General features: G+C 63.9%; 113 protein-coding genes and 2 tRNA genes (1 of these 115 cut by a window edge). 59 read left to right on the forward strand and 56 right to left on the reverse strand.

All coding sequences use genetic code 11. The features are described 5' to 3' along the window. Window positions 1-154 precede the first annotated feature (154 nt). Complete coding sequence (locus NKJ26_RS17910; RefSeq protein ID WP_352602044.1) at window positions 155-622, reverse strand: Hsp20 family protein; 468 nt, start codon at window positions 620-622, stop codon at window positions 155-157. A gap of 499 nt (window positions 623-1,121) precedes the next feature. Here NKJ26_RS17910 and NKJ26_RS17915 point away from each other — a divergent pair, with 499 nt between their 5' ends. Then, window positions 1,122-2,099, forward strand: a complete 978-nt coding sequence (locus NKJ26_RS17915; protein WP_352602046.1) for an alpha/beta fold hydrolase — start codon at window positions 1,122-1,124, stop codon at window positions 2,097-2,099. A 17-nt stretch (window positions 2,100-2,116) separates the two neighbouring features. Here NKJ26_RS17915 and NKJ26_RS17920 read toward each other — a convergent pair whose 3' ends face one another. Then, entirely contained in the window at window positions 2,117-2,629 is a 513-nt protein-coding gene (locus NKJ26_RS17920) for a DUF1579 domain-containing protein (protein ID WP_352602048.1), read from the reverse strand. A 174-nt stretch (window positions 2,630-2,803) separates the two neighbouring features. Between NKJ26_RS17920 and NKJ26_RS17925 the strand changes: the two genes are divergently transcribed. The 3 genes from NKJ26_RS17925 (at window position 2,804) to NKJ26_RS17935 (ending at window position 4,153) form a co-directional block, all read left to right on the forward strand. After that, window positions 2,804-2,959, forward strand: a complete 156-nt coding sequence (locus tag NKJ26_RS17925) for a hypothetical protein (RefSeq protein WP_352602050.1) — start codon at window positions 2,804-2,806, stop codon at window positions 2,957-2,959. A gap of 3 nt (window positions 2,960-2,962) precedes the next feature. After that, a complete protein-coding gene (locus NKJ26_RS17930) occupies window positions 2,963-3,214 on the forward strand; it encodes a DUF1127 domain-containing protein (protein WP_352602052.1) in 252 nt (83 codons plus the stop codon). A 108-nt stretch (window positions 3,215-3,322) separates the two neighbouring features. Continuing rightward, complete coding sequence (locus NKJ26_RS17935; protein WP_352696364.1) at window positions 3,323-4,153, forward strand: helix-turn-helix domain-containing protein; 831 nt, start codon at window positions 3,323-3,325, stop codon at window positions 4,151-4,153. A 48-nt stretch (window positions 4,154-4,201) separates the two neighbouring features. On the opposite strand, the gene hisN is transcribed toward NKJ26_RS17935, so the two are convergent. Further along, window positions 4,202-4,975, reverse strand: a complete 774-nt coding sequence (hisN, locus tag NKJ26_RS17940; protein ID WP_352696365.1) for a histidinol-phosphatase — start codon at window positions 4,973-4,975, stop codon at window positions 4,202-4,204. A gap of 361 nt (window positions 4,976-5,336) precedes the next feature. Beyond that, on the reverse strand, window positions 5,337-6,278 hold the full coding sequence (locus NKJ26_RS17945; RefSeq protein WP_352602056.1) for an N-formylglutamate amidohydrolase: 942 nt from the start codon (window positions 6,276-6,278) through the stop codon (window positions 5,337-5,339). 162 nt (window positions 6,279-6,440) lie between these two features. Between NKJ26_RS17945 and cpdR the strand changes: the two genes are divergently transcribed. Beyond that, window positions 6,441-6,803, forward strand: a complete 363-nt coding sequence (gene cpdR / locus NKJ26_RS17950; protein ID WP_006199474.1) for a cell cycle two-component system response regulator CpdR — start codon at window positions 6,441-6,443, stop codon at window positions 6,801-6,803. A gap of 106 nt (window positions 6,804-6,909) precedes the next feature. Further along, window positions 6,910-6,984 (forward strand) — tRNA-Val (locus tag NKJ26_RS17955). Between the two features lie 127 nt (window positions 6,985-7,111). Here NKJ26_RS17955 and NKJ26_RS17960 read toward each other — a convergent pair. Then, the gene (locus NKJ26_RS17960; RefSeq protein ID WP_352696366.1) at window positions 7,112-8,266 is read right to left on the reverse strand and encodes a dihydrodipicolinate synthase family protein; all 1,155 of its coding nucleotides are present in this window, start codon (window positions 8,264-8,266) and stop codon (window positions 7,112-7,114) included. Window positions 8,267-8,503: 237 nt separating this feature from the next. Between NKJ26_RS17960 and NKJ26_RS17965 the strand changes: the two genes are divergently transcribed. The 14 genes from NKJ26_RS17965 to NKJ26_RS18030 all read left to right on the forward strand — a co-directional run bounded on the left by NKJ26_RS17965 (window position 8,504) and on the right by NKJ26_RS18030 (window position 24,583). After that, window positions 8,504-9,562, forward strand: a complete 1,059-nt coding sequence (locus NKJ26_RS17965) for a LacI family DNA-binding transcriptional regulator (protein ID WP_352696367.1) — start codon at window positions 8,504-8,506, stop codon at window positions 9,560-9,562. Beyond that, the gene (locus NKJ26_RS17970) at window positions 9,559-10,575 is read left to right on the forward strand and encodes a Gfo/Idh/MocA family protein (RefSeq protein WP_352696368.1); all 1,017 of its coding nucleotides are present in this window, start codon (window positions 9,559-9,561) and stop codon (window positions 10,573-10,575) included. The genes NKJ26_RS17965 and NKJ26_RS17970 overlap by 4 nt, the downstream gene beginning before the upstream one ends. After that, window positions 10,572-12,173, forward strand: coding sequence for an acyl CoA:acetate/3-ketoacid CoA transferase (locus tag NKJ26_RS17975; RefSeq protein ID WP_352696369.1), 1,602 nt, complete (start codon window positions 10,572-10,574; stop codon window positions 12,171-12,173). The genes NKJ26_RS17970 and NKJ26_RS17975 overlap by 4 nt, the downstream gene beginning before the upstream one ends. Then, the gene (locus NKJ26_RS17980) at window positions 12,166-12,942 is read left to right on the forward strand and encodes an enoyl-CoA hydratase/isomerase family protein (RefSeq protein ID WP_352696370.1); all 777 of its coding nucleotides are present in this window, start codon (window positions 12,166-12,168) and stop codon (window positions 12,940-12,942) included. Before NKJ26_RS17975 ends, NKJ26_RS17980 begins: the two co-directional genes overlap by 8 nt. A 15-nt stretch (window positions 12,943-12,957) precedes the next feature. Then, the gene (locus NKJ26_RS17985) at window positions 12,958-14,469 is read left to right on the forward strand and encodes an aldehyde dehydrogenase family protein (RefSeq protein ID WP_352696371.1); all 1,512 of its coding nucleotides are present in this window, start codon (window positions 12,958-12,960) and stop codon (window positions 14,467-14,469) included. A gap of 58 nt (window positions 14,470-14,527) precedes the next feature. Further along, window positions 14,528-15,781, forward strand: coding sequence for an ABC transporter substrate-binding protein (locus tag NKJ26_RS17990; RefSeq protein WP_352602085.1), 1,254 nt, complete (start codon window positions 14,528-14,530; stop codon window positions 15,779-15,781). Window positions 15,782-15,870: 89 nt separating this feature from the next. After that, window positions 15,871-16,830 (forward strand): carbohydrate ABC transporter permease, encoded by a 960-nt coding sequence (locus NKJ26_RS17995; protein ID WP_352602087.1) that lies wholly within the window; start codon window positions 15,871-15,873, stop codon window positions 16,828-16,830. Continuing rightward, the gene (locus NKJ26_RS18000; protein ID WP_352602089.1) at window positions 16,827-17,771 is read left to right on the forward strand and encodes a carbohydrate ABC transporter permease; all 945 of its coding nucleotides are present in this window, start codon (window positions 16,827-16,829) and stop codon (window positions 17,769-17,771) included. The genes NKJ26_RS17995 and NKJ26_RS18000 overlap by 4 nt, the downstream gene beginning before the upstream one ends. Before the next feature lie 4 nt (window positions 17,772-17,775). Beyond that, the gene (locus NKJ26_RS18005) at window positions 17,776-18,891 is read left to right on the forward strand and encodes an ABC transporter ATP-binding protein (protein WP_352602091.1); all 1,116 of its coding nucleotides are present in this window, start codon (window positions 17,776-17,778) and stop codon (window positions 18,889-18,891) included. A 3-nt stretch (window positions 18,892-18,894) separates the two neighbouring features. Next, window positions 18,895-20,391 (forward strand): GMC oxidoreductase, encoded by a 1,497-nt coding sequence (locus NKJ26_RS18010; RefSeq protein ID WP_352696372.1) that lies wholly within the window; start codon window positions 18,895-18,897, stop codon window positions 20,389-20,391. 151 nt (window positions 20,392-20,542) lie between these two features. Then, window positions 20,543-21,304, forward strand: a complete 762-nt coding sequence (locus NKJ26_RS18015; protein WP_352602095.1) for a 3-ketoacyl-ACP reductase — start codon at window positions 20,543-20,545, stop codon at window positions 21,302-21,304. 12 nt (window positions 21,305-21,316) lie between these two features. Continuing rightward, window positions 21,317-22,945 carry a GMC family oxidoreductase gene (locus NKJ26_RS18020; RefSeq protein WP_352696373.1) on the forward strand — a complete coding sequence of 543 codons (1,629 nt, stop codon included), beginning with the start codon at window positions 21,317-21,319 and terminating at the stop codon, window positions 22,943-22,945. Between the two features lie 12 nt (window positions 22,946-22,957). Further along, complete coding sequence (locus NKJ26_RS18025; RefSeq protein ID WP_352696374.1) at window positions 22,958-23,275, forward strand: Dabb family protein; 318 nt, start codon at window positions 22,958-22,960, stop codon at window positions 23,273-23,275. A 90-nt stretch (window positions 23,276-23,365) separates the two neighbouring features. After that, window positions 23,366-24,583 carry an MFS transporter gene (locus NKJ26_RS18030; RefSeq protein WP_352696375.1) on the forward strand — a complete coding sequence of 406 codons (1,218 nt, stop codon included), beginning with the start codon at window positions 23,366-23,368 and terminating at the stop codon, window positions 24,581-24,583. 6 nt (window positions 24,584-24,589) lie between these two features. Here the strand turns inward: NKJ26_RS18030 and NKJ26_RS18035 are convergent, their stop codons facing one another. The 13 genes from NKJ26_RS18035 to NKJ26_RS18095 all read right to left on the reverse strand — a co-directional run bounded on the left by NKJ26_RS18035 (window position 24,590) and on the right by NKJ26_RS18095 (window position 39,577). Further along, window positions 24,590-25,435, reverse strand: coding sequence for an EamA family transporter (locus NKJ26_RS18035; protein WP_027024131.1), 846 nt, complete (start codon window positions 25,433-25,435; stop codon window positions 24,590-24,592). Between the two features lie 7 nt (window positions 25,436-25,442). Continuing rightward, window positions 25,443-26,360: an endonuclease/exonuclease/phosphatase family protein gene (locus tag NKJ26_RS18040; protein WP_352602103.1), complete on the reverse strand. Its 918-nt coding sequence runs from the start codon at window positions 26,358-26,360 to the stop codon at window positions 25,443-25,445. An 89-nt stretch (window positions 26,361-26,449) separates the two neighbouring features. Beyond that, window positions 26,450-28,000 carry a cation:proton antiporter gene (locus NKJ26_RS18045; RefSeq protein ID WP_352602105.1) on the reverse strand — a complete coding sequence of 517 codons (1,551 nt, stop codon included), beginning with the start codon at window positions 27,998-28,000 and terminating at the stop codon, window positions 26,450-26,452. Window positions 28,001-28,200: 200 nt separating this feature from the next. Beyond that, window positions 28,201-29,265, reverse strand: coding sequence for an ABC transporter ATP-binding protein (locus NKJ26_RS18050; protein WP_352696376.1), 1,065 nt, complete (start codon window positions 29,263-29,265; stop codon window positions 28,201-28,203). A gap of 28 nt (window positions 29,266-29,293) precedes the next feature. Next, entirely contained in the window at window positions 29,294-30,085 is a 792-nt protein-coding gene (locus tag NKJ26_RS18055; protein WP_352602108.1) for an ABC transporter permease, read from the reverse strand. Next, window positions 30,082-30,996, reverse strand: a complete 915-nt coding sequence (locus NKJ26_RS18060; RefSeq protein ID WP_502903123.1) for an ABC transporter permease — start codon at window positions 30,994-30,996, stop codon at window positions 30,082-30,084. Before NKJ26_RS18060 ends, NKJ26_RS18055 begins: the two co-directional genes overlap by 4 nt. Before the next feature lie 64 nt (window positions 30,997-31,060). Further along, a complete protein-coding gene (locus tag NKJ26_RS18065) occupies window positions 31,061-32,167 on the reverse strand; it encodes an ABC transporter substrate-binding protein (protein WP_352696377.1) in 1,107 nt (368 codons plus the stop codon). Between the two features lie 244 nt (window positions 32,168-32,411). Continuing rightward, on the reverse strand, window positions 32,412-33,584 hold the full coding sequence (locus NKJ26_RS18070; protein WP_352696378.1) for an iron-containing alcohol dehydrogenase: 1,173 nt from the start codon (window positions 33,582-33,584) through the stop codon (window positions 32,412-32,414). Window positions 33,585-33,616: 32 nt separating this feature from the next. Further along, entirely contained in the window at window positions 33,617-34,105 is a 489-nt protein-coding gene (locus tag NKJ26_RS18075) for a DUF2569 domain-containing protein (RefSeq protein ID WP_352696379.1), read from the reverse strand. 30 nt (window positions 34,106-34,135) lie between these two features. Further along, a complete protein-coding gene (locus NKJ26_RS18080; protein WP_352696380.1) occupies window positions 34,136-35,524 on the reverse strand; it encodes an aldehyde dehydrogenase family protein in 1,389 nt (462 codons plus the stop codon). A gap of 192 nt (window positions 35,525-35,716) precedes the next feature. Beyond that, complete coding sequence (locus NKJ26_RS18085) at window positions 35,717-37,087, reverse strand: glutamine synthetase family protein (protein ID WP_352602118.1); 1,371 nt, start codon at window positions 37,085-37,087, stop codon at window positions 35,717-35,719. Window positions 37,088-37,174: 87 nt separating this feature from the next. Further along, window positions 37,175-38,737 (reverse strand): amino acid permease, encoded by a 1,563-nt coding sequence (locus NKJ26_RS18090; protein WP_352696381.1) that lies wholly within the window; start codon window positions 38,735-38,737, stop codon window positions 37,175-37,177. 21 nt (window positions 38,738-38,758) lie between these two features. Then, complete coding sequence (locus NKJ26_RS18095; RefSeq protein ID WP_352696382.1) at window positions 38,759-39,577, reverse strand: N-formylglutamate amidohydrolase; 819 nt, start codon at window positions 39,575-39,577, stop codon at window positions 38,759-38,761. Between the two features lie 145 nt (window positions 39,578-39,722). Between NKJ26_RS18095 and NKJ26_RS18100 the strand changes: the two genes are divergently transcribed. The 4 genes from NKJ26_RS18100 to NKJ26_RS18115 all read left to right on the forward strand — a co-directional run bounded on the left by NKJ26_RS18100 (window position 39,723) and on the right by NKJ26_RS18115 (window position 45,838). Then, window positions 39,723-40,550, forward strand: coding sequence for a MurR/RpiR family transcriptional regulator (locus NKJ26_RS18100; RefSeq protein WP_352696383.1), 828 nt, complete (start codon window positions 39,723-39,725; stop codon window positions 40,548-40,550). Between the two features lie 236 nt (window positions 40,551-40,786). After that, window positions 40,787-41,323: a GNAT family N-acetyltransferase gene (locus tag NKJ26_RS18105; RefSeq protein WP_352696384.1), complete on the forward strand. Its 537-nt coding sequence runs from the start codon at window positions 40,787-40,789 to the stop codon at window positions 41,321-41,323. A gap of 226 nt (window positions 41,324-41,549) precedes the next feature. Then, window positions 41,550-42,710 carry an efflux RND transporter periplasmic adaptor subunit gene (locus tag NKJ26_RS18110; protein WP_352696385.1) on the forward strand — a complete coding sequence of 387 codons (1,161 nt, stop codon included), beginning with the start codon at window positions 41,550-41,552 and terminating at the stop codon, window positions 42,708-42,710. After that, window positions 42,707-45,838, forward strand: a complete 3,132-nt coding sequence (locus NKJ26_RS18115) for an efflux RND transporter permease subunit (RefSeq protein ID WP_352696386.1) — start codon at window positions 42,707-42,709, stop codon at window positions 45,836-45,838. The genes NKJ26_RS18110 and NKJ26_RS18115 overlap by 4 nt, the downstream gene beginning before the upstream one ends. Window positions 45,839-45,899: 61 nt before the next feature. Here NKJ26_RS18115 and NKJ26_RS18120 read toward each other — a convergent pair whose 3' ends face one another. The 6 genes from NKJ26_RS18120 to NKJ26_RS18145 all read right to left on the reverse strand — a co-directional run bounded on the left by NKJ26_RS18120 (window position 45,900) and on the right by NKJ26_RS18145 (window position 51,807). Then, a complete protein-coding gene (locus NKJ26_RS18120; RefSeq protein WP_352696387.1) occupies window positions 45,900-46,310 on the reverse strand; it encodes a GtrA family protein in 411 nt (136 codons plus the stop codon). After that, window positions 46,307-47,125 carry a ChbG/HpnK family deacetylase gene (locus tag NKJ26_RS18125; RefSeq protein ID WP_352696388.1) on the reverse strand — a complete coding sequence of 273 codons (819 nt, stop codon included), beginning with the start codon at window positions 47,123-47,125 and terminating at the stop codon, window positions 46,307-46,309. The genes NKJ26_RS18120 and NKJ26_RS18125 overlap by 4 nt, the downstream gene beginning before the upstream one ends. Continuing rightward, on the reverse strand, window positions 47,122-48,108 hold the full coding sequence (locus NKJ26_RS18130; RefSeq protein WP_352602141.1) for a glycosyltransferase family 2 protein: 987 nt from the start codon (window positions 48,106-48,108) through the stop codon (window positions 47,122-47,124). Before NKJ26_RS18130 ends, NKJ26_RS18125 begins: the two co-directional genes overlap by 4 nt. Next, window positions 48,101-49,267 (reverse strand): glycosyltransferase family 87 protein, encoded by a 1,167-nt coding sequence (locus NKJ26_RS18135; protein WP_352696389.1) that lies wholly within the window; start codon window positions 49,265-49,267, stop codon window positions 48,101-48,103. The genes NKJ26_RS18130 and NKJ26_RS18135 overlap by 8 nt, the downstream gene beginning before the upstream one ends. 208 nt (window positions 49,268-49,475) lie before the next feature. Continuing rightward, window positions 49,476-50,513 carry an alcohol dehydrogenase catalytic domain-containing protein gene (locus NKJ26_RS18140; RefSeq protein ID WP_352696390.1) on the reverse strand — a complete coding sequence of 346 codons (1,038 nt, stop codon included), beginning with the start codon at window positions 50,511-50,513 and terminating at the stop codon, window positions 49,476-49,478. A gap of 52 nt (window positions 50,514-50,565) precedes the next feature. Then, a complete protein-coding gene (locus NKJ26_RS18145; protein WP_352696391.1) occupies window positions 50,566-51,807 on the reverse strand; it encodes an acyl-CoA dehydrogenase family protein in 1,242 nt (413 codons plus the stop codon). 120 nt (window positions 51,808-51,927) lie between these two features. Between NKJ26_RS18145 and NKJ26_RS18150 the strand changes: the two genes are divergently transcribed. The 5 genes from NKJ26_RS18150 (at window position 51,928) to NKJ26_RS18170 (ending at window position 55,629) form a co-directional block, all read left to right on the forward strand. Continuing rightward, window positions 51,928-52,743: an SDR family oxidoreductase gene (locus NKJ26_RS18150; protein WP_352696392.1), complete on the forward strand. Its 816-nt coding sequence runs from the start codon at window positions 51,928-51,930 to the stop codon at window positions 52,741-52,743. A 38-nt stretch (window positions 52,744-52,781) separates the two neighbouring features. Then, entirely contained in the window at window positions 52,782-53,267 is a 486-nt protein-coding gene (locus NKJ26_RS18155) for a MaoC family dehydratase (protein WP_352696393.1), read from the forward strand. Continuing rightward, entirely contained in the window at window positions 53,264-54,295 is a 1,032-nt protein-coding gene (locus tag NKJ26_RS18160; protein ID WP_352602151.1) for a phosphotransferase, read from the forward strand. Before NKJ26_RS18155 ends, NKJ26_RS18160 begins: the two co-directional genes overlap by 4 nt. Window positions 54,296-54,546: 251 nt before the next feature. Continuing rightward, on the forward strand, window positions 54,547-55,191 hold the full coding sequence (locus tag NKJ26_RS18165; protein ID WP_027024107.1) for a TetR/AcrR family transcriptional regulator: 645 nt from the start codon (window positions 54,547-54,549) through the stop codon (window positions 55,189-55,191). 189 nt (window positions 55,192-55,380) lie between these two features. After that, a complete protein-coding gene (locus tag NKJ26_RS18170) occupies window positions 55,381-55,629 on the forward strand; it encodes a DUF680 domain-containing protein (RefSeq protein WP_352696394.1) in 249 nt (82 codons plus the stop codon). A 123-nt stretch (window positions 55,630-55,752) separates the two neighbouring features. On the opposite strand, the gene NKJ26_RS18175 is transcribed toward NKJ26_RS18170, so the two are convergent. From NKJ26_RS18175 to NKJ26_RS18210, 8 genes are all read right to left on the reverse strand, one after another. Then, on the reverse strand, window positions 55,753-56,805 hold the full coding sequence (locus NKJ26_RS18175; RefSeq protein ID WP_352696395.1) for a Gfo/Idh/MocA family protein: 1,053 nt from the start codon (window positions 56,803-56,805) through the stop codon (window positions 55,753-55,755). Next, window positions 56,805-57,590: a ThuA domain-containing protein gene (locus tag NKJ26_RS18180; RefSeq protein WP_352696396.1), complete on the reverse strand. Its 786-nt coding sequence runs from the start codon at window positions 57,588-57,590 to the stop codon at window positions 56,805-56,807. The genes NKJ26_RS18175 and NKJ26_RS18180 overlap by 1 nt, the downstream gene beginning before the upstream one ends. Window positions 57,591-57,669: 79 nt before the next feature. After that, window positions 57,670-57,909, reverse strand: a complete 240-nt coding sequence (locus NKJ26_RS18185) for a hypothetical protein (RefSeq protein WP_352696397.1) — start codon at window positions 57,907-57,909, stop codon at window positions 57,670-57,672. A 59-nt stretch (window positions 57,910-57,968) separates the two neighbouring features. Then, window positions 57,969-58,553, reverse strand: a complete 585-nt coding sequence (locus NKJ26_RS18190; RefSeq protein WP_352696398.1) for a sarcosine oxidase subunit gamma — start codon at window positions 58,551-58,553, stop codon at window positions 57,969-57,971. Then, a complete protein-coding gene (locus NKJ26_RS18195; RefSeq protein WP_352696399.1) occupies window positions 58,546-61,539 on the reverse strand; it encodes a sarcosine oxidase subunit alpha in 2,994 nt (997 codons plus the stop codon). Before NKJ26_RS18195 ends, NKJ26_RS18190 begins: the two co-directional genes overlap by 8 nt. After that, window positions 61,536-61,847, reverse strand: a complete 312-nt coding sequence (locus NKJ26_RS18200) for a sarcosine oxidase subunit delta (RefSeq protein WP_352602165.1) — start codon at window positions 61,845-61,847, stop codon at window positions 61,536-61,538. Before NKJ26_RS18200 ends, NKJ26_RS18195 begins: the two co-directional genes overlap by 4 nt. Before the next feature lie 10 nt (window positions 61,848-61,857). Further along, window positions 61,858-62,280 (reverse strand): hypothetical protein, encoded by a 423-nt coding sequence (locus tag NKJ26_RS18205; protein WP_352696400.1) that lies wholly within the window; start codon window positions 62,278-62,280, stop codon window positions 61,858-61,860. Further along, the gene (locus NKJ26_RS18210) at window positions 62,280-63,533 is read right to left on the reverse strand and encodes a sarcosine oxidase subunit beta (protein ID WP_352602169.1); all 1,254 of its coding nucleotides are present in this window, start codon (window positions 63,531-63,533) and stop codon (window positions 62,280-62,282) included. Before NKJ26_RS18210 ends, NKJ26_RS18205 begins: the two co-directional genes overlap by 1 nt. Window positions 63,534-63,749: 216 nt before the next feature. Here NKJ26_RS18210 and NKJ26_RS18215 point away from each other — a divergent pair, with 216 nt between their 5' ends. The 7 genes from NKJ26_RS18215 (at window position 63,750) to NKJ26_RS18245 (ending at window position 69,768) form a co-directional block, all read left to right on the forward strand. Next, window positions 63,750-64,118 (forward strand): YrdB family protein, encoded by a 369-nt coding sequence (locus NKJ26_RS18215; protein ID WP_352696401.1) that lies wholly within the window; start codon window positions 63,750-63,752, stop codon window positions 64,116-64,118. A 216-nt stretch (window positions 64,119-64,334) separates the two neighbouring features. Then, window positions 64,335-65,093, forward strand: a complete 759-nt coding sequence (locus NKJ26_RS18220) for an SDR family oxidoreductase (protein WP_352696450.1) — start codon at window positions 64,335-64,337, stop codon at window positions 65,091-65,093. Between the two features lie 111 nt (window positions 65,094-65,204). Continuing rightward, on the forward strand, window positions 65,205-65,591 hold the full coding sequence (locus NKJ26_RS18225) for an SET domain-containing protein (protein WP_352696402.1): 387 nt from the start codon (window positions 65,205-65,207) through the stop codon (window positions 65,589-65,591). A 321-nt stretch (window positions 65,592-65,912) separates the two neighbouring features. Then, complete coding sequence (gene rpsU / locus NKJ26_RS18230; protein WP_010911429.1) at window positions 65,913-66,179, forward strand: 30S ribosomal protein S21; 267 nt, start codon at window positions 65,913-65,915, stop codon at window positions 66,177-66,179. Window positions 66,180-66,323: 144 nt separating this feature from the next. After that, a complete protein-coding gene (locus NKJ26_RS18235; protein ID WP_352602178.1) occupies window positions 66,324-67,166 on the forward strand; it encodes a tetratricopeptide repeat protein in 843 nt (280 codons plus the stop codon). 305 nt (window positions 67,167-67,471) lie between these two features. Beyond that, window positions 67,472-67,948: a DUF992 domain-containing protein gene (locus tag NKJ26_RS18240; RefSeq protein ID WP_352602180.1), complete on the forward strand. Its 477-nt coding sequence runs from the start codon at window positions 67,472-67,474 to the stop codon at window positions 67,946-67,948. A gap of 383 nt (window positions 67,949-68,331) precedes the next feature. Next, window positions 68,332-69,768, forward strand: a complete 1,437-nt coding sequence (locus NKJ26_RS18245; protein ID WP_352696403.1) for an MFS transporter — start codon at window positions 68,332-68,334, stop codon at window positions 69,766-69,768. A gap of 34 nt (window positions 69,769-69,802) precedes the next feature. Here NKJ26_RS18245 and NKJ26_RS18250 read toward each other — a convergent pair whose 3' ends face one another. From NKJ26_RS18250 to NKJ26_RS18290, 9 genes are all read right to left on the reverse strand, one after another. Further along, window positions 69,803-70,492: a response regulator transcription factor gene (locus NKJ26_RS18250; protein WP_352696404.1), complete on the reverse strand. Its 690-nt coding sequence runs from the start codon at window positions 70,490-70,492 to the stop codon at window positions 69,803-69,805. After that, window positions 70,492-73,215, reverse strand: coding sequence for a DUF4118 domain-containing protein (locus NKJ26_RS18255; RefSeq protein WP_352696405.1), 2,724 nt, complete (start codon window positions 73,213-73,215; stop codon window positions 70,492-70,494). The genes NKJ26_RS18250 and NKJ26_RS18255 overlap by 1 nt, the downstream gene beginning before the upstream one ends. 57 nt (window positions 73,216-73,272) lie before the next feature. Then, entirely contained in the window at window positions 73,273-73,836 is a 564-nt protein-coding gene (gene kdpC / locus NKJ26_RS18260; protein WP_352696406.1) for a potassium-transporting ATPase subunit KdpC, read from the reverse strand. 11 nt (window positions 73,837-73,847) lie between these two features. After that, entirely contained in the window at window positions 73,848-75,941 is a 2,094-nt protein-coding gene (gene kdpB / locus NKJ26_RS18265; protein WP_352696407.1) for a potassium-transporting ATPase subunit KdpB, read from the reverse strand. Continuing rightward, complete coding sequence (locus tag NKJ26_RS18270) at window positions 75,938-76,135, reverse strand: hypothetical protein (protein WP_352696408.1); 198 nt, start codon at window positions 76,133-76,135, stop codon at window positions 75,938-75,940. Before NKJ26_RS18270 ends, kdpB begins: the two co-directional genes overlap by 4 nt. A gap of 24 nt (window positions 76,136-76,159) precedes the next feature. Further along, the gene (gene kdpA / locus NKJ26_RS18275; protein WP_352696409.1) at window positions 76,160-77,863 is read right to left on the reverse strand and encodes a potassium-transporting ATPase subunit KdpA; all 1,704 of its coding nucleotides are present in this window, start codon (window positions 77,861-77,863) and stop codon (window positions 76,160-76,162) included. A gap of 20 nt (window positions 77,864-77,883) precedes the next feature. Then, a complete protein-coding gene (kdpF, locus tag NKJ26_RS18280) occupies window positions 77,884-77,973 on the reverse strand; it encodes a K(+)-transporting ATPase subunit F (protein WP_032919213.1) in 90 nt (29 codons plus the stop codon). 889 nt (window positions 77,974-78,862) lie between these two features. Further along, window positions 78,863-79,087 (reverse strand): alkylphosphonate utilization protein, encoded by a 225-nt coding sequence (locus NKJ26_RS18285; RefSeq protein ID WP_352696410.1) that lies wholly within the window; start codon window positions 79,085-79,087, stop codon window positions 78,863-78,865. 152 nt (window positions 79,088-79,239) lie between these two features. Next, window positions 79,240-79,329: transfer RNA gene (locus tag NKJ26_RS18290), tRNA-Ser, on the reverse strand. 356 nt (window positions 79,330-79,685) lie between these two features. Here NKJ26_RS18290 and NKJ26_RS18295 point away from each other — a divergent pair. The 4 genes from NKJ26_RS18295 (at window position 79,686) to NKJ26_RS18310 (ending at window position 82,662) form a co-directional block, all read left to right on the forward strand. Next, the gene (locus NKJ26_RS18295) at window positions 79,686-80,405 is read left to right on the forward strand and encodes a hypothetical protein (protein ID WP_352696411.1); all 720 of its coding nucleotides are present in this window, start codon (window positions 79,686-79,688) and stop codon (window positions 80,403-80,405) included. Between the two features lie 112 nt (window positions 80,406-80,517). Continuing rightward, entirely contained in the window at window positions 80,518-80,841 is a 324-nt protein-coding gene (locus tag NKJ26_RS18300) for a hypothetical protein (protein WP_352602199.1), read from the forward strand. Window positions 80,842-81,101: 260 nt separating this feature from the next. Beyond that, a complete protein-coding gene (locus tag NKJ26_RS18305) occupies window positions 81,102-82,091 on the forward strand; it encodes a BMP family lipoprotein (RefSeq protein WP_352602201.1) in 990 nt (329 codons plus the stop codon). A 130-nt stretch (window positions 82,092-82,221) separates the two neighbouring features. After that, window positions 82,222-82,662, forward strand: a complete 441-nt coding sequence (locus NKJ26_RS18310; protein WP_352602203.1) for a GNAT family N-acetyltransferase — start codon at window positions 82,222-82,224, stop codon at window positions 82,660-82,662. On the opposite strand, the gene NKJ26_RS18315 is transcribed toward NKJ26_RS18310, so the two are convergent. Together NKJ26_RS18315 and NKJ26_RS18320 are read right to left on the reverse strand one after the other, a co-directional pair. Further along, a complete protein-coding gene (locus tag NKJ26_RS18315) occupies window positions 82,657-83,049 on the reverse strand; it encodes a hypothetical protein (protein WP_352602205.1) in 393 nt (130 codons plus the stop codon). The genes NKJ26_RS18310 and NKJ26_RS18315 overlap by 6 nt on opposite strands. A 25-nt stretch (window positions 83,050-83,074) precedes the next feature. After that, entirely contained in the window at window positions 83,075-83,284 is a 210-nt protein-coding gene (locus NKJ26_RS18320) for a SlyX family protein (RefSeq protein ID WP_352602207.1), read from the reverse strand. A gap of 199 nt (window positions 83,285-83,483) precedes the next feature. On the opposite strand from NKJ26_RS18320, the gene NKJ26_RS18325 reads away from it, so the two are divergent. From NKJ26_RS18325 to deoA, 6 genes are all read left to right on the forward strand, one after another. Next, window positions 83,484-85,016 (forward strand): ABC transporter ATP-binding protein, encoded by a 1,533-nt coding sequence (locus NKJ26_RS18325; protein WP_352696412.1) that lies wholly within the window; start codon window positions 83,484-83,486, stop codon window positions 85,014-85,016. Further along, window positions 85,013-86,152 carry an ABC transporter permease gene (locus NKJ26_RS18330; RefSeq protein WP_352602211.1) on the forward strand — a complete coding sequence of 380 codons (1,140 nt, stop codon included), beginning with the start codon at window positions 85,013-85,015 and terminating at the stop codon, window positions 86,150-86,152. The genes NKJ26_RS18325 and NKJ26_RS18330 overlap by 4 nt, the downstream gene beginning before the upstream one ends. 1 nt (window position 86,153) lies before the next feature. Continuing rightward, on the forward strand, window positions 86,154-87,125 hold the full coding sequence (locus NKJ26_RS18335; protein ID WP_352696413.1) for an ABC transporter permease: 972 nt from the start codon (window positions 86,154-86,156) through the stop codon (window positions 87,123-87,125). Between the two features lie 73 nt (window positions 87,126-87,198). Then, on the forward strand, window positions 87,199-87,591 hold the full coding sequence (cdd, locus tag NKJ26_RS18340; protein ID WP_352602215.1) for a cytidine deaminase: 393 nt from the start codon (window positions 87,199-87,201) through the stop codon (window positions 87,589-87,591). Between the two features lie 31 nt (window positions 87,592-87,622). Further along, window positions 87,623-88,432, forward strand: coding sequence for a purine-nucleoside phosphorylase (locus NKJ26_RS18345; RefSeq protein WP_352696414.1), 810 nt, complete (start codon window positions 87,623-87,625; stop codon window positions 88,430-88,432). Further along, a complete protein-coding gene (gene deoA / locus NKJ26_RS18350; RefSeq protein ID WP_352696415.1) occupies window positions 88,432-89,751 on the forward strand; it encodes a thymidine phosphorylase in 1,320 nt (439 codons plus the stop codon). Before NKJ26_RS18345 ends, deoA begins: the two co-directional genes overlap by 1 nt. 6 nt (window positions 89,752-89,757) lie before the next feature. Here the strand turns inward: deoA and NKJ26_RS18355 are convergent, their stop codons facing one another. The 3 genes from NKJ26_RS18355 to NKJ26_RS18365 form a co-directional block, all read right to left on the reverse strand. Then, window positions 89,758-90,321, reverse strand: coding sequence for a TIGR02281 family clan AA aspartic protease (locus tag NKJ26_RS18355; RefSeq protein ID WP_352602220.1), 564 nt, complete (start codon window positions 90,319-90,321; stop codon window positions 89,758-89,760). A 96-nt stretch (window positions 90,322-90,417) separates the two neighbouring features. After that, the gene (gene upp, locus NKJ26_RS18360) at window positions 90,418-91,047 is read right to left on the reverse strand and encodes a uracil phosphoribosyltransferase (protein ID WP_352602221.1); all 630 of its coding nucleotides are present in this window, start codon (window positions 91,045-91,047) and stop codon (window positions 90,418-90,420) included. A 113-nt stretch (window positions 91,048-91,160) separates the two neighbouring features. Further along, entirely contained in the window at window positions 91,161-92,135 is a 975-nt protein-coding gene (locus NKJ26_RS18365) for an adenosine deaminase (RefSeq protein ID WP_352696416.1), read from the reverse strand. Window positions 92,136-92,269: 134 nt separating this feature from the next. Here NKJ26_RS18365 and ubiE point away from each other — a divergent pair, with 134 nt between their 5' ends. The 3 genes from ubiE (at window position 92,270) to coaBC (ending at window position 96,257) form a co-directional block, all read left to right on the forward strand. Continuing rightward, the gene (ubiE, locus tag NKJ26_RS18370; RefSeq protein WP_352696417.1) at window positions 92,270-93,046 is read left to right on the forward strand and encodes a bifunctional demethylmenaquinone methyltransferase/2-methoxy-6-polyprenyl-1,4-benzoquinol methylase UbiE; all 777 of its coding nucleotides are present in this window, start codon (window positions 92,270-92,272) and stop codon (window positions 93,044-93,046) included. 70 nt (window positions 93,047-93,116) lie between these two features. Next, window positions 93,117-94,691: a 2-polyprenylphenol 6-hydroxylase gene (gene ubiB / locus NKJ26_RS18375; RefSeq protein WP_352696418.1), complete on the forward strand. Its 1,575-nt coding sequence runs from the start codon at window positions 93,117-93,119 to the stop codon at window positions 94,689-94,691. A 93-nt stretch (window positions 94,692-94,784) separates the two neighbouring features. Then, window positions 94,785-96,257 carry a bifunctional phosphopantothenoylcysteine decarboxylase/phosphopantothenate--cysteine ligase CoaBC gene (coaBC, locus tag NKJ26_RS18380; protein WP_352696419.1) on the forward strand — a complete coding sequence of 491 codons (1,473 nt, stop codon included), beginning with the start codon at window positions 94,785-94,787 and terminating at the stop codon, window positions 96,255-96,257. A 109-nt stretch (window positions 96,258-96,366) separates the two neighbouring features. On the opposite strand, the gene NKJ26_RS18385 is transcribed toward coaBC, so the two are convergent. Next, window positions 96,367-96,942, reverse strand: coding sequence for an invasion associated locus B family protein (locus NKJ26_RS18385; protein WP_352696420.1), 576 nt, complete (start codon window positions 96,940-96,942; stop codon window positions 96,367-96,369). Between the two features lie 49 nt (window positions 96,943-96,991). Here NKJ26_RS18385 and NKJ26_RS18390 point away from each other — a divergent pair, with 49 nt between their 5' ends. From NKJ26_RS18390 to NKJ26_RS18400, 3 genes are all read left to right on the forward strand, one after another. Continuing rightward, window positions 96,992-97,291 (forward strand): hypothetical protein, encoded by a 300-nt coding sequence (locus tag NKJ26_RS18390; protein WP_352696421.1) that lies wholly within the window; start codon window positions 96,992-96,994, stop codon window positions 97,289-97,291. Then, the gene (locus NKJ26_RS18395) at window positions 97,270-97,578 is read left to right on the forward strand and encodes a hypothetical protein (protein WP_352602236.1); all 309 of its coding nucleotides are present in this window, start codon (window positions 97,270-97,272) and stop codon (window positions 97,576-97,578) included. The genes NKJ26_RS18390 and NKJ26_RS18395 overlap by 22 nt, the downstream gene beginning before the upstream one ends. A 126-nt stretch (window positions 97,579-97,704) precedes the next feature. Then, a complete protein-coding gene (locus NKJ26_RS18400; protein WP_352696422.1) occupies window positions 97,705-98,175 on the forward strand; it encodes an NUDIX hydrolase in 471 nt (156 codons plus the stop codon). Between the two features lie 15 nt (window positions 98,176-98,190). Here NKJ26_RS18400 and NKJ26_RS18405 read toward each other — a convergent pair whose 3' ends face one another. The 5 genes from NKJ26_RS18405 to NKJ26_RS18425 form a co-directional block, all read right to left on the reverse strand. After that, a complete protein-coding gene (locus NKJ26_RS18405; protein WP_352696423.1) occupies window positions 98,191-99,042 on the reverse strand; it encodes a citryl-CoA lyase in 852 nt (283 codons plus the stop codon). Then, complete coding sequence (locus NKJ26_RS18410; RefSeq protein WP_352696424.1) at window positions 99,039-100,223, reverse strand: CaiB/BaiF CoA transferase family protein; 1,185 nt, start codon at window positions 100,221-100,223, stop codon at window positions 99,039-99,041. The genes NKJ26_RS18405 and NKJ26_RS18410 overlap by 4 nt, the downstream gene beginning before the upstream one ends. A gap of 15 nt (window positions 100,224-100,238) precedes the next feature. Continuing rightward, window positions 100,239-101,762 carry a tripartite tricarboxylate transporter permease gene (locus NKJ26_RS18415; RefSeq protein ID WP_352602242.1) on the reverse strand — a complete coding sequence of 508 codons (1,524 nt, stop codon included), beginning with the start codon at window positions 101,760-101,762 and terminating at the stop codon, window positions 100,239-100,241. Between the two features lie 4 nt (window positions 101,763-101,766). Next, window positions 101,767-102,303 carry a tripartite tricarboxylate transporter TctB family protein gene (locus NKJ26_RS18420; RefSeq protein WP_352696425.1) on the reverse strand — a complete coding sequence of 179 codons (537 nt, stop codon included), beginning with the start codon at window positions 102,301-102,303 and terminating at the stop codon, window positions 101,767-101,769. 124 nt (window positions 102,304-102,427) lie between these two features. Further along, complete coding sequence (locus tag NKJ26_RS18425) at window positions 102,428-103,405, reverse strand: Bug family tripartite tricarboxylate transporter substrate binding protein (RefSeq protein WP_352602246.1); 978 nt, start codon at window positions 103,403-103,405, stop codon at window positions 102,428-102,430. Window positions 103,406-103,664: 259 nt separating this feature from the next. Here NKJ26_RS18425 and NKJ26_RS18430 point away from each other — a divergent pair, with 259 nt between their 5' ends. After that, complete coding sequence (locus NKJ26_RS18430) at window positions 103,665-104,429, forward strand: IclR family transcriptional regulator (RefSeq protein ID WP_352602248.1); 765 nt, start codon at window positions 103,665-103,667, stop codon at window positions 104,427-104,429. Window positions 104,430-104,456: 27 nt separating this feature from the next. Here NKJ26_RS18430 and NKJ26_RS18435 read toward each other — a convergent pair whose 3' ends face one another. Continuing rightward, the gene (locus NKJ26_RS18435; RefSeq protein ID WP_352696426.1) at window positions 104,457-105,557 is read right to left on the reverse strand and encodes an OmpA family protein; all 1,101 of its coding nucleotides are present in this window, start codon (window positions 105,555-105,557) and stop codon (window positions 104,457-104,459) included. 63 nt (window positions 105,558-105,620) lie between these two features. Next, window positions 105,621-106,154, reverse strand: a complete 534-nt coding sequence (locus NKJ26_RS18440) for a GNAT family N-acetyltransferase (protein WP_352602250.1) — start codon at window positions 106,152-106,154, stop codon at window positions 105,621-105,623. A 271-nt stretch (window positions 106,155-106,425) separates the two neighbouring features. Between NKJ26_RS18440 and NKJ26_RS18445 the strand changes: the two genes are divergently transcribed. Further along, complete coding sequence (locus tag NKJ26_RS18445) at window positions 106,426-106,881, forward strand: DUF2214 family protein (RefSeq protein ID WP_352602252.1); 456 nt, start codon at window positions 106,426-106,428, stop codon at window positions 106,879-106,881. On the opposite strand, the gene nth is transcribed toward NKJ26_RS18445, so the two are convergent. After that, window positions 106,869-107,681, reverse strand: coding sequence for an endonuclease III (gene nth, locus NKJ26_RS18450; protein ID WP_352696427.1), 813 nt, complete (start codon window positions 107,679-107,681; stop codon window positions 106,869-106,871). The genes NKJ26_RS18445 and nth overlap by 13 nt on opposite strands. A gap of 22 nt (window positions 107,682-107,703) precedes the next feature. On the opposite strand from nth, the gene NKJ26_RS18455 reads away from it, so the two are divergent. After that, complete coding sequence (locus tag NKJ26_RS18455) at window positions 107,704-108,198, forward strand: DUF2244 domain-containing protein (RefSeq protein WP_352696428.1); 495 nt, start codon at window positions 107,704-107,706, stop codon at window positions 108,196-108,198. Between the two features lie 9 nt (window positions 108,199-108,207). Here the strand turns inward: NKJ26_RS18455 and NKJ26_RS18460 are convergent, their stop codons facing one another. Further along, window positions 108,208-109,023 carry a class I SAM-dependent methyltransferase gene (locus NKJ26_RS18460; protein ID WP_352696429.1) on the reverse strand — a complete coding sequence of 272 codons (816 nt, stop codon included), beginning with the start codon at window positions 109,021-109,023 and terminating at the stop codon, window positions 108,208-108,210. 209 nt (window positions 109,024-109,232) lie between these two features. On the opposite strand from NKJ26_RS18460, the gene NKJ26_RS18465 reads away from it, so the two are divergent. The 4 genes from NKJ26_RS18465 to NKJ26_RS18480 form a co-directional block, all read left to right on the forward strand. Continuing rightward, window positions 109,233-110,111: a methylated-DNA--[protein]-cysteine S-methyltransferase gene (locus NKJ26_RS18465; protein ID WP_352696430.1), complete on the forward strand. Its 879-nt coding sequence runs from the start codon at window positions 109,233-109,235 to the stop codon at window positions 110,109-110,111. 222 nt (window positions 110,112-110,333) lie between these two features. Beyond that, window positions 110,334-110,798 (forward strand): hypothetical protein, encoded by a 465-nt coding sequence (locus tag NKJ26_RS18470; RefSeq protein WP_352696431.1) that lies wholly within the window; start codon window positions 110,334-110,336, stop codon window positions 110,796-110,798. Between the two features lie 20 nt (window positions 110,799-110,818). After that, entirely contained in the window at window positions 110,819-111,211 is a 393-nt protein-coding gene (locus tag NKJ26_RS18475; protein ID WP_352602266.1) for a hypothetical protein, read from the forward strand. Next, window positions 111,178-111,301 carry the beginning of a hypothetical protein gene (locus tag NKJ26_RS18480; protein WP_352696432.1) on the forward strand. It continues 392 nt past the right edge of the window, so the window shows 124 of its 516 coding nt (coding positions 1-124); the start codon lies at window positions 111,178-111,180; the stop codon falls past the right edge of the window. Before NKJ26_RS18475 ends, NKJ26_RS18480 begins: the two co-directional genes overlap by 34 nt.

The following is a 111,301-nucleotide window of genomic DNA, read 5'->3' on the forward strand; positions in this document are numbered from 1 at the left end:
CAACCTCTTTTACTGCGGCGTTTTGCTATTTTTTTTTTTAACTCAGCGTGTTCCTCGTTTTTTGCATTTTTCTGGCTCTTATTCCTTTAATTTAAATAATAAAATCCGCGGCGCCTGCCGCCCCCGCTTCCGTCTCGGGAGGAGACTTATGGGGTTAAGCGGCGGTCTTGGCCTCGATCTGCTTGGTCTTGGCGGGAGCCGAGGTGATCGCGATCTTGCGCGGCTTCAGTTCCTCGGGAATGTTGCGCTTGAGGTCGACGAAGAGCAGGCCGTTCTTCAGCGCGGCGCCGACGACTTCGACATGGTCGGCAAGCTGGAAGCGGCGCTCGAAAGCCCTCGAGGCAATGCCGCGATAGAGCAGCTCGGAACCTTCACCGGTGTCCTCGTCCTTGCGCTCGCCTTTGACGGTCAGCACGTTGCGGTGGGCTTCGATCGAGATTTCCTCGTCCGAGAAGCCGGCAACCGCCATCGAGATCCGGTAGGAATCCTCGCCGGTGCGCTCGATGTTGTAGGGCGGGTAGGTCTGCGCGCCATCTGGCTGCGCAAGCGAATCGAGCATGGTGAACAGACGGTCGAAACCGACGGTCGAACGATAGAGCGGGGAAAAATCAACGTGACGCATGAGGTGTTCTCCTGTTGAGCAACATGGTTTGCGTATGGTCGGTGCGAAACCCGTGATCGGCGTTCCGGATGGACCAGCGGCCCCGACATTGGCGGCCACGTCAGACATTTGGGGAGCGCCCGAATTGATTTCAAGATTTCGCCCGATGCCAAAAAAGACGGTGCCTTGTCGCTTGATGAACGGCAGATGAACCGGGATTTCGGCGCGCGTTCAGGCAGCCGCCGCTAAAGTGCTCCCCAGGATCAAGGACTGCGGCGCCGGATGGGATTGGAGGCGCCGCGACGAGGCCGAACCGGGTGTTAACGTCCCTTCCTCCCGGATCGACAGAGGCCGGAAGCCGCATTCAAACGGCTTCCGGCCTTCCCCGGTCTTCCCTTGCAGACCTTGCGGGCCTTGCAGATCTCTCGTCACCGGGAATTCCTTTGCTTTTGACGCTCTGGCGTCTATCACCTTGGCGAGGCCGGCCATGCCAGGCAGGCACACGAAGACGAAGCGCCGGATGACGGATACTTTGCACGACACTCCCCTTTTTCACGAGATTGATGGCAATCCGCGACCGGAAAACGCCACCGGTGGCTTCTTCACCACGCGCGACGGCAAGAAGATCCGTTATGGTCTGTTCGGCGCGGTCGCACGTCCTTTGAAGGGCACCGTGGTCGTGCTCACCGGCCGCAACGAGTGCATCGAAAAATATTTCGAAACCATCCGCGACCTTGCCTCCCGGGGTCTTGGCGTCGCCACGCTCGACTGGCGCGGCCAAGGCGATTCCGACCGGCTGATCCGCGACCGCCAGCGCGGCTATGTCCGCTCCTTCCGCGACTATACGGCTGACCTCGAACAGTTCTTCGAGGAAATCGTGCTGCCCGACTGCCGCGGGCCGTATTACATCCTGGCGCATTCGGCCGGCGCGGTGATCGCGCTGCTTGCCGCGCCGTCGATGGTGAACCGCGTGCGGCGCATGGTGCTGATCGCGCCGTTCCTGACGCTGCCCGATCTGCCGGTCTCGATAGGGACGCTCCACCGGGTCTGTTCGCTGTTCTGTCTGTTCGGTCTTGGCCGGCTCTATGCCGCCTGGGGACCGCGGCCGAAAGTGACGCCGCCTTTCGACACCAACAAGGTGACGACGGACCCGCAACGCTACCGGCGCAACACGCGGATCTACGAGGAGTACCCGCAACTGGCGCTTGGCGGACCGACGATTCGCTGGCTGCTGGCCGCCGCGAAGGCATCGATAGCCATCAGCGACCCTGATTTCATGGCCAGGATCCAGGTCCCGTTGCTCGTGATCGCCGCCGGAGCCGACCAGGTCGTCTCGACCAAGGCGGTGGAAACCTACGCCCGGCATCTGCGGCTCGGCTCGGTGCTGATGATCGATGGCGCCCGCCACGAAATCCTGCAGGAGGCCGACATCTACCGAGAGCAATTTTTCGCCGCCTTCGACGCCTTCATTCCCGGCAGCGACGATCCGACGGCCTGAGCGCGCCGACAGCCGGCTCATGCCTGGCGGGCAAACTCCATGATCCAGTTGGTCTCCCAGCTCTCGCCGCCATCGCCTGAAAAGGCCTGCTCCCAGCGCGCCTTGTTTTGCGTCATTCCTGACCAGAGGAAGCGGACCCGGATCGGCCGGCCCTCGAAGACATCCTCGCAAACGAACGTGCCGACGCCACCGACGAAGGCGCCGCGCATCGGCACGTCGATGGTCAGCGGATTGCGGCCGTCGATCCACCAGATCGACCATTGCCGCGTTGCAGGATCGAAGGTCCGCAGCGTGGCGGCGCGGTAGGTGCCATCAGGCAGCTCGATCACATTGTCATCGACATTGCCGAGCCCGCCGAGCAGCGGCCGCACCGCGCACGTACCACCGAAAATATCCCAGTTGCCGTCGCCCGCCAGGCGTTTTTGCAATCTTCTATGGCTGACGTTCCATTCGCCGAAGAAGAAATCGAAATCGCTACGGCCGTCCTGCGCGACGTCGTCGGCATGGACGGCTGTTGATTGCGTCGGCATGTCTGGTCCTCCCTTTGACGACATCTCCATAGTCGACGGCAGCTGACACCCTCCTGTCAGGAGGGTCGCCCGGCAGCACCTACGGCAGACGGAATGCTAAAGATTCTGACAGCCGGTGCTGCCTCGGAAATGATCATCTGCCCGCGTCGAACTGAACGCCAAGGAGATGATATCATGATTGAGAAAACCTGCGCGGCCTGCGATTGCCAGTTGGATGCCAACCCGATCCGCGTCAAGGTCGACGGCAAGACCGTCGAGGTCTGCTGCGAAGAATGCGCACAGGCGTTGAACGAAGCCGGTGCCTCGGCAACCGGCGTCAGCGAGGACTGAGCGATGCGCCCCGATCAAGCGGCGGCGCAGTATCTGGCCGGCCACGTCCCGGCACAGGCACCACCGGTCCGCACCGCCACCACCCGGCAGTCCTTGCATGCCCAATTCCTTGCCGTCGCCGGCTGGATCGGCCGGCAATTGGAGAAGCGACGGAGCCGCCGCGCTCTGCTCGAAATGACCGACGAACAGCTCAAGGACATAGGCCTGTCGCGTGGCGAAGCCTACTGCGAATTCAGGCGCCGCTTGTGGGACTGAGAGGTCACTGCCGAGCAGTCTCCTGACAGGAATGGGCAGGCCGATCGCGTAGGGTGCCGTCTGCAATGCCGGAATCATTTTCCGGTGCGAGGGAAGAACGCAACGGCCATGTCGCAATTCACGGTCCAGCCGCTTCTGGATACAGGTACCGTCAGGGTGAGGGACGTCGTTTGCGGCGGCCAATGCCGGCACAGGAGCGACGAAGAATGCACCTCGGCCACGCATCTCGTGTTTCCCTATCGTGGCGTCTTTGTGCGCCACGTCGGCCGCAGCGACGCCGTCGCCGAAGCCAATCAGTTGCTGTTCTTCAATGAGGCGGAAGCCTATCAAATCAGTCACCCCGTAGCGGGTGGCGACGCCTGTCTCGATCTCGTCATCGAGGATGCCCAGTTGCAGGAACTGGTGCCGAAGGAGCAGTTGCGCGCCGGCGCCGCCGTGGCGTTCCGCCGCCTGCGCCGGCGCATCGATCCGCGCGCGCAGGCCGTGGTGGCGTTGCTACGCCACAGCCTGAGCCGCAAGATCGCGGAGACACTTGAAGCCGAAACGCTGGCGCTGACGCTGGTGCGGCGCTCCCTCGGCGAACGGACCTCGCATGCCGCCGGCGCCACGCCCGGCAGCCAGAAGCTGGTCGACCGCGCCAAGCTGGTTCTATCCTCGGACCTTTCGCGGCGCTGGACGCTGGCCGACATCGCCGCCGAGGTCGGCGTCTCGCCGGTCTACCTGACGCAAATGTTCCATCAGGTCGAGGCCGTGCCGCTCTATCGCTATCATCTGCGCCTGCGGCTGGCGCGTGCACTCGATCTGCTTGGCCGCTATGACAATCTGACCACGCTCGGCATGGACCTTGGCTTCTCCAGCCACAGCCATTTCAGTTCCGCGTTCAGGCAGGTCTATGGACGCACCCCGGCGGAATTCCAGCGCTCGATCAAGCCACGCTGAAGCACTTCCAGGAAAAGTGTGAAGCGGTTTTCCAAAACGCGGGAGATATCAGCCGCGCAAGGCTTCCATCGCGGCCGCGTGAAGCTCCGGCGTCGCCGCCGCCACGATGTCGCCGCCGTTTTCCGCCGGCCCGCCGTCGAAAGTGGTGACGACGCCGCCGGCCTTCTCGATGATCGGGATCAGCGCCACGATATCGTAGGGCTTCAATCCGGGATCGGCGACGATGTCGACGCTTCCCGACGCGATCATGGCGAAGGCGTAGCAATCGGCGCCGTAACGGGCGAGCCGGATCTGCTTCTCGAACAGGTCGTAGCGATTGCGCGCCTCGTCCTTGAACAGCGCCGGGGTCGTGGTGAAAAGCGTTGCTTCGTCGAGCTTTGTCGTCTTGCGGGTGGTCAGTTTTCGCGAGCCTCCCGGCCCCTCATAGTAGGAGCCCGAGGCATTGGCGTAGAACAGCTCGCCCGTGAAGGGCTGCGCCATCATGCCGGCAACGGCGTCGCCGTCGACGGTCAGCCCGACCAGCGTTCCCCACACCGGCAGGCCGGAGATGAAGGCGCGCGTGCCGTCGATCGGATCGATCACCCAGACATGCCTGCTGGAGATGTTCTCGCTGCCATGCTCCTCTCCGAGAATACCGTGGTCGGGATACTCAGCCGAGATCAGCGCCCGGATGGCGCGCTCGGCCTCGCGGTCGGCCTCGGTGACCGGGTCGAAACTGCCCTTTTCCTTGTTGGCGACGGCACCTTGGCTGCGAAAGCGCGGCAAGGTTTCCGCCGCCGCTGCCTGCGCGATGCGGCGCATGAAATCGATGCTGATGTCCAACTGATTCTCCCGCGTTGCAGCATGCCCAAACCGTCGTTTGCTGCCAATTTCCCGCTAAAACAAGGGTGTTCGACAACTTTTCGGTCGCGAGATCTGTTGCCCAAATGTCACGCCGGCATCGTCGAAACGCAATTTCCACATCACAATGAACTAAAAAGGCCTGAAGGTCGTTGACATTTGTGCAGCGCACCATACCCTCGACCTCGGACAGGGTTTCCTGTCCATGCCCTCCTTGGGCGTTTCCTCCCTAGACTTCGACCGTGTCGTGAAAACGATGCGGTCTTTTTTTACGCCGCAATCCCAAATTCCGCCTCGGATGCGCGGCGATTTTGGCCCGGCGGCGCGCAAAACAAGCGCGATTTCACTCCGCCGCCAGCGGCAGGTCGACGAAGTGATGGTCCGGCATCGCCATCAGGTCGGCCGAAAACCGCGTCAGATCGTCGGCCAATGCGTCGAAGCCGGCGGCTTTCTCGAATGTCCGCTCGTTCATGTAGAGCCCGCGATTGACCTCGATCTGCAGCGCATGCAGATGGCGCGCCGGACGGCCGTAATGTTCGGTGATGAAACCGCCGGCATAGGGTTTGTTGTGGGCGACGGTGTAGCCCATGGCGGTGAGCAAGCCGATCGCGGTCTCAGTCAAGGCCGCGGTGGCCGAGATGCCGAAACGGTCGCCAACGATGAAGTCGGGCCGCAAACCATTGTCGCCGACACGGATACTTGCCGGCATCGAATGACAATCGATCAGCACGGCAAAGCCGAAGCGCGCATGGGTTCTGGTCAAAAGCCGTTTCAGCGTCTCGTGATAGGGCTTGTAGACGGCTTCGATGCGGGCGACCGCCTCGGCCAGCGGCAGGCGCCCGGAATAGATGTCGAGCCCCTCGCCGACCAGCTTCGGCACGGTGCCGAGCCCGCCGGCCACCCGGGCCGAGCGGATGTTGCAGAAGGACGGCACCGGCTCGGCGAACATACGCGGATCGAGTTCCCAGGGCTCGCGGTTGACGTCGAGATAGGCGCGCGGAAAATTCGCCGCCAGCATCGGCGCGCCAAGCGCGACGGCGCCGCCGAACAGTTCGTCCACGTAACAGTCTTCCGAGCGGCGGATGGCGTTGCGGTCCAGCCTGGCCATGGCGAGGAACCGCTCCGGGTAGTAGCGGCCGCTATGCGGAGAGTTGAAGAGAAAGGGAACGCGCTGCTCGGCGCCCGACCGGATTTCGAAGGGTGGAAAGACCGAAAAATCCTCGGCTGCCGTCTTCAATTTGAACGAACCCGAAAACACCAGTGCATCATGAAATGAAAGTGCCACCTTGCCGGCCGCGTGTCCAGCATTTCAGCATCCATCGCGCTCGGCGAATATGGTTCGTCATCGTGCGCGTTCACTTGATGTTTACCCTCGCCGTCTCATATACAGGATGGTTAACGGGGCCGCCCAACGGCGGTCTCGGGCGGGTGATTCGGACGGGATATCATGGCACGCATTCTTCTGGCGGAAGACGACGACGATATGCGTCGCTTCCTGGTCAAGGCGCTGGAGCGCGCCGGCTATCAGGTCAGCGATTTCGACAACGGTGCCAGTGCCTATGAACGGTTGCGCGAGGAACCGTTCTCGCTGCTCCTGACTGACATCGTGATGCCGGAGATGGACGGTATAGAACTCGCACGCCGCGCCACCGAGATCGATCCTGACTTGAAGGTCATGTTCATCACAGGTTTCGCCGCCGTCGCGCTCAACCCCGATTCCAAGGCGCCGAAAGACGCCAAGGTGCTGTCGAAGCCATTCCATCTGCGCGATCTCGTCAACGAGGTCGAAAAGATGCTGCAGGCGGCCTGAGCCGCCTTCCGCGACGCACAGCCGCCCGTCCGCGGCTGCGGCGATTCTTTCCTTTTTCCTGCTATTGACGCGCTGGATCAAAAATGGTGTATGCGCGGCTTCGGATGGGCGTGTAGCTCAGCGGGAGAGCACTGCATTGACATTGCAGGGGTCACAGGTTCAATCCCTGTCACGCCCACCATCCAAATCAAAATCCGGTTTCCCCACACGGTGCGGCGCGGAAATAGGTGTACGCCTTTTGCAATGTCTGTCGTGCTTGCGCCGGACCGATCTCGCCCACTGGCATCTCACCATCAATGTCCAGCGGCTCAGATGCCCGCGACAGCGCACAGACTCTTCATTCTGGAGACGGCCAGTTCCGGATCGGCCAGCAAACCCGCCTGGTCGGCAAGCCGAAAGACATCCGCATAGTGGCGGATGCCGCGCGCCGATTGCATGCCGCCGATCATCGCGAAATGATCCTGGTGGCCGTTCAGCCAAGCCATGAAGACGATGCCGGCTTTGTAGTACTCGGTCGGCGCTTCGAAGATTTTTCGCGATAACGGCACCGTCGGCGCCATCAGCACGTCATAGCCCGCGCGATCGCCGTCCGCCAATTTCGCCAGCGCGGCGTTGGCAACCGGCGCGATGGCATCGAAAATGCCGAGCAGCGCATGCGAATGTTTCTGGCCGTCGCCGGCGATCAGTTCGGGATAGTTGAAGTCGTCGCCGGTGAACATGGCGACGCCATCCGGCAGGCGGTTCCTGAGCGCCACCTCCTTGCCGGCGTCGAGCAACGATATCTTTATCCCCTCGATCTTGATCGCATGACGCTCGATGATCGCCACGACGGTATCCAGCGCCGCCTCGAAATCGTGGGCGCCCCAGTACCCTTTCAGCGCCGGGTCGAACATGTCGCCCAGCCAGTGCAGGATGACCTTACCGGACGCCTGGCTCAGAATGCGGTCGTAGACGCTGGCATAGTCGTCCGGGCCCTTAGCAACCGCCGACAGCGCGCGACTGGCCATCATGATCGTCTTGCCGCCCTGCCCTTCAATGAAGGCGAACTGCTCTTCATAGGCCGCGATTACGTCATGGAGCGTCTGGGCCGACGCCGGCGCCAGATGATCGGTGCCGGCGCCCGACGCCAGATCGGCGCCTTCGACGGTTTTCGCCTCGGCGATCGAGCGACGGATCAACTCCCGCGCGCTCGCCCAGTCGAAACCCATGCCGCGCTGCGAAGTGTCCATCGCTTCGGCGATGCGGAAGCCGAGCCGCCACAGATGGTGACGGAACGCCATGGTCTTCTCCCAGTCGACCACCGGTCGCGACCACGGATCGGTCATGTTGAGGGGATCGGCAACGACGTGCGCGGCGGCATAGGCGATGCGCGAAAATCGCGCGCCAGGCACTGGCAGAACTGGCTGGCCGACAAGCGCGTAGCGGGTGCCGCGGCCACCCTCACCAGGCAAGCTAATGTCCATCGCTCTCTCCTTCGCCGCGCCCTATAAATGGAACGTTCCAATAAATCAAGGAGCTTTAAGATTCCAGGTCTACTCCTGGGAAATGCTGCATCGCAATACGATGAAGCCGGCAAAACGCCAGTTTCCGACGCCAGACGATCAACTTTTTGGACGCGGAAAAATCTCGATTGACTCGGGATTGAAGCGGTGATTAGAACGTTCCAATAGATTGAGCTGAAAGTGGGGAGGACTATCAGGATGGCCAGCCGGGCCAAGGCGACGATATTCGACATTGCCCGCGAGGCGGGCGTGTCCAAGTCGACGGTATCGCTGGTTCTTCAGGGCAGCGGACTGATCCGACCCGAGACCGCGGTCAAGGTGCGCAAGGCGATCGAGGATGTCGGCTACGTCTACAACCGCGGCGCCGCCAATCTGCGCAAGGCCCATTCCAACGTCATCGGCATGGTCATCAACGATCTCACCAATCCCTTCTTCGCCGAACTGGCGGTCGGGATGGAGCGCGTCTTCCAGTCTGCCGGCATCGTACCTTTCATGGCCAACACGGCCGAGAATCCAGTGCGCCAGGAAGAGGTGCTGAAATCACTGATGGAACAAGGCGTCGCCGGGCTCATCGTGTCGCCGGCGCGCGGCACTACGCCGGGCGCCTTCCGGCGGCTGGAAATGGCCGGCGTGCCGATCGTCTTCGCCATGCGCCGGTTGCCCGAAAGCCGCATCCCGGTGATCGCGCCGGACAATCACCGCGGCGCCTATTTTGCCACCGCTCATCTGATCGGCAAAGGACACCGCCGGCTGGCCTTCTTCGGCGGCTCATCCGACCTTGTAGTCTATCACGAGCGGGTGGGTGGTTTTCGCGAGGCCTGCGAAACGCTCGGCATCGACACGCGCGACATGCTGGTCATCGAGGGCGAGACCAGCCGTAAGGGCGGCATCGCTTGCCTGGAAACCGCTCTTGCCATGGCTGAACCGCCGACCGCCGCGCTCTGCTTCAACGATGCCGTCGCCTTTGGCGTCATGCTGGCGCTGCGCAAGCGAGGCCTCGAGCCGGGGCCGGACTTCGCCGTCGTCGGCTTCGACGACGTGATCGAAGCCGAGCACTACATGCCGGCGCTGACCAGTGTCGCGGTCGATAGCCCCGGTCTCGGCGAGCGCGCCGCCCATGTCATGCTCAAGATGATCCAGTCGGGCACCACCCGGGCTGAGGACCATATCGGGGCCGTCAATCTCGTGATCAGGGAAAGCTGCGGCCCGGACCGCCGCACCCGCAATAGGGCAGCGGCCGTCGGAGGCGCGGCATGAGCGTCAGATGGGGGCTGATCGGCGCCAGCACGATCGCCAGGCAATTCATGATCAATGCCATCCGCGCGCAAGATGGCGCCGAGATTTCGGTGGTGATGAGTTCCAGCCCGGAACGCGCCACGGCCTATGCCAGGGAAAATGGCATTCCATCCGCTGTGTCGACGCTCGACGTGCTGCTCAAATCCGGTATCGACGCCGTCTACATCTCGACCACCAATGAGTTGCACCTCGAACAGGCGCTCGCCGCGATCAGGGCGGGAAAGCATGTGCTGTGCGAAAAGCCGCTGGCCCTGACCAGCGCGGATGCACGCACAATGGTCGCCGCCGCCAAGGCCGCCGGCGTCGTGCTCGGCACCAACCACCATCTGCGCAATGCCGGCGCGCACCGCGCCATGCGTGAGGCGATTGCCGCCGGCCGCATCGGCAGGCCGATCGCCGCGCGCGTTTTCCATTCCGTCTATCTGCCGGAGAATCTGCAGGGATGGCGCATCACCAGGCCCGAAGCGGGCGGCGGCGTGGTGCTCGACATCACCGTGCACGATGCAGACACGCTGCGCTTCGTGCTCGGCGACGATCCGGTGGAAGTTTCGGCCTTTACGCAGTCGGCCGGCATGGCCGGCGGCGGGCTGGAAGACGGCGCCATGTGCATCTGGCGCTTCCAGTCGGGTGTCATCGCCCAGTCGCATGAAGGCTTCACCACCAGATTCGCCGGCACCGGCTTCGAAGTGCACGGCTCGGAGGGTTCGCTGGTCGCCAGGGATGTGATGACGCAGCAGCCGGTCGGCTCGGTTCTGCTGCGCACCGCCAAGGGCGAAGAGGAATTGAGCTTCGACCGCGAGGACCTCTATGTCAGGTCGCTGCGCCAATTCCATGGCGCGATCCGCGGCGACGGCCAGCCCGCCGCCACCGGAGAGGACGGCATCTGGTCGCTTGCATCGGCCGAAGCCGCGCTTCAATCGGCCAGTGCTGGCAAGGCCATAAAGATCGACCCGAAACTCGGGAGCATGAATTGAGCAAGGTCGTTTCCGCCGGGCAGGCAGCGAGCCTGATCAGGGATGGCATGGTCGTCTCCGTGTCGTCGTCGAGCGGTCTTGGCTGCCCGGACGCCGTGCTGGCCGCCATCGGCGAGCGCTTCGACGCCGAGGGCCACCCAAAGAATATCACCACGCTGCATCCGATCGCCGCCGGCGACATGTACGGCATCAGGGGTATCGACCATCTGGCCAAGCCCGGCCTGCTGAAGCGCACTTTGTGCGGCTCCTATCCATCTGGCCCCTCTTCGTCCGAGCCGCCGCAGATCTGGAAGATGATCGGCGACAATTCGGTCGCCGCCTACAACGTGCCGTCCGGCATCCTGTTCGACATGCACCGCGAGGCCGCCGCCAAGCGGCCGGGCGTGCTGACCAAGGTCGGGCTCGACACCTTCGCCGACCCGCGCCACCAGGGCTGCGCCATGAACGACGCCGCCAGCGAGCCGATCGTTTCGGTGCAGCAATTCGACGGCGAGGAATGGCTCTATTTCCGCTCTATCGTGCCTGATGTCTCGATCATCCGCGCCACCACGGCCGACGAGCGCGGCAACCTCACCTATGAGCATGAGGGCGCCTATCTCGGCGGGCTCGAACAGGCGCTCGCCGCCCGCAACAATGGCGGCGTCGTCATCGCGCAGGTCAAGCGTGTGGTCGAGAACGGCACGCTGAAGCCGCACGACGTGCGCGTGCCAGGCGTACTGGTCGACCATATCGTGGTGGCCCCCGACCAGTTGCAGACGACGCTGACGCCTTATGATCCGGCCATCTCCGGCGAGATATTCCGGCCGCTGTCGAGCTTCCGCAACGCCGAGATGAATGTCCAGAAAGTCATCGCACGGCGCGTTGCCATGGAGTTGCGCGATGGCATGGCGGTCAATATCGGCTTCGGCATCTCGGCCAATGTGCCGCGCATCCTGCTTGAGGAAGGCCAGCACGGCAAGGTTACCTGGGTGATCGAACAGGGTGCGGTCGGCGGTGTGCCGCTGCTCGACTTCAAGTTCGGCTGCGCCTCGAATGCCGAGGCGATCATGCCTTCGCCGCACCAGTTCATCTATTTCCAGGCCGGGGGTTTCGACGCCTCGCTGCTGTCCTTCCTGCAGATCGACCGCCACGGCTCGGTCAATGTCTCGAAACTTTCGGCGCGGCCGCATGTCACCGCTGGCGCCGGCGGCTTCGTCGACATCACCGCGCGGGCGAAAAAGATCGTCTTCTCCGGCTTCTTCAATGCCGGAGCAAAACTCTCATTGGTCGACGGCGGCATCCGCATCGACCAAGAGGGCAAGGTCAAGAAGGTGGTCGCGGAGGTCGAGCACATCTCCTTCTCCGGCAAGCGCGCCGTCGCTCAAGGGCAGGACATCACCTATGTCACCGAACGCTGCGTGATGAAGCTGACGCCGGACGGGTTGATGGTGACGGAACTGGCGCCGGGCATCGACCTCGAGCGCGATGTCCTAGCGCAGGCCGAGATTCCACTCGGCATCGCCAACGACCTCAAGGTGATGCCGGCGGCCCTCTACCAGGACCGGCCGATCGGCCTGTCGCTCAACGACGGCGCTTCGCTGGGAGGCGCGCATGGCTGAGCCTCTCGTCAGCTTCGAGCAGGATGGCGCCATCGGCATCGTCACCTTGCGCCGGCCGGAAAAATTCAACGCGCTTGATATTCCGATGCTGCGGGCACTGGAAAGCGCGCTCGACGCAGCGGAGACGGCCGACGGCGTGCGCGTCGTGCTGCTCCGCGGCGAAGGCAAGGGCTTTTGCGCCGGCGGCGACGTCGAGGCATGGGCGCAATTAAGTGCCGCCGATTTCCAGGTGCAATGGGTGCGCTACGGCCACCGCGTCTTCGATCGGCTGGCGCGGCTCAGGCAGCCCACCATTGCCGTGCTGTCCGGCCACGCGCTGGGCGGCGGGCTGGAACTGGCGGTCGCCTGCGACTTCCGTGTCGCGGAAACACAGGTCAAGCTCGGCTTTCCCGAAACGTCGATCGGCGTCGTGCCCGGCTGGTCCGGCACGCAGCGCGCCGTGCGCCGGTTCGGCGCGCAGACGGTGCGCCGCATGGCTCTCGGCGGCGAGCTACTTCTCGCCCCCGAAGCGCTCGCCTTGGGCGTGGTCGACAAGGTAGTCGAAACCGGCAAGTCGCTCGCCGAGGCACAAGCCTGGGCCGAAAAGATCGCCGGGCGCGGTCCGCTGGCCACTGAAGCCGCAAAACTGATGATCGCGGTGGCCGAAGGCGAGGAAAGTGCGGCCGCGACCGAAGCGCTGGCCAGCGGCTTCATCGCACTGACCAGCGATCTCAAGGCCGGCGTCGGTGCGTTCAAGGCCAAGCAAAAACCAGCATTTTCAAGATCCTGAGGATTCCGAACGCAGATGAACGCGCCTCTCAACATCGCAATGCCCGCCGAAGCGTCCACGGCGCCGAAAACCTATCGGCTGCTGATCGACGGCAGACATGTCGATGCCCGCGACGGCCGCACGCTGGAGCGCAAAAGCCCTGGCCACGGCTTCACCGTCTCGCGCTATGCACAGGCCGGCGAGGCAGACGTCGATGCCGCGATGCAGGCCGCGCATAAGGCGTTCGAAACCGGCCCCTGGCCGCGCATGAAGGCTTCCGAGCGTGCCGCGATACTGCTCAAGGTGGCCGACCTGATCGAGGCGCGACTGGAGGACATCGCCCGGCTCGATGCGCTGGAATCCGGCAAGCCGATCGCCCAGGCGCGCGGCGAGATCGGCGGCGCCGTCGACATCTGGCGCTATGCCGCTTCGCTTGCCCGGACGCTGCATGGCGAGAGCTACGCCAATCTCGGCGACGCCATGCTGGGCGTCGTGCTGCGCGAGCCGATCGGCGTCGTCTCGATCATCACGCCGTGGAATTTCCCCTTCCTGATCGTCAGCCAGAAACTGCCCTTCGCGCTCGCCGCCGGCTGCACGGCGGTGGTCAAGCCGAGCGAAATGACGTCCGCCTCCACCTTCGTCCTCGGCGACATCCTGATCGAGGCCGAGCTGCCCGCCGGTGTGGTCAATGTCCTCGCCGGCCTGGGCGCCGATGTCGGCGCGCCGATGGTCAGCCATCCGCTGGTCGAGATGGTCTCGTTCACCGGTTCCACCCGCGTCGGGAAGATGACGATGGCCTCCGCCGCGCAATCGCTGAAGAAAGTCTCGATGGAACTCGGCGGCAAGAACGGGCAGATCGTGTTCCCCGATGCCGACCTCGAGGCCGCCGCCGATGCGGCTGTCTTCGGCGGCTTCTTCAATGCCGGCGAATGCTGCAATGCCGGCAGCCGGCTGATCGTGCATGAGGCGATCGCCGACGATTTTCTGAGCGCGGTCAAGGCGCTCACCGCCAGGGTGACGGTCGGCGATCCGCTCGATAGCGGAACCAAGGTCGGCGCGATGATCTCGTCGGACCACCTGGCCAAGGTAACGGGTTACATCAAGGCAGCCGAGAACGAGGGCAGCAGCATCTATAGCGGGGGCACGCGGCTGGCCTCCAATGCTGGCCAGTATCTCGACCCGACGATCATCCGCGGCGTGGCCGGGGACATGGCCATCGCCCGCGAGGAAGTGTTCGGCCCAGTACTGTCAGTGCTGACTTTTGAATCGATTGAAAAGGCGTTGCACATCGCCAACGACACGCCCTATGGTTTGTCGGCGGGCGTGTGGAGCGCCAGCATCGACACCTGCATGTCGGTGGCGCGTGGAGTGCGTTCGGGGACGGTTTGGGTGAATACGTTCATGGAAGGTTATCCCGAACTGCCTTTCGGGGGCTACAAGCAGTCCGGCCTCGGACGCGAACTCGGCAAACGCGCCGTAGAGGATTATACCGAGGAAAAGACAATCCAGTTTCATCGCGGCCAGCGCACCGGATGGTGGGTCGGCTGAGTTGGGAAGAACCCGGCGGGCTTTCGCCGGTCGTGTAATGCAACAAGGGAGGAAGTACATGTTGCGCAAACTGCTTATCGGAACGGCTCTCGCATCCGGCCTGGCTTTCGCGGCCCATGCCGAGGACGTCAAGGAAGTCCAGATGCTGCATTGGTGGACATCGGGCGGCGAAGCGGCTGCTCTGAACGTTCTCAAGGGCGATCTCGCCAAGGAAGGCTATGCCTGGAAGGACGTGCCGGTGGCCGGTGGTGGCGGCGATGCCGCCATGACCGCGCTGAAGGCGATGGTCGCGGCCGGCAACTACCCGACTGCCTCGCAGATGCTCGGCTACACCGTGCTCGACTATGCCGCGGCCGGCGTCATGGGCGACCTGACCGAAACGGCCAAGAAGGAAGGTTGGGACAAATCCGTTCCGGCGGCCCTGCAGAAATTCTCCGTCTACGAAGGCAAATGGGTCGCGGCTCCGGTCAACGTCCACTCGGTCAACTGGCTGTGGATCAACAAGGCCGTCATGGACAAGATCGGCGGCATCGAGCCGAAGACCTTCGACGACTTCGTCGCCTTGCTCGACAAGGCCAAGGCGGCAGGCGTGACCCCGCTCGCCCTCGGCGGCCAGAACTGGCAGGAAGCCACCATGTTCGACTCGGTCGTGCTGTCGACCGGCGGACCCGAGTTCTACAAGAAGGCCTTCAACGACCTCGATGACGAGTCTCTCAAGTCGGACACGATGAAGAAGTCGTTCGACAACCTTGCCAAGCTGGTCACCTATGTCGACCCGAATTTCTCCGGCCGCGACTGGAATCTCGCCACCGCCATGGTCATCAAGGGCGATGCGCTGGTGCAGGTCATGGGCGACTGGGCAAAGGGTGAGTTTCACGCCGCCAAGAAGACCCCCGGCACCGACTTCCTGTGCTATCGCTTCCCGGGCACCGACGGCTCCGTGATCTACAACTCCGACATGTTCGGCATGTTCAACGTTCCGGACGACCGCAAGGCCGCCCAGATCGCGTTGGCCACCGCCACCCTGTCCAAGAGCTTCCAGTCGGCGTTCAATGTCGTCAAGGGATCGGTTCCGGCCCGCACCGACGTTCCGGACACTGATTTCGACGCTTGCGGCAAGAAGGGCATGGCCGACCTGAAGCACGCCAACGAAGGCGGCACGCTGTTCGGTTCGCTCGCCCAGGGCTATGGCGCGCCTCCGGCTGTCGCCAACGCCTACAAGGATGTCGTCTCGAAGTTCGTCCATGGCCAGATCAAGACCTCGGACGAGGCTGTGACCGAATTGGTCAAGGCAATCGACGACGCCAAGTAAGCGCCGCGCAGCAAAACACCTTCCCCGCTTCGGCGGGGAAGGTTTCGGTCCGCGAACCTGGTGGGCCGCGCGTCGACGGGAGGAGCCCTATGAGTACGGTTGCGACAAGCCAGATCAAGCTGACGCCGGAGCATGACGCCCATCCGCGCGCCTCGGTGCGTTCGCGCCTGCAGGATGCGCTGCCGAAGATCGTGCTGGCGCCGAGCTTCGCCATCACCATCGTCTTCGTCTACGGCTTCATCCTGTGGACGATCTATCTGTCCTTCACCAATTCCAAGACCTTCCCGTCCTACGCCATCACGGGCGCGCGCGCCTATCAGCGGCTATGGGGCTGGACCTTCGACACCGACCCGCCATCGAGCTGGTACACGTCGATCACCAATATGGGCATTTTCGGCTTTCTCTACATCCTGATCTGCCTGGCGCTCGGCCTGTTCCTGGCCATCCTGCTCGATCAGAAGATCCGCGGCGAAGGCGTGCTGCGTCCGATCTATCTCTACCCGATGGCGCTGTCCTTCATCGTCACCGGCGTTGCCTGGAAATGGTTTCTCGATCCCGGCCTCGGCCTCGAACAGACGCTGCATCAATGGGGTTGGACGAGCTTCCATTTCGACTGGATCAAGAACAAGGATTTCGTCATCTACACGGTGGTTATCGCCGGCGTCTGGCAGGCCTCCGGCTTCATCATGGCGATGTTCCTGGCCGGCCTGCGCGGCATCGACGGCGAGATCATGAAGGCGGCGCAGATCGATGGTGCCACCACCTTCCAGCTCTACCGCCGCATCGTCATTCCGCTGCTGCGGCCGATCTTCCTGTCGGCTTTCATCGTGCTCGCCCACCTCGCCATCAAATCCTATGACCTGGTCGTGGCGCTGACCAGCGGCGGCCCCGGCGGCTCGGCCTGGCTGCCGTCCAACTTCATGTACGAGTACACGTTCAAGCGCAACGAAATGGCCGTCGGTTCGGCCAGCGCCGTGATCATGCTCATGACCATCGTTGCCATCATCGTGCCCTATCTCTATTCGGAACTGAGGGAGAAGCCGCGATGAGTTCTGTCGCCACTCCCGCCCGCCAGGCCACCGGCGGCCTCAACGTCAAGGTCGTCAACCGCATCGTCATCTACGGGCTGCTGACGCTATTCGCGCTGTTCTACCTGATGCCGCTGTTCGTCATGCTGGTCACCTCGTTCAAGACCATGGACGAGATCCAGAACGGCAACATGCTGGCGCTGCCCCAGGCGCCGACGTTCGATCCGTGGCTGAAGGCCTGGGGCGAGACCTGCGTCGGGCTCACCTGCGCCGGCATCAAGGGCTATTTCTGGAACTCCATCAAGATGGTGGTTCCGGCCGTGTTGATCTCGACCATGCTCGGCGCGCTCAACGGTTACGTGCTGACCAAATGGCGTTTTCGCGGCGCGACGCTGGTGTTCGGGCTGATGCTGTTCGCCTGCTTCATCCCGTTCCAGTCCGTGCTGCTGCCGATGGCGACGATCCTCGGCAGCCTTGGCCGTTTCGGCGTGTCGCTGCAGAACACGGTCGGAACCAGCTTTGGCCTCGGCAACCCGACCGTCAATCTCGTCTTCGTCCACGTCGTCTACGGCATCGGTTTCACCACGCTGTTCTTCCGCAACTATTACGAGGCGTTCCCGACGGAACTGGTCAAGGCGGCGCAGGTCGACGGCGCCTCCTTCTTCCAGATCTTTCGCCGCATCATGCTGCCGAACTCGATGCCGATCTTCGTCGTCACGGTCATTTATCAGTTCACCAATATCTGGAACGACTTCCTCTTCGCTTCCGCCTACGCCGGCACCGGTGACTCCATGCCGATGACGGTGGCGCTCAACAACGTCGTCAACACCTCGACCGGCGTCGTCGAATACAACGTCAACATGGCGGCCGCGATGATCGCTGCGTTGCCCACCCTTCTCGTTTATGTGCTCGCCGGCCGCTACTTCGTACGCGGTCTCATGGCTGGCGCCGTCAAAGGATAATCCGATGGCTTTTCTGGAAATTGATGGTTTGAGAAAGCGCTTCGGCCACGTCGAGATCCTCAAGGGGATCGACCTGGAGCTGGAAAAAGGCGGCTTCCTGGTGCTGGTCGGTCCCTCCGGCTGCGGCAAGTCCACGCTGCTCAACACCATTGCCGGGCTGGAGACGATCACGTCGGGCGAAATACGCGTCGACGGCCGCACCATCAACGATCTGCATCCGTCCAAGCGCGACATCGCCATGGTGTTCCAGAGCTATGCGCTCTACCCGAACATGACCGTGGCCGGCAACATCGCCTTCGGCATGGAGATGCGCGGCGTACCGGCGGCAGAGCGCCAAAAGGCGATCGACAAGGTGGCCAAGGTCTTGCAAATCGGCCATCTCCTGCAACGCAAGCCGAGCCAGTTGTCCGGAGGCCAGCGCCAGCGCGTCGCCATGGGCCGGGCACTGGTGCGCGACCCGAAACTGTTCCTGTTCGACGAGCCGCTGTCCAACCTCGACGCCAAGCTGCGCGTCGACATGCGTATCGAGATCAAGCGCCTGCATGCGACCACCGGCACGACGATCGTCTACGTCACCCACGACCAGATCGAAGCGATGACGCTGGCGACCAAGATCGCCGTCATGCGCGACGGCGAGGTGCAGCAGTTCGGCACGCCGGCCGAGATCTACAACAACCCGGCCAATATCTTCGTTGCCGATTTCATGGGCTCACCGGCGATGAACCTGATTCCAGCGACGATCGGCGACAATGGCGGCGGGCTGGCTGTCGTGCTCGACCGCGAGGCGCGGCAGCCGATATCGCTGCCGATGGCCAATGCGCCGGCCGGGCTGGCGGCGTTCAAGGGCAAGCCGATCATCTTCGGCGTCCGCCCGGAAGCATTGACCGATCCGGAAGGTGCCGAGCGCAACGCCTCGCACATCGCCACCGCCGATTGCCATATCGAGGTCGTCGAGCCGGCCGGCTCCGATACCTTTGCCGTCACCAATCTCGGCGGCAAAGGCGTGGTGGCGCGGTTGCGCGCCGACGCCAACATCCAGCCCGGCACCAGCACGCCGCTCGCCTTCAACCTGACCAAGGCGGTGTTCTTCGATCCGGCGACCGAGAACCGCATTCTCTAGGCCATGACCAGCCCCGACATCGTCATCATCGGCTCCGGCATTGGCGGCGCAACGATCGCTTCCGGCCTCGCCGGCAGCGGCGCCTCGATCCTGATGCTGGAACGCGGCGAGTCGTTGCCTGCAACGCCGCACGCACGCGACACGCGGTCGATCTTCGTCGACGGCCATTATCGACCGAAGGAGATGTGGCGCGAAGCCGGCGGGGCGGCCTTCAATCCCGGTAATTATTACTATGTCGGCGGCAATTCGAAATTCTACGGCGCGGTGCTGATCCGCTACCGCAAAGAAGACTTTTCCGCCATGGAGCACTTTGGCGGCGTCTCGCCGGCCTGGCCGTTTTCGTATGAGGAGTTCGAGCCCTGGTATTCCAGGGCCGAGCAGCTGTTTCGCGTGCGCGGCACGCTCGGCGAGGATCCGACCGAGCCGTTCCACTCTATTCCCTATGCCTTCGAGCCGGTGCCCGACGAGGCACCGATCGCGCGCGCCCGCGCCGAACTCAAGGGCCTCGGCCTGCACCCGGCCTCACTGCCGCTCGGCGTCGACATCGACACTTGGCTGAAGGAGGGCAAGACCGGTTGGGATGCTTTCCCCAACACCGGCCACGGCAAGATCGACGCGCAATCGGGGCCGCTGACGGCAGCCCTGGCAGACGCCAACATCCGGCTCGAAACCGGCGCCCATGTCGAGTACCTCGAAGCCTCGCCCGACGGCAAAACCATAGCGGCCATCCACTATCGGCAGAATGGCGCGCTGAAGAAAGTGTCGCCTAGGCTGGTCATCCTCGCCGCCGGCGCGGTCAATTCCGCCGTCATCCTGCTGCGCTCGCCCTCTGCTGACGGCAAAGGCCTTGCCAACCGCTCCGACCAGGTCGGCCGCAATTTCATGAATCACAATTCCAGCGCCATGCTGGCCATCGATCCGCGCCGCCGCAACGACGCCGTCTACCAGAAGACGCTGATGCTCAACGACTATTATCTGTCCGACGGCAAGGGCGGCAAGCCGCTCGGCAACGTCCAGCTGCTCGGCAAGATCGATGGCAACATGCTGAGGGCCAATATAAAGTTCGCGCCGAAATTCGCGCTCGATTTCATGGCCGGCCACGCCATCGATTGGTACCTGATGTGCGAGGACCTGCCTGATCCAGAGAGCCGCATCATGGTCGACGGCAAGGACACCGTCATGCAGTGGCGGCGCTCCAACATGCAGTCGCTCGACGGGCTGACCAAGGTGATGCGCGAAAACTTCCGTGCCTGCGGCTACCCGATCGTGCTGTCGCGCCCCTTCGACAAGCGCACGCCGTCGCACCAGTGCGGCACGGTGAGGATGGGCGATGACCCGGCCACCGCGCCGCTCGACCCGTTCTGCCGTGCCTTCGACCACCCGAACCTGTTCGTCGTCGACGGCAGTTTTTTGCCGAACTCGGCTGCGGTCAACCCGGCGCTGTCGATCGCCGCCCAGGCATTGAGGGTGGCCGAGCATATTCGCAAGAGCGCGCTATGACAGGCTTGCGCGGCCCCTCATCCGCCTACCGGCACCTTCTCCCCGTAAACGGGGAGAAGAAAGAAGGCATCCTTCTCCCCGTCACTATACGGGGAGAAGTGCCCGGCAGGGCGATGAGGGGCGGCGCCGACATCCGCAAGGCTGCGCTCCAATGACCCGCCCCGCTGCTATCGTCACCGGAGGCGCGCGCGGCATTGGGCTCGCCTGTGCCGAGGCGCTTGCCGATGCCGGCTTCGACATTCTGGTCGCCGACCTCGCTGAAAACCCCGATGACAAACTTGCTGCCGACATCGCCGCCCGCGACGCAAAATTCGCCTATGTCAGCTGCGACATCGCCGATCTCGCAAGCCACACTCCACTCGTCGAAGCCGCGATCAGCGCCTTCGGACGCATCGACTGCCTGGTCAACAATGCCGGCGTCGGCGCCGTGGTGCGTGGCGACCTGCTGGAGCTCAAGCCTGAAAATTTCGACCGCATACTGGGCATCAACCTGCGCGGCACGGTCTTCCTCAGCCAGGCCGTCGCCAAGGCGATGCTGGCTCTACCGGTCGATCATCCCCGGTCGATCATCACCATCACCTCCGTCAGCGCCGAAATGGCCTCGCCGGAGCGGCCGGATTACTGCATCTCGAAAGCCGGGCTTTCGATGTGGGTGAAAAACCTGGCGCTCAGGCTCGCCCCCGAAAATATCGGCGTGTTCGAGCTGCGGCCCGGCATCATCCGCACCGACATGACGGCGGGCGTGACCGCCAAATACGATGCGCTCATCGATGGTGGCCTGGTGCCGGCAAAACGCTGGGGCGAAGCGTCAGACATCGGCGCTGTGGTGGCGACGCTTGCCGCCGGCAGGCTCGGCTTTTCGACCGGATCGATCATCAATGTCGACGGCGCGCTCTCCGTGCCGCGGCTGTAAGTGGATAGTGTCATGACCGACTACGTCATCGTGGGCGCCGGCCCGGCCGGCTGCGTTCTGGCCAACCGGCTGAGCGAGGATCCGATGAATTCCGTGTTGCTGCTGGAAGCCGGCGGCAAGGACTGGCATCCTTATATCCATATGCCGGCGGGCTTCGCCAAGATGACCAAGGGCATTGCGTCCTGGGGCTGGTCGACGGTGCCGCAGAGGCACATGAGGGATCGTGTCTTCTGGTACACGCAGGCCAAGGTGGTCGGCGGCGGCTCCTCCATCAACGCCCAGATCTATACGCGCGGCAATGCCCGCGACTACAACGCCTGGGAGAAGGAAGAAGGCCTGACCGGCTGGGGCTATCGCGACGTGCTGCCCTATTTCAAGCGCGCCGAGAACAACCAGCGCTACGCCAACGACTTTCATGGCGACCAGGGGCCGCTCGGCGTGTCGAACCCGATTTCGCCGCTGCCGATCTGCGAGGCCTATTTCCGCGCCGGCCAGGAGATGGGCATTCCCTTCAACCCGGATTTCAACGGCGCTGCCCAAGAAGGCGTCGGCTATTACCAACTGACCCAGAAGGATGCCCGGCGTTCCTCCGCCTCGGTCGCCTACCTCAACCCGATCCGCGCCCGCAGGAATCTCACTGTCCGGACCGACGTGCTGGTGACCCGTATCGTCGTCGAGAAAGGCCGCGCCGTCGGCGTCGAAATCGTCGACAGACCGGGCGGCGAGAAGACAATCCTGCGCGCCGAACGCGAGGTGATCGTCTCGTCCGGCGCCATCGGCTCGCCGAAGCTGCTGATGCAGTCGGGCATCGGCCCGGCCGACCATCTGAAATCGGTCGGCGTTACGCCGGTTCACGACCTGCCCGGCGTCGGCTCCAACATGCAGGACCATCTCGATCTGTTCGTCATCGCCGAATGCACCGGCGACCACACCTATGACAACTACGCCAAGCTGCACCGCACGGCCTGGGCGGGGCTACAATATCTGCTTTTCAAGAACGGACCGGTCGCCTCGAGCCTGTTCGAGACCGGCGGATTCTGGTACGCCGACCCCACAGCCGCCTCGCCCGACATCCAGTTCCATCTCGGCTTGGGATCCGGCATCGAGGCCGGCGTCGAGAAACTGAAAAATCCCGGCGTCACCTTGAATTCGGCCTTCCTGCGGCCGCGCTCGCGCGGCACGGTGCGGCTGAAGAGCGGCGATCCGGCCGACCATCCGCTGATCGATCCGAACTACTGGTCCGATCCCTATGACCGCGCCATGTCGATCAAGGGACTGCGGCTGGCGCGCGAGATCATGCGCCAGAAGGCGCTTGCCCCCTACGTGCTGCGCGAAGTGCTGCCCGGCCCGTCGCTCGCCAGCGACGACGAGCTGTTCGACTATGCCTGCCGAAGCTCCAAGACCGACCATCATCCCGTCGGCACCTGTCGCATGGGCCATGACGAGATGGCCGTCGTGACGCCGGATCTCAGGCTGCGCGGCATCGAAGGGCTGCGCGTCTGCGACGCCTCGGTGATGCCGCGCGTGCCCTCCTCCAACACCAATGCGCCGACCATCATGGTCGGCGAAAAAGGCGCCGATTTGGTGCTTGGTCGCGACCCGCTGCCGCCGGCGGTGTTTTCCGGCAACCGCGCGGCTTGAAGGAACGAGAAGATGATCAGGCACTGTGTATTCGTCAAATTCCGCAAGGATGCCAGCATCGCCGAGCGTGCGGCGATCCACGCCGATCTCGAGGCTCTGCGGCAGGTGATCGACGGCATGGACACAGTCGAGTTCAGCGCCAATGCCAGCCCGGAGCCGTTCGCGCGCGGCTTTACGCACGGCTTCACCATCGACTTCCGCGATGCCGCCGCTCGTGACGCCTATCTGGCGCATGAAGCGCATCAGCGCGCCGGCGCCAGGCTGGTCGCCGCACTCGAAGGTGGCACCGATGGACTGATGGTTTTCGATCTCGACCTTACGAAAAAGTGACCGCCGGTTTTTCGAAAGCCGGCTGATCGCTGTTCTCTTTTGCCAGCTGGGCGGCATATCGTCGTTTGGGGGTCGCAAGGGAGGACTGTCTTGACCCTCAATACCCAGCAGAAGAAAACTGTCCTCGCCTCATTTCTTGGCTGGACGCTCGACGCTTTTGATTTCTTCCTTCTGACATTCCTGCTCACGGATATTGCAACTGAATTCCAGACGGACGTCCCGGCAGTTTCCAAGGCGCTGTTCCTGACTTTGGCGATGCGGTTCATCGGCGCGTTCTTCTTCGGCATGCTCGCCGACAAATATGGGCGCAAGCCCATCCTCATGCTCAACATCGTCAGCTACTCGGTGATCGGGGCGCTGGCTGCGTTCTCACCCAATCTCGGGATCTTCCTGGCGCTGCGCGCCTTGTTCGGCATCGCCATGGGCGGCGAATGGGGGCTTGGCAGTTCACTGGCCATGGAATCCATCCCGCCCAGCGCGCGCGGCATGGTGTCAGGCATCCTGCAATGCGGCTATCCGGCCGGTTACCTCCTGACAGCGGTGGTCTACGGTTTGCTCTACCAGCAGACGATCTACGGCTACACGATCGGCTGGCGCGCCATGTTCCTGCTCAGCTTCGTTCCGGCGCTGGTCGTGCTGTTCATCCGCTCGCATGTGCCGGAATCACCGGCCTTCGTCGAGGCGCGGGAGACCGCCAGGCCGGGCCTGCTGGAGACACTGCAAAAGCACTGGCGCATCGCGCTCTACGCCGTCGTGCTGATGATGTTCTTCAATTTCTTCAGCCACGGCACGCAGGACCTCTACCCGACCTTCCTGAAGAAGCAGCATGGCTTCGATCCGCAGACGGTGAGCTGGATCACGATCGTCGCCAACATCGGCGCCATCGTCGGCGGCCTGGCGTTCGGCGCGTTGTCCGAAAAGATCGGCCGCGTCAACGCCATTACGCTCGCATGCCTGATCGCGTTGCCTTCGATCCCGCTATGGGCCTACAGCTCGACCCCCTTCATGCTCGCCATCGGCGCCTTCGTCATGCAGGTGGCCGTCCAGGGTGCCTGGGGCGTTATCCCGGTGCACCTCAACGAGCTCTCACCCGGATCCGTGCGCGCGACCTTGCCCGGCTTTATCTACCAGGCCGGCAATCTCGCCGCGTCCTATGGCGGCCCATACCAGGCCGGCATCGCCGAAGCCGCTGGGGGCAGCTATGGCTACGCGCTGGCGCTTTTTGCCGGCGTGGTCGCAATCTGCATCATCGTCGTCATCCGCTTCAGTCCGGAACGGCGCGGCCAGGTGATGACGGTACTCGGGTGACGGCAGCTAACCCAGCCGGAGCGCCACGACACCGGCGACGATGCTGAGCGCGGCAGCGCCGCGCCAGCCTGTCATCTTCTCGCCGAGCGCGAAGACCGAGATCACCATGGCGAACAGGATCGAGGTTTCGCGCAGCGAGGCCACCGAGGCGATCGGTGCCTTGGTCATCGCCCACATCACGATCCAGTAGGCGGCACCGCTGAGCACGCCGGTGAACAGCCCGGCTTTCCAGTCCCGCGCCAGCACCGGCAGCGCTTTCGGCCCACGGAAGACGAGGCACACCGCCAGGGCCCCAAAAGCATCGCAGATGAACAGCCAGGCGGCATAGCTCTGCGCGGTTGCGGCCAGCCGCGCGCCGCTGCCGTCGGACAGCGTGTAGCTGGCAATGAAGATCGAGGTGCACAACGCGAAGCCGACAGCGCGCAGATTCAGCCTTTCCAGATGCGCACCGCCGCGAAACGACATCACCAGTGTTCCGGCCGACAACAGGAAAATACCCAGAATGGCAAGCGGCGCCGGAACCTCGGCGACGACGAACATGCCGCCAAGGGCTGCCAGCAGCGGCGCCGTGCCGCGCGCCAGCGGATAGGTCTGGGCGAAATCGCCGGCCCGGTAGGCGCCGATCAGGAACGTGCGGTAACCCATGTGAAAGAACACCGAGGCGATTATGTAGGGCCAGACCTCGGCCCGCGGCACCTCGACGAAGGGCAGCACCATGAGTGCGGCGGTGCCCATGCCGAGCGTCATCAGCGTGATCGACAGGAAGCGGTCGAGATGGACCTTGACCAGCGCGTTCCAGATCGCGTGCATAGCGGCGGCGGCAAGCACCGCGAAGAAGACGAAGAGCGTCATGTGCGGCTCATCGGCCTCCGGGAATGGTGCTGATGCCCGGCGTTTCCAGGTCGATATCGACCCGCAACGGGAAATGATCCGACGCGACCTCGCCGATGTCGGCGCTGATCGAGCGAACGCGCCCGGCGAACATGCCGCCGACGAAGCAATGGTCGAGCCGACGCTTTGCGAGCTGGCCGTCGATGGTCTTTACATGGGTATGGAAATCGCCGCTCGGCTCGCTGGCAACAGCAGCAGCATCGACGAAACCGTCGAGATAGGCCGCTCCGCGATGATAGGGCGTGTTGCCGACGATGCGGCGGTATTCGGCGCTGCCTGGCTCCATGTTGAAATCGCCCAGCCAGATCGCCGCCAGCGGATTTTCCGGTTCTGGCTCGCCGTGTGTCCAGTTGCGCGACGGCTCGTCATCGGCGCCGCTCCACGGCCCGCCATCGAACGGCGCCCGGCTGTGCTGCGCCAAGAGATAGTCTATCTGCTCCAGCCGTTCCTCGGCCGCGATATGGGCGAGATGCAGCGACAGCACCCGCACCGGGCCGGCCGGCGTGCGGATCATGCACTCGAGCGCCGCGTTGCGGGTATTGAGCGGCCGCAGCGTGCGGCGCATCGGCAGCGAATGCAGCCGCGACCAGACGATCGGCAGCTTCGACAGCACCATGGTGCCGAACTGCCGGCGACGGTTGACCAGGCGGCCGTCGCGCCACTCGCTGGCATCCATGTCGAAGGCTGGCCCGTAGACCCAGTGGTAGTCCGGCAAGAGCCGCGAAAGCAGTTCTGGCTGGTCGTCATGATTGCTGCGCTGCCAGTGCCGCTCGACTTCCTGCAGCGCAACGATGTCGGCGCCGTCAACGATGCGCGCGGCGCGCGAAAGATCGTAGCGGCCGTCGCTGCCGAACCCGTACTGGATGTTGTAGCTGACCAGCTTCATTGCTTATCCGGCTCAATTTCGACGAAGGCAGTAGCGGTTCGGCGGATCGGTTGCAATGTGCCGGGCGAATGGCGGAGCTAGGCCAGCGGCTAGGTCGTCAGCGGTTGGAACCGGCCGGCCGGCGAAGCCGCCAGTTCCGTCCAGTCGATCTCCTCCTCCAGGCGGTGATAGGCCTCGTCGCCGATCGTGCCGTTTCGGCGCAGCTCCTCCAGCTGATCGCGCTGGCTCTTGATGGCATAGAGGCGCAGCCTGTCATACTCGGTCGCTGCCTGGGCATCCTCGGGATTTTCGGCGATGGTGCGCTGGGCGGCATATTGCTCCCGCACCGCGGCCGCCGCATCCGACGTCTTGCGGCTCAACACATTGAGCGCGGCCTGCATGATGGCGACACGCGCCTGCGCAACCTCCCGGTCGACCGTCTCGTCCGGCTCAAGATCGAGGATGTGCAGCAGCGGCTTGAGGCTCACGCCTTGCAGCACCAGTGTGCCGAGGACGACGGTGAATGCGGCGAGCACGATCGGGTCGCGCCCGGGAAAGTCCTGCGGCAAGGCAAACGCCGCCGCCAGCGTCACCAGTCCGCGCATGCCGCACCAGCTGATCAGCACGCCGCCACGGACCGAGGGCGCATCCCTCTGCCGGTCCGCGTTCCCGGATCGGGCAAGCCGCCGGATGATCACGCCGCAGCCCATCACCCAGACGAAACGCGAAACGATGACGACGGCCAGAACCGCCGCGGCAAACAGGAATGCGCTGGTCTGCCCGGCGCCGGTCAGCCGCTCCACGATCGACCGCGCCTGCAGGCCCATCAGCACGAAAGCCAGCACGTTGAGCACGAAGACGGCGGTTTCCCAGACCGAGTAGGAGCTGATGCGCTTTCTTGCCGACATACGGCGCGGCGCCGTCTGCGCGATGGTCATGGCGTAGACGACTATGGTGATGATGGCGGAAAGTCCGAGCTTGTCGGCCAGGATCCAGACGCCGAAAGTGCCTGCGAACTGCACCACCGTCCCGCTCGCGGCGTCTTCGATGCGGCTGAGCGTGGCAAGCGACAAGCGGCCGAGCACGTAGCCCGCGACAAGGCTTCCAACCGTCGACAGCGCAATCATGGGCGCCGCACTGCTCAGCAGGACCGGGCCGAGTGCCGCGCCCACCGCGATGCGGTAGATCAGCAGCGCGGTCGCGTCGTTGAGCAGGCTTTCGCCTTGCAGGATAGCGGTGATGCGGTGCGGCACCTTGAACTGGCCGAGCACGGCCGAGGCTGCGACGGCGTCGGGTGGCGCAACGATGGCGCCGAGCGCAATGGCGGCCGCGACCGGCAGGCCTGCCATCTTCCACCCGACCAGCGCCACTGCCATCGTCGTGAAGAGGACGGCTCCGAGCGCCAGCAGCACGAGCGGTACGCGATAACGATTGAGGTCACGCAAGGATGTGTCATAGGCGGCATCGAGCAGAACCGGCGCGATGAACAATGCAAGCGCCAGTTCCGGGTCGATCTCTATAATCGGCACGCCAGGTACGAAGGCGATGCCCGCGCCCGCCAGTGCCAGCAAGGACGGATAGGGAACCTGCACGCGACGCGACAATGCCGTCAGCGCGACGGCGATCAACAGCAGAACCAGCGTCAGTTCGAACAGGGCCATGGCCTGTTATAGCCGTGAAGCGGCGCTGGCGGCAGTGGCAAGCCGGCTGTAAGCTGTTGATTTAGCCACTCCGCCCGACGGGCCTGTCAGCTCCGCCCCCGGACACTGCCGTATGCCCTTCGTCGCGCCGGGCTGATCCTTCATGTGCCAGTTGTGTTGAGATTCAGATCAGGCCGGCCTCATCTGAATATCGGCACGGCTCAGTGCAAAACCAGCATGTCGCCCGACGAGAACGAAATCTCCGCTTTTTCCCCAACCGCCGGCGGCGGCGTTGCCGGACTGTTGAACGTGTCGAGCGAAACCGTGTTGCCGCCGATGCCGACGCGAACCCGGATCACCGAGCCGAGGAAATGCACCTCTGATATTTCGCCTGAAAGACTGGAGTCACGGCCGGGCTGGCGGCCGAGCGAAATGGCTTCCGGCCGCAGCGCCAGCGACAGCGTGTCGCCGGCCTTCGAGCCGTTGAGCTTGCCCTTCAGCGAGACCTGTTCGGAATTGACGCGCACCGTGCCTGCCGCGACATCGGTGACGGTGCCTTCGAGCACGTTCAGCGTGCCGACGAAATTGGCGACGAATTTGGTCGCCGGCCGGTTGTAGATCTCGAACGGCGTGCCGACCTGTTCGGCCTTGCCGCCATACATCACGGCAATGCGGTCCGAGATCGACAGCGCCTCTTCCTGGTCATGGGTGACGAAGATGGTGGTGATGCCGAGCTTCTTCTGGATCGAGCGGATTTCCTCGCGCAGCGACACGCGCACCTTGGCGTCGAGCGCCGACAGCGGCTCGTCCAGCAAGAGCAGTTTCGGCTTCGGCGCGATGGCGCGGGCCAGCGCGATGCGCTGCTGCTGTCCGCCGGAGAGCTGGTAAGGATAGCGGTCGCCCATCTGCGGCAGCTTGATGATATCGAGCATCTCGGCGACGCGTTTGTCGGCATCGGCCCTGGGCATGCCTGCCACCTTCAATCCGAAGGCGATATTCTGCGCCACCGTCAGGTTGGGGAACAGCGCGTAAGCCTGGAACACCATGCCAATATTGCGCTGGTTCGGCTTCAGCCTGGTGATGTCCTTGCCTGCGACGACGATCTTGCCCGCCGATGGCTCCTCGAAGCCGGCGACCATGCGCAGCACGGTGGTCTTGCCGCAACCCGACGGCCCCAGGAAAGAGACGAACTCGCCCGGTTCCACGTCGAGGTTGAAATCCTGCACCACGGTGGTGGCGCCGAAGGACTTTCGCACATGCTGGATGGAGAGGAATGGCTCGGCCATGTTCTTTCTTTCGATCAGTGCTTTGCGATCAGTTTGGGCGGTTAGCAGATTTCGGCGCGAACCGCGACAGCACCTGGATGAGCGACATGCAACCCCAGGTGATCACGAAGGCGATGATGGACAGCGCCGCCGGCTCGTAAGCTCGGTTGGCAACCAGATTCTGGAGATACGGCCCGAAGGCAGGCCGGTTGAGCAGGCTCGCCATGGTGAACTCGCCAATAACGATAGCGAAGGTGAGGAAGGCACCCGACAGCACCGCAATCAGCACGTTCGGCAGTATCACGCGGGTGACGATCGTGCCCCAGCCGGCGCCGAGGATCTGTGCCGCTTCGGTCAGCGTGCGCACGTCGATGGTGCGCAGTCCGGTGTCGACGGCCCTGTACATGTAGGGCAGCGCCAGCGCTGCGTAGCCGATGACCAGCAGCGCGTTGGTGGCGGTATTGTTCGACAGGAACGGCAGTGGCGAATTCGAGCCGTACATTCTGATGTAGCCGAAAACGATGACGATTGCCGGTATGACCAGCGGCAACAAGGTGATGAACTCGACCACCGGCCGAAGCTGGGGCAAACGCAGCCGGATCCAGTAAGCGGTAGGCACAACGATCAGCACGCCGAGCAGGATGGTGAAAACCGCCACGATCACCGAATACATGAAGGTTGTCTGGAACTGGCTGTCGCCAAGCACGACCTTGTAGGCATCGAAGGAATAGACGCCGCGGCGCATGCGCAGCGAAAACTCGATCGTCGCGATCAGCGGTATAAAGAAATAAGCCGCACCGAGGAGGAAGACGACCCACGCCCAGAATCTGCCGGCCTTCATTTGAGCCACCTCTCCGAGCGTGTCCGGAACCAGATGTAGAAGATGTTGGCCAGCCCGGTGATGAAGATCATGCCGAAGGCGATGGCATAGCCGAGATGGGCGTTGTGCAGCACATCGCCGCGTATCTGCGCATAGAGCAGTATCGGCACGATATTGAGCGAGGAGCCGGTCAGCGCATAGGCGGTGGCGATGGCGCCGAAGGCGTTGGCGAAGAGCAGGATGACGGTGCCGAGAAAACTCGGCCACAGCACGGGTATCACGACCATGCGCCAGTACTGCGCCTGGGTGGCGCCGAGCGTCGCCGCCGCCTCGCCCCATTCTCTCTTCAGCCCGTCGATCGCCGGCACGATGATGACCACCATGAGCGGGATCTGGAAATAGACATAGGTGAGCGTCAGTCCCCAAAATGACAGCAGGTTGAAGCCATGGGCATAGATGTTGAAGCTGACCAGCGTATTGAGCAGGACGGTAACCAGTCCGAGCCGGCCAAGCGTGGCTATGAAGGCGAAGGCCAGCGGTACGCCGGCGAAATTTGAAGCCACCCCCGAAAAGGTCAGCGTTCCCGAGCGTATCCATTCGGGCAAACCGCCGCGCACGATGGCGATCGCGATGGCCAGTCCCGCGAAGGCGCCGATCAGCGACGAAGCCAGACTGACCTTGATCGATATCCAATAGGCGGCGACGATATTTGCCTGCGACAGCGCGGCTATGTTTTCCAGCGTGAATTCGCCGGCATCGTTCTGGAATGCGCCCAGCATCAGGTAGAGCGTGGGCAGGATCAGGAACATGATGGCGAAGATGAAGAACGGCGCAACGCCGAGCCATTGCGTCGGCAGCCTGATACTGCGCGCTTCGGCGGGAGGCGCGGCTTTCCCCGCCATGGTCTGATTGGAAAGCGAGAGATCGGTCATGCGCCGGCTACCGTCTTCGAGGACATCCGGGCGACCTTGCGGCCGCCCGGATCGATTTCACAGCTTACTTGACGTTGGCGCCGACGACGGCGTCCCAGTTCTTGGTGATGGTTTCCTTGGCCTTGCCCTGCTCGTCGAGCGTCGGGAACACCGCGGCCGCATAGGACTCGGCTGGCGGCAGCTTGGCCAGCACGTCCGCCGGGACGTTGCCGTTCTTGGCGAGATCGTTGAAGCGGATCGGGTGGCAATAGCCCTTCAGCCAGCCGATCTGGCCTTCGTCGGAATAGAGATATTCCATCCACAGCTTGGCCGCGTTCGGATGCGGCGCGAAAGCACTGATCGCCTGCACATAGACGCCGGCGACGACACCGGTCTTCGGCACGATCACGTCGACCGGCGGGTTGCCCTTCAGCGTATCGCGACCGGAGAGCGCGTTATAGTCCCAGGTGACGAGGATCGGCGTCTGGCCCTGGGCAAGCGTCGCGGTCTTGCCGATGACCGGAACGAAATTGCCGGCGGCGTTGAGCTTCTTGAAGAAGTCGAGGCCGGCGGTGCCGGCGGCTTCGCCAGCGGCGGCACCCGACGACAGACCGGCGGCATACACGGCCTGGATCGCCTGGTTCGAGGCGCGCGGATCGCCGGCAAGGGCGACCGAGTTGGCGAATTCCGGCTTCAGCAGATCGGCCCAGTCGGTGGGTGCTTCCTTGACCAGATCCTTGTTAACCTCGAAGGCGAGCACGCCGTAATAGTCGCCGTACCAGGCGCCGTCGGCATCCTTGGCGCTGTCGGGGATCGAGTCCCAGGTCGACACCTTGTAAGGCATCAACAGGCCGTCGGCCTTGGCGGTCGGACCGAAGGACAGGCCGACGTCGATGACGTCGGGCGCCTGCGGGCCCTTATTGTCCTTGTTGGCCTTGATTGCCTCGACCTCGTCGCCGGAGCCGGCGTCGGGGTTGAGTTCGTTGACGGTGATTTCCGGATATTTCGCCTTGAAGCCGGCGATGACGTCGCCGTAGCCACACCAGTCATGCGGCAAAGCGATGGTGGTGAGCTGGCCTTCGGCCTTTGCGGCCTTGACGAGATCGTCCAGCGGTGCCGCGGACGAAATCACCGTCGACGCGAAAAGCGCCGCGGCCGAAAGGGAAAGCACTTTCCCCGTGAATTTGAACATGTGTTCTCTCCGTTGAACTGACGCCGTTGGACGCCTGCGATGCGGTATCGTTTTCGTGTGACAGCCGGATGAAAGCTTTGTGAAACCGGCTGCTCGCAGAGCGAAAAGTAAACTCTTTTTAACTTGACGTAGCAATCGCCCCACGATTGTTTTTCCGGCTAATTAGTTTGTGCCTTGCCCTTCATCCCCTCCCCTTATTTTTGTACCCCTTTTTCCAGATCAACTTTCGGCCCCGAAAATCGCCTCACACGGTGCCGGCGATGGCGTTTTCGAGCAGGCTGAGCACCGCCTTCTTGGTAAGCTTGACCGGGTTGCCGCCGGCTGTCGGATCGACCACCGCCATGTCGGCGATCAGCGCCTTGCGCTTCTTGTCCATGTCGAGCCCCTTGATCAGGCCCGGCAGAGCATGCGGCACTTTCAATTCCTTGCGCAGCTTGATGATCGCCTTGGCGAAACCATCGAAACCGCCCTTGATGCCGCAATAGGCGGCGAGCCGCGCGATGCGGTCCTCGATCGCCTCGCGGTTGAAAGCCAGCACATAGGGCATGAACACCGCATTGGTCATGCCGTGATGGGTGTCGTAGAGCGCGCCGACCGGGTGCGACAGCGAATGGATGGCGCCGAGCCCTTTCTGGAATGCCGCAGCGCCCATCGCCGCCGCGCTCATCATGTGGGCGCGCGCGATAAGATCCCTGCCATTGGCATAGGCCTTCGGCAGGTTCTCGAAGACGAGCCGGATACCTTCCACCGCAATGCCGTCGGCCATCGGGTGATATCCCGGCGCACAATAGGCCTCGAGGCAGTGAGCGAGTGCGTCCATGCCGGTGCCGGCGGTGATGAAGCCCGGCATGCCGACCGACAGTTCCGGATCGGCAATGACGATCGCCGGCAGGAGCTTCGGATGGAAGATGACCTTCTTGGTGTGCGTCGCTTCATTGGTGATGACGCCGGCGCGGCCGACTTCGGATCCGGTTCCAGCCGTGGTCGGCACCGCGATGATCGGCGCGATCGCATCCGAATCGGCACGCGTCCACCAATCGTCGACATCCTCGAAATCCCACACCGGCCGCGTCTGTCCAGCCTGGAAGGCGATCAGCTTGCCGAGGTCGAGCGCCGAGCCGCCGCCGAAGGCGATGACGCCGTCATGCTTGCCTTTCTTGAACACCGCGATGCCGGCGGTAAGATTGGAGTCGACCGGGTTCGGCTTCACCTCGGAAAAAACGCCGTAGGACACTTTGGCATCGTCGAGGATCTTCAGCGTCGACGCGACGACCGGCAATTTCGCCAGTCCGGGATCGGTGACGAATAGCGGCCGCTTGATGCCGGTGGCATCAAGCACCTCGGGCAATTCCTTGATTCGTCCGGCGCCGAAGCGGACGGTGGTGGGGTAGTTCCATTTGGAGAACAGCTTGGACATTTCTTCTCGATTTCAGGACGTTGGGATGGAGACTATTGGGTGAAGGTATTTTGAACGCGCTGGGATTTCTGCATGTATAGAATCCAGATCACGGAATAAACGATAGCCCTTTGAACGCTCCTTGCCGTCTCTGCATCGAACAAAGCCACGCCTTGCGCCTCAGAGATATCGCCAATTTGGATTCTCGCGGCGGCAAGAGCGGCCAGGACAGAGACGGGACTGACGGCGGCCCAGACGATGTAAAGGCGTGGAAAGGCCCGCTTCTTGCCGAACAGCAAAACGAGCAAGCCCAGCGGGCAGGCGACCGCGATCGCCAGATATCCGAAAACCTCCGCCACGACGAAGACCTGCTGCGCGCCAGTTAGTAGGCTAAAATACTCGGACAGGCCGATATGGTGATCGAGCAGAACCAGACCACCCAGCGGCATGAAAATGAGGCCAAGCATTGGCACGATGAGGTAGCCGCCAATACCCTCTGGCCCCTGACGAGACGATGGTGTGGACGGCTGTATCTCGGACATTGCCCCTCCTCTGAGCGGCGTTCAGGCAGATCAGATCGCTTCGCGCAGATGGAATGATTTCGGCCTGGTCAGATTGTCATAGCCGATGGCGGACAAGCCCGCCCCCTTGCCGGTGTCCTTGACGCCGGTCCAGACAAGCGCCGGATCGAGATAGTCGCAGCGGTTCATGAACACCGTGCCGGTCTCGACGCGGTTGCCGATCGCCACCGCATGCTCGGTATCGCGCGTCCAGATCGAGGCTGTCAGCCCGTAGGGACTGTCGTTCATCAGCGTGATCGCCTCCTCGTCGTCGCGCACCTTCATGATGCCGACGATAGGGCCAAAACTTTCCTCGCGCATGACGCTCATCTGATGGTCGACTCCGGTCAGCACCTCCGGCGCCAGATAGGGCGAGCCGGCCTGGTCGTTGGCCACCTTCATGTTGATGTGCGCGGTGGCGCCCTTGCGCAGCGCCTCGGCTTTCTGCTCGCGGATCAGGTCGGCGAAACGCGCCTGCGCCATCGGCCCCATCGTCGTCGCCTGGTCCAGCGGATTGCCGACGACATAGTTCCTGGTCTCCGCGATGAAGCCCTCGACGAACTCGTCATAGACTTTTTCATGCACATAGACGCGTTCGATGCCGCAGCAGCACTGGCCGGAATTGTAGAACGCGCCATCGACCAGATTGGCGACGGCGTGGTCCATTTTGGCGTCCGGCAGTACATAGGCCGGATCCTTGCCGCCAAGCTCCAGGCCGAGCGTCATGAACGTGCCGGCCGCGGCCTTTTCTATGGCGCGGCCGCCGCCAACCGAACCGGTGAAGTTGACGTGATCGATCTTGCCGGAGCCAAGCAGCTTCTCGGTCTGGACATGATTGAGCACGACGTTCTGGAACACGCCCTTGGGCAGTCCGGCCCTGTCGAAAGCCTGTTGAAAACGCTCGCCGACCAGCAGCGTCTGCGCCGCATGCTTGAGGATGACGGCATTGCCGGCCATCAGCGCCGGCACGATCGTGTTGACCGCGGTGAGGTAGGGGTAATTCCACGGCGCGATCACCATGACCACGCCGAGTGGATCCTTCTTCACATAGCGTCGGAACCCGTCCTTCGGGTTGGAGGCCGGCACCGATCTGAGCGCCGCCTCGGCGATCTCGACCATGTAGTTGGTGCGTTCCTTGACGCCGCCGAACTCACCGCCGTAACGCACCGGACGCCCCATCTGCCAGGCGATCTCCGGCACGATCTCGTCGGTCATCGCGACCAGCGCTTCGAGCATCGCAAGCATGTACTTGCCGCGTTCGACGATCGGCGTCTCGGCCCACTTTTCCTGCGCCGTCTTGGCGCGTTCGACGGCGGCATTGACCGCCTGGTCTGTCGCTATCGGCCGCTCGGCATAGATCGAGCCATCGACGGGGGATTTGAGTTTGACCGTTTCGGCCATCGTTTAAGTCCTCGCACTTCTGTACAATCGAAAAATCACATGGCTTGGCGCTGCCCTCATCCGCCTGCCGGCACCTTCTTCCCGTATAGTGACGGGGAGAAGAGAAGCGCTCCAGCGCCGGCGAGCCCCTCTCCCCGTTCTTCACGGGGAGAGGGTAAGCGTGAGGGGCGGCGCCAACGCTCGCAAGTCAACTTAATACCGCTCGAACCCCCTGTGCAGTTCCCAATCCGTAATCCGGCGGTCGTATTCGAACTGCTCCCATTTTGCGGTGTGGACATAATGTTCGAGCACGTCTTCGCCGAGCGCCTGCTTCAGCATCTTCGACTTCGTCAGCGTCTCCGTCGCATCGCGCAACGTTTTTGGAATTTCCGGCAAACGGGAGGCCTGATAGGCATCGCCGACGAAGGGTTTCTGAAGCTCCAGCTTCTCGTCGATGCCGGCAAGACCGGCGGCGATCAGCGCCGCGAAAGCGAGATACGGATTCAAGTCGGCGCCGCCGATGCGGCATTCCATGCGGATGCCCTTGGTGCCCTCGCCGCACAGGCGGAAGCCGGCGGTGCGGTTATCCTCGCTCCACATGATCTTGGTCGGCGCGAAGGTGCCGGCCTGGAAACGCTTGTAGGAGTTGATGTACGGCGCCAGGAACCAGGTGAATTCCTTGGCGTATTTCAACTGTCCGGCCGCCCATTGCTGGCCGAGCGTCGACAGCGTCCATTCGGCATTCTTATCGAAGAACAGCGGCGTCTTGCCGTCGGCGCTCCACAGCGAATTATGGATGTGGCTGGAATTGCCGGCCAGCCCATAATTGTACTTGGACATGAAGGAAATCGACTTGCCTTCGGACTCGGCAATCTCCTTGGCGCCGTTCTTCAGGATGACGTGGCGGTCGGCCATATCGAGCGCCTCGGCATAGCGCACATTGATCTCTTCCTGGCCCGGGCCCCACTCGCCCTTGGAATTCTCGATCGGAATGCCTGCGGCTTCCATCTCGTTGCGAAGCCGGCGCATGACACCTTCTTCCTTGGTGGTGATCCCGATCTGATAGTCGCCAATATAGGGCGAGGCGGTGTCGAGGCCCTGCCAGTGCTTCTTGCGGGCGGAATCGTAGGTCTCGTTGAACAGGTAGAATTCGAGCTCGGACGCGAAATAGCCGATATAGCCGCGCTCGCTCAGCCGCTTGACCTGCTTCTTCAGGATGGCGCGCGGCGAGTGCGGCAGGTCGTCATGCGTGTGATGGTCGAGCACGTCGCAGATCACCAGCGCCGTCTTCTCCAGCCATGGAATGCGCCGCAGCGTCGCGAGATCCGGCTTCATGACGAAGTCGCCATAGCCTTTCGACCAGCTTGCCGCCTTGTAGCCCGGCACCGGCTCCATATCGATGTCGGCGGCCAGCAGGTAGTTGCAGCCATGCGTCTCGTCATGCGCGGAATCGACGAAGTACTGCGCCAGGAACCGTTTTCCCGCCAGCCGGCCCTGCATATCGACGATGCAAGCCAGCACCGTGTCGATCTCGCTGCTGGAGACCGCTTTCTTCAACTGATCGAACGAGAAATTCCCGGCCATTCCTTTGGCACTCCAGCGCTTGTCGATTGATAAGGGGCAAACGAACCATGGCCGGCACAATGCCGGCCATGGTCATGAAGGTCGATGTCAGTGACCGGTCTCGCCGACTGCCAATTCGGCGGCCGCGATGGCAGCCTGGCGCTTGGCGATCTGATCGCCGATTGGCGGGCCACGGAAACGGCGGTTTTCGAAACCGAACCAGAGCACGGCTGTCAGCACGATGAAGCCTAAGGTGATGTAAAGCACCTTGTCGTTCGGCGGCTGAATGGCGATGTAGAAGATGATCACCATGCCGACGACCGAAAGGGCGCAGAACAGCCTGAACAGGCCGGCACCGAGATTCCATGGACCCGGCTTCGGCCATTTCGCCGTTCCGAAGGTCATCATGCCGAGGACGATCGGAATGATGAACGAAAGGAACAGGAAGACCAGCGTCGAGTTGACGACGATGGTGTAGATGTTGGTGCCGCCGATGGAGACGAACTGGGCGAGAAAGACGTAGATGATCTCCAGGATCGCGGCGGTCCAGATTGCGTTGACTGGCGTGCGCCACGTTGGGCTGACCTTGGCGAGCCCGGCCGATCCGACGGGCATGCCGCCGTCGCGGGAGAAGGCAAACAACATACGCGATGCCGATGTCACCGTGGCGAGACCACAGAGGAACTGCGAGAGCAGGATTGCCAGGTAGAGCAGCTCTTTCAGCCAGACCGGCAGGATTGCATCCATGGTCAAGAAGAAGACGCTCCAGCCCTGCTTGGCGCCGGCCGCCAGGTCCGGAATGGCCAGGACGATCGCGCATAGCATTACCCAGCCGATCAGCGAGGACCAGAGCACCGACGAAACGATCGCCCGCGGAACGGAATGCGCTGCCTTGACCGTTTCTTCCGACGTGTGCGCCGACGCGTCGTAGCCGGTGATGGTGTAGACCGGCAGGAGCAGGCAGAGCAGGAAGAGGTAGCTCATGGAATCGGTCTGCGGAAAAACGCCGCCGCCAGCATCGCCCGAATAGTTGGTGAACGTCCATAGCCGCGTGATGTCGATCGCGGGCGCGAACACCAGGCAAGCTACGATCAGAACCGCCGTGGCGCCCAGGATGAGGAAGCCCGAAGCGTCCGTCAGCATGGCCGTGAGCTTGATGCCGAAGTGATTGAGCAGTGCCTGGAGGACGGTGATGAAGGTGACGAAACCGACGATTTCACCCGGCGTCCCGGTGATGCCGAAAGCCGCGCCGAAAGTCCCGACGAAGAAGAAGGCGGTACCGATGTTGATCGCGCCAAGCACGGTGATCAGACCGAGCAGATTGAGCCAGGCGGTAAGCCAGCCGGTGAAGCGGTTTCCGAGGATCGACGACCAGTGATAGAGGCCGCCGGCGGTTGGGAACGCCGAGGCGATCTGTGCCATGGCGAGAGCGAAAAATCCCGAAACGGCGCAGCCGACGATCCAGCCGATACCCGCGCCCGCGCCGCCGATCGACGACGTCGCCTGCGCGAAGGAATTGATGCCGCCCGATAGAATGCAGATGATCGAGAATGAGATCGCGAAATTCGAGAAGCGGCTCATGCTTCGCGACAGTTCCTGGGCATAGCCCATTCCGTGGAGAACCTTGAGGTCCTCCTTCTTGTCAACGTCTGTATAACCCGGTGCTGCCATTTTGGTGTCCCCTGTTGATTTTCAGCTGGCCGATTGGACTGACTTCCTGACTGAATGCGATCTGGGCCGCGTGGCCTCCTCTGGTTCCAGATCCGAAAAAATGCCCGTGAGCAGATCCGCCCATTTCCGCTGCCCGGCCTCGCCGGAGACTTCGTCGTTGCGGATTTCGATCATCGCACAGGGAAGCCCGCGCGAGCGCGCATGGCGTTCCAGCGTGAAATAGACCCGGTCGGCAGGCGAATAGGGCTCGTTGACGCCGACGGTGACGCTGGCAAGCCGCCTGAGCGCCGCTATCAGCGGTGATGCCAGCCGGCGATCGTCGTCATGGATGATGCCGATGTGCCAGGGCCGGTTGCGGCCCTTGTAGACGGGCGTGAAGGAATGCACGGAAACCAGATGGGTCTCCTGTCCGCGCGCCAGCCTGTCGTCGACGATGCGCTCGACGGTGGCATGAAACGGCTGCCATGACAGCGCGACGCGCGCCGCCCGCTGCTCGTCCGACAGGCCGGTATTGCCCGGTATGACAGTGGTTTCGCTAACCGGCGGCACAAGGTCGGGTGCGTCGAGCGGCCGGTTGCAGTCGACGACGAGGCGCGAAATGCGGGTTTCGATCAGCGTCGCATCGAGCGCTTGCGCCATGCGCCGCGCGACCGGCAGCGCGCCGGGATCCCAGGCGATATGGCGGGACAGGTCCTCGGCGGCAAGGCCGAGCGTGCCGAATTCGGCTGGCAGGAAGTTGGAAGCGTGATCGCAAGTCAGCACGAACGGGCTCGATCCCAGCGGGTTCGTTACCCCGACGGTATCCGACGCTGCATGGCTGGCGGGCCGCGCTGTCTCCATAGTCCTGTCGTCCCCTGGGAGCGCTGTATCGTATGTTACGTATTTTGTTTCATTGCGTCCCTGTGGATGATTTCATACAGTTTGTCAGGCTTTGTCAAATGCGATTTCGGAAAAGACCGTGGGCCAAGCCAGGGGTGGGGATAAGATGATTTCCAGCATTGCGGAATTAATTGCCGACCGCATCGGCACGATGCCGGCCGGCGAGCGGCGCGCGGCCCAGACGCTCATCGCCTTCTATCCGATGATCGGCCTGAAGACGGTTGCCGAATTCTCGGCCGCGGCCGGCGTCTCCTCGCCGACCATCCTGCGCTTCGTTGCCCGGCTCGGCTTCCAGAACTATCCGGAATTCCAGTCGAGCCTGCAGGACGAACTGGCGGCGCAGTTGCAGTCGCCGGCGATAAGGACGCTGAACCCGCCCTCGCCCGGCGGCGGCACGGTGTCGCCGATGCTGGAAGCGACGCTCGCCAATATGCGCGAGACGTTCAGACACCTGTCCGACAAGCAGCTCGCCGACATCGCGGCTAGGCTCGCCGACCGGCGCGGCAAGACCTTCCTGATCGGCGGCCGTTTCACCGATCCGCTGGCGCGCTACATGGCCGCTCACCTCGCCGTCATCCAGTCCGATGTGTTTCACCTCGCCGGGCAGGAAAGCATGTGGCGCGACAGGCTGATCGACATGGGCAAGCGCGACGTGCTGGTGATCTTCGACATCAGGCGCTACCAGGACAGCCTCGTACGCTTTGCCGAGAAGGCGCATCAGCGCGGCGTCCAGATCGTGCTGTTCACGGACCAGTGGCTGTCGCCGATCGCCCGCTTTGCCCGCCATGTCATCGCCGGCCGGACCGCGGTGCCGTCGGCGTGGGATTCCTCGGCCGCGCTTTTCGTCGTCGCCGAAACGCTGATCGGCGCCGTGACCAGGCAACTGGAAGCAGAGGGCGCCCGCCGTATCCGCGAAATGGAAGACCTGCGCTAGGGGTCGAAAAATCGGTCGACGCGCTGCCGCCAAGAGCTGAGATGGGCGGAAAGTGGACCTCCTTGTTTCAAGAATGAAGGTTTGTTCAGGCGAGTTTAGTATCCGGACTCTAGCTGGGCTGGGTGTCAGGCCGCCGCGAAGGGCGAAGCTTCAACCTCGGCCATGCCTTAGGCTTTTTCGCCTTTGTGAACATCTTGTGCTAAGTTCAAAGCGGGTTGCATTGGACCTGCCCGAGAATGCCGAGCATCAGCCTACACCATCGATTGGCGACACGTGCCGATATGCCGGCGCTGGCTGTACTGATGAATGCAGCCATCGGCGACCTTCAAAGGCCGTTCCTCACGGAGGAGCAGATCGCTTCGAGCCGAGCAATCATGGGGCTCGATACGCAACTCGTTGATGATGGAACATATTTCATTGTGGAGCAAAATGGCATCTTGGCCGGTTGCGGCGGGTGGAGTCGGCGCGCAACCCTCTACGGCGGCGACCGTTCCCCCGGGCGCGATGCAGCGCTGCTCGACCCGACGAAAGACGCTGCGCGCGTGCGTGCCATGTATACGCATCCCAGTTTCACCCGCCGAGGCGTGGGGCGTCTGATCCTCACTCTGTGCGAGGACGCCGCCCGCAGCGAGGGCTTCACAAGTGTCGAGCTTATGGCGACCATGGCCGGCGAACCGCTCTATCGGGCCTGCGGCTTTGAAGCGGTTGAAGAAGTCGTCGACAACAGAGGCGGGGTGGGCGTGCCACTGTTGCGGATGAGGAAGGCATTGTGAATGATCGGCGGGCTCGCACTCATGGCCGTCAGCTGGGATAGCAACACACAGGAACAAGCCGCGCCAAATCTCGAATGTTACGCAGATTTAATGTGCGCGGACACCTGAGACTCGTCATAAAGACGCGATATCGGCGCGGCTTCTTGCCTTACAATAGCCTCGCTGCGTCTGCTTCATTTCGGGAAACCGGTGGACGGAAGGATCGTTTTAGCCAACCGGAGTGCCGATGGCCGCCTGGAAACAGATAGTTTTTGCGACTGTGGTGCTGGTGATGGCGGCAGCCGCTTGGCTGCGCTTTTTCCCCGGCGCTCCCGAAGTGCTGGCGCGCTGGGGCATAGACTGGGCTTATGCCGCGACGCCCCCGGTTGAAACCGGTGCCTCCGGCGCGAGGCAGGCCGGTAGCCGCAACGGCGCCCAGCGGGTGAATGTGGTCGCCCTCGCTGCCACTTCGGCGACCATCAACGACCGTCTCCAGGCGATCGGCACCGGCCGCGCCAACGCCTCTGTGACCGTCAATCCTTACAGTTCCGGCCGCCTTGCCGAACTGCTGGTCGAATCCGGCAGCCATGTCGACAAGGGGCAGATCATCGCGACACTCGATTCCGAGACCGAAATGATCGCCCAGGAACGGGCCAAGCTCGCCCTGCAGGATGCGCAAGCCAAGCTCGACCGCGTCAGGTCGCTGCGCGCTTCCAACGCCGCGACGCCGGTCGCCGTGGCCGACGCCGAAGTGGTGCTGGCAGGCGCCAAGCTGGCGCTCCAGGATGCAGAACTTGCGCTGCAGCGCCGGTCTATCCTGGCGCCGATCGCCGGCACCGTCGGCATCCTGCCAATCTCGGCCGGCAACTACGTGACCAATCAATCCGCGGTCGCCACGCTCGACGACCGGTCCTCGATCCTGGTCGATTTCCTGGTGCCCGAGCGTTTCGCCGCCGCCGTCAAGATCGGTGCGCAACTGACGGCGACGCCGATCGCCAATCCGAGCAACGCCTATACCGGCACCGTTTCGGCCATCGACAACCATATCGACGAGAAGAGCCGCACCTTGCTGGTCAAGGCCAAGATCGCCAACCCGGCCGATTCGCTGCGCGCCGGCATGTCGTTCGGCATTATGATGAAATTCCCCGGCGAGACCTATCCGGCCGTCAGCCCGCTGGCGATCCTGTGGGGTTCGGACGGCGCCTATGTCTGGGCCGTGGAAGACGGCAAGGCCAAACGGGTGCCGGTGCGCATCATCCAGCGCAACACCGAGACCGTGCTGATCGACGCCGATCTCGACAGCGGCGACATGGTGGTCACCGAAGGCACACAGAGCGTCAGCGAAGGCGGCGACGTTCGCATCGCCGGCCAGGAGCAGCGCGCCGCGGACGCCGCTGCGGGCTCATGACTGGAACCGTCAAATCCGCCAGCGATACAGGTTTCACGGCGCTGTTCATCCGCAGGCCGGTAATGGCCTTCGTTCTGAACACGCTGATCGCCGTCGCTGGCCTCGCCGCCTTCTATGGCGTGGAAGTCCGCGAATTGCCCGACGTCGATCGTGCCGTCGTCACCGTTTCCACCACCTTCGAGGGGGCGGCATCCGAAACCGTCGACCGCGAGTTGACCGACACCATCGAGGCCGCGGTCGCCCGCGTCTCCGGCGTCAAGTCGATTTCCTCTTCCTCGTCCTTCGGCTCGAGCCGCGTCACCATCGAGTTCAACGACGGCGTCGATCTCAACGTCGCCGCATCCGACGTGCGCGACGCCGTCGGCCGCGTCGCCAACCAGATGCCTGACACCGCCGATCCGCCGCGCATCGTCAAGGCCGACGCCAATTCCGATCCGGTGATGCGGCTTGCGGTGACGTCGGACAACATGTCGATCCAGGACATGACCGTGGTGGTCCAGGACCAGATCGAGGACGAACTGGCCGCCGTGCCCGGCGTCGCCGACGTCCAGGTCTATGGCGACCGCGACAAGATCTTCCGCATCGATGTCGACCAGAACAAGCTCGCCAGCCTCGGCTTCACGGTTGCAGACCTTCGTGCCGCCCTTGCCTCCGTCGCCTTCGATTCCCCGGCCGGCTCGATCACCACCACCAATCAGGACCTGATCGTCCGCACGACAGCCGATGTGACGACGCCCGCGGAATTCGAGAACATCATCATCGGCGGCGCCACGCGCATCCGCGACGTCGCCACAGTCACGCTTGGCCCCGATGTCGGCCAGACCACGCTGCGCTCCGATGGCAAGACCGGCATCGGCATCGGCATCATCCGCCAGGCGGAATCGAACACGCTCGACATTTCGACCGGCGTCCAGGCTGCCGTCGCCAAGCTGCAGGAGAACCTGCCCAAGGGCATGTCGATCAAGATCACCAGCGACGACGCCGTCTTCGTCAATGGCGCCGTTCACGAGGTCGAGATCGCGCTCGGCCTGTCGGTGACCATGGTGCTGATCGTCATCTACGTCTTCCTGCTCGACTGGCGCGCGACACTGATCCCGGGGCTGTCGATGCCGGTCGCCATGATCGGCACCATCGCCGCGATCTACCTCGCCGGTTTCTCCGTCAACATCCTGACGCTGCTTGCCCTGGTGCTGGCGACGGGACTCGTCGTCGACGACGCCATCGTCGTCCTGGAAAATATCGTGCGGCGACGCAATGAAGGCATGGGCCCCCGCGCGGCGGCCGTGCTCGGCGCGCAGGAAGTGTTCTTCGCCGTCGTTGCCACGACGCTGACGCTGGTCGCCGTCTTCGTGCCGATCTCGTTCCTGCCCGGCCAGACCGGCGGCCTGTTCCGCGAATTCGGCTTCGTGCTTGCCATGTCGGTGCTCTTGTCCTGCGTGGTGGCGCTGACGCTTTGTCCCATGCTCGCCTCGCGCATGCTGACCAGCGCATCGCTGCATCACGAAGGCGGCCATGGCATCGGCGGTCGCATCGGCGGCGCATTGAACGCCGGCTACAGGCGCGGCCTGCACGCCTGCCTCGACGCTCCGTGGATCGTGGTTCTGGTCGCGGTGCTGTTTGCCGGCACGGCCTTTTCCCTGTTCGGCGGCATCCGCCAGGAGCTGACGCCGACCGAGGACCGCGCGGCCGTGCTGTTGCGCATCAACGCGCCACAAGGCGTCAGTCTCGATTACACGACGCAGCAGATGCAGAAGATCGAGAGACTGATCCAGCCGATGCGCGATTCCGGCGAGATCCGCAGCACTTTCGAGAATGCCGGCCAGAACGGCTCCTACAATTCGGGTTTCATGGTGATGACGCTGGCGCCGTGGAACGAGCGCAGCCGCAGCCAGCAGGAGATCATGGCCGAGATCAGCCAGCTGAGCCGGCAGGTGCCGAGCGTGCGCATCTTCCCGGTGCAGCCCAACAGTCTCGGCATCCGCGGCGCCGGCAACGGCCTGCAATTCGCGTTGGTCGGCAACGACCGAAAGGCGCTCGGCGACGCGGCGGTGAAGATCATCGCCGAGATGCAGAAGGACCCGCGGTTCCAGACGCCGCGCCTGTCGATCGACCCGACACAGCCGCAGCTGGCGGTGGCCATCGACCGCGAGCGCGCCTCCGACCTCGGCATCGACATCACCGGACTGGCAAACACATTGCAGGCCATGCTCGACGGCAACGACGTCGTCGACGTCTACATCGCCGACCGCAGCTATGGCGTGAAACTGGTCTCGACCACCAATCCGATCAACGATCCGACCGATCTGGAAAACATCTTCCTGAAGACGGCTGACGGCCGCTTCGTGCCGATGTCGACCATCGCCACGCTGACCGAACGTGCCGTGCCGCCGTCGCTGTCGCGCGAACAGCAGCAGCCGTCGGTGGCGATCACCTCCAACCTCGGCGGCAATTTCGCGCTTGGCGATGCGCTGACCCGTGCCGAGGAAATCGCCACGCCGCTGCTGCCTCCAGGCAGCCGCATCCTGCCCTTGGCCGAGGCCGCGACGCTGGGCGAAACCAACAGCGCCATGGTCACCATCTTCGGCTTCGCGCTGGTCATCATCCTCCTGGTGCTGGCTGCCCAGTTCGAAAGTTTCGTCAGCGCCGTCATCATCATGGCGACGGTGCCGCTTGGCCTCGCCTGCGCTATCTTCGCACTGCTGCTCTCCGGCACCAGCCTCAACGCCTACAGCCAGATCGGCCTGGTGCTGCTGGTCGGCGTCATGGCCAAGAACGGCATCCTCATCGTCGAATTCGCCAACCAGCTGCGCGATCGCGGGCTTGGCGTGCGCGAGGCGATCGAGCAGGCCTCGACCATCCGCTTGCGGCCGGTGATGATGACGATGATCTGCACCATACTTGGCGGCGTGCCGCTGGTACTGGCGGCGGGCGCCGGCGCCGAGGCGCGCGTGGCGCTCGGCTGGGTGATCGTCGGCGGATTGGGGCTCGCGACCATCTCGACGCTGTTCCTGACGCCGGTCGCCTATCTCCTGCTCGGCCGCTTCGTCACGCCGAAGACGCATGAGGAAGCACGGCTGAAGCGCGAGCTCGAGCAAGCCGCCTACACCAATGTGGAACCGGCCGAGTAGGGAATTCCAGGAAAGTGTGTTGCGGTTTTCCGTCCGGAAATTCGCAGATAAAGATCGCCGCCTATTTCAACAACCTGCCTTCGATCGACCAGCGCGCGGCGAGGAAATTCAGCACCGCCGCCACCACGACACCGCCGATCTTTGCCGGCCACACACCGGCGATGCCGGCGAATAGCGCGATCGACAGGCTGGAGACGCCGAGCGAAATCAGCGCGCCAAGCGAGGCGAAGCGAAGGAAGGCATCGCGCAGCCGGATGGCTGGGTCGCGCTCGAACGACCAGAAGCCGTTCGCCACGAAGGAGAAGATGACGGCGATGAACCAGGAGGTGACGTTGGCGGGCAGCGGCGGGACATGCAGCTTGAGCAGCACGTAAAAGCCGGCAAGGTCGATGGCCGTGTTCACCAGCCCGACAATGGCAAAGCGGACGATCTTGGTGCCGGTCGAACGCCGGGGGCGGTCGGTGCTGCTCATCCCTTGCTCTCCATGACCTCGGCACCGGCTTGGACCAGGCTCGCGCCGAACGCGTCCGATGCGAGGATCGCGAATTCGGTCTCGCGCACGCTCTGCATCGGGTCTCGTGCACGCAGCGTCTCGTCGACATGGCCGGGGTGGCACATGAACAGCCCCTGTTCCGGCAGCGCCTCGATGGCGGCCTTGAGAGCCGGAGCAAATCGCTCTGGCTGCCGCCAGTCATAGATGCCGGCGAGCGGCTTGAAAACACTGAAGCCGGCGCTCTGCATCGAGCGGTCGAAACCGGCCGCCAGGGCGGCGATCGCCGCGACTTTCGGCACCGCGGCGGCATTGCCGAACGCCGGAGCGCCGCGCAGTGCCGGCCTGCCCGCAGCTTCGGAAAAACGCATGCGCAGCCATGCCCGCACGACGGGCAGAAAATGCACGTGCTGGTGCCCGTCGATGAAGTCAGGTTGTTGACCGAGCGCCTCGACGAAGCGGCTGTACTGGGCGTCGAGCTCGGCATGGATATCGCCATCGCCGATGCGGTTGCGCAGGACAGGCAATGCCAGCGAGCGAAGCGGCGGCAACCGGCCTTCGGGCGCCAGGCTCGACCGGCCGGTGATCGCTGGCTGGTCCGTCAAGGTGAGGTGCAGCCCGACCGCGGCGCGGCCGCACAGCGGCTTTATGCGCGGAGCCTCCCCGGCCCATTCTGGAAAGCCGGTCATGCAGCTGGTGCCCGTCAGGCGGCCACGATGGAGCAGGTCCAGGATCGCGGCGGAGACGCCGGGCGCCAGGCCATAATCGTCGGCGATCAGGCGGATGCGCCGCGTCATCCGCGGGAGGCGCCTGGCCGCGGCCCGTCTGGACCGTCGCTGCGCACGACATCGCGCACGATATAGACCGGTCGGTCCTTGCTCTCGCTGAGCGACACCCAGACATATTCGCCGATCAGGCCAAGCAGGGTCAGGTTGAGGCCGCCGAGCAGCACGATGGCGACCAGGAGGCTGGGATAGCCGGGAACGGCAACGCCGTAGAACAGCACCTCGAAGAATACCTTGGCGCCGTAGGCGGCACCCGCCAATGCCGCAAGCAGTCCGCTGAGGCTGATGAGACGCAGCGGGATGACCGAGAAGGACGTAAACCCTTCCAGCGAAAAAGCGATCAGGTTGAGCCGGCTCCATTTCGACGTGCCGCTGGCGCGGCTCTCCGGCGAATAGGGTATGGCCTTCTGGCGAAACCCGGCCCAGGCGAACAGGCCCTTGTTGAAGCGCCGCTTGTCGCGCAAGCTGGTCAGCGCGCGCGCGACCGCGCCGCGCATGACACGAAAATCGCCGGCATTTTCGGGAATGTCGAAACGCTGGCTGCTGTTGATCAGGCCGTAGAAAAGCCGCGCCAGCTGGCTGCGCCGCCAGCTCGCCTCGCGCCGGTCGTTCTGCGCGTAGACGACGTCGATATCAGGACTTTCCACCAGCTCTGCGACCATCTTCAGGCTGATATCCATCGAATGCTGGAGGTCGGCGTCCATGATCAGCACCATGTCGCCGCGCGACTGGTCGAGGCCGGCAAGCACTGCGACCTCCTTGCCGAAATTGCGGCTGAGGCGGACGATCTCCCAGGACCCGGACAGCGCCTGCGAAAACCGTTCGGCACCGTCGTCGCGGCTACCGTCATCGACCAGGATCTTGTGAACGGCCATGCCGAAGCGCTGCGCCACGGTCGCCTCGAGTTCGTCCAGCAGCCCGGCGAATGCCGATGCTAGTTGCGCCTCGTTGAGAAACGGCGCGACGATGTCGAGGGTGGGCCGCGATTCAGCCATTTGTGACAGATCCGGCATTCGCCACCTTTTCCCGTGCCTTGGCCCAGAACCACCATATCAGGGAACAGGCGATGAAAATGACCGCGATCGGCCGGAACCAGGGATAGAAGAAATCATGCATGTGGCGGTCGATGCCGGTCAGGCCGGTCAGGAACAGCGAAATGGACAGCACCGAGGCCAGGATGCCGCCTTGCTCCTCGCGCCACAACAGGGCGATGGCGAGCCCGGCGGGCACGGCGATCATGGCGTAGGTGTTGGGCTCGACCCGGGGGTTGAAAACGCACATGTAGAAAGAAGCCGCCAGGAAGATGGCCAGCCCCGCCGTCCCGCTTTCGAGCTTGCGGTCGAACCAGAGGACCGCGGAAAGCGTCAACATGGCGATGATGACGCGTATCGCCGTGGCGCCGGACTCCGGAATGGCCAACCCTATTCTGGTGAAGGGCGCGGTGAAATCGGTGGGGACAAAGTGGCTGGTGTTGTCGACCGCCATCGAAGTCAGCATGTGGGCGAAATCACGATATTGGTCGTCGAGATAGTCGGCGGGAGCGAAAGCGTAAGGCAGCGCGAGAACGAACAGTATCGCCAGCACCAGCACTGGTATCAGCCGGGGCCGCAGTGCCCCCGCCAGGAGCAGCATGATGATCGCGGTGGGCTTGGCGATGACGGCGAGCGAGGCCCAGAAAAACGTCTCGGCGCGCCGCCCCTCGAGCGCCGATAAGGTGAGCAGCCAGCAGGCGCCGGTCAAGAGGATCGTCGCCTGGCCATTGCGGATCGCGCCGAGCGCCATCGGCAATGCGAGGAAAAGGCCGAAGGAGAGCAGCCAGGTCAATTCCCCGCCGCCGAGCTTGCGCACCTGCCGTATCGCGGCGAAGGTCAGCACCGCGAAGCCGAGGATATGCCATATCAGCCCGCCCAGATGAGGTCCCAGTTTCAACAGCGGGATATAGAGCGCGGCAAAGGCCGGCGCATAGAGATAACCCATCTCGGCCTGGACGTCGTAGAGCGGCCGGCCGGCCAGAAAATCCATGCTGCCATTTCGGTAGGCCTGCAACACTGTGCGCGTGTCGGGCGACCAAAGGACCAGCGCAAGAACGACCAGGAACGCTCCGACCCACAGGCTGAACCCCAAACGGTCGAAAACCGGCTTGGAAATCGTCATCAAGGCACCCCATACCACTCGGACCAGACCCTTGCCTGCGCCGTCCCGCATTTCGATGGCGGCGGCATATCACGGAAAGCGGCGTGGCATAGAGGCTGAAAACCGCGGATATCGTTCACACGACCCAGGCGGGCCGCGTGGCACTCACCTTTTTACCGACCATCAAGAGTTCTTGAAAGCCCCACGTTTCGAGCTTTTTCAAACGATGCTAGGGCCGAATGAACATCTTGCCGTTAGGCTTGGCCAGTTCCGCCGGCACCCGCGCCATCGCCTCGGCGAGCGGCACGACCGCCGTCACTTCGGTCGACCAGCGCCCATCGGAAAACCGCTTCTGCGCCTCCAGGATCGCCGGTCCGCGGCGGTCGCGGAACTGGCGCATCCACTCGCTCAGCCAGAACCCTTCGATAAGCTTATGCTGAAAGATCAGCTGGCCCGGTTCGCGGATGATTGTCGTCCCGGGATCGAGCCGCCCGTAGATGATCCAGCGCGAACGCTTCGGCATGACGTCGAAGATGGCGGAGGCCAGCGGCCCGGTCACTGCGTCGAGGAAGATGCGCGGCTGTTCGGCCTTTATCACCTGGCGCAGCGTCGCCGTGAAATCCGGCGCCTTTTCATTGAGCACATGCGTCGCGCCAAGCGCCTTCAACGATGCGATCTGGTCGTCGCGACGCACGGTGACGATCGGCCGAAAGCCAGCTTCGTTGGCGAGGCCGATAGTCAGCTTGCTGAGCTGGCTGGCGCCGGCAGTCATGATGAAGGCCTTCTGCCCCTCTTGCCTGACGATGTCGAACATGGCGATCGCGGTGAGCGGATTGACGATCATGGCCGCTCCGTCCTCGTCGCGCACGGTGTCGAGCAGCGGGATGCAGGCCGCTGCTTCGGCGACGGCATATTGCGCCCACGAACCCCAGTTGCTGAGGCCGGTGGCGAAGGCGACGCGCTTGCCGGCCAGGCTTTTTGGAGAGGGCTCGTCGCCGCCGGCCACGACGGTGCCGACGCCCTCGAAGCCGGCCGGCTGGCCCTTGGCCCGCGGCTGGCCGTACTGGCCCTTGATGAAGGCGACGTCGGACGGATTGATCGAAGCCAGGCTGACCTTGATCAGCACCTGTGTCGGTCCAGGCGTCGGCACCGCGATGCTGCCCGCCTCGACATAGGGCTCCATCGCCTCCAGCACGCTGCCGCTCGGCGTCCTGGCATAGCCATCGCCGACAAGCAGCAGCGCCTTCATTTGGGAGGGGATCGTCATCAGGGGCTCCTTGCTTGCGGTCGGCAAGCCCGCAACGCGGCCGGCCAGCGGCTCAGACCTTTTCTTGCGTGTATTTCCTCAATTCCGTCCGCGCCACCTGCCGCCGGTGCACGGCATCCGGCCCGTCGGCAAGGCGCAGCGTGCGAAGATGCGTCCATGAGCGGGCGAGCGGCGTGTCCTGGCTGATCCCCTGGGCGCCGAACATCTGCACCGCTTCGTCGGTCACCTTGAGGGCAACACGCGGCGCGATGACCTTGATCTGGCTGATCCATGGGGCAGCGGCGCGCGCATCGCCCTGGTCTATCATCCACGCCGCCTTAAGGCAGAGCAGCCGCGCCATCTCGATCTCCATGCGGCACTCCGCGATGATGTCGAAATTGGCGCCGAGCTTTGCCAGGGGCTGGCCGAAGGCCTCGCGGCGGATGGAACGCTGGCACAGCATCTCCAGCGCCATCTCGGCCTGGCCGATGGCGCGCATGCAGTGATGGATGCGGCCTGGCCCGAGCCGCCCTTGCGCGATCTCGAACCCCCTGCCCTCGCCGAGAATCAGGTTCGATGCTGGGACACGTACATTGTCGAAGCGAAGGTGCATGTGGCCGTGCGGCGCGTCGTCATCGCCATAGACCTGCATGGCCCGCACCTTGGTGACGCCATTTGTATCGGACGGCACAAGGATCATCGAGTGGCGGCGATGCCGCGGCTCCTCGTCGCCGCCGGTCCGCACCATGACGATGTAGATTGCACAGCGCGGATCACCGGCGCCGGACGCCCACCATTTCTCGCCATCGAGCACATAGTCGCCACCCCGCCGCTGGCAGCGCATGGCAATATTGGTGGCGTCGGAGGAGGCGACATCCGGCTCGGTCATCAGATAGGCCGAGCGGATTTTTCCGTCGAGCAGCGGCTCCAGCCAGGCCTTCTTGTGCTCGGCCGAGCCATAGCGCTCCAGCACCTCCATATTGCCGGTGTCGGGCGCCGAGCAGTTGAAGGTTTCAGCGCCGAGATACGCCTTGCCCATCTCCTCGGCCAGATACGCGTATTCGACGGTGGAAAGGCCGTAGCCGCGCTCCGAGCCGGTGAGCCAGAAGTTCCACAGGCCGCGCTCCCGTGCGGTCTTCTTCAGTTCTTCGAGGATTTCGCTCTGGCGCGCCGTATGGACCCAGCGGTCGCCCTCCTTGCCGACTTCACCCAGAAATTCCTTGTCGAGAGGCATGATCTCGTCGCGCACCATGGCGGCGACGCGCGCATGGATCGGCTTCAGCCGCTCGGTCATACCGAGATTCATCTCCGTCATCGGTCGCTAACCCTTCATGCAGGCCCGGCACTTTACCCGTGGCAAGGATGACCGTACTTCGGATAGCCTTGTCAACGCGAACCGTTTGCTGGCACGCCGGGGCAGACACGGAGGATTGCGATGGCCTATCTGGACGAGCTGTTTTCGGTGGCCGGCAAGACCGCGCTGGTGACGGGCGCGGCGACCGGCATCGGCCGCATGGCGGCAACCGCGCTGGTCAGGGCCGGCGCCGGCGTGATGATCGCCTCGCGCAAGGGCGACGACTGCATCAAGGTTGCCGGCGAACTGAACGCGCTTGGCGCCTCAGGCCGCGCCGAGGGCTTCGCCGGCGATGTTTCCAGCGAGGCCGGCATCGCCGCACTCGTCGCCGAAGTCACGGCCCGGACCGACAGACTGCATATCCTGATCAACAATGCCGGCGTGTCCTGGGGCGCGCCCCTGGAGAGCTTCCCCTACCATGCCTGGGCCAAGGTGTTCGGCGTCAACGTCACCGCGGTCTTCCATCTGACACGCGAATTGCTGCCGCTGCTCGAGGCCGCCGCCACCGATGCCGACCCGGCCCGGGTGATCAATCTGGGTTCGGTGATGGGGACGCAGCCGCTGGCCGACGACGCCTATTCCTACACCGCCTCGAAGGCCGCGGTTCACCACCTGACCCGCACCCTGGCGCTGGAGTTCGCCGCCCGCCGCATCACCGTCAACGCCTTCGCGCCGGGTCCCTTCCAGAGCAGGATGACGGCGTTCGCCACCGGTACGGATGAGCAGGCCAGGCATGTCGGCGGCCATGTTCCGATCGGCCGTATCGGCGCGCCGGATGACATTGCCGGCGCAACGCTCTATTTGTGCAGCCGTGCGGGCAGCTATGTCACCGGCGCCATCCTGCCGATCGACGGCGGGCAGTCGGTGCAGCATGGATTGACCTTGTTCAAGGAATGACATTTTCCGGCCGCAGAAGCCCGGGTGAACTGGAGGACATGAGCGTGGAACCGATCAGCCTGGATGTGCTTCTGGCCAATGTCGGCAAGGAAGTTGGCGTGTCGCCGTGGCGGGTGGTCACGCAACGCATGATCGACCAGTTCGCCGACGCCACCGACGACCACCAGTTCATCCACTGCGATCCCGAGCGGGCCAAGCGCGAAACCCCGTTCGGCGGCACCATCGCGCATGGCTTCCTATCGCTGTCGCTGTTGTCGGCGATGACCTTCGAGACCATGCCGCCGCTGGAAAACGGCAAGATGGGCGTCAATCACGGCTTCGATTCGCTGCGCTTCCTGGCCCCGGTGAAGACCGGCGCGCGCATCCGCACCCGTTTCGTGCTGGCCGACGTCAAGGTCAGGCCGTCGGGTTGGGTACAGACCGCGCATGACGTGACGATCGAGATCGAGGACTCGAAGAAGCCGGCGCTGACCGCACGCTGGCTCACCCTGACCCTGATCGAGCGCCAGCCCGAGACCGCATGAACGGCCCGAACGTTCTCGACCAGGCGGCGCTCGCGCCTTACCTCGAGGCGAACATTCCCGGTTTCTCCGGACTTCTCTCCGTCGAAAAATTCAAGTCCGGTCAATCGAACCCGACCTATCTCATCCTGGCGGCGAGCGGCCGCTACGTGCTTCGCGCCAAGCCGCCCGGCCAGTTGCTGAAATCGGCGCATCAGGTCGACCGGGAGTTCAGGGTGATGAGCGCGCTTGCCGGCACCGCCGTGCCGGTGCCCGACATGCTGCATCTGTCGGCGGAGGCTTCGCCGATCGGCCGCATGTTCTATATCATGCGTTTCGTCGACGGCCGCATCTTCTGGGATCCGGCGCTGCCGGAAGCTTCCGGCAAGGATGAACGCGCCGCGATCTACGATGCCATGAATGCGACGCTCGCCGCCCTGCACGATGTCGATTTCGAGGCTATCGGTCTCGGCGATTTCGGCAGGACGGGCAATTATTTCGAGCGGCAGCTGGCGCGCTGGACCGGCCAGTATCGCGCCTCGGAAACCGGCACTGTCGCTGACATGGACCGGCTGATCGCCTGGCTGGAAACGCACATGCCCGCCGATGATATCAGCGTCTCGCTGGTGCATGGCGACTACCGGCTCGACAATCTGATCTTCGCACCGGACCGGCCAGAGGTGCTGGCGGTGCTCGACTGGGAGCTGTCGACGTCAGGCCATCCCTTCGCCGACATCGCCTATCAGTGCATGCAATGGCGCCTGCCGCACGCCTCACCTTTTCGCGGCCTGGGCGGCATCGACCGTTCCGCCCTCGGTCTCCCCTCCGAGGAGGCCTATGTCGCCGCCTATTGCCGCCGGCGCGGTCTGACCGGCATCGGCAACTGGACCTTCTTCCTCGCCTTCTCCTTCTTCCGGCTGGCGGCGATCTGCCAAGGCGTCTACAGGCGGGCGCTGGACGGCAATGCCTCCAATCCCGAAAAGGCCAGGACCTACGGCGAGGCGGTGAAGCTGCTTTCGCATCTCGGCGCGAAACTGATCGACCGAAACTGATTGACTCAAAGCGGATCGATAAGGAGACGGATTGTCGCTTTGACGGAGCAACGGTGCTGATCACGGATGCTGCCGGCGACCTCGGCGTCGCGCCGACCCAACCAGCTCCTTCATGCCGGCCACACGGTCACCTTGGATGGCAGCGTCGGCGTCATCCGGTGCCTGCCGCTTGGGAACCTGCCACGCTCTTGTCCGTTTCCGTACAGCGTATATAATTTAGCCAGGCACCAACCCGACGAAAGCACCAGATCTTGCCGCAGAGCGTCCAGAAACGCCGCGAAAAACAAAAGGCCGAACTGCGCTCCGAACTGGTCGAGGCCGCGCACAAGCTTGTCCAGGAAGAAGGCTATGAAGGCCTGACCATCCGCAAGCTGGCCAAGCGGGTCGGCTATGCGCCGATGTCGGTCTATTCCTACTTCGCCGACAAGCAGGACATTCTGTTCGCGCTGGCCGAGGATGCGTTCGAGACGCTTGCCCGCCGTATCGAGGAGCACCCGTCCGACGACCCAATCGAGGCGTTGCAGGCCGTCATGACCGAATATGCCGCCTTCGGACTGGGCAATCCCAACGAATACCGCACCGTCTTCATGACTGAAAAGACCAAGCTGCCGGAAGGCCGGAGCTACGAGGACATGGAGGAGAGCAATCCGGCGATGAAAGTGCTGATCAGCAGGGTCGAGGCCTGCGTTGCCGCCGGCAAATTGCAGGGCGACCCGCGCGCCATCGCCACCATGCTGTGGGCTGTCGGCCACGGCACGATCTCGCTGCTGATCACCTTCCCATTCTACCCCTTCGGCGACCCGCAGGCGTTCGTGAAGCGCATGTGCGATTTTACGCTTGCCACTCTCAGCACCCAAAACGTGCCGCCGCTGACCGAGAATCCGGTCGACTGCTGAGTTCCAGCTCCGTTCGTTCCATAACCTCCACGTCGCCGTCCCGAGCCAAACCGGGAGCGAATTTCTTGGTTAACAAAAATCTACCGTACACGTACGATTTCGGCTTGAACTTCGCGATCGGTGGGCGTATCTGTACGACATAACGTACATGTACGGAACAAATTCACCCGTCGAAAACGGAGACTGACGATGAAAAAGACACTCCTCGCCCTTACCGCCGTGCTGGCACTTTCGGGCTCGGCCTTCGCCGCCAACAACGCCCATCCGGTCAAGCATGTGCCGGCCGCGACTTGCGTCGACACCAGGACCAACGTGAAGCTCGATTGCGCTTCGACCGGCTCGGTCGAGAAGAAGGGCTCCACGGAAAACACCGCTGAAGGCAAGGGCCCGCGCCTCGGCATCAGCATCAATCCCTGGATCGTGCCGAGCGCATTCTGAGATTGCGGGAAATCACTTCCGGCAGGCACGGACCGGCCCGAGTTTCTGAGAGTCTTTCGTCCGGAATTGCGTAAAAACAAAGAGATCGAGCGGTTTGGCGCTTCCGCGAAACGGTGAACCGCGCTAGCCGATCGAGACCGACAGCTTGGCCGCTGAGCTCTCGAACGCCGCGTCGATCAGTTTCTGCATCTCGGTGGCGCGCCGGAAGGACGGATCGCCGTTTAGCCCTGCATCGAGCGCATCGGCGAAACGCCGGGCGTTGCGCTTGACCTCCGGCGGCACCAGCGTGCGCCAGCGTTGCTGGTCGATGTCGGCGCCGAGACAGGCAGAGAGGCTCGATGCCTTGCCGTCGGTTTCCACTTTGATGGCGCCCCCGGTGCCGTGCAGCGCGAGCGACAGATCGTTGGCATGGCCGGTCGTGTAGCGGCTCGCCACGATCGTGGCGAGCGCGCCGGACCTTAGCCGCCCCGTCATCGCCACGCTGTCATTGGCGTCCAGAAAATAGTCGCCTATGCGTTCGCCCTCGGCCTTCGAAAACGTCACCAGATCGGCATTCAGGCTGACGATGTCCTGGCCCGCGCCATAGGTGGCGAAGTCGAGGATGTGGATGCCCACATCGCCCAGCACGCCTGTCGAGCCATGCCTGCTCGAAAGACGCCACAGCCATTTGTCCTCGACCCGCCAGTCGCCCCAGGATTTGCTGACCAGCCAGCTCTGCCGGTAGCTCGCCTCGACATGGCGCAGTTCGCCGATCTCGCCGGCCTGCACCATGCGCCGCGCTTCCTGGATCGCCGGCGAGTTGCGATAGGTAAGGTTGACCATGTTGACGACCCCGGCCGCCTCGGCGGCCTCGGTCATGTCGAGTGCATCGGCGTGGTTCGGCGCCAGCGGCTTTTCGCAGAAGACATGCTTTCCCTGGGCAAGCAGCGCCAGCGTCGTTGCCTTGTGCACGCCGTCCGGCGTCGCGTTGATGGCGGCGTCGAACTGGCCCCAGGCGATCGCCGCCTCCAGGCTCTCGAAGAAATAGCCGATCCTGTTGGCGGCGGCGAATGTGGCCGCGCGGCCCGGCACCTGATCGACGCAAGCGACGATGCTGCAGCCGGGGACCTGAGCGAATTCTTCCACGTGATGCCCGGCAATGCCACCGGTGCCGAGCAGAAGCAGGCGATGCGACATCAACTAAGGCCCTTGTCGCCATCGGCATGCAGGCGCAGGCCTTTCTGTACGATCTTCTCCTTGGCCTTGTCCGTCGGCACGTTCGGCGCGTTGGTGATGCCGGACCAGGCAGGCGCCGGGTTGTGCGCCCAGTGGACGGCGTTGCGCAGCACCTGCTGCACGCCCTCATTGTGATAGATCGGGTAGGTCTCGTGGCCGGGCGAGAAGTAGAAGATCCTGCCGGCGCCGCGCTGATAAGTCAGCCCGGACCGGAACACTTCGCCGCCCTCGTACCAGGAGACGAACACCGTCTCCAGCGGCTCCGGCACCGCGAATGGCTCGCCATACATTTCGGTCTCGCCGATCTCCAGGCATTCGCCGATGCCTTGCGCGATCGGATGGCCGCGGTTGATCGCCCAGACCCGCTCGCGCTCGCCCGCCTCGCGCCATTTCAGCGAACAGGGCGTGCCCATCAGCCGCTTGAATATCTTCGAATAATGGCCGGAGTGGAGCACGATCAGCCCCATGCCTTCCCAGACCCGCTTCTGCACGCGCTCGACGATCTCGTCCTTGACCTCGCCATGGGCAGCGTGCCCCCACCACAGAAGGACATCGGTCTCGGCCAGGCGCTTTTCGCTCAAGCCGTGCTCGGCTTCCTGCAAGGTGGCGGTGGTCGCCTCGATGCCCTTATCCTTGTTGAGCGCGGCGGCAATGGTGCCGTGCATGCCCTTGGGATAGAGGTCGCGCACGGCGGCATTGGTCTGCTCATGAACGTTCTCACCCCAGACGACGGCTTTTGTCGGCATTTTTCATCTCCCAAAGCGCTTTAAATAGCGCATTCCGAGCATCCTTGAGAAGATGCGGCTCAGCCGAAGCTTGGGGAAATCAGGGCTTTCGGCTCTTGCGCCCGGGGACGGACTTGGCCTTGCCGGGCCGGGCGGGCGCGCCAGGAATGGCCGTTCCGGTGATCGACACTGGATCGCTGGCCGGGAACGTATCCTCGAGACCTTCCTCGAGTTCCTCCTCGGCGTCGGCCTCGTGATGCCGCTCATGCTCGAACGAGCGGACAGCCGCGGTTTTCGCTGCCGTCTTCCGAGGCGGCTTCGGCGCTGACTTTGACGGCATCGAACATTCTCCCTCGACGTGCTGCCGCACAACGGACGCGGGCGGCAAACGTTCCGGGTTCAGACCGCCGCGTCGCGTGCCCCTTCGGACAGGAAAGTAAAAACATAGTCCGAGAAGGAACGCCAGCACTCGACCCGGAAGGCATCGGCGGCGGTGCGCAGCAGCACGATCTCGGCCTTGCCGAGGATGGTGCGCGAAGCGGCCCCGACCGGAAAGACTTCGAGCGACAGGTCCTGCGGGCAGCCTGAAGCGATCGCGGCTTCGGCCGCCGGACCGGTGACCGAGATCGCGATATTGCGATGCGAGACGCCGACGGCCGAATGCAGGGCCGGAACCTCCGCGCAATTAGTGAGCGGGTCGTTTCCGGCCTCGTCGATGACAAGCCATTCGTCGGGGCCGAGCCACAGCGCAGTGCGCCCTGCCTTTGATGCCGAAGTTTTGGGCTTTTTCGGCAAGGTCAGGCCGAGCGCCTTAGACAATGCCGCAACCGAAGCTTCCGGCGCGCGCAGCGAGATGCGCTCCGCCGGTGGCAACACCTCGACCTTGACGCTGGTGGCGGAGGTCGCGCGTCCGGCCAGCGCCGGACGGCGCTCGACCGAAGGCGATGCGGCCGAAGCCACTTTCTTTGCGGCAGCCTTAGCCATTGAGGCGCCCTCCCGTCTCGTCGAAGAACACCATGCCGGTAACCTCCACTTCGATCACCCCGTCCGGCATCGGCACGTAGAGCGTGTCACCCATCCGGTCGCGGCCGCCGGCGACCAGCGCCAGTGCAATCGAGCGGCCGCAATTCTGCGACCAATAGCTCGAGGTGACATGGCCGATCATCTTCATGGGGATCGCTTGTTTGGGATCCTCGACGATCTGCGCGCCTTCCTCCAGCACCACCTTCGGGTCCTTGGTCTTGAGGCCGACCAGCTGCTTGCGGCCACTGGCGACCAGGTCCGGCCGCGTCAGGCCCCTGATGCCGACGAAGTCGGTCTTCTTCTTGCCGACCGCCCAGTCGAGGCCGGCATCGTTCGGCGTCACCGTGCCGTCCGTGTCCTGGCCGACGATGATGTAGCCTTTTTCGGCGCGCAACACGTGCATGGCCTCGGTGCCGTATGCGGCCGCACCATGCTTCTGGCCTTCGGCCCACAGCGCTTCCCAGACGGCCTGGCCGTAGTCGGCCGGCACGTTGACCTCGAAGCCGCGCTCGCCGGTGAACGACATCCGGAACAGCCTGGTCGGCACGCCGCAAATCTTGCCTTCGCGCACAGACATGTGCGGCAGCGCCTCGTCGGACATGTCGATGCCTTCGACCAGTGGCGCTATGATGTCGCGGGATTTCGGACCTTGCACGGCGATGACCGCCCATTGCTCGGTGATCGAGGTCAGCCAGACATTGAGGTGCGGGAACTCGGTCTGGAGATAATCCTCCATGTGGTTCATGACGCGCGGCGCGCCGCCCGTCGTCGTCGTCACATGGAAGCGGTCCGGCGCCAGCCTGCCGACGACGCCGTCATCGTAGATGAAGCCGTCCTCGCGCAGCATGATGCCATAGCGACAGCGGCCGGGCTCCAGCTTCTCCCACGGATTGGTGTAGAGCAATTCCATGAACTTGGCCGCGTCCGGCCCGACCACTTCGATCTTGCCCAGTGTCGAGGCATCGAACAGGCCGGCCGTGTTGCGCACGGCGACGCATTCCCGGTCGACCGCCGCGTGCATGTCCTCGCCCGCCTTCGGGAAATACCAGGCGCGCTTCCACTGGCCGACATCCTCGAACACGGCGCCTTGCGCCTCGGCCCAGGGATGGATCGCGGTTTTGCGTGTCGGGTCGAACAGCGGACCCCGCGCATGGCTGACGATCGCGCCGAAGGTGACCGGCGTATAAGGCGCCCGGAACGTGGTCAGGCCAACCTCCGGGATCGGCTTGCCCAGCGTCTCGGCGGCAATCGCCAGGCCGTGCATGTTGGAGGTCTTGCCCTGGTCGGTCGCCATGCCGTTGGTGGTGAAGCGCTTGACGTGCTCAATCGAGCGCATGCCTTCATGCACCGCCTGGCGGATATCCTTGGCCGTGACGTCGTTCTGGAAATCGACGAAGGCCTTGACCGTCGTGTCCGCTCCGGCTCCGGGAGCCGCGCCCAGCATGCCGCGCGACCAGCTCTCCGAGGCATCGACCTTCGGCTTGGCGCCCTTGGCGGTTTTCGCGCCGGCCTCCCTGGCCGCCTTGGCGCCCGCCGCATAGGCCTCGTCGATTGTTGCCGAGAGTCCATCGGTGCCGTTGCAGGCGCCGACCGAGACGCAGTCCTGCGCATAGGTGCCCGGCACGAAGCGCTTGGTCTCGTCGTTGAAGGCGACCTTGCCGCGCGATTGCGAGAACAGATGCACCGACGGCGTCCAGCCAGCCGACATCAGGATCGCATCGACAGGAATGGTACGCTCGCCGCCGCCGTTCTTCGGCTGCACGGTCATCGACGACACCCGCAACTTGCCACCGGCACGGATCACCGCGCGGCCGAAATTGATCTCGATGCCGAGCGCCCTCGCTTCGTCGATCACCGGTCCGGTCGGATTGTCGCGCAGATCGACGATCGCCGCGACGTTGACGCCGGCCTTCTTCAGGTCGATCGCCGCCGCGTAGGCGGAATCATTGGCGGTGTAGACGCCGACATTCCTGCCGACCGCGACGCCGTAATGGTTGAGATAGGTGCGCGCCGCCCCTGCGAGCATGACGCCCGGCCGGTCGTTGTCGGCGAACACCATGTGGCGCTCGATGGCGCCGGAGGCCAGCACCACGCGCTTGGCCCTGACCTGCCACAGCCGCTCGCGCGGCAATTCGTGGCCGGGGGTCGAGAGATGGTCGCTGACACGCTCGACAAGCCCGACGAAATTCTGTGCGTAATAACCGAAAGCCGTCGTGCGCGGCAGCACGCGGACATTGTCCATGGCGGCGAGCTTCGCCACCGCCGCCTGCGCCCAGGCAAAACCGCCCTGGCCGTCGATCCGAGCGCCGCTTTCGAAACGCAGGCTGCCGCCGAAGTCGGCCTGCTCGTCGGCGAGGATGACGCGCGCGCCGGTTTCAGCCGCCGCCAACGCCGCTGCGATGCCGGCCGCGCCACCACCCAGCACCAGCACGTCGCAATGCGCGTAGCGCGAGGAATAATGGTCGGGATCGGGCTTGTCGGGGGAAACGCCGAGGCCGGCCGCGGCGCGGATCTTCGGCTCGTAGAGGCTTTTCCAGGCTGCCTTCGGCCACATGAAGGTCTTGTAGTAGAAGCCTGCCGAAAATAGCGGCGAGGCGATGTCGTTGACGGCGCTGACATCGAAGGACAGCGACGGCCAGCGGTTCTGCGACTGTGCGGCAAGCCCGTCATAAAGCTCCTGCACTGTCGCCCGAACATTCGGCGTCTTGCGGGCCGCGTCACGCTTGATCTCGACCAGCGCGTTCGGTTCCTCGGCGCCCGCCGACAGTATGCCGCGCGGCCGGTGGTACTTGAACGAGCGGCCGACAAGGTGGACGCCGTTGGCGAGCAGCGCCGAAGCCAGCGTGTCACCCTCGATGCCGACGTAGGACTGGCCATCGAAGCTGAACCGAGCGGTCTTGGCCTGTCTGAGGCGGCCGGCGCTGGGGATGCGGAACGCGCCGCTCATTTGGCAACCACTTCGCTGGAGTTTCTGGGCAGCTTCGACGGCTTCGGCTCGCCGGCCTTGTAGGTCATGATGAACTTGTCGGTGACGGTGTCGCGCACGGCGTTGAAAAAACGGGCGCAGCCATGCATGTGCCGCCAGCGCTCATAGATGATGCCCTTGGGGTTGGAGCGGATGAAGAAGAACTTTTCGAAATCATCGTCGCTCTCGCCAGCGATATTGGCCGAGCGCGCGATATGCGCCTCGCCGGCGTTGCGGAACTCGAGCTCCGGGCGCTCTTCCTCGCAATAGGGGCAGCGGATGAGAAGCATCGTGTCGTTCCTACAATTCGCCGTGGCCGACGCGGGCGCCGGCGGGTTGGTCGCAAAGCTTCTGGCCCATGGTCACGAACGGGGCGACGAGCCGCATGCGCTCCTCGACGCTCGCGGCATCGCGAAACAGGTCCCGGTCGGCCATGTTGCCGAGTGTCAGTTGCAGCGGGTCCGTCGTGACGATGACCGCACGCGGTTCGAAGTCCTCCTCCGCGTCCAGCCCATCCGGCCGGTCTTCGAAGAACATCACCACCTTCTGGCCAGCGCTCCAGACGCAGGCCAGCATTCCCTCGTCGACCGAAAACGGCCAGCCGGCCTCGTTGCCGGCGCGCTCGATCGGCTGCATCCGCACCTCTTGCGGCGACGGCATATGGAACATGCCCTGTTCCCCCGCCATGATCAGCGGCATCGCGACAGCCATCTCAGCCATCATCAGTGCGCCACCGCCGCCGCCGCCGCCTCGTCGATGAGGCGGCCGGTGCGGAAGCGTTCGATGGTGAAGGGTGCGTTGATCGGATGCGGATCGTCCCTGGCGATGGTGTGGGCAAAGACATGGCCCGAACCAGGCGTCGCCTTGAAGCCGCCCGTACCCCAACCGCAATTGACGTAGAGGCCGGGCACCGGCGTCTTGGCCAGGATCGGCGAGCGGTCGGGCGTGACGTCGACGATGCCGCCCCAGGAGCGCAGCATCTTCATGCGCGTGAAGATCGGGAACATCTCGCAGATGGCGTCCAGCGTATGCTGCAATATGTGCAGGCCGCCGGTCTGCGAATAGGAGACATACTGGTCGGTGCCGGCGCCGATCACCAGTTCGCCCTTGTCCGACTGCGAGATATAGGCATGCACCGTGTTCGACATCACCACGCAGGGAACGACAGGCTTGACCGGCTCCGACACCAGCGCCTGCAGCGGATAGCTCTCCAGCGGCATTCGCACGCCGGCCATGTTCATGATCACCGAGGAATGGCCGGCAGCGACGACGCCGACCTTCCTGGCGCCGATGAACCCGCGCGTCGTGTCGACGCCGATCACCGCGCCGTTCGGCGCCCGCTTGACCCCGGTCACCTCGCAGTTCTGGATGATGTGGACGCCGCGCGCCGAGGCGCCGCGCGCGTAGCCCCAGGCCACCGCATCATGGCGCGCCGTGCCGCCGCGGCGCTGCAAGGCGGCACCGACGACTGGATAGCGTGCGTCTTTGGAGGTGTTGAGCGGCGGGCAGAATTCCTTGGCCTGCTCCGGCGACAGCCATTCATTGTCGATGCCGTTCAGCCGGTTGGCGTGGACATGGCGCTTCAGCACCTGGATGTCGTGCACATTGTGGGCGAGCATCATGACGCCGCGCGCCGAGTACATGACGTTGTAGTTGAGCTCCTGGGAGAGCCCATCCCACAGCTTCAGCGCATGGTCGTAAATGCCGGCGCTTTCATCATAGAGATAGTTGGAGCGGATAATGGTGGTGTTGCGGCCGGTATTGCCGCCGCCGAGCCAACCCTTTTCCAGCACCGCGACATTGGTGATGCCGTGCACCGTGGCGAGATAATAGGCCGTGGCCAGGCCGTGGCCGCCGGCGCCGACGATGATGACGTCGTATTCCTTCTTCGGCTCAGGCGAGGACCATTGCTCTTCCCAGCCCTTGTGGCCGCGCATGGCCTCGCGGGCGATGGCGAATACCGAATATTTCTTCAACGTCCCAGCCTCTCGCCAAAAGGTCTCGCGAATAGCGGCCGGGCATTGGTTCTGGCCCCGGCGCGCGAGGTGTATCACTAGCGAAACCGCGCTTCCACCCTTGCGCTGTTTGCGACGGCGCTTGCCGTTTTGCGCCGTGTTGAAAAAGAGGCGTCCCGTCTGGCGCCTATGGCCGCTTCCGGTCACATTGCCTTTGCGCGAAACCGGAGGACGATTGTGGGCAACGCCTGGTGGAACCTGACATTACGCTTCCTGCTGGAGCTTGCCGCCTTGCTCGGCCTCGGCATCTGGGGCTGGAGCCTCTTGGACGGGTTGTGGCGCTGGATTCCGGCTCTGGCCTTGCCATTCATCGCCGCTGTCTTGTGGGGTACCTTCGCGGTGCTCGACGATCCAAGCCGATCGGGCCGCGCACCGGTGCCGGTTTCGGGTGCGGTGCGGCTGGTGCTGGAACTCGCCATTCTGTTCGGCGGCGCGGCTGGATTTTATCTGACCGGCCATACGACCATTGGCATCCTCGCCGCCATGCTCGTCGCCGTCAGCTACGCCTTCTCGCTCGACCGCCTGGGATGGCTACTGCGGCAATAGTTCGGGACGATACGGCCATCGCTTCAGCCTTTCGAATTTGCCACCTCTTCCGGGCGCCGGCTGTTCACGGCCTTCGTCAGAAGGTTGGAGATTGACCCGGAGGCGATTGCGCCGGCGGCGCAGCCTCCGCAGGTTTCGGGTGGTTCCGCCCCGCTCCATTTGCGACCAAGCATCCGATCGCCGGCAGAGCTGGCGCGAAGCAAAGGACGCAAAATGATGCTCGCACTCGCCAACAAGATCGCCATCGTCACCGGTGCCAGTTCCGGCATCGGCCGCGCCACCGCAAAGCTCTTCGCCGAGGAAGGCGCCAAGCTCATCGTCGCCGCGCGCCGCCAGGCAGAGCTCGATGCGCTTGTCGCCGAGATCGCCGACGCCGACGGCACGGCGGTCGCGCTTGCTGGCGATGTCCGGGACGAATCCTACGCCAAGGCCCTTGTCGATCTTGCCATGGAAAAATTCGGCGGTCTCGACATCGCCTTCAACAATGCCGGCGCGGTCGGCCAGATGGGGCCGGTATCGGATCTGCTTCTGGAGGGATGGCGCGAAACGCTGGACACCAACCTGACCAGCGCGTTTCTCGGCGCGAAATATCAGGTGCCGGCGATGATCGAGCGCGGCGGTGGCTCGTTGATCTTCACCTCCACCTTCGTCGGCCACACGGTCGGCATGCCCGGGATGACCAGCTATGCCGCAAGCAAAGCCGGCCTGATTGGATTGACGCAGGTACTCGCCGCCGAATACGGCCCGCGAGGCATACGGGTCAACGCACTGCTACCCGGTGGTACCGACACCCCGGCGGCAACCTTCAAGACCCCCGAGTCCCGCGGCTTCGTGGAAGGACTGCATGCGCTGAAGCGTGTTGCCGAACCCGAGGAGATCGCCCGCTCGGCGCTCTACCTCGCCTCCGACGCCTCGAGCTTCACCACCGGGACCGCGCTGTTTGCCGACGGCGGCGTCTCGATCAACCGGACGTGAAGGGGTTTGGCGGCCGGTAGACATGTTCGCCGCCGCAGGGAGGGACAGCCGCTCTTGCTTTTTGCGCGGGATTTGGCGATTGCGTTCCCTGTCAAACGCAGGTCCTGGAACATGATGCTGATCCGAACCTATGTCGCTGCGAGCGCTATCGAGGGCGTCGGCGTGTTCGCCGCCGAGCCGATCGGGAAGGGCGCCTCGATCTGGCGGCTCGACCCCGATTTCGACCGGCTGATCCCGATGGACGAATACCAGGCGGCGCCCCCGCATCTCAGGGAATTGCTCGACCGCTATGCCTATCCAAGCCCGGACCGTCCCGGCTTCATGGTCTATGAGGTCGACAATGGCCGCTTCATGAACCACGCCGCGACGCCGAATACCGATTTTTCGCAATATGGTGGCGCGATCGCGACCCGCGACATCGCCGTGGGCGAGGAGATCACCTGCGACTATGGCGAGTTCTTCGAGGATTTCGAGCGGCTGCATCTGGCACCCGCATAGGGATTTGGCCAAGGAAGCAACGCAAAGCCAGCCTCCAGGCCACCAGCCCGGATCATTTCGCCCCGGATTTCGCTGGACAAGTGAGGGCAGCTATGCTAGTATTTTCGGTATGGTGCTAAGTCGCGCCGGGGCCCGCCGCCAAGGCGGGTTTTTTATTTCGGCTCGATGCCGTTCTCCATTCGGCCATTCTTCATTTCCACTGTGGACAGCGCGGCCTGATTCTGCTATCAGCCGCCCCAATTCGTGGTGTAGAGCGCCGCGGAGGCAAGCGTCTATGGTCCGCTTGCCTGTTGATATCAAACCCGAAAGACAGGATTGCCCGTGCAGGTACTCGTCCGCGACAACAACGTTGATCAGGCGCTTCGCGCGCTCAAGAAGAAGATGCAGCGCGAAGGCATTTTCCGCGAAATGAAGATGCGCGGCCACTACGAGAAGCCTTCCGAGAAGCGCGCCCGCGAAAAGGCGGAAGCCGTGCGCCGCGCCCGCAAGCTGGCCCGCAAGCGCGCCCAGCGCGAAGGCCTGCTGCCGATGACGCCGCGTCCGGTGGCTGCCGGCGGTGCCGCCGGTGCAGCGCGTCCGCCGCGCTGATTTACGCCAATATTTCGTCCTTTTCGAAGGATAGCTAGGGTGGCGCGATGCGGAATCGCCGCCACCTTTTTGTTTTGACTTTGACCCGGCCCGGAGGGGGGATCCGGGCCTGAATGACGCGGCGCAAGTGAGGACAGGGCAGACATGAACGCAATCAGCGTGGAGCGCGGAGCCGCATTGCGTGGTTTTGCCCTTACAGCCGCCCTGCTTTCCGGACTGCTGCTTGCCGGCTGCCAGACATCAGGCCCAACCGGCGAGTTCAACAACATCGACAAGGCGCAAGGGTCGAGCGAGAACATCGCCTCGCTGTCGGCGGTCATCCAGCGCAGCCCCCAGGATCCCGAAGCCTACAATGTGCGCGGCTCGGCCTACGGCCGCGGCGGCCAGTACCAGGCGGCGCTCAAGGATTTCAACCAGGCCATCCAGCTCAACCCGAATTTCTACCAGGCCTACTCGAACCGCGCCCTCATCCAACGCTTCCTCGGCAACCAGGAAGCCGCTCTCGCGGACTATAATCGTTCGATCCAGATCAACGGCAATTACGATGCCGCCTATATCGGCCGCGGCAATCTCTACCGCAAGGCGGGCCGCACCCAGGATGCCTTCAACGATTTCCAGAAGGCGATCCAACTCGACACCACCGACGCCCGCGCCTACCACAATCGCGGCCTGATCTATCAGAGCCAGGGCCAGCACAAGTTCGCCATCGAGGATTTCTCGACCGCCATCTCGCTGGCGCCCGATGCCGCCGAGCCCTACAACGGCCGCGGCCTCTCCTACCTGGCGACGGGTGACGAGGACAACGCCTTCTCCGACTTCAACATGGCCATCAAGCTCGACGGCAGGAATGCCGAGGCCTGGGCCAACCAGGCGCTGATCTACGAGCGCCGCGGCGACAAGGCCAAGGCGGCGAAAGCCTATCACGAAGCCGTGCGCCTGAATCCCACCTACCAGCCGGCCAAGGACGGCCTCGCCCGCGTCAGCTGACATCGGCATTCGTTCGGCCAGGGAATCCCGGGAAAGCCACGGGACGGTTTTCCGTCCGGAATTTGCGTCGAACAAGAGATAGGGCGCGTCGGCGTTTCATGGAACCGCGGACGCGCTCCAAGCGCCGCGGCGTCCTCTGCGTGTCCAAGGCGACCCGCGCTGTTGCAGACCGGCATCCCCGCGGCAACCGCGCGTTAACCCCGGCGGCAGGCTCTCGGCACTTGCCTTGTTCGCGCCAAGTTTTCAGCGGAACGGTCTGGCCACCCAAGCCGTTACTTTGAAGCAATTCGCGAAAGGACCCTCCCATGATCAAGAAACTCGCCTGCGCCGCTGCCCTCATCACGACGGCATTCGTCGCCGCTCCGGCCAGCGCCGGCAAGCTGCAGCTGGGCACCCTCGACTGCACCATCGATGGCGGCACCGCCTATATCGTGACCTCCAACAAGGGCGTGTCCTGCGTCTTCCGCCCCTCTCATCATGGACCGTCCGAGGTTTACACCGGCGTCATCTCCAAGCTTGGCGTCGATGTCGGCAAGACCCATCAGGGCCAGTTGGTCTGGGCCGTGCTGGCGGCAACCCGCGATCGCGATGCGGGCGATCTCGCCGGCAGCTATTACGGCGTCAATGCCGAGGCGAGCATCGTGACCGGCGGCGGCGCCAACCTGCTGGTCGGCGGCTTTGACAGCGCCTTCATGCTGGAGCCGCTCAGCGTCCAGGCGCAGACCGGCGTCAACCTCGCGGTCGCCGTGACCTCGCTCGAACTGATCCACTCGCTCAAGTAGATCCATGGAGCCTTGGGCTCCACGACCCCTCTCCCTGCGGCGCGGAAGCCGGACAGATGCCCATTGTCGAGGAGTGCAGCGAAACGGATTCCGCACCGTAGCAGCGCTCTGAAGTCGCGGCATGGATCCTAGAGTCGGCGCCGCGTCGCTGCGCTCCTTGCTCCGCCCTAGGATGACGAAGGCCTGAGGCCAACTCGAACAGTAAAAATCGCTTGAGCTCAAGCCTGGTTGAGGTTCTACAAACCCGTCCCGGCCGAGCAGCAAGCCCGGTCGGGCGCAAAAGGCGCTCTGGCGCTCTTGATCGCGCATGGTCCTGCCGGAAGCCCGAACTGGCTCCTGGCGCCATGCGCTTGCATCAGGATATGAAAATTCGAGGGATCGAAATGACCGGCATCAGGACAAACAGGGTCGACTGGCGCGCATTGTGGGCAAGCGGCGATCTGGCCCGCTTCTGCTTTGTCAGCCTTGGCATCCTGCTGCACGCCACCAACGAAACGATGGTTGCGACGGTGATGCCCGCCATGGTCGGCGAACTGGCCGGCGTCCAGCTCGTCGGCTGGTCGCTGGCGATCTACGAGCTCGGCGCCATCGTCGCTGGCGCCGCCGCCGGACGGCTGGTTAGCTACGTCGCGCTGCGCACCAACATGATGGTCGCCGCCCTGCTTTACGCGGCCGGCGCGCTGATCTGCGCCACTTCGCCTTCCATGCAATTGTTCCTCGCCGGCCGCCTGATCGAGGGGCTTGGCGGCGGCGCGCTGGTGTCGCTGGCCTTCGTCTCGGTCGAACGGCTGTTTGCGCGCGCCATCTGGCCGCAGCTTTTCGGCATCATGTCGGCGATCTGGGGCGTCGCCGCGTTCAGCGGCCCGATGCTGGGCGCGATCATGACCGAGCTCCTGTCGTGGCGCTGGGCCTTCGGCATCTTCACTTTCGGGGGCACCGTCATGGCGCTGGCAAGCTTCATCGTGCTCGACACGCCGGAGGCGACGAGGCCCAGCACGAACGCCGGCAAGGCTCCGCCCTTCCCGTTCATCGCGCTTGGCTGCCTTGCCGTCGCTGTGGTGCTGATCGCCTCGGCCGGCGTCGACATCGCCTTGCTGCGTTCCTCGCTGCTGATGGTGTTCGGTCTGGTCGGCCTGGTGCTGTTCTTCCACATCGACGCGCTGAAACCGCGCTCCCGGCTTTTCCCGGCGCGGCTGTTCTCGTGGCACACGCCGGTCGGCGCCGGGATGACCATGGTCGCCGCCTTTTCGGTGGCGACCTGTTCCTTCGGTCTCTACGGACCGCTGCTGCTGACCAGCCTCCACGACATTCCGCTCATGACCACCGGCTACATCATCGCCGCCGAATCGATCGCCTGGTCGATCCTGTCGATTCTTGTCGCCAACGCCCCGCCGCAACGCGAGCGGCTGATCATTGTCTGTGGCGCGCTGATGATCGCTGCCGGTATCGCCGGCTTCGCTTATACGATACCACTGGGTTCCATTCCGCTGATCCTGGTATGCGCCCTGTTGCAGGGAGGCGGCTTCGGCATCGCCTGGCCGTTCCTGACGCGCGTCATCGTCGCCTCCGCGCCTGAAGGCGAGCAGACCATCGCCTCGGCGGCGGTGCCCACCATGCAGCGCATCGGCTATGCGGTGGGTGCCGCACTCGCCGGCATCGTCGCCAATGCCAGCGGCTTTTCGCAAGGCTTGGACCACGACGCCGCCGCCAATGTCGCGAGCTGGCTGTTCCTCGCCTTCGTCCCGCTCGGGCTTCTCGGCTGCCTGGCCGCCCTGCGTGCCTCGGCAGCCGTAAACCGGCCATTGCAAGCGATCGGCTAGAGCAATTCCAGGAAGGTTCGGGCGAGTCAGCGTTTCACTCGACGCGCAGGCGATAGCCGACACCTGTCTCGGTGGTGATGTAGCGCGGCTGGTCGGGGGTGTTCTCGATCTTCTGCCTAAGCTGCCGGACATAGACCCTGAGATACTGCACGTCCGTCGTATCGTCCCAGATCTGCTTCAGCATAAAATGGTGGGTCAGCACCTTGCCGGCGTGCTGCACCAGGATGCGCAGAATGTCGTATTCCTTCGGCGAGAGCTTTATCTCCCTGCCCTCGACCTTGACGATGCGCTTGACCAGGTCGACCGAAAGCTCGCCGGTCTGGAAAACAGGCTTCTCGCCCTGTTGCTGGAACTTGTGCCGCAGCGCCATGCGGATGCGCGCCACCAGCTCGTTCATGCCGAACGGCTTGGTGACGTAATCGTCGGCGCCGAGTTCGAGCGCGTTGACGATACCGGCCTCGTCGGTGCGGCTGGAAAGGATCACCACCGGGACGTCGAGGCCGTCGTCGCGCCATTTGCGCAGCAATTCATGGCCGCTCATGCCGGGCAGGCCGAGATCGAGCAGCACGAGATCCGGCCCTTCCGCTTCCATCAGCTCGATCGCCGCTTTGGCGTTCGGCGCCTCGCTGACCGCGTAGCCCTGGCTGCCGAGGCCGACCCGCAGCAGCTTACGGATCGGCGGCTCGTCGTCGACGACCAATATCTTGACGTTCGAGTTGGTCATCAAAGCCGATCCACACTGGGCTCGCGATTGCCGACTTCAGGTAGTTCTCCTGGCACCGGCATCCGGATGGTGAATGTGGCACCGGAGCGGTCAGTCCGGTTGGCGGCCGAGATCGTGCCGCCCATCGCCTCGATGAAGCCGCGGCAGATCGACAGGCCGAGCCCTGTGCCGGCGCGCACCTGATCGCCCTTGCGGACCCGGTAAAAGGTGTCGAACACGCGTTCCAGGTCCTGCGCCGGGATGCCCGGCCCCTCATCCATGACTTGCAGGAAGACGGACCCGTTGTCGGTCCACCCCTGTATGCGGATCGTCGAGCCCGGCGGCGAATATTTCGACGCATTGTCCAGAAGGTTGAACAGCACCTGCTCGAACAATACGGGATCAAGCCTCACCATCGGCAGGTCGGGCGCAATATCGATGTCGGTCTTGTGCTCGCTGGTAATCTTGCGGGCACGGGCGAGCGCGGTGCCGACGATATCGCCGACATAGTGGAAGGCGTGGTTCGGCTCCATTGCGCCGGATTCGATCTTGGTCATGTCGAGCAGATTGGCGATGAAGCGGTTCAGCCGTTCCGATTCGTCGACCACCGTCGACAAAAGCTCCGCCCTGTCCTGTTCGGGGAGCGCCGGTGCGAATTCCCTGAGCGTGCCGGCTGCCCCCATGATGGCCGAGAGCGGGGTCTTCAGATCATGGGAGATGGAGGTCAGCAACGCCGAGCGCAGCCGGTCGGCTTCGGCGGCGAGCTTGGCGCGGTCGACATCGGCGACGAGCTGGATGCGTTCGATCGCCACCGCGGCCTGGTCGGCCAGCGCATCGAGAAGACGCTGCTGCTCGGGTGTCAGCAGCGGACCTTGCTTGTCATTGTCGAGGCCGATCACGCCGACCGCCGTGCGCCCGGTCCGCAGGGGAAGATAGAGCCGTTTTGCTCCGGGCAGCGTATCGGCGCCACGGCCGGCGGCGCGGTCGTGCTCCCAGGCCCAGCGGGCGGCGGCGATGTCGGCCTCGGCCAGCGTGTCGTCGGGCGGATAACCGGCCTTGACGGTGATCGTGCCGTCTTCGGGCAGGAGCAGCACCACGCGCAGCTTCAGCATCGAGGCGATCTGGAAGGCGGTGGCCCACAGAATATCGTCGAGCGTGCCGGCGCCGGCTAGCTTCTTGGAAAACAGATAGATGTCTTCCGTGGCCTTTGCCCGAGAGCGCGCGGCCGCGGCCTGGCGCTGCACGCGCGCCGTCAGATTGCTGGCGATGATGGCGACGACCAGGAAGACCGCGAATGCGACGATGCTCTCGGGGTCCCTGATCGTCAGCGTGTAGCGCGGTTCGAGGAAGAAATAATTGAAGACAAGTGCACTCAGGAAACACGCATACAGCGCTGGCCAGAGTCCGAAGGTCACCGCCGATGTCAGCACCGCCAGCAAGAGAACGATCGCGAGATTGCGGACGTCGAGAAACTGGTCGAGAACCGTGCCGACCGCCAATGAGCCCGCTACATAGGCCGTGGCGAACAGATAGGGCCAGATCTGAAACTGACCCTGTTCTGCCGCCGCGATGACCCTCCTCGAGGACGCCTCGGCATGGCGCGCGCTTCCCGAAATGACATGGACGCTGATGTCGCCGGCATTGCGGATCAGATCATAGGTGAGCGAGCCCTCGATCAATTCCCGCCAGCGCGACCGCGTCGGTCTGCCGACCACGATGTGGGTAAAGTTGTTCGCGGTCGCGTGGCGTACGATGTCCTGCGCCACGCTTTGGCCCGGAATGGTCGTCACCTCGGCGCCGAGCTGTTCGGCGAGGCGCAGATTTGTCGCCAGCCGGTCCTTGTCCGCCTCGGACATCGCGGCCGCGCGCGGCGTATCGACGTGAAGCGCCGTCCACGGCGCCCGCAGCCTGTCGGCCAGCCGGCGCGCATAGCGCACGCGGGCCGCCCCGCCCGGACGCGCATCGAGGCAGACGAGCACCCTTTCCCCGGCCGCCCAAGGGCCCTGGATGGCATGAGATCGCATGTGGTTGAGCAACTGCTCGTCGACACGCTGCGCGGTACGGCGCAGCGCCAGCTCCCTCAGCGCCGTTAGATTGCCGGGCGAGAAATAATTCTCCATGGCGCGCTGGGCGGTGTTGGGGAAATAGACCTTGCCTTCCTCGAGCCGCTTGATCAGGTCGTCGGGCGTCAGGTCGATGATTTCGACATCGTCGGCCTGGTCGATGAGGGAATCGGGAACGGTCTCGCGGACCCTGACGCGCGTGATCTGGGCGACGACGTCGTTGAGGCTCTCGACGTGCTGGATGTTGAGCGTCGTGTAGACGTCGATCCCTTGCGCCATAACCTCCTGGACGTCGAGGTAGCGCTTGGGGTGGCGGCTACCGGGCGCATTGGTGTGGGCGAGTTCGTCGACGAGGACCAGCGCAGGACGCCGCGCGAGGATGGCGTCGATATCCATCTCCTCGAGCACGCGGCCCCTGTATTCGACCTGGCGGCGGGGAATGACCTCATAGCCCTCGACCAGCGCCAGCGTCTCCTTGCGGCCGTGTGTCTCGACGACGCCGATCACGACGTCGATGCCGTCGGCCAGGCGGGCACGGCCCGACATCAGCATCTCGTATGTCTTGCCGACGCCGGGCGCGGCACCGAGGAATATCCGCAGACGGCCGCGCCCTTCCCGCCCGGCATGCTCGAGCAGCGCGTCGGGGGAAGGTCTGTTTTCGGTGTTTCTGTCGTCCGGCATCGGGTTCGATCATGAATGGCGCCGGGGATACTGTCGATCCCCGGTTCCCGCCATTCGCTATTTGGCGGCGTCCAGGGCAAGGTTGAGGGCGAGCACATTGACCACCGGTTCTCCCATGAAGCCCAACTCCCTGTCCTCGACCTGGCCGTCGACAAGCGCCTTGATCCGGGCTTCGTCGATGCCCCTCGCCCTGGCCACCCGGGCGACCTGAAAATAGGCCGCTTCTGGGCTGATATCGGGATCGAGGCCGCTGCCGGACGTCGTCACAAGATCCATCGGGACGGGCTGGTTCGGATTCTCCGCCTTCAGCCTTTCGGCGTCGCCCTTGATGCGATCGATGAGTTTCGGGTTGGTCGGACCGAGATTGGAACCGCCGGAGGCACCGGCGTCATAGCCGTTTCCGGCGGCCGAGGGCCTGCCATGGAAATATTTGTCGCTGGCGAAGACCTGGCCGATCAGTTCGGAGCCGATCACCTTGCCGTCCTTCTCGACGAGGCTGCCATTGGCTTGCCGGGGGAACAGGGCCTGGGCGATGCCGGTCATGCCCAGGGGATAGACGAGGCCGGTCAACACGGTGAAGAAGACGATCATGACGATCGCGGGTCTGATTTGCTTGAGCATCGGAACGATCCTTATGCGAGGCCGAGGGCCGTGACGGCCATGTCGATTATCTTGATGCCGACGAACGGCACGACGATGCCGCCGAGGCCGTAGACGAGAAGGTTGCGGCTGAGCAGCGCGCCGGCGCCGATCGCCCGGTATTTGACGCCGCGCAGCGATAGCGGGATCAGCGCGATGATGATCAGCGCGTTGAAGATGATGGCCGACAGGATGGCGCTCTGCGGCGTCGCCAGATGCATTATGTTGAGCGCCTGCAGCGGACCGGTGGTCTGGCCGGGCGCCACATAGAAGACGGCGAACATGGCCGGGATGATGGCGAAATACTTGGCCACGTCGTTGGCGATGGAGAAGGTGGTCAGCGAACCGCGCGTCATCAGCAGCGCCTTGCCGATCTCGACGATCTCGATCAGCTTGGTCGGATCGCTGTCGAGGTCGACCATGTTGCCGGCCTCGCGGGCGGCGACCGTGCCGGTGTTCATGGCGACGCCGACATCGGCCTGCGCGAGGGCGGGGGCATCATTGGTGCCGTCGCCGCACATGGCGACCAGCTTGCCCTTGGCCTGCTCGTCGCGGATCAGCTTCAGCTTGTCCTCGGGCGTCGCCTGGGCGAGGAAATCGTCGACGCCGGCTTCGGCGGCAATGGCCGCCGCCGTCATAGGATTGTCGCCGGTGATCATCACGGTACGGATCCCCATGCCGCGCAGTTCGGCGAAGCGCTCCCTGATGCCGCCCTTGACGATGTCCTTGAGGTGGACGATGCCGAGCAGGCGTCCGTCCCTCTCGACCGCCAGCGGCGTGCCGCCCGACTTGGCGACCTCGTCGGCGATCGCCTGCAAATCGCGCACGGTGTCGCTGCCGGGCCGCGCGCCATGGGCGGCGACGGTCGACTGGTTGACATGGGAAAGGATCGAATCGACCGCGCCCTTGCGTACCGAGGAGCCGTCCATGTCGACGCCGCTCATGCGGGTCTGCGCGGTGAAAGGCACGAAGGTCGCGTGCAACGTCGCCATGTCGCGGGCGCGGATGGCATACTTCTCCTTGGCCAGCACCACGATGGAGCGGCCTTCCGGGGTCTCGTCGGCGAGCGAGGCAAGCTGGGCCGCATCGGCCAGTTCCTGCTCGCTGACGCCCTTGACCGGGCGGAACTCGGTCGCCTGGCGATTGCCGAGCGTGATCGTGCCGGTCTTGTCGAGCAGCAGCGTGTCGACGTCGCCGGCGGCCTCGACCGCGCGGCCCGACATGGCCAGCACGTTGAAGCGCACCAAGCGGTCCATGCCGGCGATGCCGATGGCCGACAGCAGCGCACCGATCGTGGTCGGGATCAGGGTCACGAACAGGGCGACGAGCACCGTCACCGGGATGTAGCCGCCGGAATAGGAAGCAAAGCTCGGGATCGTCGCGGTGGCCAGCACGAAAATCAACGTCATGCCGACCAGCAGGATGTTGAGCGCGATCTCGTTCGGCGTCTTCTGCCGCTCGGCACCTTCGACCAGCGAGATCATGCGGTCGAGGAACGTGTGGCCGGCAGCGGCGGTGATGCGCACGCGGATCCAGTCGGACAGCACCTGCGTACCGCCGGTGACCGCCGAGCGGTCGCCGCCCGATTCGCGGATGACGGGTGCGGATTCGCCCGTGATCGCCGCCTCGTTGACCGAAGCGACGCCCTCGATCACCTCGCCGTCGGACGGGATGATGTCGCCGGCCTCGACCAGCACGACATCGCCGACCTTCAGGCTTGTGCCGGGCACCAGTTTGAACTTGTCGCGACCCTCGCCGGTCAGGAGCTTGGCCTGGGTTTCGGTGCGCGCCTTGCGCAAGGAGTCCGCCTGCGCCTTGCCACGCCCCTCGGCGACGGCTTCGGCGAAATTGGCGAACAGCACGGTGAACCACAGCCAGATGATGATCTGCAAGGTGAAGCGCAGATCGCCGCCGCCGGTGACGAGATCCCTGACGAACAGCACTGATGTCAGCGCCGAGACGACGGCGACGACGAACATCACCGGGTTCCGGGCCAGCGTGCGCGGATCGAGTTTGCGGAAGGCGCCGCCGATGGCGGGCCACAGGATGCGGCGATCCATGATGACCGCTGATTTCGACTGGCTCATTTTGAAGCTCCGGCTTCGGTGTTGTTGGACGGCGCCGATCGATCGGATGCCGAAAGGAAATGCGGCGGGCCATAGGCGAGCAGCCAGATCACGATCATGACCGCCGCGATGGCCAGGAATGTCGACGGGCCTGGGAAGGGAGGAGGCGTTGCCTCGCCCTCATTCCCTGCCTTGGGCCGGATCTTGCGACGCATGCTGCCGAACCAGGACATGGCCGTTCAGAAGGTCTGCCCGTGGATCGCGGCCAGATGCTCGACAATCGGCCCGACCGCCAGCGCCGGGAAGAAGGTCAGGCCGCCGACGATGACGATGACGCCGACCAGCAGGCCGACGAACAGCGGACCGTCGGTCGGGAAGGTACCGGCCGAGGCGGGCACGGTCTTCTTCGCCGCCAGCGAACCGGCGATGGCAAGTGCCGGGACGATGACCAGGAAGCGGCCCATGAGCATGCCGAGGCCCAGCGTGATGTTGTACCAGGGCGTGTTGCCGCTGAGGCCGCCGAAGGCCGAGCCGTTGTTCGCCGCGGCGGAAGTGTAGGCGTAGAGGATCTCGGAGAAGCCATGCGGCCCGCCATTGGCGATCGACGCCACGGCACTTGGCAGGACCACCGCGATGGCCGTGAAGATCAGCATCGCCAGCGGCAGGCACAGGATCGCCAGCATCGCCATCTTGACCTCCTTGGCCTCGATCTTCTTGCCCAGATATTCGGGCGTGCGGCCGACCATGAGGCCGGCGACGAAGACGGCGATCAGGATGAACATCAGGATGCCGTAGAACCCGGCGCCGACGCCGCCGACGATGACCTCGCCGAGTTGCATGTTGATGAGCGGGATCATGCCGCCGAGCGCGGTGAAGCTGTCATGCATGGCGTTGACCGCGCCGCAGGAGGCCGCAGTGGTGATCACCGCGAACAGCGCCGAGAGCGCTATGCCGAAGCGGGTCTCCTTGCCTTCCATGTTGCCGCCGCCGATGCCCAGCGCATGGACCAGCGGATTGCCCGCGGCTTCCGCCCAGTAGCAGACGGCGACGCCGGCGACGAACAGCACGCCCATCGAGGCAAGGATCGCCCAGCCCTGCCGCTGGTTGCCGACCATGCGGCCGAAGACGTTGGTCAGCGCCGCGCCCAGGGCGAAGATCGTCACCATCTGGATCAGGTTGGAGATGGCGTCGGGGTTCTCGAACGGATGCGCGGCATTGGCATTGAAGAACCCGCCGCCATTGGTGCCGAGCATCTTGACGGCGACCTGCGAGGCGACAGGCCCGACGGCGATGGTCTGCCGCGCGCCTTCGAGCGTCGTGGCATCGACATAGGCGCCGAGCGTCTGCGGCATGCCGAGCCAGACATAGACGAGGGTGAGCACGATGCAGAGCGGCAAAAGCACGTAGAGCACGCAGCGTGTCATATCGACCCAGAAATTGCCGATCGACTTGCCGGAGGCGCGGGCAAAACCGCGGATCAGCGCCATGGCGATGGCGACCCCAGTGGCCGCCGACAGGAAGTTCTGCACGGTCAGCCCGGCCATCTGCACGAGGTAGGACATCGTGCTTTCGCCGCCGTAGTTCTGCCAGTTGGTGTTGGTCATGAAGCTGGCGGCGGTGTTGAAGGCGAGCCCCGGTTCGACAGCGCCCATGCCGGCCGGATTATAGGGCAGGCTGCCTTGCAGGCGCTGCAGCACATAGAGCATGAGGAACCCGGCAAGGTTGAACAGCAGCAAGGCCGCCGCATAGGCTGTCCAGTGCTGCTCCTCGCGCTCGCTGGTTCCGCAAATGCGATAGAGCCCGCGCTCGAGCGGGCCGAGAACAGGCGAAAGCAATGTGCGATCGCCGTTGAAGACGCGGTACATGTAGCCGCCAAGCGGCTTCACCAGCAAAACGACGATCCCGCAAAAGACCAGGATCTGTATCCAACCGTTCAATGTCATGGCCGTGGCTTTCCGTGCCTTCAGAAGCGTTCTGGACGAATGAGCGCGTAGGTCAGGTAGGCGAGCAGGAACAACGTTACGCCGCCACCGAGAATGTAATCGAAAAGCATGGTCCGATCCTTCAGATCAAATTCTGTCGCAGGTTTTGACGTAGGCGAAGGACAAGGCGAAAAACACAATACCTATTCCCAGAACAATGACGTCCATTGGTGTTGTTCCCTACGTCGGTTTGTACTTGGCACCTTGACCGAAAGGTCCACGATACCTCGAAACGGTCCATCGCGTTTTCATCGCAAAGGCGCCGAAATGTTCGTCGGGGGCGTTATATGGACCCGATCACCATAAAGGTTCGAGACGGCGCGAGCGGCAAAGAAATAGGAATCTTATAAGGATTTCGGCGGAATGGATTTGAAGTGATGAATGCGCCCCGACGCTCCAGCGCCTGCAATTTAGCCGCTGCTTGACAAAGAGCGCGCAAGCGATGACTCTGCTGGAATCTGAGCCAAAAGGGGGATTTCAGATGAGAAAGACTTACGAAAAGCCGATTTTGGTGAAGCGCGAGAAATTATCCGCCGTCACGGCTCTCTGCGCGCCATCCACCTGCGTTCCATAAGTCGGCTATCGCGCCGTGATCATCCGCCGCTGAGAGGCGGCGCGGTTTTTTATTAGCGCCGCGTGCGATTGCTGGTGTTTGCCCTCCGGACGATGTTCGTCCTGGGGGTGTTTGTTGTTGCCCGCGAGCAGGGTCGGCGTAAAGACCAGCGCACTGGTTTCAGCGGCTTTGTGAAACCGATGGTGGGCAGTGCGGCATTGAAGTGAAGCGCGCGGTCTTGATCGTTTTCGTTCGCTGCTGCCTGGTCAAGCCCTGACGCGGGCAAGAAACGCTTCCGTGATCATCGCGAATCGGTCCGGATCGTCGAATGCACGGGCCGCCAACATGGCGCCGTACACACCCGCCATGTGCAGCAGCGCCATGAAGACTGCTTGCCGCCATCAACGTCACGCCTTCTTCACGAACTCGGTTTTGAGCACCAGGCCCTTCACTTGCTTGGTGTTGCATTCGATCTCGCCGGCATTGCCGTTGAGGCGAATGTTCTTCACCAACGTGCCCCGCTTGATCGTCTCCAAAGTACCTTTGACTTTAAGGTCTTTGATCAGCGTGACGGAATCGCCGTCGTTCAATTGAGCGCCATTGCTGTCGCGCACGATTACATTGTCTGGCATGCCATCTCTCGATTTCGATTCCGGACGACGGATATTGTGGGCAAAACAGGAGAAAGTTCGAACCTGCCCTCCTGCGCTGAAGCTTCGGAGGGCATCCTGTATCGTTCAAACGATCGCGGCAATCCTGCGAAGCTCGAAGAGCGAAGCAGGACTGGCGGAGAGAGCGGGATTCGAACCCGCGTTACGGTTTCCCGTAAACACACTTTCCAGGCGTGCGCCTTCAACCACTCGGCCACCTCTCCGTCCATGCATGTCGCGCCGGCCGGCTTCGCCGCGCGGGTTGGGGAGATGCATCTCCCTTGGGATGCGGAGCTTCCGCGCCATCGGCGTCGCCAACCAGCGAACACCCTTCCCCGCACCCGAGCCGTCGAAGCAACAGGCGCGGGGCTCATCTAGTCGATCCAGCGCGGAATGCCAAGCCATAATGGCGGTCTATTCGCTTTGCCGGCCACACAGGCTTTCGCAAGGCCGCCGCGGCGCCCGTCCTCAGAGCGTTGCCGCCAAATGGTGTGCACAGGCAAATCCCTACGGCCGGCGCGCTTGACTTCGCACCCGGCCATCTGTCGAGTGGTGCGGAGGCTTTGCGGGGGCATCGTCCATGACATCGAACAGCGGAACGCCGGGCAATGGACAGGCACCGGCCGGGCGCGGGGATAGCGGGCTGTCCTACGTGCCGGTGGGCTGGCTGATCTTCGTCATGGCGTGGTCGGTCTATGGCCTGGCATCGGCCTGGTGGCTGGTCGGCGATTCCAGCCTGCCGGACAGTGTCTTCTATTTCCTCTCTGGCGGGCTCGTCGCCAACGTCATCACCATCCTGTGGGGCCTTTACCTGCTCGGCCTCGCCTTCGGCCGCTCGGCGCGTTTCCCGCGCCATTTCACCATGTGGCAGGTAGCCACCATCATCTGGGTGCTGGCGAGGCAGGCCTATGTGCTCGCCGCGCCCGATTTCGTCGTCTCCGCCAGGGGCCTTGCCATCGCTGGCGCCGAGATCGCCGTCGGCGTGCTTTGCATCTACCTGCTGCGTCGCGGCTCGAGTGCTGAAACCGTCTACGCCAAGCCGCGAACCGAAGCGCCGCCGGTCTTCGTTTCGATCGTCGCCGCCTTGCTCGGCATCATTCTTGGCGCCGCCATCAGCGCCGTCGCCGGCTTCTTCGCCGGCTCGGTGATAGCCGATGTCAGCGACATGGGCTGCTTCGAAGGCGCCTGCGGTTACTTCGCCGCCTTCATCGGCCTGGCAGGGCTGGTGGCCGGCGCAATCGGCGGCGGAATTGTCGCCGTCTGGCTCGTCCACCGGCGAAAAAGCCAGCCGGTGGCATAGGCCTGGCCTCAAATTCGCGTGTCGCGATTGCGAACCAGGCACACCCATTCTATCTCTCGTCTTGAAACCGGAAGGCCCTCGGGAGGAGGACTGGCCCGGAGGAAGGTTCCTGATGTTTCGCTTCGTCTTTCGTCTGGCGGCCATGGTCGCGCTGTCGGTCTCCGTCATCATGGCGGTGCTCGACACGACGCGCACGGTCGCGGCCTCGGCACTTGTGCTGACACCGCTCAACGCCAGTTGGCTCGCCGTCTCACCGGACACGCGGGCGGCGTTCGAGACCTTTGTCCGCGCCAAGGCCGGTTCGCTTGTTTGGGACGGCATCGTCGCCTGGGTGCTCAACCAGCCCGGCTTCGCCGTCTTCGCGGTTCTCGCCTTCCTGCTCTATGCGGTCGGCTACCGGCGGCAGCGGCGCACCGGGCAATTCGCCGGAACCTGATCCGCCTCTTGAATCCATCGGGAAGGAAGGCCGCGCACCTCCGCCTGGAGCCATTCGCGCAACGATCGAGTCGTGGCGAGGTTTGCCCGCGCCATGCTTTTCCAAAAGGTCAAAATTCCGCGTGAATTTTGTTTCGGCCCGTGCCAGATTGCCCGGGAGCGGGAGGGGAATACACTCCATGCTGACGTCGCGTGCCTGCCGGTGAACCGGGCAGGCAGGCGGTGCGTAACGGAAAAAATAACCGACAGGGTGTGGATCACATGAAACGTATCGTTCTCGGCCTCCTGGCCGCAACCGCAATGGTTCTCCCGGCTTTCGCCGCGGATGTCCAGCCGGCCGTCCTCTATGATCTCGGCGGCAAGTTCGACAAATCCTTCAACGAAGCGGCCTATAACGGCGCCGAGAAGTTCAAGACCGAGACCGGCGTCCCCTATGTCGAGTTCGAGGTGTCCAACGCTTCGCAGCGCGAGCAGGCGCTGCGCCGCTTCGCCGAGGACGGCCACAACCCGATCGTCATGGCCGGCTTCGCCTGGGAGGACGCGCTGAAGAAGGTCGCGGCCGAATATACCGATCTCAACTTCGCCATCATCGACGATGCCGTCGACCTGCCCAATGTCCGCTCGCTGGTATTCAAGGAGAACGAAGGCTCTTACCTCGTCGGCATCATGGCCGCGATGGCATCGAAGTCGAAGAAGGTCTCCTTCGTCGGCGGCATGGACATCCCGCTGATCCGCAAGTTCGAATGCGGCTATGTCGGCGGTGCCAAGTCGGCTGGCGCGACCGAAGTCATCCAGAACATGACCGGCGACACGCCGGCCGCGTGGAACGATCCGGCCAAGGGCGGCGAGATCGCCAAGACGCAGATCGACCAGGGCTCCGACGTGGTTTACGCCGCGGCCGGCGGCACCGGCGTCGGTGTGCTGCAGGCGGCGGCTGATGCGGGCAAGCTCGGCATCGGCGTCGATTCCAACCAGAACGGCCTCCAGCCCGGCAAGGTGCTGACCTCGATGCTGAAGCGCGTCGACGTCGCCGTCTACACCGCCTTCATGGATGGCAAGAACGGCACCTTCAAGGGCGGCCTGCAAAATCTCGGCCTCAAGGAGGGCGGCGTCGACTACGCCATGGACGACAACAACAAGGCGCTGGTGACCGACGAGATGAAGGCCGCGGTCGAAAAGGCCAAGGCCGACATCATCGCCGGCAAGATCGAGGTGCACGACTACACCACCGACAACGCCTGCCCCTATTGATCGGCACGGACATATAGGCAAACCTGCGAACCGCCGGACGCAAGCCCGGCGGTTTTGCTTTTACGGAACCGGCGATATGCGCGCCTGCTCCGGGGAAGTTTCGGGAAGTATGCGGCCCAAAATAGAACCAATGCAGGAGCGCGATGTAGCAGCGGTCGCCCGGCTGCGCCTCGCCACCTTTTTCGAGGGGACCGGGAGGAGCTTTGAGGACGATGCGGCAGGGCTTCGTGAACTGGTCGCCGGTGACGGCTTCGAGGCGGCATTCGTGGCTCGGATCGCCGGCGCGCCGGTTGGCTCGTGCCTGCTGGTCCGCCGCGAATTGGAGCCTGCCCACAATCTGACGCCATGGCTGGCCGGGTTGGTCGTCGAGGCCGGGCATCGGGGCCAGGGGATCGGCAGCGCATTGGTCAGAGCCATCGAAACCCATGCGGCGTCGAATGGCGTGGAGACGCTCTACCTCTACACGTGGGAGGCGCGTGATTTCTACGCGGCGCTTGGCTGGAACACGGTTGAAATGGTCGGGCAGGACAGCGAAACAATGATGCTGATGTCGCGCCGGCCTCGCCTATAGCTTGCCCGCCAGATAGCCCAGCGCGAAAGCCGCGATCAGCCCGACAGCCACCACCAGGTCGCGACGGCCGCCGAGCGCATGCAGGCCGATGCCGTGCGGCTTCAAGGACAGACTGCGGATCATCGCTGGTGACGCCGTATTCTCCAGGCCAGAGGCGCGCATCTGCGGCAATTCGGCGAGGCGCTGCGTCACCAGTTCCCAATGATTGTCGCCGCCTGGTTTTTCGCCGCGATCGAAGACATGCATGCGTTCGGCGAGCTGCACCACCGCGTCGCGGAAGGCAGGATCGATCTCAAGATCGCGCTCGGCCCGTTCGCGTTCCGCGTCGTTCATCAGCCCGAGCACATAGTCGCCGGCCCGCGCGATGCGATCCCTTTCACCGGCCATGACGGACGCCCTTCCCCGTTTTTCCTCACCAGTGCGGCGGCTTGGTCACGGGAACGTCGGGGCCGGCCTGCTCCTCCAGCGCCAAGAATCGGTCGGCCAGCGCGTCGAGCTTGCGCTGCATGCGCTCGATCACCTTCCACTGTTCGGCGATCTGGCCTGACAGTTCCTCGATCGTCTTTTCCTGTTCGGCGGCGCGGATTTCCAGCGTCGTCAGCCGGTCGTCGGGCATGCTCATTCAGATCCCTGATGTTGCATCGTGATGCGAATTTCGATTTTTCCATATTAGCGAATGTGAAGGCTCCAGCCACCTTCGAATTTGACAAGCGCACCGGGATTTGTCGACAGTGAACGCTGCTCCGGCCAATTGGCACGGGCGGAGCGTCATGCTAGGCGTTTTGACCAAGCGATAAAAAATAAGAGTGGGACTAGGCTGCATGGCGCAAGCCGCAATCGAGCTGATCGGCATCAACAAGAGTTTTGGCGCGGTGCGCGCCAACCGGGACATCAATCTGGAGATCGCGCGCGGCACGATCCACGGCATCGTCGGCGAGAACGGTGCCGGCAAGTCGACGCTGATGTCGATCCTCTACGGCTTCTATCAGGCCGACAGCGGCGAGATTCGCGTCGGCGGCAAGCCGGCATCGATCAACACGCCCAACGACGCAATCGCGCTCGGTATCGGCATGGTGCACCAGCATTTCATGCTGGTCGATAATTTCTCGGTGCTGGAGAACATCATCCTTGGCGCCGAAAGCGATGCACTGCTGAAAAGGAGCATCGCCAAGGCGCGCTCCGAACTGGAGCGGCTGGAGCGCGAATACGGGCTCGAGGTCGATCCCGATGCGATCGTCGAGGAACTGCCTGTCGGCCTCCAGCAGCGCGTGGAAATCCTCAAGGCTCTCTATCGCGGCGCCGAGATCCTGATCCTCGACGAGCCGACGGGCGTGCTCACGCCCGCCGAGGCCGACCATCTCTTCCGCATCCTCAAGCAGTTGAAGGAGCAGGGAAAGACAGTGGTGCTGATCACCCACAAGCTGCGCGAGATCATGGCCATCACCGACACGGTGTCAGTCATGCGCCAGGGCACGATGGTGGCGACCCGCGAGACCAGGAAGACAACCGTCGAGGAACTCGCCGAACTGATGGTCGGCCGGCGTGTGCTCCTGAGGGTCGAGAAGGGCGAGGCGGAAGCCGGCGCCGTCAAGCTCGCGGTCAAGAACCTGACGGTCAGGGATTCGCGCGGCGTCACCATGGTCGACGACATCTCCTTCGACCTGCGCGCCGGCGAGATCGTCGGCATCGCCGGCGTCGCCGGCAATGGGCAATCCGAACTGCTCGAGGCGATTTCCGGTATCAGGCATGCCGTCTCCGGCTCCGTGATGCTGGACGGCAAGCCGATCGACCTCACCGGCAAGGCCGACCCCGGCGAATTGCGCGACCGCGGCCTCGCGCACGTGCCGGAGGATCGCCACCATGTCGGGCTGGTGCTTGCCTTCGAGGAGAACGAGAATTCCATCCTCGGCTATCATGACGATCCCCGCTATTTGAAGGGGCCGTTCCTCAACATCGAGGCCATCATGGCCGATGCAAAGGACAAGATCGCCAAATACGACATCCGCCCCGGCAATCCGCGCCTGAAGACCGCCAATTTCTCCGGCGGCAACCAGCAGAAGATCGTGCTCGCACGCGAAATGGAACAAGACCCCGGCGTGCTGATCGTCGGTCAGCCGACGCGCGGCGTCGATGTCGGCGCCATCGAATTCATCCACAAGCGCCTGATCGCCATGCGCGACCAGGGCAAGGCCGTGCTGGTGGTCTCGGTCGAGCTCGACGAGATCCGTTCGCTCTCCGACCGCATTCTGGTGATGTTTGCCGGGCGCATCGTCGGCGAACGCGGCCCGGAAGCGACCGAGGGCGAGCTCGGCCTGCTGATGGCCGGCGTCGAGCACCAGGAGGCAGCACTTTGAGCACGCCCTACGCCAAACTGCCGGCCTGGGCCGATTACGGCCTGATCCCGCTGATCAACCTGTTCGTTGCCTTTGTCGTCGCCGGCTTCGTCGTTCTGCTGGTCGGCGAGAACCCGTTTCGCGCCGCCGTCATCCTGGTCCAAGGCGCCTTCGGCAAGGGAACCGGCATCGCCTTCACCCTCTTCTATGCCACCACATTCATATTCACCGGGCTTTCCGTGGCGGTGGCGGCGCATTGCGGCCTGTTTAACATCGGCACCGAAGGTCAGGCCTACATCGCCGGCCTCGGCATCGCCATCGTCTGCCTTGCCTTCGACAGCGTGCTGCCGTGGTGGCTGACATTTCCGCTGGCCATCGTCGCATCGGCGATCGTCGGCGCCTTCTGGGCGCTGATCCCCGCTTACCTGCAGGCCAGGCGCGGCTCGCACATCGTCATCACCACCATCATGTTCAACTTCATCGCCGCCTCGATCATGGTTTACCTGCTGGTAGGTCCATTGAAGCCGGCGGCATCGCAAGCCCCGCAGACGCGCAACTTCCTCGCCGGCGCGGAATTGCCGAAGCTCAACTGGATCATCGAGCTGTTCGGCGCCAAGATCCGTTCGGCGCCGCTCAACATCTCCTTCCTGCTCGCGCTGCTCATGGCCTACCTGGTCTGGCTGCTGATCTGGCGCACCAAGCTCGGCTACGAGATGCGCACCTATGGTCACAGCCCGAAGGCGGCGCGCTATGCCGGCATTTCTGAAACCCGCATCATCGTCACCGCCATGATGATCTCGGGCGCTCTGGCCGGCATGATGGCGCTCAATCCGGTGATGGGCGACCAGCACAATGTCGCGATCGACTTCGTCAGCGGCGCCGGCTTCGTCGGCATCGCCGTGGCGCTGATGGGCCGCCTGCACCCTGTCGGCATCGTGCTGGCGGCCATCCTGTTCGGCATGCTCTACCAGGGCGGCGCCGAACTCGCCTTCGAGATGCCGGCGATCAGCCGCGACATGATCGTCATCATCCAGGGGTTGGTGATCCTGTTCGCCGGGGCGCTCGAGCACATGTTCCGGCCTTACATCCAGGCGCTGTTCGCCTCGTTCAGTCCGCGATCGGTCGGCATGGAAGCGGTCAAGGGAAAAGGCGCCTGAGATGGACACTTTCAACGCCATCGTCCAGACACTGGACTCGACCATCCGCCTCTCGGTGCCACTGCTGCTCGCCTGTCTCGCCGGCCTCTATTCGGAGCGCGCCGGCATCTTCGACATCGGTCTCGAAGGCAAGATGCTGGTCGGTGCCTTCGCCGGTGCCGCGGCTGCGTCGGTCTTCCATTCGGCCTTTCTCGGATTGGGCATGGCCGTCCTGATTTCGGTCGTGTTTGCGATGATCCACGGCTTTGCCTCGATCACCCATCGCGGCAACCAGATCGTCTCCGGCGTCGCGATCAATTTCATCGCCGCCGGATCGACCATCATCCTCGGCCAGGCCTGGTTCCAGCAAGGCGGGCGCACGCCGGCGCTGCAACCGGGCGAACGGTTCGAGGCGATTGTCTGGCCCGGCGCCGACGCGGTCCGTGACGTGCCTTTTTTCGGGCCGATCTACTCGGAGCTTCTGTCGGGCCACTCGATACTGGTCTATCTCGCCTTCGCGATGGTGCCGTTTACCTGGTGGGTGCTGTTTCGCACGCGCTTCGGCCTCAGGCTGCGCGCCGTCGGCGAGAATCCGGCGGCCGTCGACACCGCCGGCATCTCGGTCGCCTGGCTGCGCTATCGCGCGCTGATCTGCACCGGCATCCTGACGGGCGTCGCCGGCGCCTATCTGTCGATGGTGCAGAATGGCGGCTTCGTGAAGGACATGACCGCCGGCAAGGGCTACATCGCGCTGGCGGCGCTGATCTTCGCCAAATGGAAACCGGTCAACGCCATGTTCGCTTGCCTGTTGTTCGGCTTCCTCGACGCGCTGTCGATCCGCCTGCAAGGCTCGCCGCTGCCCATCATCGGCAAAGTGCCGGTGCAGTTCATGCAGGCGCTGCCCTATATCCTCACCGTCATCCTGCTCGCCGGCTTCATCGGCAAGGCAATCCCGCCGCGCGCCGGCGGCGTGCCTTATGTCAAGGAACGCTAAACCGATCGCGCGAGCGACGATCCGCGGAAGCGAGCACCGGCTTTTGGACACGATCATCGGAGAGAACAACTGAATGTCGCATGATCTGTTCGAAGCCGCCAAGGCAGCGATGGCCAAGGCCTATGCGCCCTATTCGAAATTTCCGGTGGGCGCCGCATTGCGCACCGAGGACGGTCGCGTCTTCACCGGCGCCAACATCGAGGTGGCCTCCTATCCGGAAGGCTGGTGCGCCGAGACCACGGCACTCGGCCATTACATCATGGGCGGCGGCGGCAAGATCGTCGAAATCGCCGTCATCGCCGAGCGCATGGCCAAATGCTCGCCTTGCGGCGGCTGCCGCCAGCGGCTCGCCGAATTCTGCCGGCCGGAAACAAGGCTCTATCTCTGCGACAATGCCGGCGTGGCCGAAACCGTGACCATGGGCGACATGCTGCCCTACGGCTTTCGCGGCGACATTTTGAAATGACGAGTTGGTTGAAAATGAAGAGTTGGCCGCAATGACGGAAAAGGCGCTGGACCATCTTATCGAGAGGCTGGACGGTCTCGCGCCGTCGACCGCGCTGGTGCTGGGTTCGGGCCTCGGCGGTCTTGTCGACCGGATCGAGGACCCGATCCGCGTCTCCTATGCCGACCTGCCCGGTTTTCCCAGGAGCGGCATCAGCGGCCATGCCGGCGAAGTGGTGGCCGGACTGTTTGCCGGCACGCCGGTGCTGATGCTCTCCGGTCGCGCCCATTACTATGAACATGGCAACGCGGCCGCGATGCGGCCGGTGCTGGAAGTGCTTGCCGGCATCGGCATCACGAAACTGATCCTCACCAATGCCGCCGGCTCCGTCGATCCGGAAATGGGCCCGGGCTCGGTGATGCTGATATCGGACCACATCAATTTCTCGGGGACCAACCCGCTGATCGGCGAGCCGAGCGACAGCCGCTTCGTCGGCTTGACCGAAGCCTATGATGCCGGCATCCGCAAAGCGATCGAACGCGCGGCGACGGCGACCGGCACTACATTGCACCAGGGCGTCTACATGTGGTTTTCCGGCCCCTGCTTCGAGACGCCGGCCGAGATCCGCATGGCGCGCATCATGGGCGCCAATGCCGTCGGCATGTCGACCGTGCCGGAGGTCATCCTTGCCCGCTTCCTTGGCCTGCGCGTCGCCGCCTGCTCGGTCATCACCAATCTGGCGGCAGGGATGACCGGAGCGGAGCTTTCGCACCAGGAGACCAAGGATATGGCGCCGGTCGGCGGAGCGCGCCTGGCAACGGTGCTGCAGCGCGTGTTCCGCGACGGGCTGCTGGAGAGCTGATGCTTCCGCAGGAGATCATCCGCCACAAGCGCGACGGCCAGAGGCTGCCGGCTCATGAAATCGCCGCCTTCATCGACGGCGTGACGTCGGGCGCCGTCACCGACGGCCAGGTCGCGGCTTTCGCCATGGCGGTGTTCTTCAACGGCATGAGCCGCGACGAAGCGGTGGCGCTGACGCTGGCCATGCGCGATTCCGGCGACGTGCTCGACTGGTCGGACCTGCCGGGCCCGGTCACCGATAAGCATTCGACGGGCGGCGTCGGGGACAATGTCTCACTGATGCTGGCGCCGATCGTCGCCGCCTGCGGCGCCTATGTGCCGATGATATCGGGCCGCGGCCTCGGCCACACCGGCGGCACGCTGGACAAGATGGACGCGATCCCCGGCTATGCCAGCCAGCCCGACATCGCGCTGTTCCGCAAGGCGGTGCTGGAGACCGGTTGCGCGATCATCGGCCAGACCGCCGACCTCGCGCCGGCCGACCGCAGGCTCTACGCCATCCGCGACGTCACCGGCACGGTCGAATCGGTGCCGCTGATCACCGCGTCGATCCTGTCGAAGAAGCTGGCCGCCGGCCTGCATTCACTGGTACTCGACGTCAAGGTCGGCAATGGCGCGTTCATGGAGAAATCGCGTGACGCGACCGCGCTTGCCAACAGCCTGGTCGAAATCGCCAATGGCGCCGGCCTGAAGGCCTCGGCGTTGATCACCGGCATGAACGAGCCGCTGGCGTCGGCCGCCGGCAACGCCGTCGAGGTGCGCAACGCCGTCGATTTCCTCACCGGCCGTCTTCGCGACCGGCGGCTGGAGGACGTGACCCTGGCGCTTGCCGCCGAAATGCTGCAGGCGGCCGGGCTGGTATCGTCCAACCAGGACGGCATGCGCCGCGCCACAGAGACGCTTGCCAGCGGCCGCGCCGCTGCCACTTTCGCGCGCATGGTGGCCGTGCTCGGCGGGCCCGCCGATTTCGTCGAGAACCCGGAAAAATACCTGCCGAAGGCGCCAACGGAGTTCGCGGTCGAGGCGACGGCAAACGGCTTCGTCACCGGTATCGCGACCCGCGACATCGGCTTGGCGGTGGTTGGCCTGGGCGGCGGGCGCACCCGGCCGGAGGACAAGATCGACCTCGCTGTCGGCATCACCGACTTGCAGCCCATCGGTGCCGAGACAAGGGCTGGCGAGCCGCTGGCACTGATCCACGCCCGCACCCAGTCCGATGCCGAGGCGGCGGCCGCCACCGTGCGTTCGGCCTATGCGATCGGTGCTTCGAAGCCGGCCGCCGATAAAAGCGTCATCCGGCGGATCCTGCCGCGCGGCTGAGCAGGCTCACTGGACGAGCAGCAACGTGCCGCTTTCGGCCTGGTATTTGTCCAGCCGCTTGAGAAAGCTCATGCCGATCAGGTTGGTGCGCAGCGCCTTGTCGTTGAGCACCATGGCCTGCACGTCATCGACCGTGATGCTGCCGATCTGCAACCGGTCGATCATCACCACGGCGGCCTTGATCGTGCCGTTGGCCGTGCTGACCTCGTGGTTGAAATCGGAGGGGTTCAGCGACAGACCGGCCCTGCGTGCCGTCGACATGTTGATGGCAACCAGAGTGGCGCCGGTGTCGATCATGCCGTCGATCTGGCGGCCGTTCAGCTTGAAGGCCGACGTGAAGTGCCCGCGCGCGTCCGCCGCGACGATGACCTTGCGGCCGGCCGCCAGCGGCGCCACCGGTCTGTCGGGAGCCGCGGCCAGGGCGACCTCCGCTTGGGTCCCCGCCTCGGGCCTGGCCGCCACCGCCGATTTCAGCAGGCGTTCGACCAATTGCGGATTCGACTGGTAGACAACCGGGATCGCGGCCGATGTTCCGGCAAAGACGCCGAGGATGAGAAGCTTGCGCAGCATGAATCGGCCTTCGTGAAAGCCGATGCTTAACGCCGGGATGGTGTGTGCCGCTTTAACGCGCGCCGAAACCGCGCCATTGCGTAAACATTTGGTAAATCACTTCGTCCCGTACATGCGGTCGCCGGCGTCGCCAAGACCGGGCATGATGTAGCCCTTCTCGTTGAGCTGGCGGTCGATCGACGCCGTGAAGACGGGAACGTCCGGATGCGCCTTGGTGAAGCGCTCTATGCCTTCGGGCGCTGCCAGCAGGCACAGGAAACGGATGTTGGTGGCGCCGCGCTCTTTCAATTTGTCGATCGCCGCGATCGCCGAATTGGCGGTCGCCAGCATCGGATCGACGACGATCACCAATCGGTCGGCGAGGTCGCTCGGCGCCTTGAAGAAATACTCGATCGCCTCCAGCGTTTCATGATCGCGGTAGAGACCGACATGGGCGACGCGCGCCGCCGGCACCAGGTCGAGCAGGCCTTCCAGCAAGCCGTTGCCGGCACGCAGCACCGAGGCGAAGACCAGTTTCTTGCCCTCCAGCGTCGGCGCTTCCATGGTCTCCATCGGCGTTTCGATGGTCGTCGTCGTCAATTCGAGGTTGCGGGTGACCTCGTATCCAAGCAGCAGCGATATCTCGCGCAGCAGCCGCCGGAAGCCGGCAGTCGAGGTCTCCTTCTTGCGCATGATGGTCAGCTTGTGCTGGACAAGCGGATGGTCGACGACGGTGACGCCCTTCATGGTGTTCTCCTGATGCGTGTCGCCCGATACGCGCAAGCGCGACAGGCAGCTCGAAGGACCCTAGCGACTATGCGCCGGCCAAGGAACCGCTTGGCTTCACCGGACCACAGAAATCAGCGAGAGGCACCGCTCAGGCGGGCAAGAAGGGCCGTCTTGGTCTTCTTGTCGACGAAAGCGGCCTCGATAGCCGTTCGGGTGATGGCCGCTAACGCCTTTTCGCTCATCGAGAAATGCTCGGCGGCGATGTCGTATTCGCGCTTCAGCGAGGTCCAGAAATAGGGCGGGTCGTCGGAATTGAGCGTCACCTTGCAGCCTGCCGCTTGCAAGGCCGGAAACGGATGGTCGGCAAAACTGTCGAACACCTTGAGCGCGATGTTGGAGCCGGGGCAGCATTCCAGCACGACGCCCTCGTCGGCGATGCGACGGACAAGGTCGGGATTTTCGATGGCGCGCACGCCGTGGCCGATGCGCGAGGGACGGATGTGGTCGAGCGCCGCCTGGACGGTTTCCCAGCCCGTCAGTTCGCCGGCATGGACGGTGATGCCGAGCCCAGCCTCGCGGGCGATCTCGAAAGCCCTGACATAGTCCTCCATTTCGCCTACGCGCTCGTCGCCGGCGACGCCGAAACCGGTGACCAGCGGATGGCCGCAACGCGCCGCGAAGCGGGCGGCCTGCTCGATCGACTCGACGCCGGCATGGCGTACGCCGGTGACGATCATGCGGCCCTCGATGCCGGTCTTGGCCTTGGCGCGCGCCATGCCTTCGCCGAGCGCGTCCGTATAGGCCTTGGGCGACAGGCCGGCCTTCTTGGCGTGATCGGGCGAGGTGAAGATTTCGGAGTAGATGGCGCCGTCGCGGGCAAGGCTGGTCAGATAGTGGTCCGCCAGCCGCGCATAGTCCTCCTCCGTCCGGAACAGGTCGGAGGAAAAATCGTAAGCCGCTAGGAAGGAGGTGAAATCGTGCCAGACGAACGAGCCGTTCTGGATATAGGGCGAAGTGTCCTTGCCGTATTTCTGCGCCTGGCGGATGACGAGTTCGGGCGCCGCTGCCCCTTCGATGTGGCAGTGCAGTTCCGCTTTCAGTGGCATTCAAACATCCCGTCGGTCAGCCCAGGTCTTGAAAACCCACCACCTGGAAGCGCGGCCGAACACCGCGCCTTAAACAATAGCGCCCGCATCATCGATCGGCTATGGTCCCGCCGGTTTTATGACGGATCAAAAAAATGTCAGTTGAGAGAACCACGGCCGCTGGCGGCATGGAAACCTCCTATGGTTTCAAGCGTGTAGGGGAAGGCCGCAAGCAGTCCCTGGTCAACGACGTTTTCCACAAGGTCGCCAACCGGTACGACCTGATGAACGACCTGATGTCGGGCGGCCTGCACCGGCTGTGGAAGGATGCCATGGTCACCTGGCTCAATCCTCCCAAGCGGGCGGGCTGGCGCGTGCTCGACGTCGCGGGCGGCACTGGCGACATCGCCTTTCGCATCGTCGATGCGAGCCACGGCCAGGCCCATGCGACGGTGCTCGATATCAACGGTTCGATGCTCGCCGTCGGCCGCGATAGGGCACAAAAGAAAGGCCTGTCCGGCAACACCGATTTCGTCGAGGCCAATGCCGAGGAACTGCCTTTCGCGGATGCCACGTTCGACGCCTACACCATCGCTTTCGGCATCCGCAACGTGCCGCGCATCGATGTCGCGCTCAGCGAAGCGTACCGCGTGCTGAAACCGGGTGGACGGTTCCTGTGCCTGGAGTTTTCCGAAGTCGAGATGCCGTTGCTCGACAAGGTCTACGAAGCCTGGTCGTTCAAGGCCATTCCTAAGATCGGCAAGGCTGTCACCGGCGACGGCGAGCCCTATTCCTATCTGGTCGAATCGATCGCCAAATTCCCCAATCAGGCGAACTTTGCTTCCATGATCAGCCGCGCGGGCTTCGACCGCGTTTCCTTCCGCAACTATTCCGGCGGCATCGCGGCACTGCATTCGGGCTGGAAGCTTTGAGGCCGGATCGCATTTCTCACAATCGATTTGCTCCGTGCCGGTTGAACAAACCGGCGGGATGGGCGCTGCCATGAGCACCGTCAGCGCTGGATTTCGGCTCATGCGTGCCGGCTGGGTGCTGGTCCGCGAAGGCGTCGTCGCCGCCTTGCCGGGCGAGGAATTGTCGGGCCTGCCAAGGCTTGGCTGGCGCTTGGCGCGGCTGTTCACCCGGCGCCGGGCGCTTGCCTACCAGCGCAGCGACCGGCTCGCCAAGGCGGTGGTCCGGCTCGGCCCATCCTATGTCAAGCTCGGCCAGTTCCTGGCGACGCGGCCCGACGTCGTCGGCAACGACATGGCGCTCGATCTCGCCATGCTGCAGGACAAGATGCACACCTTCCCCAAGGCCGAAGCCGTCATGGCGATCGAGGCTTCGCTTGGGCGCAGGGTCGGCGATCTCTACGTGCAGTTCGGCGATCCGGTCGCCGCAGCTTCCATCGCCCAGGTTCATGCCGCCGAAACCATCGATGGCGGCGTTGCCCGCAAAGTAGCGGTCAAGGTCATCCGGCCGGGCGTGCGCCGCCGCTTCTTCCAGGACCTCGACAGCTACTTCCTCGCCGCCCGCCTGCAGGAGAAATACATTCCATCGTCGCGCCGGCTGCGACCGGTGGAGGTGACCGAGACGCTGGCGCAGACGACCAAGATCGAGATGGACCTGCGCCTCGAGGCGGCCGCGCTTTCGGAACTTGGCCAAAGCACCAGGGATGACCCCGGTTTCCGCGTTCCTTCCGTCGACTGGGAACGCACCGGCCGTGACGTGTTGACCATGGAATGGGTCGACGGCGTGAAGATGAACGATATCGCCGGGCTGGAAGCCGCCGGCCACGATTTGAAGGCGATCGCCGCCAATCTCATCCAGTCATTCCTGCGCCATACGTTGCGCGACGGCTTCTTCCATGCCGACATGCATCCGGGAAACCTGTTCGTTGAGGCCAACGGCACCATCGTCGCCGTCGATCTCGGTATTGCCGGCAGGCTGGGCAAGAAGGAGCGTCGTTTCCTCGCCGAAATCCTCTACGGCTTCATCATCCGCGATTATCTGCGCGTCGCCGAGGTGCATTTCGAGGCCGGCTACGTGCCGCGCCAGCACAATGTCGCGGCTTTCGCGCAAGCGATCCGCGCCATCGGCGAGCCGATCCACGGCCAGCCGGCCGAGACCATTTCGATGGCCAAGCTCCTGACGCTGCTGTTCGAGGTGACGGAACTGTTCGACATGGCGACGCGGCCCGAACTGATCCTGCTGCAGAAGACCATGGTGGTGGTCGAGGGCGTGGCGCGCACGCTCGATCCGGCCTTCAATATGTGGAAGACCGCCGAACCGGTGGTCAGTGGCTGGATTGCCGGGAATCTTGGGCCGAGCGGCCTGCTGGCCGACGCGCGCGACGGCGGCAAGGCGATGCTGGCACTGATCCGCCAGGTGCCCGAGCTTGCGGTCCGCACCGAGCGGCTGTCCCGAGAGATCGACCTGATGGCCGAGCATGGCCTGCGCTTCGATGAGGCGACCGCGCGGGCCATCGGCATGGCCGAAGCGCGCTATAGCCGCTCCGGCCGCGTGGCGCTATGGGTGATCGCGCTGACGCTGATCTACATCGCCTGGAAGATCCTCTAGGCCCAAAGGCATCGCCGCGCGGTCCCGTGACTTGCGGCGGTTTGATTGCATTGCTATCATTGTCATCGGATTAGGTCGGCAGAGTGCAATCACATGGCAAGCATCACGATCCGTAACCTCGACGATGAGGTCAAGGAGTTGCTGCGCCGACTGGCGGCGGAAAACGACCGCTCCATGGAAGAGCAGGCAAGAGTGATGATCCGGGCCGCCGTCGATGGCCAGGTCGGCCCGGCCGGCCGCCTCGATCAGATCGAGAAGACCCTGAGCGAACTGGCCAAATCGCAAGGTGCGGCAGTCTCGACCGCCGTTCCGACAGGTAAGATATTTCTGCGAGGCACGCTTTCGGGCAAGCGCATCCTGCTCGTCATCGGCGGCGGCATCGCCGCCTACAAGGCCCTTGACCTCATTCGCCGGCTGCGTGAGCGCGGTGCTGCCGTGCGGGTGGTGATGACGGCGGCCGCACGGGAATTCGTCACCACGCTGTCGGTGGGCGCGCTTTCCGCCGATCATGTCTTCACCGAACTGTTCGATCGCCAGGACGAGCACGATGTCGGCCACATCAGGCTGTCGCGCGAGGCCGATCTTCTGGTCGTGGCTCCCGCCACCGCCGATCTGATGGCCAAGCTCGCCAACGGCCATGCGAACGATCTTGCCTCCACCGTGCTCCTCGCCACCGACAAGCCCGTGCTGATGGCGCCGGCCATGAACCCCCGGATGTGGGCGCATCCGGCGACGCGCCGCAACCGGGCGACGCTGGGCAAGGACGGTATCAGCTTCGTCGGCCCGGCCCGCGGCGAGATGGCTGAGAGCAATGAGACGGGCGAAGGCCGCATGGCCGAACCGCTGGAGATCGTCGCCGCCGTCGAGGCACTGCTCGATGCCGGCCCCAGGCCATTATCCGGGCGCAAGATCATCGTCACCTCCGGCCCGACGCACGAACCGATCGATCCCGTGCGCTACATCGCCAACCGCTCGTCCGGCAAGCAGGGCCATGCCATTGCGGCGGCCCTAGCCCGGCTCGGCGCCGATGTGCGCCTCGTCTCCGGCCCGGTCGGCATCGCCGATCCCGCCGGCGTAAAGACAATCCATGTCGAACGGGCGCAGGAGATGCGCGACGCGGTCGAACAGCTCCTGCCGGCCGACGCGGCGGTGTTCGTCGCCGCCGTCGCCGATTGGCGAACAGAAAATTCGGCCGGCGAGAAGATCAAGAAAATGGCGGGCGAAGGACCGCCGGTGCTGCGCATGGTCGAAAATCCCGATATTCTCGCCGGGGTCGGCCATCACAGCCAGCGGCCCGGCCTGGTCGTCGGCTTCGCCGCCGAGACGCAGGACCTTTTGCGCAACGCCGAGGCCAAGCTCAGCAAGAAGGGCGCCGATCTGATCGTCGCCAACGACGTGTCGCGGACCAGCGGCATCGGCCACTCGGGCGTGATGGGCGGCGACCGCAACCGGGTACGGATCGTCTCCAAGGCCGGCGTCGAGGAATGGCCCGAGATGACCAAGGACGAGGTGGCGGCGCGGCTCGCCGCCGTGATCGCAGAACGGCTGAAGACGGTTGTCGTCTGAGACCCGCCGCCAGCGATCTCCTGCTGCTTGCAACACGTGCAATGCTTGACGCTTCAAGGCAGTCAGGCGATGCGTTTGAGACCCTCAGGCCCCGGACGACCTCAACGCGTCAATCGGCCAACAGCTCGGCCGTGCGGGCAAGCGCGCCGCCGAAGCCGTTGAGCGGAATGGAAAAGCTTACCTGCTGTCCTGTATCGGCCGCGAAGGCGTCGATCTTGAGCGTCGTGCCTGCCTTGAGCACGGGGGTGACATTGGCATCGAACGCCACCGGCACCAGGCAGCCGACCGCCTGACAGGTGTTGAACTGCAGGTTGCCATCGAGCTTCTGGTCGTCGATGGTCAGGCTGACGCCTCTGGCGAGCGCCAGGCCGAACGGCAAAGCGAGCGTGCCGGTCGCGTCCTCGCCGGTCTTGCTCGACAGCTCGATCGCCAGCAGGCGCTGGTTGTTTTGCTTGTTGAACTGCTGATGCGACAGGCTGCATGCCTTGGTCGTGCCCGATATCTGGCAGTTGACCGTCCAGTCACCATGGGTTTCCGACAAGGCCGATGCGCCACCGGGCAACTGCGGGGCGTTGGCCGCGGGCGGCGCCGCCACCTTGTCGCTCTTGGTTTGCGCCGCTGCTGCCGGCAGGCCGGCGATGCAGGCAATGCCCAACATCGCCACGAAATGCGCGTAGTTCCTCATAAAGACCTCTCCCGCCCGGCTCCGCCTCGAGCCAGCCTGGAAGCTGACGATGAAAGACGCGCTGATCGCATTCTGTTTGACCGTTTCCCCGAGGGCGCCACTAATATCCGGCGAATATGCCGGCGCCATCGACGCCATTGGGCTCAAGGCCGGCGCCGACCCGATAGAGCGGCGAATCGATCGCCTCCGTCAAGTGCAATGCCGGGTTGCCGGGCAAATTCTCCGCCGCCGCGAGGCCGTCGTCGATCTCGATCAAAGGCTTCCGCCATGGCATGGCCGCGCAAACGCCCTATATATCGGGATAGTATTTTTGGCGGGAATGACCGAATGGCTGCGCGTCGACCATTGATGATTTTTGCACCGGCAGTGCTGGCTGCGGCGGTGCTGACGGGTTTGGGCCTTTCCGCTTCCGCGCAGGTGCTCAATCCATCCGCCAACGGCAACGCGCTTATTCAGCAGAACGACTTGCAGGCGCTGCAAAATCGCGTGCAGCGGCAGCAATTCCAGCAACAGCAACAGCAGTACCGTGCCCAGGACCGCGTAATCGTCCAGCAGCCGCCGCCGGTCGTGCCGCGGGTCAAGCCAAGCTGCCAGACGCAGATAATCGGCACCACCGCCGTTACCAATTGCCGCTGACAAACCTGCACTTTCCATTTATTAGCCGACTTATATGATCCGCACCCATGGGTGCCCTTGCGGCAGTTTTGGTTTTGCAACACTGCGCCGTCACGCTATGGGCAGTGCTTCGACTGGATTTCAGCTATGGCAGCGACCAAGAAAAAAGCTGTACGCAAGGCAAAGAAGGGGGAGAGGATCCGCCAGGTGGCGGCGATACCCTTTCGGCTGGACACCCACGGCGACATCGAGGTCATGCTGGTCACGTCGCGGACGACCAGGCGTTTCATCGTACCCAAGGGATGGCCGATGAAGGGCAAGAGCGGACGCAAGGCAGCCACCATCGAGGCGCGGGAGGAAGCCGGTGTGCTCGGCAAGACTCTGACGCAGCCGGCTGGCACCTATTCCTACTGGAAACGCCTGGCCAACCGCTTTGTCCGTGTCGATGTCATCGTTTATCTGCTTGAGGTGACCGAGGAACTGGCCGACTGGCAGGAAGCCAAACGGCGGCAGCGGGCCTGGTTAACGCCGGCCGACGCAGCGATGCTCATTGATGAACCCGACCTCTCGACCTTGGTGAAGACCTTGAAGTTTCCCGAACCCGCGCCGGTCGCCTGATTTAGGCTTAAGACCTCACCCGCCGCTATTTTCGCCTTCGGGAAGTGGCCGCGCCGGCGTGCCGCTATAGGCCCACAGCCATTCGCGGGGCAATGGGCCCTTGTTCCGATCGCTCTGCTGCGACTGTTCCCAGGCATGCGCCAGGATGCCGACGGAGCGCGACAGCACGAAAAGCCCGCGCGTCAGCGGCGGCGGAAAACCGAGCTCGCCATAGATGACGGCGGTGGCGCCATCGATGTTGAGCGGTATCTTCTTCCCCTTGCGCCGCGCGACGTCAGCCTCGATCGCCTCGGCGATGGCGGCGAAACGTCCATTGACGACGCCGCGCGCGGCGAATTCGCGGGTCAGTTCCAGCAGGCGCGGCGCGCGCGGATCGACCGGATGGAAGCGGTGGCCGAGCCCCGGCACATAACCCTTCTCCTGCGCGAAGAACCGGTCGAGCCGCGCCGTGACCGCTTCATCCAGCCTCATACCGCCATCGAGCGCCACGGCGATGTCGCCGTAGAAAGAAAGCGCTTGTTCGCCGGCGCCCCCATGCACGTCGCCAAGCACGTTGATGGCCGACGCCATGGCGCTGTTGATGCCGACGCCGCAGGTGGCTGCCATGCGCGCGATGGCGATCGACGGCGCTTGCGGCCCATGGTCGACGGCGGCACCCAGCGCGATGCCGAGCAGCGCCGCCTGGTCCTCGGTCGGCAGTTCGCCACGCAGCATCAGCCAGATGACAGCCGGAAAGCTGACGCGGCCGATCAGATCCTGGATTTCGTAGCCGCGCAGCCGGATCACGCCAGGATGCATCTCGATGATATCGGTCCGCCACCATTCCTCGCCGCGCTCGCGGCCGGTTTTCTCGTCCGTCCTGCTCATGCTTTTGCCTTTGCCCTGGCGCGCGGCAGCAAGCCGGCGAACACCTCGTCCATATGCTCGCCCAGCGTCGGCGGCGGCAGCGTCGGCAAGGGCGCGGCACCGTCGACCATGAAGCCGCCGCGCAAAACCGTCAGCGGCCTGTCCATGCCGGGCATATCCTCGAAACGTGCCGTTACCTGGCGTTCGAGCACTTGCGGTTCGGCCAACACTTGCGGGATCGTCAGCACCCTGCCCGCCGGCACGCCGGCACGATTGAACATGTCTTCCCAGACCGCCGCCGGGGCGCTCGCCAGGGCGTCCTCGATCTCGACCTTAAGCGCCGCTCGGTTGCGCTTGCGCGTCTCGCGCTCGGCAAACCGGGCATCTCCCGCCAGTTCCGGCCGCCCGATCAGCCGGCATAGCGTCACGAACTGTTCCTGCTTGTTGGCGGCGATGTTGAGCAAGCCGTCGCCGGTGCGAAAAGCGCCGGAAGGAGCCGCTGTCATGTTCTCATTGCCCATCGGCTGCGGATCGATACCCGCCGTCAGATAGTTGGAAACCGGCCAGCCAAGTGCGGACAGCGTGCATTCGAGCATCGAGACATCGAGGAAGGCACCCTCGCCGCTGGTCTTCTGCCGGACCAATGCCGCGGCGATGGCGAACGCCCCCACCAGTCCGCCCAGCGTGTCGGCGACGGGATAGCCGACGCGCAGCGGCGCCGTCTCCGGCGTGCCGGTGATGCTCATGACTCCCGAAAGACCCTGGATGATCTGGTCATAGGCGGGATTGCCGCGCATCGGCCCGGTCTGGCCGAAACCCGATATCGCGCAATAGACCAGGCCGGGACGGACCGCTTTCAGCGCCTCGTGGCCGAGGCCGAGCCGATCCATCACGCCGGGGCGGAAATTCTCCACCAGTGCATCGGCGCTGGCGACCAGATCGAGGAAGCGCTCGCGATCGGCTTCTTTCTTGAGGTCGAGCACGACAGATCGTTTTCCGGCGTTCTGCGCCAGGAACGAGGCGCCCATGCCGGCGCTGTTGAGCGTAGGCGAGCCGCCGAGCTGGCGCGCCAGGTCTCCGCCCTGCGGCGACTCGACCTTGATCACGTCGGCGCCGAGCAGCGCAAGCTGATAGGAGCAATAAGGTCCGGCCAGGACATTGGTCAGGTCGAGCACGCGGATACCGGAAAGCAATTCAGTCATGACATCTCAAATCGGTCAGGCATCGCCCGGCACATGCTCCGGTCCCCGCCGCCGGCGGTGCTCGATGAAGGCCCAGATATGCGGCCCGACCAGGCCGATGAAAGCGAGCGTCAGCAGCGTCAGCGACAGCGGATGCTTGTAGAACACCGACCAGTCGCCGTTCGAGATGGTCATCGCCCGGCGGAACTGGGTTTCGGCGAGCGGCCCCAAAATCATGCCGATGATGACGGGCGCGGTCGGGAAATCGAAGCGCCGCATCAGGAACCCTGCCGCACCCAGCAGATAGAGGATGACGAGATCGACCGGCGATTGCGAGATGCCGTAGGTGCCGACTGTGGCGAACACCAGGATGCCGGCATAGAGCTGCGGCGCCGGGATCTTCAACAGCCGCACCCACAGCCCGATCAGCGGCAGGTTGAGGATGACGAGGATGACATTGGCGATGAACAGGCTGGCGATCAGGCCCCAGACGAGATCGCCCTGCGTCGTCAGGAGCAGCGGCCCGGGGTTGATGCCGTAGCTCTGGAAGGCCGACAGCATGATCGCCGCCGTCGCCGAGGTCGGCAGGCCGAGCGTCAGCATCGGCACCAGCACGCCGGCGGCGGATGCGTTGTTGGCGGCCTCGGGGCCGGCGACGCCCTCGATGGCGCCGACCGTGCCGAACTCCTGCTTGTGCTTCGACAGCTTCTTTTCGATCGCATAGGATAGAAAGGTCGGGATCTCGGCACCGCCGGCCGGCATCGCGCCGATCGGAAAGCCGATCGCCGCACCTCGCAGCCAGGGTTTCCATGAGCGCCCCCACTCGGCCGCGGTCATGTAGAGCGAGCCCTTCAGCGGCACGATCTCGTCCTTGCCAGCGTAGCGGCGCGAAGCCATGTAGAGCGTTTCGCCGACGGCGAACAGGCCGACCGCGGCGATGATGACGTCGACGCCGTCGAGCAGTTCGGTCATGCCGAAGGTGAAGCGCGGCTGACCGGTCTGCAGGTCGACCCCGATCATGCCGATGACGAAGCCGGCGAACAGGCTTGTGAGGCCGCGCACCGAGGACGAACCGAGCACCGCCGAAACGGTGATGAAGGCCAGCACCATCAGCGAGAAGTACTCGGCCGGGCCGAAGGCCAGCGCGAACTTGACCACGATAGGCGCCAGGAAGGCGACGCCCATCGTGCCGATGGTACCGGCCACGAAGGAGCCGATCGCCGAAGTGGCCAGGGCCGCACCGCCCCGGCCCGACCGCGCCATCTTGTTGCCTTCCAGCGCGGTGACGATGGTGGCGCTTTCCCCGGGTGTGTTGAGCAGGATCGATGTCGTCGAGCCGCCATACATGGCGCCGTAATAGATGCCGGCAAACAGGATGAACGAAGCCTCCGGCGCAACCTGATAGGTGATCGGCAGAAGCAGGGCTATGGTCAGCGCCGGCCCGAGCCCGGGCAGCACGCCGATGGCGGTTCCGAGCGTGGTTCCGAGCAGGCACCACAGCAGGTTGACCGGCGTGAAGGCGACAGAGAACCCGTGGGCGAGATGGCCAAGCGTTTCCATGCCGTCAGCCTCTCAACGCACCGATGATCGCATCGATCACCGTGTTCAGCTGGTTCTCGACGAAGCCGGCGCCGATGTTGACGCCGAGCGCCCTGGCGAAGCCGAAATAGGCGGCCAGCGCCAGGATAAGGCCGGTGAGCGCGTCACGCAGCGTATGCCTGCTGCCGAAGCCGAAGCAGACGAGAACGAACATGATCACCGATGCCGCCGTGAAGCCGAGCGGCTGGATGAGCAGCAGGTTGGCGATCAGGCCGACGGCGACGAAGCCCATCGCCTTCCAGTCGGTCGGCGTCTCCTTTTCCTCCTCTGGTTGCCAGCCGCCGCGAAGCGCCGCGACGATGAGCAACAGGGACAGAACCACCAGGCCGATCATGGTGAGATAGGGAAAGACGGTGGGGCCGACCTTGGAATAGAGCGGCGACACCGGAATTGCCAGCGTCTGCCAGGCCACCGCGGCGGCGCAGGCCAGCAGCCCGATGCCAATCGACAATTCCGGCACGGCGAGACGCGACGGCGCCGCCTGCTGGTCGCTGCTGCTCATTGTTGTGCTCCCCAGGGTTGCCGGCCAACTGGCAGGGCTCGGCCCTCATACCGTCAACCGATGGCCGGTCCCGATGCAACCGGCGAGGTCCAGAAAAGGGGCGGCGAGCCGCCCTTGGGAGAAATCAGGCGAGCCCAAGGTCCTTCAGGATGGCCTCGATGCGGGCCGAATCCTCGGCGACGAATTTCACATAGTCGTCGCCGGTGAGCAGGATGGGCGTCCAGTTGCGGTTCTTGCACTCGGTCGCCCAGGCATCGCTCTTGGCCATGTTCTCCACCAGCGCGATCATCGCCGCCCTGTCGGCGTCGGAAACGCCGGGGGGCGCGAAGACGCCGCGCCAGTTGAACAGTTCGACGTCGATGCCGGCTTCCTTCAGCGTCGGCGCATCGATGCCTTCCTGGCGCTTGTCGGCCGAGATGGCGAGCAGCCGTAGCGCACCCGCCTTGATCTGTTCGGAGAACTCGCCAAAGCCGGAGATGCCAGCCGCGACCTGGTTGCCGAGCAGCGCCGAGAGAGCCTCGCCGCCGCCGGCGAACGGGACATAGGACAGATTGGTGGCCGGCACGCCGACCGTCTTGGCGATCAGGCCGAACAGGATATGGTCCGACCCGCCGGCCGAACCGCCGGCGACAGGAACCTTTGTCGGGTCGGCCTTGAGCGCGGCGATGAAATCGGCGGCCGTCTTGAACGGCGAGGCCGCCGGCACCACCAGCGCTTCGAACTCGCCGGTGAGGCGGGCGATCGGCGTGACCTGCGTCAAGTTGTTGGCGGCCTTGTTGGCAATGATGGCGCCAACCATGACCATGCCTGCAACCATCAGCGCATTGCCCCTGCCGTTCCATTGATTGATGAATTGCGGCAGCCCGACCGTGCCGCCGGCGCCGCCGACATTGGTGATCTGCGAGCCGGAGATGAGCTTCTCGCTGCGCAGCACCTGGTCCATCGCGCGCGCCGTCTGGTCCCAGCCGCCGCCAGGTGCGGCCGGCACGAAGACTTGTATCTGCGGCGCGCTTTGGGCGAAGGCGGGGGTCAGGTGAGATGCCACCAGGCCGGCGGCGCCCGCGGCCGCGGTGCTCATCAAAAATCTGCGTCTGTTCAGCATGGGATTCCTCCAGATCACGACACCTCCTCCGGTGCCTGCCAAAACGCGCCTGAACCCAGACCCGCCGAAAAATCATGCAGGCTGTAACTTGTTCTGTCAACAGGAACGATATTCTGCTAGACAGAACAAACAGCGCGAAGCACAATTTCTTGACCGGCTGTTTGTGGGCTGGGAACCGCTATGCGCTCGAAGCCCGCATTGGGGCACACAACATGCCTAGGCGAAAGCGGCCGAAGGCTTCTCGGCGGAACGATACGAAATGAACGAAAGAGCAGCCATATCCGCATTTGCCGTCAAAACTGCGTCAGTTGAAGGGGTCGCTGCGCTTGATCGGGCGATTGCCATCCTCGATGCCTTCACCGCCGCTGACCGTTCGCTCAGCCTGGCTGAAATCGCGGCGCGCACCGGGCTCTACAAAAGCACGATCCTGCGGTTGGCAAAATCGCTGCTGCGCGGACAGCTGCTCGAGCGTCTGGATGACGGGCGTTACCGCGTCGGACCCGCGACTTTCCGGCTCGGTGCGCTCTATCAGCGCTCGGTCGTGGCGGTCGATATCCTGTTGCCGATCATGCGCGACCTCTCCGAGCGAAGCTGGGAGAGCGTCGCCTTCTATGTTCGCTCGGGCGACGTCCGCACCTGTCTTTATCGCGTCGAATCCAAGCACCCGATCCGCCACACGATACGCGAGGGCGATGTATTGCCTTTGCTGGCCGGCTCGGGTGGGCGCGTGCTTGCCGCGTTTTCCGGCCAGCAGGGCGAGCCCTACGAGACCATACGCAGGACCTGCACCTGTCTGGCTGTCGGCGACCGTGATCCCGAAACAGCTGGTGTGTCGGCGCCGGTATTCGGTCCAGGGCGCGTCCTGCTCGGCGCGCTGACGCTGGCCGGCCCCGGCACGCGTGTCGACGCCGCCTTCCTCCAGCGCATGAGACGTCCGCTGCTCGAAGCCGCGGCCCGCGCCACCCGCGCCTTCGGCGAGGATGCCTCTATGCTCGAACAGGCAAGCCTCGCGGCGGTGTCGTAGAACGGGTCGCTGGTCTGCAAGGCTCGCTCAGTCCAGCTTGACCAATACCACACGACGGTTCTTGGCACGGCCCGCCTTGTCGTCATTGCTGGCGACGGGCGCCATCATGCCGGCTCCGGCCGAGGTCAGCCGCGAACCGTCGATGCCGTATTTCGCGACGAGAGCTGCCTTGACCGCTTGCGCCCGCCGCGATGAAAGGTCGAGATTGTAATCGAAGGCACCCTGATTGTCGGTGTGGCCGACGACGATCACAGCCATATCAGGCTGGTTGGCCAACAGCGTCGAAATCTCCTTCAGCGTCGGTTCCGACTCCGCCTTGATGTCGGCCTTGTCGGTGTCGAAGAAGATGCCGTAAAGCGAGATGCTGCCGGTGGCGGACAGCGAATCAGCCATCTTGGCCGCCTCGACGACCACCATCTTCTTGTCGCGCGGCTTGGGTTCCAGCACCTGGACGACGGCGATGGTGCGGCCGTTGAGTTTCTTGCAGTAGAGATCGTCGGTCAGCGAGTAGGTCTGCACGGTGACATAGGCGTCACCCCCATCCTGCGGCACCTTGGCCGAGAAATAGCGCTGATCGTTGATGCCGGATGCCAGCGCGCAAGCGCCATTGGAAAAGGCCGCGTCCTTGAGATCGCTCTCGTGGAAGAAGTACATCGTCAGGCTCATATCGTTACCGCCGCCGCTCGACGAACGGTCGGCAGCGCCGCCGCATTCCTCCTTCTTGCATTCGAACAGGACCTCTCCGCCGGCCGCCTTGACCACATCCTGATAGTTGCGCAGCACCTCGAGCGGCGAGCGCTCAGCGGGAAGCACATAGGCGATGCGGGTAAGGGCGCCCTCCGCCTCGGCCTTCTTGTCCGGCGCGAAAACGCGATTGTTCATCGTGTCGCGTGCGTCCGGATCCGCACTCGGCTTCAAGGGCGACAATGGTACGCTGAAATCGGTGAAGGCAAGCTTTTGGTAAGAAACGATGAAGGAGCCTTCGTAGCGCTTGGCCAGTTGATTGTCGGCGGCGCCCTTGATGTCGGCGGACGGCACCGTAGCATCGGCCGCCGCAAGCCGCACCGCCAGCATGAGCACCAGCCCCGCCCAGAAAAATCCGATGATAGTCGTCTTGAATGCACGCATCGATCATCCCCTCGCTTGATGATCGATGCTAGCAGAACGGCTATGTCCAGTCGATGACGCCGCTCAGGGCCGCCGCTCCAGCAGGATTGTTGGGGCGTCGTGATAGGTGGTCCGTTCCACTTCCCGGTAGCCGCACTTCCCGGCAACGTTCAACGACGCCGTATTCTCCGGATCGATGATGCAGACCGTTTTCGCATGCCCGAACGTCTCGTCGCCCCATGCTAGGACGCGACCGACGACCTCGGTGGCGAGACCCGCGCCATGCACGGCAGGAGCGAGCGCCCACCCGGCCTCGGGAATACCTTCGATCGACGGCACCATATCCCGCTTCAGGTCGTGAAAACCGGCCTCGCCGACGAACCGGCCCGTCGCCTTCTCCTCGATCGCCCAGAAGCCGTAGCCGAGCAGCGACCACAGGCCGGCGTGACGCAGGAAGCGCATCCAGCTTTCTTCGCGCGTGCGCGGCTTGCCGCCAATGAAGCGGGTGACCGCCGGATCGGCCCACATGGCGGCATAGGCGCCGAAATCCTCGATCCGGTGCGCCCGCAGGATGGTTCGCCCCGTCTCGATGACCGGAACGCCGTGCCGATTGTCCATGGAATCCGCCTCGCTGTTGTCGTCAGCGCTTAGCAAATCTCCGATCCGGTGCAAGGGCCAGGGCAACACCGACCGCGAACCAGCAAAAAATCATCGGCGTTGCTTGTGCATGAGGCAAACGCGACAGGCGTGCTTGCGGGCGATAGCATTCAAGCTCTGAAGTGCCCGCTATAGGAATTTTGCGTGGCGGTGTTATTTTCGCGCCAGGCTGATTCAGCCTCTGCCAATTTGTCAGGCGCGGACTGGCGTTGTCAAACCCGAGGGAACGAGCATGGACACCACCGATCTCGTGCTTGCCGTCTTCCATCATCTGCTGGTGTTTTCGCTGGCGGGGATCATCGGTGCCGAATTCGTGCTGATGCGCGGCGATCTCACCGCCGCCACGCTGAGGCGGCTGGCCGGCATCGACCGCCACTACGGCATCATCGCCACGCTGATCATCGTCATCGGCATCGGCCGCGTCGTCTACGGCCTCAAAGGTTGGGAATTCTACGTCTACAATTGGGTGTTCTGGGCCAAGATGGCGGCGTTTGGCAGTGTCGCCCTGCTGTCGATCATTCCGACCGTCCGCTTCATTTCCTGGAACCGGCAGGCCAGCGCCAATCCCTCGTTCCTGGTGCCGGCAGCCGAGCTTGCTTCCGTCAAGGCGTACATCCGCGCCGAAGCCTTTGTCTTCCTGCTGATCCCGGTTTTCGCCGCGGCGATGGCGCGCGGCTACGGCATCTGATTTTCGGCAACGACCGTCTCAAGCGGTGCGATCTCGATCAGCGGCGCCGGCACGCTGGTCGTCTTTTCCTGCGCCTTGCAGAGGTCGGCGATGACGCAGGCCGGGCAGTCCGGCTTGCGCGCCTTGCAGACATAGCGGCCATGCAGGATCAGCCAGTGATGCGCATGGCGCATATATTCGTCTGGAATGATCTCCAACAGCCCCTGCTCGACCTGTTCGGGCGTCTTGCCGGGCGCCAGTCCTATCCGGTTGCCGATGCGGAAAATGTGGGTATCGACCGCCATCGTATGCTGGCCGAAAGCCATGTTGAGCACGACATTGGCGGTCTTGCGCCCGACCCCCGGCAGCTTGACCAGCTCATCGCGGTCGTTGGGTACTTCGCCGCCATGGTCGCGGATCAGCGCCTCCGACAGCGCAATGACATTCTTGGCCTTGTTGCGCCAGAGCCCGATGGTGCGGATATATTCGCCGACCTTGGCTTCACCCAGCGCCTGCATCTTTTGCGGGGTATCGGCGGCCTTGAACAGCGCCCGCGTCGCCTTGTTGACGCCGGCGTCGGTCGCTTGCGCCGAAAGCACCACCGCCACCAGCAGCGTGAAGGCGTTGATATGTTCGAGTTCGCCCTTCGGCTCCGGTCGCTGGACCGAAAAGCGCCGGAAGATCTCGTGCACTTCGGCCGGGCTGTAGAGGGAAATCCGCCGCACCGGCCGCGGCCGCGGCTTGGCGTTCGAACCGTCACGGCGGCCGGTCGGCGGCTCTTTTTTCGGGACGGAAGACTCTTTGGGCTTGGGGCTTGTCATTCCCCTCCTATAATATCCAGGCATGAGCGACACAAACGCCTCATTTCAGGCCGACGAGCCCTTCTTTCAGGCGCTCCTCACCCCGCACCGGTCGCTGGGCAGGACGGGCTTTCTCATCCTGATGGGCGCTTTGCTGTTCGGCTGGCTGGTGACAGGCGCTTTTTTCCTGTTGCGCGGCGCCTGGCCGGTGTTCGGCTTCTTCGGCCTCGACGTGGTCGCCGTCTACATTGCCTTCCGCGTCAATTATCGGGCGGCCCGCGCCCGCGAGGAAGTGTCGGTCTCACGCACCAGCCTCGATATCCGCAAGACCGCGCCTTCGGGAAAATCGGAAGCGCACCGCTTCAACCCGTTCTGGGCACGGTTTTCGGTCGCCCGTCATGCCGAGATCGGCATCACCAGGATGGCGGTGGAAGCGCAGGGCCAGAACGTGCCGATAGGAGGCTTCCTCAATCCCGACGACCGCGAGAGTTTTGCCACGGCCTTTTCGCGGGCGCTGGCAACCGCCAAGGCGCGCTGAACCGCCGCTTCAGAAGCGGTAGCGCAAAAGCCTGCCGATCTTGCGCAATGCGGGAATGTGTTTCCAAAGGCGAACGAACAGTCCGGCGAACCAGCCCATGCGGGCGGCGTGCTCAGGCTCGTAGGCCGAGATATCCTCGACGAACCGGAGTTTCGGAATAGCCCGCTCCAGGTCGTGCGGATCTTCGATGGCCCAGTGGACCTTGGCGCCAGTTGCCCTCAGAGTGGGATTCAAGCGAAGCAGCTTCAGGCCGAAACGGCTGTAGGCGTCGAACATCAGCTCGCCAGTGGCAAGATGCGACACAAGCCGTGAAAGCAAGCTTAATCCTGCCTCGGCGGCGAGATAGGGCGTCAGTCCTTCCGCGACCACCATGGCTGGGCGGTTGCGGGGCACTTCAGCCAGCCAGCCCGGTTCGATCACCGAGGAAGCGACGAGATTGTAGTGGTCGCGAGACGGGTAAAGCTTGCGCCGGAGTTCGATGACATCGGGATAGTCGACATCGAACCAGTCCACATTTTGTGGGGGATCGATACGGAAGATGCGCGTATCAAGTCCGCAGCCCAGGTTCAGCACGATGGGGTCGGGGTTTCTGGCGATAAAGTCCTGGACGCTGACGTCCAGCGTCTTGGCCCTGATCGCCAGGCCGATGCCGAGATTTTCATCGACCTTGAGCCTGGAGAAATCATAGTCGATCTTGCGCACCGCCTCGTCGGCGTAGTGATCCTTAAGCAGCGTATCCGGCAGCCGGCTCTCCAGCGCCTTGCCGTAGAGCGTTATCAGCAAGGTTTCCTTTTCGCCCGTCAGATGCACTTTCTCGCCAGCCATCTGCGCCTCCTGACCAGAGCATGATCCCGAATGGGCACGGTTGCGCCGGAGATCATGCTGAACACTGGGATAGGACCTCATCCCGATTCCGCCGCGATGGCAACAAGCTCTAGAAACGCGTGTCTATCTGGGCATACGCCGCAAGAAGGCAAGTTTCGGGTGGCGATCGGCGCCCCAAGGGGCGATATTCCGGCTCAAGGAGAAATTCCATGAGCACACGGACAGCAGTTCTCAAAAAGGACATCACACCCGAAGGCAGCGACTACGAAATCGTGCGCCGCGCCATCGAGAAGATCAGCCTCGACTATCGCGACCAACCGTCGCTGGAAGTATTGGCCGAAGAGGTCGGCGAGACGCCGACCGGCCTTCAGAAGCTGTTCACCCGCTGGGCCGGCCTGTCGCCCAAGGCCTTCCTGCAAGCGGTGACACTGGACCATGCCCGCAAGCTGCTCGATTCAGGCATGCCGCTGCTTGAAACTTCGTTCGAGCTTGGCATGTCGGGCCCCGGCCGGCTGCATGACCTCTTCGTCACCCACGAGGCGATGTCGCCGGGCGACTACAAGACGCGCGGCGCCGGGCTCACCATCCGCTACGGCTATCATTCCTCGCCGTTCGGCACCGCGCTGATCATGGCCACCGACCGCGGGCTTGCCGGCCTCGCCTTCAGCGATCCGGGCGAGGAGCGCACCGCCTTCGCCGACATGTCCAGCCGCTGGCCGAATGCCGTCTATGTCGAGGACACGACCGCGACTGGCCCCTACGCCGCCCGCATCTTCGACCCGACGCTGTGGCGGCCCGAGCAGCCATTGCATGTCGTGATGATCGGCACCGACTTCCAGGTTCGCGTCTGGGAGGCATTGCTCGAGATTCCGATGGGCAAGGCCCGTACCTATTCGTCGATCGCCGCCAGCATCGGCGCGCCGAGCGCCAGCCGCGCCGTCGGCGCCGCCAATGGCGCCAACCCGCTCTCCTTCGTGGTGCCCTGCCACCGCGCCATCGGCAAATCCGGCGACCTCACCGGCTATCACTGGGGCCTCACTCGCAAGCGCGCCATCCTGGGTTGGGAAGCGGGGCAAGTGGCGTCCTAAAATATCGATTTTTCGAGCATTGCAGAAAAACTATATAAATCCCAGCGGTATCATTTAAGGGAATAGTTTTTAACTCGACATTTCAGTTGCAACCGAGGGCAACTCCCGATTTTTACGACGAAGTTTATTCTCGCAATATTCAAAGTTTACACAAAATTAACTCTGATAAAGCGACTATGACTCATATTAAATCGGGTGATCCGGCTTAATAGGAGGGTCTCCATGAGGTTGTTTCGAGTCGCCTTCGGCGCAGCCGTGCTGGTCGCCTGTGTTGACCAGACCGCTCTGGCCACAAATGTCATTTTCAATGGCACGGTCACCGCAACCTGCACGCTGGTTGTCGCCACCAACGGCACGATGACCGTCAGCACCGACCTTCAGTCGCTAAGCTCACATAACAGCGGCGGCGCGGCGGGCACGGTCACGCTCACCACCACCGGAGGCGTAGCGCTCAGCGTCGATCCGGTCACCCTCACCACGGCACCGGCCGCCGACGTCACGGCCACCACCTGGACGCCGACCTATTCGGCTGCCGGCGCCCACACCATCGCGGAAACCGGCTCTGCCACCAGTCTGTCCGCTCCCGGCGCCGACCTCGTCTCGGTCCACCTCGCCGGCACCAAGGGCGGCAGCAACCGCTTCGCCTCCGGAAACTATCAGGCAACAGTAACGCTGCGCTGCGAATAGCCATCGGGAAGGAGGCTCCGTTGAAACTCGCTGGAACCCTGGCCACGGCACTGGCCGTTGGCTTGATACCTGTTGCCGCCGCCGCCCAGTCGATGTCGCCGATGCGCGGTGAGGTTAACAGTTTCACCGACGCCTTCGCGGTCCGCGTATTCCCCGCCAATCCCTACGATCAGAAGATCAGGATCGAAATCCACGTCTACGATCAGGATTTTCAGCCGGTGGACGCCAGGATCTCTCCAAGTGTCTTCCAACTGGCCTCCCAGGCTTCCCGTCCTGTCCTTGTGGTCGTGCCCTTCGGCGGCGCTGCCGAGCGTAAAGTGCGTATCTGTACCGAAAGCATCCCCTTTCCCAACCAGCAGACGCAGATAAAGGCACAGATATGCGGAAAGTTCTTTGGGCACCGCAAATCCTGACATTTGCGCTGGTGGCCATGTCGGCTGTCTCCCCGGTTCTGGCCGAGGATGTCTACAACCTCAATCAGAATGAGAGCGGCTTCAACCTGC

The organism is Mesorhizobium sp. M0152 (assembly GCF_040322415.1).
Classification (GTDB): domain Bacteria; phylum Pseudomonadota; class Alphaproteobacteria; order Rhizobiales; family Rhizobiaceae; genus Mesorhizobium.

Excerpts from the sequence above, each read along its gene's own strand:
- NKJ26_RS18045 (WP_352602105.1), bottom strand. The coding sequence starts at position 28,000 with ATGGCCCTGTTCGAACTGACGCTGGTTCTGCTGTTGATCGCCGTCGCG.
- NKJ26_RS18110 (WP_352696385.1), top strand. The coding sequence starts at position 41,550 with ATGGCCGCCTGGAAACAGATAGTTTTTGCGACTGTGGTGCTGGTGATG.
- cdd (WP_352602215.1), top strand. The coding sequence starts at position 87,199 with ATGTCGCATGATCTGTTCGAAGCCGCCAAGGCAGCGATGGCCAAGGCC.
- NKJ26_RS18015 (WP_352602095.1), top strand. The coding sequence starts at position 20,543 with ATGACCCGCCCCGCTGCTATCGTCACCGGAGGCGCGCGCGGCATTGGG.
- NKJ26_RS18310 (WP_352602203.1), top strand. The coding sequence starts at position 82,222 with ATGCAGGAGCGCGATGTAGCAGCGGTCGCCCGGCTGCGCCTCGCCACC.
- NKJ26_RS18100 (WP_352696383.1), top strand. The coding sequence starts at position 39,723 with ATGATTTCCAGCATTGCGGAATTAATTGCCGACCGCATCGGCACGATG.
- NKJ26_RS18175 (WP_352696395.1), bottom strand. The coding sequence starts at position 56,805 with ATGTCGCATCGCCTGCTTCTGCTCGGCACCGGTGGCATTGCCGGGCAT.
- NKJ26_RS18090 (WP_352696381.1), bottom strand. The coding sequence starts at position 38,737 with ATGGCAGCACCGGGTTATACAGACGTTGACAAGAAGGAGGACCTCAAG.
- NKJ26_RS18095 (WP_352696382.1), bottom strand. The coding sequence starts at position 39,577 with ATGGAGACAGCGCGGCCCGCCAGCCATGCAGCGTCGGATACCGTCGGG.
- NKJ26_RS18065 (WP_352696377.1), bottom strand. The coding sequence starts at position 32,167 with ATGTTCAAATTCACGGGGAAAGTGCTTTCCCTTTCGGCCGCGGCGCTT.
- NKJ26_RS18035 (WP_027024131.1), bottom strand. The coding sequence starts at position 25,435 with ATGACGCTCTTCGTCTTCTTCGCGGTGCTTGCCGCCGCCGCTATGCAC.
- NKJ26_RS18410 (WP_352696424.1), bottom strand. The coding sequence starts at position 100,223 with ATGACTGAATTGCTTTCCGGTATCCGCGTGCTCGACCTGACCAATGTC.
- nth (WP_352696427.1), bottom strand. The coding sequence starts at position 107,681 with ATGACAAGCCCCAAGCCCAAAGAGTCTTCCGTCCCGAAAAAAGAGCCG.
- NKJ26_RS18205 (WP_352696400.1), bottom strand. The coding sequence starts at position 62,280 with ATGATGGCTGAGATGGCTGTCGCGATGCCGCTGATCATGGCGGGGGAA.
- NKJ26_RS18285 (WP_352696410.1), bottom strand. The coding sequence starts at position 79,087 with ATGCCAGACAATGTAATCGTGCGCGACAGCAATGGCGCTCAATTGAAC.
- NKJ26_RS18445 (WP_352602252.1), top strand. The coding sequence starts at position 106,426 with ATGGACACCACCGATCTCGTGCTTGCCGTCTTCCATCATCTGCTGGTG.
- NKJ26_RS17995 (WP_352602087.1), top strand. The coding sequence starts at position 15,871 with ATGAGTACGGTTGCGACAAGCCAGATCAAGCTGACGCCGGAGCATGAC.
- NKJ26_RS18355 (WP_352602220.1), bottom strand. The coding sequence starts at position 90,321 with ATGCTGCGCAAGCTTCTCATCCTCGGCGTCTTTGCCGGAACATCGGCC.
- NKJ26_RS18420 (WP_352696425.1), bottom strand. The coding sequence starts at position 102,303 with ATGAGCAGCAGCGACCAGCAGGCGGCGCCGTCGCGTCTCGCCGTGCCG.
- kdpB (WP_352696407.1), bottom strand. The coding sequence starts at position 75,941 with ATGAGCCAGTCGAAATCAGCGGTCATCATGGATCGCCGCATCCTGTGG.
- NKJ26_RS18170 (WP_352696394.1), top strand. The coding sequence starts at position 55,381 with ATGAAAAAGACACTCCTCGCCCTTACCGCCGTGCTGGCACTTTCGGGC.
- NKJ26_RS18235 (WP_352602178.1), top strand. The coding sequence starts at position 66,324 with ATGAACGCAATCAGCGTGGAGCGCGGAGCCGCATTGCGTGGTTTTGCC.
- NKJ26_RS18080 (WP_352696380.1), bottom strand. The coding sequence starts at position 35,524 with ATGGCCGAAACGGTCAAACTCAAATCCCCCGTCGATGGCTCGATCTAT.
- NKJ26_RS18155 (WP_352696393.1), top strand. The coding sequence starts at position 52,782 with ATGAGCGTGGAACCGATCAGCCTGGATGTGCTTCTGGCCAATGTCGGC.
- NKJ26_RS18460 (WP_352696429.1), bottom strand. The coding sequence starts at position 109,023 with ATGGCTGGCGAGAAAGTGCATCTGACGGGCGAAAAGGAAACCTTGCTG.
- NKJ26_RS18270 (WP_352696408.1), bottom strand. The coding sequence starts at position 76,135 with ATGCGTCGCAAGATCCGGCCCAAGGCAGGGAATGAGGGCGAGGCAACG.
- NKJ26_RS18415 (WP_352602242.1), bottom strand. The coding sequence starts at position 101,762 with ATGGAAACGCTTGGCCATCTCGCCCACGGGTTCTCTGTCGCCTTCACG.
- NKJ26_RS18295 (WP_352696411.1), top strand. The coding sequence starts at position 79,686 with ATGACATCGAACAGCGGAACGCCGGGCAATGGACAGGCACCGGCCGGG.
- NKJ26_RS18070 (WP_352696378.1), bottom strand. The coding sequence starts at position 33,584 with ATGTCCAAGCTGTTCTCCAAATGGAACTACCCCACCACCGTCCGCTTC.
- NKJ26_RS18390 (WP_352696421.1), top strand. The coding sequence starts at position 96,992 with ATGAAAGACGCGCTGATCGCATTCTGTTTGACCGTTTCCCCGAGGGCG.
- NKJ26_RS18345 (WP_352696414.1), top strand. The coding sequence starts at position 87,623 with ATGACGGAAAAGGCGCTGGACCATCTTATCGAGAGGCTGGACGGTCTC.
- NKJ26_RS18060 (WP_502903123.1), bottom strand. The coding sequence starts at position 30,996 with ATGACCGATCTCTCGCTTTCCAATCAGACCATGGCGGGGAAAGCCGCG.
- kdpF (WP_032919213.1), bottom strand. The coding sequence starts at position 77,973 with ATGCTTTTCGATTACATTCTCGGTGGCGGCGTAACGTTGTTCCTGCTC.
- kdpC (WP_352696406.1), bottom strand. The coding sequence starts at position 73,836 with ATGCTCAAGCAAATCAGACCCGCGATCGTCATGATCGTCTTCTTCACC.
- NKJ26_RS17925 (WP_352602050.1), top strand. The coding sequence starts at position 2,804 with ATGATTGAGAAAACCTGCGCGGCCTGCGATTGCCAGTTGGATGCCAAC.
- NKJ26_RS18055 (WP_352602108.1), bottom strand. The coding sequence starts at position 30,085 with ATGAAGGCCGGCAGATTCTGGGCGTGGGTCGTCTTCCTCCTCGGTGCG.
- NKJ26_RS17965 (WP_352696367.1), top strand. The coding sequence starts at position 8,504 with ATGGCCAGCCGGGCCAAGGCGACGATATTCGACATTGCCCGCGAGGCG.
- NKJ26_RS17910 (WP_352602044.1), bottom strand. The coding sequence starts at position 622 with ATGCGTCACGTTGATTTTTCCCCGCTCTATCGTTCGACCGTCGGTTTC.
- NKJ26_RS18430 (WP_352602248.1), top strand. The coding sequence starts at position 103,665 with ATGAACGAAAGAGCAGCCATATCCGCATTTGCCGTCAAAACTGCGTCA.
- NKJ26_RS17980 (WP_352696370.1), top strand. The coding sequence starts at position 12,166 with ATGGCTGAGCCTCTCGTCAGCTTCGAGCAGGATGGCGCCATCGGCATC.
- NKJ26_RS18250 (WP_352696404.1), bottom strand. The coding sequence starts at position 70,492 with ATGACCAACTCGAACGTCAAGATATTGGTCGTCGACGACGAGCCGCCG.
- NKJ26_RS18160 (WP_352602151.1), top strand. The coding sequence starts at position 53,264 with ATGAACGGCCCGAACGTTCTCGACCAGGCGGCGCTCGCGCCTTACCTC.
- NKJ26_RS18150 (WP_352696392.1), top strand. The coding sequence starts at position 51,928 with ATGGCCTATCTGGACGAGCTGTTTTCGGTGGCCGGCAAGACCGCGCTG.
- NKJ26_RS18315 (WP_352602205.1), bottom strand. The coding sequence starts at position 83,049 with ATGGCCGGTGAAAGGGATCGCATCGCGCGGGCCGGCGACTATGTGCTC.
- NKJ26_RS18075 (WP_352696379.1), bottom strand. The coding sequence starts at position 34,105 with ATGTCCGAGATACAGCCGTCCACACCATCGTCTCGTCAGGGGCCAGAG.
- NKJ26_RS18145 (WP_352696391.1), bottom strand. The coding sequence starts at position 51,807 with ATGACGGAGATGAATCTCGGTATGACCGAGCGGCTGAAGCCGATCCAT.
- NKJ26_RS18180 (WP_352696396.1), bottom strand. The coding sequence starts at position 57,590 with ATGCCGACAAAAGCCGTCGTCTGGGGTGAGAACGTTCATGAGCAGACC.
- NKJ26_RS18255 (WP_352696405.1), bottom strand. The coding sequence starts at position 73,215 with ATGCCGGACGACAGAAACACCGAAAACAGACCTTCCCCCGACGCGCTG.
- NKJ26_RS17920 (WP_352602048.1), bottom strand. The coding sequence starts at position 2,629 with ATGCCGACGCAATCAACAGCCGTCCATGCCGACGACGTCGCGCAGGAC.
- NKJ26_RS18425 (WP_352602246.1), bottom strand. The coding sequence starts at position 103,405 with ATGCTGAACAGACGCAGATTTTTGATGAGCACCGCGGCCGCGGGCGCC.
- NKJ26_RS18435 (WP_352696426.1), bottom strand. The coding sequence starts at position 105,557 with ATGCGTGCATTCAAGACGACTATCATCGGATTTTTCTGGGCGGGGCTG.
- NKJ26_RS18185 (WP_352696397.1), bottom strand. The coding sequence starts at position 57,909 with ATGCCGTCAAAGTCAGCGCCGAAGCCGCCTCGGAAGACGGCAGCGAAA.
- NKJ26_RS18020 (WP_352696373.1), top strand. The coding sequence starts at position 21,317 with ATGACCGACTACGTCATCGTGGGCGCCGGCCCGGCCGGCTGCGTTCTG.
- NKJ26_RS18085 (WP_352602118.1), bottom strand. The coding sequence starts at position 37,087 with ATGGCCGGGAATTTCTCGTTCGATCAGTTGAAGAAAGCGGTCTCCAGC.
- NKJ26_RS18120 (WP_352696387.1), bottom strand. The coding sequence starts at position 46,310 with ATGAGCAGCACCGACCGCCCCCGGCGTTCGACCGGCACCAAGATCGTC.
- NKJ26_RS17985 (WP_352696371.1), top strand. The coding sequence starts at position 12,958 with ATGAACGCGCCTCTCAACATCGCAATGCCCGCCGAAGCGTCCACGGCG.
- NKJ26_RS18010 (WP_352696372.1), top strand. The coding sequence starts at position 18,895 with ATGACCAGCCCCGACATCGTCATCATCGGCTCCGGCATTGGCGGCGCA.
- NKJ26_RS18240 (WP_352602180.1), top strand. The coding sequence starts at position 67,472 with ATGATCAAGAAACTCGCCTGCGCCGCTGCCCTCATCACGACGGCATTC.
- NKJ26_RS18220 (WP_352696450.1), top strand. The coding sequence starts at position 64,335 with ATGCTCGCACTCGCCAACAAGATCGCCATCGTCACCGGTGCCAGTTCC.
- deoA (WP_352696415.1), top strand. The coding sequence starts at position 88,432 with ATGCTTCCGCAGGAGATCATCCGCCACAAGCGCGACGGCCAGAGGCTG.
- cpdR (WP_006199474.1), top strand. The coding sequence starts at position 6,441 with ATGGCACGCATTCTTCTGGCGGAAGACGACGACGATATGCGTCGCTTC.
- NKJ26_RS17990 (WP_352602085.1), top strand. The coding sequence starts at position 14,528 with ATGTTGCGCAAACTGCTTATCGGAACGGCTCTCGCATCCGGCCTGGCT.
- NKJ26_RS18325 (WP_352696412.1), top strand. The coding sequence starts at position 83,484 with ATGGCGCAAGCCGCAATCGAGCTGATCGGCATCAACAAGAGTTTTGGC.
- NKJ26_RS18040 (WP_352602103.1), bottom strand. The coding sequence starts at position 26,360 with ATGAAGCTGGTCAGCTACAACATCCAGTACGGGTTCGGCAGCGACGGC.
- NKJ26_RS18115 (WP_352696386.1), top strand. The coding sequence starts at position 42,707 with ATGACTGGAACCGTCAAATCCGCCAGCGATACAGGTTTCACGGCGCTG.
- NKJ26_RS17935 (WP_352696364.1), top strand. The coding sequence starts at position 3,323 with ATGTCGCAATTCACGGTCCAGCCGCTTCTGGATACAGGTACCGTCAGG.
- NKJ26_RS18190 (WP_352696398.1), bottom strand. The coding sequence starts at position 58,553 with ATGGCTAAGGCTGCCGCAAAGAAAGTGGCTTCGGCCGCATCGCCTTCG.
- NKJ26_RS18225 (WP_352696402.1), top strand. The coding sequence starts at position 65,205 with ATGATGCTGATCCGAACCTATGTCGCTGCGAGCGCTATCGAGGGCGTC.
- NKJ26_RS18140 (WP_352696390.1), bottom strand. The coding sequence starts at position 50,513 with ATGACGATCCCCTCCCAAATGAAGGCGCTGCTGCTTGTCGGCGATGGC.
- NKJ26_RS18125 (WP_352696388.1), bottom strand. The coding sequence starts at position 47,125 with ATGACGCGGCGCATCCGCCTGATCGCCGACGATTATGGCCTGGCGCCC.
- NKJ26_RS18365 (WP_352696416.1), bottom strand. The coding sequence starts at position 92,135 with ATGCCACTGAAAGCGGAACTGCACTGCCACATCGAAGGGGCAGCGGCG.
- NKJ26_RS18130 (WP_352602141.1), bottom strand. The coding sequence starts at position 48,108 with ATGGCTGAATCGCGGCCCACCCTCGACATCGTCGCGCCGTTTCTCAAC.
- NKJ26_RS18000 (WP_352602089.1), top strand. The coding sequence starts at position 16,827 with ATGAGTTCTGTCGCCACTCCCGCCCGCCAGGCCACCGGCGGCCTCAAC.
- NKJ26_RS18395 (WP_352602236.1), top strand. The coding sequence starts at position 97,270 with ATGGCTGCGCGTCGACCATTGATGATTTTTGCACCGGCAGTGCTGGCT.
- NKJ26_RS18245 (WP_352696403.1), top strand. The coding sequence starts at position 68,332 with ATGACCGGCATCAGGACAAACAGGGTCGACTGGCGCGCATTGTGGGCA.
- NKJ26_RS18455 (WP_352696428.1), top strand. The coding sequence starts at position 107,704 with ATGAGCGACACAAACGCCTCATTTCAGGCCGACGAGCCCTTCTTTCAG.
- NKJ26_RS18465 (WP_352696430.1), top strand. The coding sequence starts at position 109,233 with ATGAGCACACGGACAGCAGTTCTCAAAAAGGACATCACACCCGAAGGC.
- ubiB (WP_352696418.1), top strand. The coding sequence starts at position 93,117 with ATGAGCACCGTCAGCGCTGGATTTCGGCTCATGCGTGCCGGCTGGGTG.
- NKJ26_RS18320 (WP_352602207.1), bottom strand. The coding sequence starts at position 83,284 with ATGAGCATGCCCGACGACCGGCTGACGACGCTGGAAATCCGCGCCGCC.
- NKJ26_RS17970 (WP_352696368.1), top strand. The coding sequence starts at position 9,559 with ATGAGCGTCAGATGGGGGCTGATCGGCGCCAGCACGATCGCCAGGCAA.
- NKJ26_RS18335 (WP_352696413.1), top strand. The coding sequence starts at position 86,154 with ATGGACACTTTCAACGCCATCGTCCAGACACTGGACTCGACCATCCGC.
- NKJ26_RS18440 (WP_352602250.1), bottom strand. The coding sequence starts at position 106,154 with ATGGACAATCGGCACGGCGTTCCGGTCATCGAGACGGGGCGAACCATC.
- NKJ26_RS18400 (WP_352696422.1), top strand. The coding sequence starts at position 97,705 with ATGGCAGCGACCAAGAAAAAAGCTGTACGCAAGGCAAAGAAGGGGGAG.
- NKJ26_RS18470 (WP_352696431.1), top strand. The coding sequence starts at position 110,334 with ATGAGGTTGTTTCGAGTCGCCTTCGGCGCAGCCGTGCTGGTCGCCTGT.
- upp (WP_352602221.1), bottom strand. The coding sequence starts at position 91,047 with ATGAAGGGCGTCACCGTCGTCGACCATCCGCTTGTCCAGCACAAGCTG.
- NKJ26_RS18405 (WP_352696423.1), bottom strand. The coding sequence starts at position 99,042 with ATGAGCAGGACGGACGAGAAAACCGGCCGCGAGCGCGGCGAGGAATGG.
- NKJ26_RS17915 (WP_352602046.1), top strand. The coding sequence starts at position 1,122 with ATGACGGATACTTTGCACGACACTCCCCTTTTTCACGAGATTGATGGC.
- NKJ26_RS18200 (WP_352602165.1), bottom strand. The coding sequence starts at position 61,847 with ATGCTTCTCATCCGCTGCCCCTATTGCGAGGAAGAGCGCCCGGAGCTC.
- NKJ26_RS18050 (WP_352696376.1), bottom strand. The coding sequence starts at position 29,265 with ATGGCCGAGCCATTCCTCTCCATCCAGCATGTGCGAAAGTCCTTCGGC.
- NKJ26_RS18305 (WP_352602201.1), top strand. The coding sequence starts at position 81,102 with ATGAAACGTATCGTTCTCGGCCTCCTGGCCGCAACCGCAATGGTTCTC.
- NKJ26_RS18105 (WP_352696384.1), top strand. The coding sequence starts at position 40,787 with ATGCCGAGCATCAGCCTACACCATCGATTGGCGACACGTGCCGATATG.
- NKJ26_RS18195 (WP_352696399.1), bottom strand. The coding sequence starts at position 61,539 with ATGAGCGGCGCGTTCCGCATCCCCAGCGCCGGCCGCCTCAGACAGGCC.
- NKJ26_RS18300 (WP_352602199.1), top strand. The coding sequence starts at position 80,518 with ATGTTTCGCTTCGTCTTTCGTCTGGCGGCCATGGTCGCGCTGTCGGTC.
- NKJ26_RS17930 (WP_352602052.1), top strand. The coding sequence starts at position 2,963 with ATGCGCCCCGATCAAGCGGCGGCGCAGTATCTGGCCGGCCACGTCCCG.
- coaBC (WP_352696419.1), top strand. The coding sequence starts at position 94,785 with ATGGCAAGCATCACGATCCGTAACCTCGACGATGAGGTCAAGGAGTTG.
- NKJ26_RS18005 (WP_352602091.1), top strand. The coding sequence starts at position 17,776 with ATGGCTTTTCTGGAAATTGATGGTTTGAGAAAGCGCTTCGGCCACGTC.
- NKJ26_RS18135 (WP_352696389.1), bottom strand. The coding sequence starts at position 49,267 with ATGACGATTTCCAAGCCGGTTTTCGACCGTTTGGGGTTCAGCCTGTGG.
- NKJ26_RS17960 (WP_352696366.1), bottom strand. The coding sequence starts at position 8,266 with ATGGACATTAGCTTGCCTGGTGAGGGTGGCCGCGGCACCCGCTACGCG.
- NKJ26_RS18385 (WP_352696420.1), bottom strand. The coding sequence starts at position 96,942 with ATGAGGAACTACGCGCATTTCGTGGCGATGTTGGGCATTGCCTGCATC.
- NKJ26_RS18025 (WP_352696374.1), top strand. The coding sequence starts at position 22,958 with ATGATCAGGCACTGTGTATTCGTCAAATTCCGCAAGGATGCCAGCATC.
- kdpA (WP_352696409.1), bottom strand. The coding sequence starts at position 77,863 with ATGACATTGAACGGTTGGATACAGATCCTGGTCTTTTGCGGGATCGTC.
- ubiE (WP_352696417.1), top strand. The coding sequence starts at position 92,270 with ATGTCAGTTGAGAGAACCACGGCCGCTGGCGGCATGGAAACCTCCTAT.